The 94,758-nt window shown below is 70.9% G+C and carries 64 protein-coding genes and 5 pseudogenes; 42 read left to right on the top strand and 27 right to left on the bottom strand.

Annotated features, from left to right (window positions below; all coding sequences use genetic code 11):
• Positions 1-11: 11 nt before the first annotated feature.
• From ABD793_RS40030 to ABD793_RS42920, 9 genes and pseudogenes are all read left to right on the top strand, one after another.
• Positions 12-6,929 (top strand): type I polyketide synthase, encoded by a 6,918-nt coding sequence (locus ABD793_RS40030; protein ID WP_344868876.1) that lies wholly within the window; start codon positions 12-14, stop codon positions 6,927-6,929.
• Between the two features lie 39 nt (positions 6,930-6,968).
• On the top strand, positions 6,969-17,951 hold the full coding sequence (locus ABD793_RS40035) for a type I polyketide synthase (protein ID WP_425548847.1): 10,983 nt from the start codon (positions 6,969-6,971) through the stop codon (positions 17,949-17,951).
• A gap of 2 nt (positions 17,952-17,953) precedes the next feature.
• Positions 17,954-18,817: a 3-hydroxyacyl-CoA dehydrogenase family protein gene (locus ABD793_RS40040; RefSeq protein WP_344868880.1), complete on the top strand. Its 864-nt coding sequence runs from the start codon at positions 17,954-17,956 to the stop codon at positions 18,815-18,817.
• Positions 18,814-19,086: an acyl carrier protein gene (locus ABD793_RS40045; RefSeq protein ID WP_344868881.1), complete on the top strand. Its 273-nt coding sequence runs from the start codon at positions 18,814-18,816 to the stop codon at positions 19,084-19,086. The genes ABD793_RS40040 and ABD793_RS40045 overlap by 4 nt, the downstream gene beginning before the upstream one ends.
• Positions 19,079-20,179: an acyl-CoA dehydrogenase family protein gene (locus ABD793_RS40050; protein ID WP_344868882.1), complete on the top strand. Its 1,101-nt coding sequence runs from the start codon at positions 19,079-19,081 to the stop codon at positions 20,177-20,179. Before ABD793_RS40045 ends, ABD793_RS40050 begins: the two co-directional genes overlap by 8 nt.
• Positions 20,180-20,195: 16 nt before the next feature.
• The gene (locus tag ABD793_RS40055; protein WP_344868883.1) at positions 20,196-21,278 is read left to right on the top strand and encodes an HAD-IIIC family phosphatase; all 1,083 of its coding nucleotides are present in this window, start codon (positions 20,196-20,198) and stop codon (positions 21,276-21,278) included.
• 95 nt (positions 21,279-21,373) lie between these two features.
• Positions 21,374-30,397 (top strand): type I polyketide synthase, encoded by a 9,024-nt coding sequence (locus tag ABD793_RS40060; RefSeq protein ID WP_425548848.1) that lies wholly within the window; start codon positions 21,374-21,376, stop codon positions 30,395-30,397.
• 9 nt (positions 30,398-30,406) lie between these two features.
• Positions 30,407-33,379, top strand: a pseudogene (locus ABD793_RS42915) (type I polyketide synthase); the annotation flags it as partial.
• Between the two features lie 84 nt (positions 33,380-33,463).
• A pseudogene (locus ABD793_RS42920) lies at positions 33,464-36,646 on the top strand (SDR family NAD(P)-dependent oxidoreductase); the annotation flags it as partial.
• 150 nt (positions 36,647-36,796) lie between these two features.
• Here the strand turns inward: ABD793_RS42920 and ABD793_RS40070 are convergent.
• Complete coding sequence (locus ABD793_RS40070; protein ID WP_344868886.1) at positions 36,797-37,744, bottom strand: class I SAM-dependent methyltransferase; 948 nt, start codon at positions 37,742-37,744, stop codon at positions 36,797-36,799.
• A gap of 47 nt (positions 37,745-37,791) precedes the next feature.
• Here ABD793_RS40070 and ABD793_RS40075 point away from each other — a divergent pair, with 47 nt between their 5' ends.
• The gene (locus ABD793_RS40075) at positions 37,792-37,941 is read left to right on the top strand and encodes a hypothetical protein (RefSeq protein ID WP_344868887.1); all 150 of its coding nucleotides are present in this window, start codon (positions 37,792-37,794) and stop codon (positions 37,939-37,941) included.
• Between the two features lie 38 nt (positions 37,942-37,979).
• Here the strand turns inward: ABD793_RS40075 and ABD793_RS40080 are convergent, their stop codons facing one another.
• On the bottom strand, positions 37,980-38,393 hold the full coding sequence (locus ABD793_RS40080) for a MarR family winged helix-turn-helix transcriptional regulator (protein WP_344868889.1): 414 nt from the start codon (positions 38,391-38,393) through the stop codon (positions 37,980-37,982).
• A gap of 34 nt (positions 38,394-38,427) precedes the next feature.
• Between ABD793_RS40080 and ABD793_RS40085 the strand changes: the two genes are divergently transcribed.
• Positions 38,428-39,384, top strand: coding sequence for an amidohydrolase family protein (locus ABD793_RS40085; RefSeq protein WP_344868952.1), 957 nt, complete (start codon positions 38,428-38,430; stop codon positions 39,382-39,384).
• A 394-nt stretch (positions 39,385-39,778) separates the two neighbouring features.
• On the top strand, positions 39,779-41,074 hold the full coding sequence (locus ABD793_RS40090; protein WP_344868890.1) for a hypothetical protein: 1,296 nt from the start codon (positions 39,779-39,781) through the stop codon (positions 41,072-41,074).
• A 417-nt stretch (positions 41,075-41,491) separates the two neighbouring features.
• Here the strand turns inward: ABD793_RS40090 and ABD793_RS40095 are convergent, their stop codons facing one another.
• Both ABD793_RS40095 and ABD793_RS40100 read right to left on the bottom strand, forming a co-directional pair.
• Entirely contained in the window at positions 41,492-42,187 is a 696-nt protein-coding gene (locus ABD793_RS40095; protein WP_344868891.1) for a FadR/GntR family transcriptional regulator, read from the bottom strand.
• 46 nt (positions 42,188-42,233) lie between these two features.
• On the bottom strand, positions 42,234-42,776 hold the full coding sequence (locus ABD793_RS40100) for a gamma carbonic anhydrase family protein (protein ID WP_344868892.1): 543 nt from the start codon (positions 42,774-42,776) through the stop codon (positions 42,234-42,236).
• A 104-nt stretch (positions 42,777-42,880) separates the two neighbouring features.
• On the opposite strand from ABD793_RS40100, the gene ABD793_RS40105 reads away from it, so the two are divergent.
• The 10 genes from ABD793_RS40105 (at position 42,881) to ABD793_RS40150 (ending at position 55,023) form a co-directional block, all read left to right on the top strand.
• Positions 42,881-43,651, top strand: a complete 771-nt coding sequence (locus ABD793_RS40105) for a (Fe-S)-binding protein (RefSeq protein WP_344868893.1) — start codon at positions 42,881-42,883, stop codon at positions 43,649-43,651.
• Positions 43,648-45,156, top strand: coding sequence for a lactate utilization protein B (locus ABD793_RS40110; protein WP_344868894.1), 1,509 nt, complete (start codon positions 43,648-43,650; stop codon positions 45,154-45,156). The genes ABD793_RS40105 and ABD793_RS40110 overlap by 4 nt, the downstream gene beginning before the upstream one ends.
• Entirely contained in the window at positions 45,150-45,800 is a 651-nt protein-coding gene (locus tag ABD793_RS40115) for a LutC/YkgG family protein (RefSeq protein ID WP_344868895.1), read from the top strand. The genes ABD793_RS40110 and ABD793_RS40115 overlap by 7 nt, the downstream gene beginning before the upstream one ends.
• A gap of 886 nt (positions 45,801-46,686) precedes the next feature.
• Complete coding sequence (locus tag ABD793_RS40120; RefSeq protein ID WP_486303694.1) at positions 46,687-47,124, top strand: serine hydrolase; 438 nt, start codon at positions 46,687-46,689, stop codon at positions 47,122-47,124.
• Positions 47,125-47,240: 116 nt separating this feature from the next.
• Complete coding sequence (locus ABD793_RS40125) at positions 47,241-48,632, top strand: serine hydrolase domain-containing protein (protein WP_344868897.1); 1,392 nt, start codon at positions 47,241-47,243, stop codon at positions 48,630-48,632.
• Positions 48,632-49,534 (top strand): serine hydrolase, encoded by a 903-nt coding sequence (locus ABD793_RS40130; protein WP_344868898.1) that lies wholly within the window; start codon positions 48,632-48,634, stop codon positions 49,532-49,534. The genes ABD793_RS40125 and ABD793_RS40130 overlap by 1 nt, the downstream gene beginning before the upstream one ends.
• 9 nt (positions 49,535-49,543) lie before the next feature.
• Positions 49,544-51,142 (top strand): ABC transporter substrate-binding protein, encoded by a 1,599-nt coding sequence (locus ABD793_RS40135; RefSeq protein WP_344868899.1) that lies wholly within the window; start codon positions 49,544-49,546, stop codon positions 51,140-51,142.
• Positions 51,142-52,122 (top strand): ABC transporter permease, encoded by a 981-nt coding sequence (locus ABD793_RS40140; RefSeq protein WP_344868900.1) that lies wholly within the window; start codon positions 51,142-51,144, stop codon positions 52,120-52,122. Before ABD793_RS40135 ends, ABD793_RS40140 begins: the two co-directional genes overlap by 1 nt.
• A 1-nt stretch (position 52,123) precedes the next feature.
• Positions 52,124-54,040: a dipeptide/oligopeptide/nickel ABC transporter permease/ATP-binding protein gene (locus ABD793_RS40145; RefSeq protein ID WP_344868901.1), complete on the top strand. Its 1,917-nt coding sequence runs from the start codon at positions 52,124-52,126 to the stop codon at positions 54,038-54,040.
• The gene (locus ABD793_RS40150) at positions 54,037-55,023 is read left to right on the top strand and encodes an ABC transporter ATP-binding protein (protein WP_344868902.1); all 987 of its coding nucleotides are present in this window, start codon (positions 54,037-54,039) and stop codon (positions 55,021-55,023) included. Before ABD793_RS40145 ends, ABD793_RS40150 begins: the two co-directional genes overlap by 4 nt.
• A 106-nt stretch (positions 55,024-55,129) precedes the next feature.
• Here the strand turns inward: ABD793_RS40150 and ABD793_RS40155 are convergent, their stop codons facing one another.
• On the bottom strand, positions 55,130-56,224 hold the full coding sequence (locus ABD793_RS40155) for a maleylacetate reductase (RefSeq protein ID WP_425548849.1): 1,095 nt from the start codon (positions 56,222-56,224) through the stop codon (positions 55,130-55,132).
• A complete protein-coding gene (locus ABD793_RS40160) occupies positions 56,221-57,360 on the bottom strand; it encodes a dioxygenase family protein (RefSeq protein ID WP_344868903.1) in 1,140 nt (379 codons plus the stop codon). The genes ABD793_RS40155 and ABD793_RS40160 overlap by 4 nt, the downstream gene beginning before the upstream one ends.
• A 237-nt stretch (positions 57,361-57,597) precedes the next feature.
• Between ABD793_RS40160 and ABD793_RS40165 the strand changes: the two genes are divergently transcribed.
• The 4 genes from ABD793_RS40165 to ABD793_RS40180 all read left to right on the top strand — a co-directional run bounded on the left by ABD793_RS40165 (position 57,598) and on the right by ABD793_RS40180 (position 61,162).
• Entirely contained in the window at positions 57,598-58,632 is a 1,035-nt protein-coding gene (locus ABD793_RS40165) for an AraC family transcriptional regulator (protein ID WP_344868904.1), read from the top strand.
• A gap of 147 nt (positions 58,633-58,779) precedes the next feature.
• Positions 58,780-59,991, top strand: a complete 1,212-nt coding sequence (locus ABD793_RS40170; RefSeq protein ID WP_344868906.1) for an acyl-CoA dehydrogenase family protein — start codon at positions 58,780-58,782, stop codon at positions 59,989-59,991.
• 8 nt (positions 59,992-59,999) lie between these two features.
• Positions 60,000-60,518 carry a flavin reductase family protein gene (locus ABD793_RS40175; protein WP_344868908.1) on the top strand — a complete coding sequence of 173 codons (519 nt, stop codon included), beginning with the start codon at positions 60,000-60,002 and terminating at the stop codon, positions 60,516-60,518.
• Positions 60,515-61,162, top strand: a complete 648-nt coding sequence (locus tag ABD793_RS40180) for a 3,4-dihydroxy-2-butanone-4-phosphate synthase (RefSeq protein ID WP_344868910.1) — start codon at positions 60,515-60,517, stop codon at positions 61,160-61,162. The genes ABD793_RS40175 and ABD793_RS40180 overlap by 4 nt, the downstream gene beginning before the upstream one ends.
• A gap of 6 nt (positions 61,163-61,168) precedes the next feature.
• Here ABD793_RS40180 and ABD793_RS40185 read toward each other — a convergent pair whose 3' ends face one another.
• Complete coding sequence (locus ABD793_RS40185; protein ID WP_344868912.1) at positions 61,169-62,179, bottom strand: AraC family transcriptional regulator; 1,011 nt, start codon at positions 62,177-62,179, stop codon at positions 61,169-61,171.
• Between the two features lie 267 nt (positions 62,180-62,446).
• Here ABD793_RS40185 and ABD793_RS40190 point away from each other — a divergent pair, with 267 nt between their 5' ends.
• The 4 genes from ABD793_RS40190 to ABD793_RS40205 are packed head-to-tail and all read left to right on the top strand — an operon-like array spanning position 62,447 to position 65,449.
• Positions 62,447-63,769: a cytochrome P450 gene (locus tag ABD793_RS40190; RefSeq protein WP_344868914.1), complete on the top strand. Its 1,323-nt coding sequence runs from the start codon at positions 62,447-62,449 to the stop codon at positions 63,767-63,769.
• A complete protein-coding gene (locus ABD793_RS40195; protein ID WP_344868915.1) occupies positions 63,766-64,764 on the top strand; it encodes an NAD(P)/FAD-dependent oxidoreductase in 999 nt (332 codons plus the stop codon). Before ABD793_RS40190 ends, ABD793_RS40195 begins: the two co-directional genes overlap by 4 nt.
• Before the next feature lie 29 nt (positions 64,765-64,793).
• On the top strand, positions 64,794-65,120 hold the full coding sequence (locus tag ABD793_RS40200) for a ferredoxin family protein (RefSeq protein WP_344868917.1): 327 nt from the start codon (positions 64,794-64,796) through the stop codon (positions 65,118-65,120).
• Between the two features lie 32 nt (positions 65,121-65,152).
• Complete coding sequence (locus tag ABD793_RS40205; RefSeq protein WP_344868918.1) at positions 65,153-65,449, top strand: EthD family reductase; 297 nt, start codon at positions 65,153-65,155, stop codon at positions 65,447-65,449.
• A gap of 213 nt (positions 65,450-65,662) precedes the next feature.
• Here ABD793_RS40205 and ABD793_RS40210 read toward each other — a convergent pair whose 3' ends face one another.
• From ABD793_RS40210 to ABD793_RS40215, 3 genes and pseudogenes are all read right to left on the bottom strand, one after another.
• The gene (locus ABD793_RS40210) at positions 65,663-66,031 is read right to left on the bottom strand and encodes a winged helix-turn-helix transcriptional regulator (RefSeq protein ID WP_344868919.1); all 369 of its coding nucleotides are present in this window, start codon (positions 66,029-66,031) and stop codon (positions 65,663-65,665) included.
• A gap of 161 nt (positions 66,032-66,192) precedes the next feature.
• Positions 66,193-66,402: pseudogene (locus ABD793_RS42925) on the bottom strand (cholesterol oxidase); the annotation flags it as partial.
• Positions 66,403-66,480: 78 nt separating this feature from the next.
• Positions 66,481-67,470 (bottom strand): helix-turn-helix transcriptional regulator, encoded by a 990-nt coding sequence (locus tag ABD793_RS40215; protein WP_425548850.1) that lies wholly within the window; start codon positions 67,468-67,470, stop codon positions 66,481-66,483.
• Positions 67,471-67,570: 100 nt separating this feature from the next.
• On the opposite strand from ABD793_RS40215, the gene ABD793_RS40220 reads away from it, so the two are divergent.
• Complete coding sequence (locus tag ABD793_RS40220; RefSeq protein WP_344868921.1) at positions 67,571-67,993, top strand: VOC family protein; 423 nt, start codon at positions 67,571-67,573, stop codon at positions 67,991-67,993.
• A gap of 211 nt (positions 67,994-68,204) precedes the next feature.
• On the top strand, positions 68,205-68,993 hold the full coding sequence (locus ABD793_RS40225; protein ID WP_344868922.1) for a class I SAM-dependent methyltransferase: 789 nt from the start codon (positions 68,205-68,207) through the stop codon (positions 68,991-68,993).
• Between the two features lie 141 nt (positions 68,994-69,134).
• On the opposite strand, the gene ABD793_RS40230 is transcribed toward ABD793_RS40225, so the two are convergent.
• On the bottom strand, positions 69,135-69,575 hold the full coding sequence (locus ABD793_RS40230) for a hypothetical protein (RefSeq protein ID WP_344868923.1): 441 nt from the start codon (positions 69,573-69,575) through the stop codon (positions 69,135-69,137).
• A 542-nt stretch (positions 69,576-70,117) separates the two neighbouring features.
• Between ABD793_RS40230 and ABD793_RS40235 the strand changes: the two genes are divergently transcribed.
• The gene (locus ABD793_RS40235) at positions 70,118-71,290 is read left to right on the top strand and encodes a glycoside hydrolase family 183 protein (protein WP_344868924.1); all 1,173 of its coding nucleotides are present in this window, start codon (positions 70,118-70,120) and stop codon (positions 71,288-71,290) included.
• Positions 71,291-71,394: 104 nt separating this feature from the next.
• Here ABD793_RS40235 and ABD793_RS40240 read toward each other — a convergent pair whose 3' ends face one another.
• Positions 71,395-72,819, bottom strand: a complete 1,425-nt coding sequence (locus ABD793_RS40240) for an MFS transporter (RefSeq protein WP_344868925.1) — start codon at positions 72,817-72,819, stop codon at positions 71,395-71,397.
• A gap of 59 nt (positions 72,820-72,878) precedes the next feature.
• Between ABD793_RS40240 and ABD793_RS40245 the strand changes: the two genes are divergently transcribed.
• Positions 72,879-73,391, top strand: a complete 513-nt coding sequence (locus ABD793_RS40245) for a winged helix-turn-helix transcriptional regulator (protein ID WP_344868927.1) — start codon at positions 72,879-72,881, stop codon at positions 73,389-73,391.
• 46 nt (positions 73,392-73,437) lie between these two features.
• Here the strand turns inward: ABD793_RS40245 and ABD793_RS40250 are convergent, their stop codons facing one another.
• The 3 genes from ABD793_RS40250 to ABD793_RS40260 form a co-directional block, all read right to left on the bottom strand.
• The gene (locus tag ABD793_RS40250; RefSeq protein ID WP_344868928.1) at positions 73,438-75,369 is read right to left on the bottom strand and encodes a helix-turn-helix domain-containing protein; all 1,932 of its coding nucleotides are present in this window, start codon (positions 75,367-75,369) and stop codon (positions 73,438-73,440) included.
• 62 nt (positions 75,370-75,431) lie between these two features.
• Positions 75,432-76,061, bottom strand: coding sequence for an FMN-binding negative transcriptional regulator (locus ABD793_RS40255; RefSeq protein ID WP_344868929.1), 630 nt, complete (start codon positions 76,059-76,061; stop codon positions 75,432-75,434).
• A 91-nt stretch (positions 76,062-76,152) separates the two neighbouring features.
• The gene (locus tag ABD793_RS40260) at positions 76,153-77,817 is read right to left on the bottom strand and encodes a PucR family transcriptional regulator (protein WP_344868930.1); all 1,665 of its coding nucleotides are present in this window, start codon (positions 77,815-77,817) and stop codon (positions 76,153-76,155) included.
• 117 nt (positions 77,818-77,934) lie between these two features.
• Between ABD793_RS40260 and ABD793_RS40265 the strand changes: the two genes are divergently transcribed.
• A complete protein-coding gene (locus ABD793_RS40265; RefSeq protein WP_344868931.1) occupies positions 77,935-78,750 on the top strand; it encodes a siderophore-interacting protein in 816 nt (271 codons plus the stop codon).
• Between the two features lie 6 nt (positions 78,751-78,756).
• Here the strand turns inward: ABD793_RS40265 and ABD793_RS40270 are convergent, their stop codons facing one another.
• The 6 genes from ABD793_RS40270 to ABD793_RS40295 all read right to left on the bottom strand — a co-directional run bounded on the left by ABD793_RS40270 (position 78,757) and on the right by ABD793_RS40295 (position 85,698).
• Positions 78,757-80,163: a M14 family zinc carboxypeptidase gene (locus ABD793_RS40270; RefSeq protein WP_344868932.1), complete on the bottom strand. Its 1,407-nt coding sequence runs from the start codon at positions 80,161-80,163 to the stop codon at positions 78,757-78,759.
• A gap of 95 nt (positions 80,164-80,258) precedes the next feature.
• Positions 80,259-81,275 carry an oligopeptide/dipeptide ABC transporter ATP-binding protein gene (locus ABD793_RS40275; RefSeq protein ID WP_344868933.1) on the bottom strand — a complete coding sequence of 339 codons (1,017 nt, stop codon included), beginning with the start codon at positions 81,273-81,275 and terminating at the stop codon, positions 80,259-80,261.
• Entirely contained in the window at positions 81,272-82,282 is a 1,011-nt protein-coding gene (locus tag ABD793_RS40280) for an ABC transporter ATP-binding protein (RefSeq protein ID WP_344868934.1), read from the bottom strand. The genes ABD793_RS40275 and ABD793_RS40280 overlap by 4 nt, the downstream gene beginning before the upstream one ends.
• Positions 82,279-83,160, bottom strand: coding sequence for an ABC transporter permease (locus ABD793_RS40285; protein WP_344868935.1), 882 nt, complete (start codon positions 83,158-83,160; stop codon positions 82,279-82,281). Before ABD793_RS40285 ends, ABD793_RS40280 begins: the two co-directional genes overlap by 4 nt.
• Positions 83,144-84,082, bottom strand: coding sequence for an ABC transporter permease (locus ABD793_RS40290; protein ID WP_344868936.1), 939 nt, complete (start codon positions 84,080-84,082; stop codon positions 83,144-83,146). Before ABD793_RS40290 ends, ABD793_RS40285 begins: the two co-directional genes overlap by 17 nt.
• Positions 84,082-85,698, bottom strand: coding sequence for a peptide ABC transporter substrate-binding protein (locus ABD793_RS40295; protein WP_344868938.1), 1,617 nt, complete (start codon positions 85,696-85,698; stop codon positions 84,082-84,084). Before ABD793_RS40295 ends, ABD793_RS40290 begins: the two co-directional genes overlap by 1 nt.
• Before the next feature lie 275 nt (positions 85,699-85,973).
• On the opposite strand from ABD793_RS40295, the gene ABD793_RS40300 reads away from it, so the two are divergent.
• Positions 85,974-87,452: an amidohydrolase gene (locus ABD793_RS40300; RefSeq protein ID WP_344868939.1), complete on the top strand. Its 1,479-nt coding sequence runs from the start codon at positions 85,974-85,976 to the stop codon at positions 87,450-87,452.
• Positions 87,453-87,547: 95 nt separating this feature from the next.
• On the opposite strand, the gene ABD793_RS42930 is transcribed toward ABD793_RS40300, so the two are convergent.
• The 3 genes and pseudogenes from ABD793_RS42930 to ABD793_RS40305 form a co-directional block, all read right to left on the bottom strand.
• Positions 87,548-88,033, bottom strand: coding sequence for a CoA transferase (locus ABD793_RS42930; RefSeq protein WP_425548851.1), 486 nt, complete (start codon positions 88,031-88,033; stop codon positions 87,548-87,550).
• A gap of 46 nt (positions 88,034-88,079) precedes the next feature.
• Positions 88,080-88,316, bottom strand: a pseudogene (locus ABD793_RS42935) (CoA transferase); the annotation flags it as partial.
• The gene (locus ABD793_RS40305) at positions 88,283-88,459 is read right to left on the bottom strand and encodes a hypothetical protein (RefSeq protein WP_344868941.1); all 177 of its coding nucleotides are present in this window, start codon (positions 88,457-88,459) and stop codon (positions 88,283-88,285) included. The gene ABD793_RS40305 and the pseudogene ABD793_RS42935, both read right to left, overlap by 34 nt.
• On the opposite strand from ABD793_RS40305, the gene ABD793_RS42940 reads away from it, so the two are divergent.
• The gene (locus ABD793_RS42940) at positions 88,430-88,993 is read left to right on the top strand and encodes an IclR family transcriptional regulator domain-containing protein (RefSeq protein ID WP_425548852.1); all 564 of its coding nucleotides are present in this window, start codon (positions 88,430-88,432) and stop codon (positions 88,991-88,993) included. The two genes, ABD793_RS40305 and ABD793_RS42940, sit on opposite strands and share 30 nt — an antisense overlap.
• Positions 88,994-89,082: 89 nt before the next feature.
• On the opposite strand, the gene ABD793_RS40310 is transcribed toward ABD793_RS42940, so the two are convergent.
• Both ABD793_RS40310 and ABD793_RS40315 read right to left on the bottom strand, forming a co-directional pair.
• Entirely contained in the window at positions 89,083-89,727 is a 645-nt protein-coding gene (locus tag ABD793_RS40310) for a TetR/AcrR family transcriptional regulator (RefSeq protein WP_344868942.1), read from the bottom strand.
• 10 nt (positions 89,728-89,737) lie between these two features.
• The gene (locus ABD793_RS40315) at positions 89,738-90,856 is read right to left on the bottom strand and encodes an FAD-dependent monooxygenase (protein WP_344868943.1); all 1,119 of its coding nucleotides are present in this window, start codon (positions 90,854-90,856) and stop codon (positions 89,738-89,740) included.
• Between the two features lie 412 nt (positions 90,857-91,268).
• Between ABD793_RS40315 and ABD793_RS40320 the strand changes: the two genes are divergently transcribed.
• The 5 genes from ABD793_RS40320 (at position 91,269) to ABD793_RS40340 (ending at position 94,595) form a co-directional block, all read left to right on the top strand.
• On the top strand, positions 91,269-91,673 hold the full coding sequence (locus ABD793_RS40320; RefSeq protein WP_344868944.1) for a hypothetical protein: 405 nt from the start codon (positions 91,269-91,271) through the stop codon (positions 91,671-91,673).
• A complete protein-coding gene (locus ABD793_RS40325; protein ID WP_344868946.1) occupies positions 91,670-92,461 on the top strand; it encodes an alpha/beta fold hydrolase in 792 nt (263 codons plus the stop codon). Before ABD793_RS40320 ends, ABD793_RS40325 begins: the two co-directional genes overlap by 4 nt.
• Positions 92,462-92,518: 57 nt before the next feature.
• Entirely contained in the window at positions 92,519-93,025 is a 507-nt protein-coding gene (locus ABD793_RS40330; protein ID WP_344868948.1) for a hypothetical protein, read from the top strand.
• A 70-nt stretch (positions 93,026-93,095) separates the two neighbouring features.
• Positions 93,096-93,311, top strand: coding sequence for a hypothetical protein (locus tag ABD793_RS40335; protein ID WP_344868949.1), 216 nt, complete (start codon positions 93,096-93,098; stop codon positions 93,309-93,311).
• Between the two features lie 24 nt (positions 93,312-93,335).
• Complete coding sequence (locus ABD793_RS40340) at positions 93,336-94,595, top strand: helix-turn-helix domain-containing protein (protein WP_344868951.1); 1,260 nt, start codon at positions 93,336-93,338, stop codon at positions 94,593-94,595.
• Between the two features lie 36 nt (positions 94,596-94,631).
• On the opposite strand, the pseudogene ABD793_RS40345 reads toward ABD793_RS40340, so the two are convergent.
• Positions 94,632-94,758, bottom strand: a pseudogene (locus ABD793_RS40345) (IS481 family transposase); the annotation flags it as partial.

The raw sequence follows: 94,758 nt of genomic DNA on the forward strand, positions 1-94,758 counted from the left end.
CGGTGGCTGCGGTGAATGGTCCGGTGTCGACGGTGGTCAGTGGTGATCCCGAGGCGCTTCAGGAGCTTGCGGACAGCGCGGATGGTGCGGGTGTGCGTACTCGGATGGTGTCGGTGGATTATGCGTCACATTCGGCGCAGGTCGACGAGTTGCGGGACGAGATTGTCCGGCAGTTGCAGGGCATTGAGTCGCACGAGGGTGTGGTGCCGCTGGTCTCGTCGATGAGTGGTGAGTGGAATCCGACCATGGATGCGGAGTATTGGTTCGCGAGTCTGCGGGAGACGGTGGAGTTTGAGCGGGCGGTTCGGATTTTGGGTGAGGGTCATGGTGTGTTTGTTGAGGCTTCTCCGCATGCGGTGTTGACTGGCGCTATCGCGGACACCCTCGACGAGCCGGTGGTCACCGGCACGCTGCGTCGCGACGATGGTGGCGCGTACCGGCTGCTCACTTCCTTCGCGGAGGCCTACACCCAGGGCGTGCCCGTCGACTGGACGACCGTCGTGCGCGGCACCGCGATCGACTTGCCGACCTACGCGTTCCAGCGCGAACGCTACTGGCCCGCACCGATCCGGCAGCCGGTGCAGAGCGACGAAAGCCTCCGTTACCGCGTCACCTGGGCTCCGGTGCCCGCGAGGACGGCCGTGCCGAGCGGCACCTGGCTGGTGATCGGCGAAGCCCCCGAGGTCACCGCCGCGCTCGGCGACGTCGACGTGGTCACCGCGACCCTCGAAACCGTTCCGGAAGGCGACTTCGACGGCGTCCTGTACGTCCCCGAAGACAACGGTCTGACCGGGACGCTCGCGCTGGTGCAACGCGATCTCGGCGCACCACTGTGGGTGCTGACCCGTGGCGCGGTGGCCGCGGTACCGGGCGAGCCGGTGCCGGCGCCGGAGCAGGCTCAGGTGTGGGGCTTCGGCCGGGTCGCCGCACTGGAGCACCCGCAACGCTGGGGCGGGCTGGTCGATCTTCCCTCCACTGAGGACAACCGGACGGCCGACCACCTGCGTGCGGTCCTGGCCGGCACCGAGGACCAGGTCGCGCTCCGCGAGTCCGGAGTGCTGGCCCGGCGGCTCGAGCGAGCTCCGGCCCCGCACCGCACGCAGGAGTGGCACCCGAGCGGCACCGCGCTGATCACCGGTGGCACGGGCGCGATCGGCGGGCACGTCGGCCGCTGGCTGGCCGGGCGGGGCGCGAGCGGGATCGTGCTGACCAGCCGGTCCGGACCGGCGGCGGGGCCGGCACTGGCCGCGGAGCTGGCGGAGTCGGGCACCGCGGTCGAGGTTTTCGCGTGCGACGTCGCCGAGCGCGATCAGGTGGCGCACCTCGTCAACCGGCTCGGCAGCCTGTCCACGGTCGTGCATGCCGCCGGTGTCGGCGACGGTGGCCCGATCGACGAGACCACGGCGGCCGACCTCGTCGCTGCCACCCGCGCGAAAGTCGACGGCGCGCGGTGGCTGGACGAGCTGACCGGCGAGCTGGACGCATTCGTCGTGTTCTCCTCCGGCGCCGCGACCTGGGGCAGCGGACTGCTCGCCGGTTACGCGGCGGGCAACGCGTTCCTCGACGCGCTCGCCGAGTCGCGCCGGGCGCGGGGCCGGGCGGCGACATCGATCGCCTGGGGCCTGTGGGGTGGCGGCGGCATGGTCGGCGGACCCGCCGGCGAGCAACTGCAGCGCTACGGCATGCGTGTGCTCGACCCGGCGCGTGGCATCCGCGCGCTGGCCGGGATCCTCGACGGTGACGAGCCTGCGATCACGGTGGCCGACGTCGACTGGGAGAAGTTCGCGCCGACGTTCACCCTGCGCCGTCCGAGCCCGCTCATCGCGAGCCTGCCGGAAGTCCGCAGCCAGGCCGTTGAAGACCCCGGCACCGACTCGGAGCTGGGGCGACGGCTGACCGGGCTCCCGCGCACGGAGCAGGACCGGGTGCTGACCGAGCTGGTCCGCGCGGAAGCCGCGGCGGTGCTCGGCCACAGTTCGCCGACGGCGGTCGAGCCGGGCCGCGCGTTCAAGGAACTGGGTTTCGATTCGCTCACCGCGGTGGAGCTGCGCAACCGCCTGACCACGGCGACCGGCGTCAAACTGCCCTCGACCGTCGTCTTCGACTACCCGAACGCGACCGCGCTCGCGGGCAGCCTCCGCGCGGAGCTGCTGGGCGCGGACGCCGAGGCCGGCATCGCCGCGAACGTGGCGAACGACGAGCCGATCGCGATCGTCGGCCTCGGCTGCCGTTACCCGGGCGGGGTGACCGGCCCCGAGCAGCTGTGGGACCTGCTCGCCACGGGCACCGACGCGGTCGCCGGCTTCCCCGCCGACCGCGGCTGGGACTTCGTCGAGCAGAACTACGGATCCGAGCAGGTGGCGTCCGGATCGGCGTACGTCCGGCAGGGCGGGTTCGTCTACGACGCCGCCGATTTCGACGCCGCGTTCTTCGGCATCAGCCCGCGTGAGGCGCTGGCGATGGACCCGCAGCAACGGATGCTGCTGGAGGTTTCGTGGGAGGCGCTGGAGTCGTGTGGCCTCGACCCGCGATCGCTGAAGGGTTCGCGCACCGGGGTGTTCGTCGGCGCCACCTACGCCGGCTACGGCATGGGCCTGGCGAACGGTGACAGCGGCGTCGAGGGCTACTTGCTCACGGGTGGCCTCACCGCGGTCATCTCCGGCCGCATCTCCTACACGCTCGGTCTGGAAGGTCCGGCGGTCACCGTGGACACGGCGTGCTCCTCCTCGCTGGTCTCGCTGCACCTCGCCGCGCAGGCGCTGCGATCGGGGGAGTGCTCGATGGCGCTGGCCGGTGGCGTCGCGGTGCTGTCGACACCGGGTGCGTTCATGGAGTTCTCCCAGCAGGGCGGCATGGCGGCGGACGGCCGGTGCAAGGCGTTTGCCGCCGGGGCCGACGGCATCGGCTGGGGTGAAGGCGCGGGCATGATCGTGCTGGAACGGCTGTCCGATGCGCAGCGCAACGGCCACCGGGTGCTCGCGGTTGTCCGGGGCAGTGCGACGAACCAGGACGGCGCGTCCAACGGCCTCGCCGCTCCCAACGGCCCTTCGCAGAGCCGGGTCATCCGCGCCGCACTTGCCGATGCCGGTCTGTCCACTTCGGACGTCGACGCAGTGGAGGCACACGGCACCGGCACGTCGCTGGGCGACCCGATCGAGGCGCGTGCGGTGATGGCGACCTACGGCCAGGACCGTGACCGGCCGCTGTGGCTCGGTTCGGTGAAGTCCAACATCGGCCACGCGCAGACCGCGGCGGGCGTCGCGGGCGTGCTCAAGATGGTGCTCGCGCTGCAGCACGGCGAGCTGCCCCGCACGCTGCACGCGGACGAGCCGACCCCGCACGTCGACTGGACCGAGGGCGACGTGCGGCTGTTGACCGAGGCTGTGCCGTGGCCCGCCGGTGAACGTCCGCGCCGGGCCGGGATCTCGGCGTTCGGGATCAGCGGGACCAACGTGCACGTCATCGTCGAGGAGGCACCTGCCGCGGCACCCGCACCGGTGGAGGTGCGTCCGGCGCCGGTGGTGGCGGCCGGCAGCCCGGTGTGGGTGCTCTCGGGCGCGTCGAAGCCCGCGCTGGCCGCGCAGGCCGGCCGGCTGCGCGAATACGTTGTGGCGCACCAGGACCTGGCGGCGGAGGACATCGCATGGTCGCTGGCCACGACACGGACCCGGTTCGAGCACCGTGCCGTGGTGGGCGGGCCGGATCCGGTGGCCGGGCTCGCCGCGCTGGCGACGGACCAGCCTGCGCCCGGGATCGTGACCGGCACGGCCGCCCCCGGCGGGGCGGGCCGCACGGTGTTCGTGTTCCCCGGGCAGGGCAGTCAGTGGCCCGGCATGGGCCGGGAATTGGCTGCTGCGTCCCCGGTGTTCGCTGCGCGGCTGGCCGAGTGTCGTGCGGCCCTGGCGCCGTATCTGGATCTGGACGCTGCACTGTCCGGTGAGTTGGTGGGTGCGGATGTGGTGCAGCCGGCGCTGTGGGCGGTGATGGTCTCACTCGCCGAGGTCTGGCGGGCGGCCGGTGTGCGCCCGGATGCGGTGCTGGGTCACTCGCAAGGGGAGATCGCGGCGGCTGCGGTGGCAGGCGTCCTTTCGTTGGAGGATGCGGCGAAGGTAAGTGCCTTGCGCAGCAAGGCACTTACCGCACTGGCGGGTCGTGGTGGAATGCTGTCGGTCGCGGAACCGGCGGATGCCGTGCGTGCCAGGATCAAGCGATGGGGCGACCGGGTTTCGGTGGCTGCGGTGAATGGTCCGTTGTCCACGGTGGTCAGTGGTGATCCGGATGCGCTCCGGGAACTTGCCGAGAGCACTGATGTGCGTACTCGGATGGTGTCGGTGGATTATGCGTCACATTCGGCGCAGGTCGACGAGTTGCGGGACGAGATTGTCCGGCAGTTGCAGGGCATTGAGTCGCACGAGGGTGTGGTGCCGCTGGTCTCGTCGATGAGTGGTGAGTGGAATCCGACCATGGATGCGGAGTACTGGTACGCCAGTCTCCGCGAGACGGTCGAGTTCGAACGCGCGATCCGCACGCTGGGCGAAAACCACGGCGTCTTCGTGGAAACCTCCCCGCACGCTGTTCTCACTAGCGCGATCGAGGACACCGTCGACGATGCCGTCGTGGTCGGCACGCTGCGCCGCGACGACGGCGGCGCCGAGCGACTGGTGACCTCCTTCGCCGAGGCATACGTGCACGGCGTGCCGGTCGACTGGACGACCGTGCTCGACGGGCAGCAGGTGCCGCTGCCGACGTATGCGTTCCAGCGCCGTCGTTTCTGGCCCGAACCGGTCGCTCCGGCGGTTCCGGTCGATTCGGGTGAGTCGGGCTTCTGGGCCGCGGTCGAACGTGGTGACGTGCACGGTTTGGCCGGACAGCTGGCGCTGGAGGACGAGCAGCTGGCCGGGGTGCTGCCCGCGCTGGCGTCGTGGCGGCTCCGCGAGCGGGCCGACGAGTCGGTGGCCAACTGGCGCTACCGCATCACCTGGACACCTGTCGCCGAGCCCGCCGCGACCGTGCTGACCGGGACTTGGGTGCTCGTCGCACCGTCCGGCGATGCCGCCGCGGCCAGCGCGGAAGCACTGGCCGGGCGCGGAGCAACGGTCGCCGTGGTGACCACCGACGCGACCGATCGGGCCGGGCTCGCGGCGCAGCTGCCACGTGGTGAGATCAGCGGCGTCCTGTCCTTGATGGCACTCGACGGCCTTCCACTGGCCGCGCACCCGACGGTGCCTGCCGGGCTCGCCGCGACGCTCACCGTGGTGCAGGCCCTCGGCGACGCGGGGATCGATGCACCCCTGTGGGTCGTCACGCAGGGCGCGGTCACGACGACCCCCGACGAACCCATGACCGCCACCGCACAAGCGCCGGTCTGGGGTCTCGGGCGCGCCGTCGGACTGGAGCACGCGGAACGCTGGGGTGGCCTGATCGATCTGCCACCGGAGTGGGACGAGCGCACCGCCGCCCGGCTGTGCGCGGTCCTCACCGGTACCGAGGACCAGGTTGCGCTGCGGCGCACCGGGATCCTCGCGCGCCGGCTCGTCCGCTCGGCCACGCGCACCGCACCCGGTCGGCAGTGGCGTCCGGAAGGGACGGTGCTGCTCACCGGTGGCACCGGTTCGATCGGTGGCCGCGTCGGGTCGTGGCTCGCCGGTCGCGGGGCGCCACGCGTGGTGCTCAGCAGCCGGTCCGGTCCGTCGGCGCCGGGAGTCGCGGACCTGGCCGCGGAGATCGCCGACGGCGGTGCGCGCGTCGACGTCGTGTGCTGCGACCTCGAGCAGCGGCCCGCGGTAGCCGGACTGCTCGACCGCATCGCCGGGGAAGGGCCGTCGCTGTGCGGGGTCCTGCACTCCGCCAACGCCGCGTTCCTGTCCCGGCTGGAGGACACCAGCGTCGAAGGCCTCGCGGTGTCGATGGGTGCGAAGGCCACCGGCGCAGTGCATCTCGACGAGCTGACCGCGGATCTGGACCTCGACGCGTTCGTGTTGTTCTCCTCGATCTCCGCGACGTGGGGCAGCAACGACCACGGTGCGTACGCCGCGGGCAACGCGTTCCTGGACGCACTGGCCGAAAACCGGCGCACACGCGGGCTGCCGGGCACCTCGATCGCTTGGGGTGTCTGGGATACCCGGGACTGGGCTGCGGTGGACGCTGGTCTCGACCAGGCGCGTCCGGGTAGCGTCACGCCGGCGCGGCTGGTGCGGCAGGGCATGAACTTCCTCGACCCGGACCGGGCGCTCACGGCGCTGGGACAGGTGCTCGACGACGGGGACACCTTCCTGGCGCTGGCCGATGTGGACTGGGCGCGGTTCGCCCCGGTCTTCACGGCCAAACGGGACCGGCCGCTGCTCGAGCTGATCCCCGAGGCGGGGGAGCCCGAGCGGGGGTCCGAAGAGGACAGTGGCGGTGGAGGCGAGCTCGCGGACCGGCTCGCCGGGCTGGCGCCGGGGGACCGGCCGCGGGTGGTGACGGAGGTGGTGCGGAAGCAGGCCGCCGCGGTACTGGGACTGGACGCGGTCGCGGAAGTACCCGCCACGCGGGCGTTTCGCGATCTGGGGTTCGACTCGCTGACCGCGGTCGAGTTGCGCAACCGGCTCGGCGCCGCGACGGGGCTGAAGCTGCCGGCGACGGTGGTCTTCGACTACCCGAACGCGGCCGTGCTGGGCGAGTTCGTGCTCGGTGCGCTCGGTGGGGGCGAAACGGGTTACCCCGCGACGCTCGACGAGGTGGACCGGCTGGCGGCCACGCTCACCCCGCCGGACGACGCGGCACGCGCGGAGATCGCGGCGCGGCTGGAGGCGCTCGCGCAGCGGTTCCGGGCGCGCGCGGCCGACCGGGCGGCCGAGGACGCCGCCGCGGAACAGGCACTGGCCTCGGCCGGGGCCGAGGAGATATTCGCCCTCCTGGAGGACGAGCTCAACGACGACCTCGATTGACCAGATCCGCCCGACGCCTGCCGGCCCCGGTCGAAGGAAGTGACACGGATGCAGAACGAGGAGAAGCTCCTCGACTACCTCAAGCAGGTCACCGCCAAGCTGCGCACGACGCGCGCGCGGCTGCGTGAGGTCAGCGAGCGGGAGCCCATCGCCGTGGTCGGCATGGGCTGCCGCTACCCCGGCGGCGTGCGGGATCCCGAGGGGCTGTGGGCGCTGCTGGCATCCGGTGGCGACGCGATCTCGGCGTTCCCCGCCGATCGCGGATGGGACGTGGAGTCGTTGTACGACCCGGACCCCGAAGCGGCCGGCACCACCTACGTCGCGGAGGGCGGGTTCCTGCACGGGGTCGCGGACTTCGATGCCGGTTTCTTCGGGATCTCCCCGCGCGAAGCGCTCGCGATGGACCCGCAGCAGCGGCTTCTGCTGGAAATCGCCTGGGAGGCCGTCGAACGGGCCGGGATCGATCCGGAGTCGCTGCGTGGTTCCGCCACCGGGGTGTTCGCCGGCGCCGCGCCGTCGGGCTACCTGGGCGCGGGTGCCGGGATGGCCGGTTCCGAAGGTCACCTCATCACCGGCAACGTCACGAGTGTCATCTCCGGCCGCGTCTCCTACACCCTCGGTCTCGAAGGCCCGGCGGTCACCGTCGACACGGCGTGTTCGTCTTCACTGGTCGCGGTACACCTGGCCAGCCAGGCGCTGCGGGCACAGGAGTGCTCGCTCGCGCTCGCCGGCGGGGTCACCGTGATGGCGGACCCGGCGGAATTCGTCGGGTTTTCGCGGCAGCGTGTGCTCGCCGCGGACGGCCGCTGCAAGGCGTTCGCGGCCGGCGCGGACGGCATGGGCATCGCCGAAGGTGCCGGAATCGTTGTGCTGGAACGACTTTCCGACGCTCGGCGGAACGGTCACGAGGTACTCGCCGTGCTCACCGGAGGCGCGGTCAACTCCGACGGCGCATCGAACGGCCTCACCGCGCCGAACGGCCCTTCGCAGCAGCGCGTGATCCGTGCCGCGCTGGCGAGCGCGAAGCTCGGCACCGGCGACGTCGACCTCGTCGAGGCGCACGGTACCGGCACCGAACTGGGCGATCCCATCGAGGCGCAAGCGCTGCTGGCCACCTACGGACAGGGCCGTTCCGCGGAACGGCCACTGTGGCTCGGGTCCGTCAAGTCGAACATCGGGCACGCGCAGCAGGCCGCGGGTGTCGCGGGGGTGATCAAGACTGTCCTGGCGTTGCAGCACGGCGTGCTGCCGGCGACGCTGCACGCCGAGGAGCCGTCACCGCACGTCGAGTGGGATTCCGGGAACGTGCGGCTGGTGCAGGAAACCATGCCGTGGCCGAAGGGCGAGCACCCGCGGCGTGGCGCGGTGTCCGCCTTCGGCATCAGCGGCACCAACGCGCACCTCATCCTCGAAGAGCCGCCGGAGCCGCCGGAGCCGCCGGAGCCGCCGGAGCCGCCGGAGCCGCCGGAGCCGCCGGAGCCGCGGAAGTCGCGGGAGCCGGCGGGGCTGGCGGAGTTGCCGGAGCTGTCGGCGGTCGGGGAGGAAGACGCGCCGGTCGAGGTGCGAACGGCCGTCCTCGACCGGCCGGATCCCTTGCCGTGGCTCGTTTCCGGCCGGGGTTCCGCCGGGCTGGCCGCGCAGGCCGGGCGACTGCGGGAGCACGTACTCGCGCGTACGGAGCAGGATCCGGCCGACCTTGCGTGGTCGCTGGCGACCTCGCGCACGGCGTTTGACCGCCGCGCGGTGGTGCTCGGGCACGACCGCGGCGAGCTGACCGGCGGACTTGCCGACCTGGCCGCCGGACGGCCCGCGCCGGAAGTGGTGACCGGGACGGTCTCCGCGGGCGGTGTCGGCCGGACGGTGTTCGTGTTTCCCGGGCAGGGCAGTCAGTGGGTCGGGATGGGCCGGGAGCTGGCGCAGGTGTCGCCGGTGTTCGCGGCCCGGCTGGCCGAATGTCGTGCGGCCCTGGCGCCCTATCTGGACCTGGACGCTGCGCTGGCCGGTGTGCACGGGTTCGAAGCGGCGGACGTGGTGCAGCCGGCGCTGTGGGCGGTGATGGTCTCGCTGGCGGAGGTGTGGCGGGCGGCCGGTGTGCGCCCGGATGCGGTGGTGGGTCATTCGCAGGGGGAGATCGCGGCGGCTGCGGTGGCAGGCGTCCTTTCGTTGGAGGATGCGGCGAAGGTGGTTGCCTTGCGCAGCAAGGCACTTACCGCACTGGCGGGCCGTGGTGGAATGCTGTCGGTCGCGGAACCGGCGGATGCGGTGCGTGCCAGGATCAAACGATGGGGTGCCCGGGTTTCGGTGGCTGCGGTGAATGGTCCGTTGTCCACGGTGGTCAGTGGTGATCCGGATGCGCTCCGGGAACTTGCCGACGGTGCGGATGTGCGTACTCGGATGGTGTCGGTGGATTATGCGTCACATTCGGCGCAGGTTGACGAGTTGCGGGAGGAGATTGTCCGGCAGTTGCAGGGCATTGAGTCGCACGAGGGTGTGGTGCCGCTGGTGTCGTCGATGAGTGGTGAGTGGAATCCGACCATGGATGCGGAGTACTGGTACGCCAGTCTCCGCGAGACGGTCGAGTTCGAACGCGCCGTCCGGATCCTCGGCGAGGACCACGGCGTGTTCGTCGAAACCTCCCCGCATGCGGTGCTGACCGGAGCGATCTCCGACACCCTCGACGAGCCGGTGGTCACCGGGACCCTGCGCCGCGACGACGGTGGCGGGGACCGGTTGCTCACCTCGTTCGCCGAGGCCTGGACCCGAGGTGCGACCGTCGACTGGCGCACCATCCTTAGTGGACAGACGGTGCCGCTGCCGACGTACGCGTTCCGGCATCGCCGGTTCTGGCCGGTGTTCGAGCAGCCACCCGTGGCGACCGAGGACGCCGAGTTCTGGGCCGCGGTCGAGGGCGGTGCCGTCGCGGAGCTGGCGGAAGCACTCGACCTGGCCACTGACACGGTCGAAGAGCTGCAGCCCGCCCTCGCCGCGTGGCGCCGGCGCAAGCACTCGGCGGTCAACGGCTGGCGCTACCGCATCACCTGGGCACCGACGGTGGAACCGGCGGGCACCGGCCTGACCGGAACGTGGCTGGTCGTCACCCGCGACGACGCACCCGGCACGGTCGAGGCACTGCGTTCCCGCGGTGCCGGGGTCGAGCTGGTGAAGACCGACGCCACCAGCCGCGACGAGCTGCTGGCCGCGCTGCCCGCCGGGGACTACGCCGGGGTCGTGTCGCTGCTCGCACTCGACGAGCGGCCGCTGCCCGGACACCCCGTGGTGCCGAACGGCGTTGCCGCGACCCTGGCCCTGGTGCAGGCGCTCGGCGACGCCGGGATCGAGGCACCGCTGTGGGCCCTCACCTCGGGTGCGGTGGGGGAGCAGCCGTCGATCCCGCAGGCCCAGGTGTGGGGCTTGGCGCAGGTCATCGGCCTCGAGCTGCCGGAACGCTGGGGCGGTCTGATCGACCTGCCCGCCGCCTGGGACGACCAGACCGCCGCCCGGCTCGCCGGAGTGCTCGCCGGATGCGGTGAGGACCAGGTCGCGATCCGGCCGGCCGGGCTCCTCGCGCGACGGCTCGTGCGGGCCCGCGCGCCGAAGCCGGGTCGCTACGAACCCCGCGGCACGGTCCTGATCACCGGTGGCACCGGCCTGATCGGCAGCCGGATGGGTGCGTGGCTCGCCGAACGCGGCGCCGACCGGCTCGTGCTCACCAGCCGTTCCGGCGCAGCTGCCGACGGGGTGCCTGCGCTGGTCGCGGACCTCGCCGGCCGCGGGTGCGCGGTCGAGGTCACGGCATGCGACATCGGGGTGCGCGACCAGGTCGCCGGACTGCTGGACCGCATCGCGGCGACCGGACCGCGGCTGTCCGCCGTCGCCCACGCCGCGGGGGTCGCGCGCGCGTCGTTCGTCACGGACACCACCGTCGAGCAGCTGGCCGAGGTCTCCGCCGGAAAGGTCGACGGCGCTCACCACCTCGACGAGCTGACCGGTGACCTCGACGCCTTCGTGCTCTTCTCCTCCGGTGCTGCGACCTGGGGCAGCGGACTGCTCGCCGGATACGCGGCCGCGAACGCCGCGCTCGACGCCCTCGCCGAATCCCGTCGCGCCCGCGGTCTTGCCGCGACGTCCGTGGCGTGGGGCTTGTGGGGCGGCGGTGGCATGGGTGCCGGGGACGCCGGTGACCAGCTGCGCCGCTACGGCCTGCGCGTGATGGACCCTGATCGTGGCATCGAGGCGCTGGCCCAGGCCCTTGACGGCGGAGACGGTTTGCTCGCGGTCGCCGACATCGAGTGGGAGCAGTTCGCTCCGACCTTCACGATGCGCCGTCCGAGCCCGTTGCTGTCCACGCTGCCGGACGCCGTCCGCGCGCTGGCCGGTCACGCCGACGAAGCCGAGAACGGTGAGCTGGCCCAGCGTCTCGCGTCGCTGCCCGGTGAGGAGCGGCTGAGCACGCTCGTCGGGCTCGTCCGCACCGAGGCCGCCGCGGTGCTCGGCCATACCGACGCCGCCGAGATCGAGCCCGAGCGGGCGTTCCGCGACCTCGGGTTCGACTCGGTCACCGCCGTCGAGCTGCGCAACCGGCTCACCGAGGTGACCGGGATCCGGCTGCCCTCGACCGTGGTCTTCGACTACCCGTCCGCGACCGCGCTCGCCGGGTTCGTGCTCGACGGCCTGTTCGGCGCGGCAGCAACGCCCGCGCAGGTCACCGCCACGGCCGCGGAAGACGACCCGATCGTCGTCGTGGGCATGGGCTGCCGGTTTCCCGGCGGCGTCGGCTCGCCCGAACAGCTGTGGGACCTCCTCGCCGCCGGGACCGACGCGATCTCGCCGTTCCCGAAGGACCGTGGCTGGGACATCCGCGGCCTCTACGGCCAGGAGGGCGGGTTCGTCCAGGACGCTGCCGAATTCGACGCCGGGTTCTTCGGCATCTCGCCGAAAGAAGCGCTGGCGATGGACCCGCAGCAGCGGTTGCTGCTGGAGGTCTCGTGGGAGGCGCTGGAGCGCGCGGGCATCGACCCGTCGGCGCTGAAGGGCTCCCGCACCGGCGTGTTCGCAGGCGGCTGGTTGCAGGTCTACGGCAACGTGCTCGCGAAGAGCTCGATGCAGGGCTACACCCCGGCTTCCGACGGCGGAAGTGTCCTTTCCGGACGCGTCTCCTACACGCTCGGTCTCGAAGGCCCGGCCGTCACGATCGACACCGCGTGCTCGTCTTCGTTGGTAGCGCTGCACTTCGCCGTCCAGGCGTTGCGCGCCGGGGAGTGCACGCTCGCGCTCGCCGGCGGTGTCACGGTGATGCCGACGCCGGGTGCGTTCGGGTTCGGTTCCGCGCTGGCGCTCGCCGAGAACGGCCGGTGCAAGCCGTTCTCCGCCGATGCCGACGGCATGGGCATGGGCGAGGGCGCCGCGATGCTGGCCGTCGAACGCCTCTCCGACGCCCGCCGCAACGGGCATCCGGTGCACGCGATCGTTCGTGGTACCGCGGTCAACTCCGACGGCGCGTCCAACGGCCTCACCGCGCCGAACGGACCTTCGCAGCAACGCGTGATCCGCGCGGCGCTCGCGAGCGGCGGACTGTCCACTCAGGACATCGATGCGGTCGAGGCGCACGGCACCGGCACCGTCCTCGGCGACCCGATCGAGGCGGGCGCGCTGATCGCGACCTACGGTCAGGACCGGGATCGCCCGGTGTGGCTGGGTTCGGTCAAGTCCAACCTCGGGCACACGCAGGCCGCCGCCGGCGTCGCGGGGATCATGAAGATGGTGCTGGGCATGCGGCACCAGGTGCTGCCGCGCACGCTGCACGCCGAGGAACGCTCGCCACACATCGACTGGGACTCCGGGCGCGTGCAGCTGCTCGCCGAGCCGGTCGCCTGGCCGGCCGGACCGCGCCCGCGTCGTGCCGGGATCTCCGGGTTCGGCATCAGCGGCACCAACGCGCACGTCATCGTCGAGGAGCCGCCTTCGGTCGAGGCACCGCCGGTGCTCGGCCTGCCCACGGTGCTCACCGGCGAAGTCCACGCGTGGCCGGTGTCCGGCCGCACCGCCGACGGGCTCGCCGCACAGGCCGGCCGGCTGCGCGAGTTCGTACTGGCCGCTCCGGAGCTCGATCCGGCCGACACCGCGTGGTCGCTCGCCACGACCCGCACCACGTTCCCGCACCGCGCCGTGGTGGTCGGCGAAGACCGCGAGGAACTGGCCGCGCGGCTGGCGGCGGTGGCGACCGGGCAGCCGGATTCCGCTGCCGTCACCGGTTCGGTGCCGGTCGGCGGACCGGGCAAGGTCGTGTTCGTGTTCCCCGGACAGGGCAGCCAGTGGCCGGGTATGGGCCGGCAGCTGTTCGCCGAGTCGCCGGTGTTCGCGGAGCGGTTCACCGAATGCGCCTACGCACTGCGATCCGTTGTGGACTGGGATCCGATCGCCGTGCTCACCGGTGCCGACGGGGCACCCGAGCCGGAGACCGCCGAGATCCTGCAGCCCTTGCTGTGGGCGCTGATGGTCGCGCTCGCCGAGGTGTGGCGCGCAGCCGGGATCACCCCGGACGCCGTCGTCGGCCACAGCCAGGGTGAGATCGCCGCGGCGACCGTCGCCGGGATTCTGTCGCCCGAGGACGGCGCGCGAGTGGTTGCGTTGCGTTCCAAGGCGTTGAGTGAGCTGGACGTCGAGGGCGGGATGCTGTCGGCGGTCCTGCCTGCCGAAGAGGTCCGCGAACTGCTTGCGCCGTGGGGTGCGCGGCTGGCCGTCGCCGCGGTGAACGGTCCACAAGCGACGGTCGTGTCGGGTGAGCCTGAAGCGCTGACGGAGTTCGAACGTGAGCTGCGTGCCCGTCGGGTGCTGCGCTGGCGTATCCCGCAGACCGATTTCGTCGCGCACTCCAAGCTGTGCGAACCGGTCGAAGCCGTGCTCGCCGAGACGTTGCGCGACCTGCGGCCCACCACCGGCGCGGTGCCGTTCTTCTCCACGGTCGAGAACCGCTGGCTGACCGGACCGGAACTGGACGCCGCCTACTGGTACGCCAACGTCCGCAACACGGTCCGGTTCGCCGACGCCACCATCGCGCTGGCCGAGTCCGGGCACCGCAGCTTCATCGAGGTTTCCGCGCATCCGGTGCTCACCACCGCGGTCGAGGACGTGCTGGAAACGCGCGCCGAACCGGTGCTCACCGGAACCCTTCGGCGGGACGACGGCGGCGCCGCTCGCGTGTTGTGCTCGCTCGCCGAGGCGCATGTCCACGGCCTGCCGGTGGACTGGGCCGCAGTGCTCGGCGGCGGCCGCCAGGTCGAACTGCCGACCTACGCTTTCCGGCACCAGCACTACTGGCCGAAGCCGAACGGTGCCAACGTCGACGGCGCCGAGGAGCTGGGTCTGGACCCGGTCGGGCACCCGTTGCTGGGTGCCGCGGTGGAACGCGCCGACGGCGGCGAACTCGTCTGCACCGGCCGGGTTTCCCTGCGCACGCACCCGTGGCTGGCGGACCACGTGATCCGCGGCGCGACGGTGCTGCCCGGCGCGGCGTTCGCCGAACTGGCCTGCACCGCGGGCGCGCACGTCGGCTGCGGCCTGGTCGAAGACCTGACCCTGGAAGCGCCGCTCGTGGTGCCTGCCGACGGAGCAGTGCGGCTGCAGACGGTGGTCGCCGCTCCCGACGCGGAGGACCGTCGCCCATTCACCGTGTACTCCCGTGCCGGGGACGACCTGCCGTGGACGCGGCACGCGTCCGGCGTGCTCTCCTCGGCCGTGGAGCTGCCCGCGCCGGACGCCGACTTGGCAAGCTGGCCGCCCGCCGGCGCGGAACCGGTGGAGATCGACGGCTTCTACGCACTGACCGCTGAGGGCGGCTACGCGCTCGGCCCGGTTTTCCAAGGCCTGCAGGCAGTGTGGCAGCGTGGCACCGACGTGTTCGCCGAGGTCACGCTGCCGGAGGAGGCTTCGGCGGACGCCGCGGTGTTCGGTCTGCACCCGGCGTTGCTCGACGCCGCGCAGCAGGCCGGGGTGTTCGCGACCGGCGGCTGGGACTCCGGCGAGACGTGGCTGTCGTTCGGCTGGTCCGGTATGGCCCTGCACGCCGCGCACGCCCGGACGGTGCGGGTCCGGCTGCGCCGTGACGCAGACGGTGGGCTGTCGCTCACCGCAGCCGACGCGGCGGGTGCGCCGGTGTTCACTGTGGACGCCGTGGTGATGCGCAAGGCGACCGCTGCGGACACCCCCACCGGTGACCGCGCCGGGGAAGCGATGTTCGGCGTCGACTGGGTACCGGTCCGCGCCGCGCGCCGGGAACCGGCCGGCGGCTGGGCCGTGCTGGGTGAGCTGGCCGTGCCCGGGGTAGAGACGCGTTCCTGCGACACGCTCGACGATCTCGCCGGCACCGAACCCGAAATCGTGTTGGCCACGCTGCCGGACAACGACGGCACGCCGGAGCAAGTACGGCGGGTGACCGGCGAAGTGCTCGGTCTCGTGCAGCAGTGGCTGGCGGAACCCGGTTTCGAATCCGCCCGGCTGGTGCTGGTCACGCGCGGCGCGGTCGCGGTCACGCCAGGAGAGGACATCACCGACCTGGCCGGTGCGGCGGTGTGCGGCCTGGTGCGTTCCGCGCAGTCGGAGAACCCGGACCGCCTCGTGCTCGTCGATCTTGCGCCCGACGCTCCGGCGGAAGCACTCGTCACGGCGTTGAGTTCCACCGAAGCCGAGCTGGCGATCCGCGCCGACGGCGTCCGGACACGTCGCCTCGTCCGGCCCGCGGACGGGGGTGTCCTGCCTGCCGAGCCGTGGCGCCTGACCGGCGACGGCATCGAGCCGTGCCCGGTGGCTGCCCCTGCGGAGGGTGAGGTCCGGGTGGCGGTTCGCGCGGCGGTGTTCGGCGGTGACGACGGATTTGCCGGTGTGGTCGCGGAAACCGGTTCCGGCGTGACGCGGTTCGCGACCGGCGATCGCGTGCGCGGTACCGCACCGGACAGCTGTGCCCGTTTCGTCACGATCCCGGCCGAGAGTCTCACCGCGATGGGCGACGAGTCCTACGCGGCGGCGGCCGGTCCCTTCCCCGTGCTCGACGTGCGCCGTGCGAAGGCCGCGCCGGGCCCGGTTGTGCTCACCGTTCCGGCCGACCCCCGTCCGGCCGGAACGGTGCTCCTCACCGGCGGCACCGGCAAACTCGGCGGAGTCGTCGCACGGCACCTCGCCGACACCGGCCGGGCCGCCGAGGTCCTGCTGACCAGCCGTTCCGGGCCGAGCGCCGACGGAGTCGCCGAGCTGGCCGCGGATCTCGCGGACCGTGGTGCCGCGGTGGGCGTCACCTCGTGCGATGCCGCCGACGCGGCCGCGCTCGCCACGGTGCTCGGCCGCGTGCCGCAGCTGACCGGCGTCATCCACGCCGCCGGGGTCCTCGACGACGGCGTGATCGGTTCCCTGACCCCGGAACGGGTCGACGCCGTGATGCGGCCCAAGGCCGACGCCGCCTGGCACCTCGACCGTCTCACCCGCGGCCGCGACCTCGATCTGTTCGTCCTGTTCTCCTCGGCGGCCGCCACGCTCGGCGCACCCGGCCAGGGCAACTACGCCGCGGCCAACGGATTCCTCGACGCGCTCGCCGCCCGTCGCCGTGCAGCCGGACTGCCCGCCGTGTCGCTGACCTGGGGCCTCTGGGCGGACGCGACCGGTATGACCGAGGGCCTGAGCAGCACCGAACGGGCCAAGTTCAGCCGCACCGGCATCGGCTCGCTCGAAGCCGGACAGGGCCTGGCACTGCTGGATCTGGCTCTGCAGCGGGACGAAGCAGTGCTCGCGCCGCTCCCGCTCGACGTGCCGACGCTGCGGGCCGTCGCCCGTGCCGGTGGCCGGCTGCCCGCCGTGCTGAGCGGCCTCGCACCCGCGCCACGGGTGGCCAAGGACGTCTCGGCCGGTGCCGCCAGCGCCGCGTTGCGGGAGCAGTTCACCCGGGCCGCTGCGGCGGAACGCGACGGCATACTCGTCGAGCTGGTGCGTGCGCAGGCCGCCGCGGTGCTCGGCCACGGCGCACCGGAAGCCGTCGAGGTCGAGACGAGCTTCCTGGAGCAGGGCATGGATTCCCTGACCGGCGTGGAGTTCCGCAACCGGCTCGCGATGGTGACCGGGCTGCGTCTCACCGGCGCGCTCGCGTTCGACCACCCGACCCCGGCCGCGCTCGGTGCCTATCTCGCCACCCGGTTGTCCGAAGAGGACACACCGAAGCCGGCCGCCCCGGCCCCGCTGGAGTCGTTGACCACGCTGTACCTCCGCGCCGCCGAGGAAGGCCGTGCAGGCGAGGTGATGCAACTCGTGCAAGGTCTGGCTCAGTTCCGCGCGAAGTTCACCGAAGTGTCCGAAAAGGACCTTCCGCCGGTGGTGCCGGTGTCGCGCGGAAAGGCGCGGCCGCGCGTGGTCTGCCTGCCGTCGTTCGCCGGCACCGCAGACGCTCGTGAGTTCGCCCGCTTCGGTCGCGGCTTCCGGGGCGCCAGGGCGGTGTCCGCACTGCCTGCCCCCGGTTTCACGACCGGGCAACGACTCGCCGGCACCCCCGAAGCGCTGCTCGATGCGTATGCCGCGGCGATCCGGAAGTCGTTGCCGGATGAGGATTTCGTGCTTGCCGGCTACTCTTCGGGCGGTCTGGTCGCGCACGCGCTCGCGGCGAAGCTGGCGGAGACCGGCACCGGACCGTCCGCACTGGTGCTGATCGACACGTTCACCCCGGAAGACGCCGGGGTGCCCGAGGACGTCCTCGCGGCGCTCCCCGGCGCGGTACTGGCCGGGGCGGGCGACGCCGAGGCCACCGGCGGTGATGGCTGGCTGACCGCGCTGGCGCACTACTACGGGTTCGACTGGCGCGGCCTGCCGGAGCTGGCCGTGCCGACCCTGCTCGTCCGTGCGACGAGCGCACCGGACTCCCGCTGGGGCTTCGCCCGTGACGTCACGACGGTGACCGTGCCGGGAGACCACTTCACGATGATGGCCGACCACGCCGAAACCACCGCGCGAGCCGTCGAAGCGTGGCTCGCCGAGCGAGGAGAACGGTAACCATGACCGACCACACCGAACACCGGCTGGCCGTGATCGGCGCCGGTGTGATGGGCACGAACATCACGGCACTCGCCACCGGGCACGGCGTGCCGGTGGTGCTGGTGGACGTCGACGACGAGAAGCTCGCCGCCGCGCGGCTGACCGTGCGGCAGAAGCTCAAGCACGCGCAGCTGATGGGCGTGCTGCCGGACGGCCGCGGCCGCGGTGAGCTGGTCACCACGACCACGCTCGCCGACATCGCCGGTGCGACCACCGTGATCGAGGCCGTCACCGAAGTCACCGAGGTCAAGCACAAGGTGCTGACCGAGGTCGGCGGTCTCGTCGCACCCGGCACGCTGCTGATCTCCAACACCTCGTGCATCCCGGTGGACGAGATGGCGACCTGGGTTCCGCGCGGCGAGGAGCTCGTCGGCGTGCACTTCATGAACCCCGCGTACCTGATCAAAATGGTCGAGGTCATCCGTGGCAGCGGCACCGGCGACGCCACGATGGAGCGGGTCACCGAGCTGTTGTCGGCGCTGGGCCGCGAGGGTCTCGTCGTGCACGACGCGCCGGGCTTCGTGATCAACCGGCTGCTGCACCCGTTGATCAACCGCGCGGCGATGCTCGTGCAGGAAGGCGTGGCGTCCGCGGAGGTCGTCGACGGTCTGCTGGAAGGCTGCCTCGGGCACTCGACCGGCCCGTTGCGCACCGCCGACCTGATCGGGGTGGACAACCTCGTCGACTCGCTCGTGGTGCTGCACGAGCGGACCGGCGATCCCGAATGCGCCCCGTGCGACCTGATGCTCCAGCTGGTCCGCGACGGGCACCACGGCCGGAAAACCGGCCGCGGATTCTTCGACTACCGGAAGGCCGCCGAATGACCACCGTGAATCCCGCCGCCGACCCGAAGGCCGTCGAGGCGCAGCTGCTGGCCTTCCTCACCGAGCGGATCAAGGCACCGGTCGAGCCCGCCGACGACCTGTTCCGCGCGGGGCTCGTGTCGTCGATGTTCGCCATGCAGCTCGTGGTGCACCTCGAGGACACCTACGACATCGAAATCGTCGGCCCGGAGCTGACCCTGGACCACTTCCGCAGCGTCGAGGCGATGACCGCGCTCGTGCTGCGGCTGAGCGGGAAGAACGATGGCTGAGCTGGTCTTCCCGGACGAGCTGGTCGGCGACGGACCGGCCGGATGGGACGTCACCGGTGAGCTGCCGGCGGACCTGCTGCGCAAGCTGGGCTCGATGGGGCTGCTGTGCGCGGAAGTACCGGCGCGGTTCGGCGGGCCCGGCGCGTCCAGCCTGGAAAACGGTGAACTGACAGCGCACGTCGGGCGGCTGTGCAGTTCGCTGCGCAGCATCATGACCTCGCACGGGATCGCGGCCACGGCCGTGCGCCGGTTCGGCGATCGCGAGCAGCGCCGGCACTACCTCGGCGAGCTGACCGGCGGCAAGCTCGCCGCGGTCGGGTTCAGCGAACCCGGCGCGGGCAGCGACCTGTCGGCGATGACCACCCGCATCGAGGCCCACGGCGAGGAAATCGTGGTGACCGGCGAGAAGCGCTGGGTCACCGCGTCGCGCTACGCCGACTACCTGCTCGTGCTCGGCAGGCACGGCGAGGACGCGGCCGCGGTGATGATCCCGGCCGACGCGCCCGGCGTGACGATCGAGCCGGTGCCGCAGCCGATGGGCTGCCGCGCGGCCGGTCACTCGCGCCTGGTGTTCGACGGCGTGCGGTTGCCGGTGTCCACTGTGCTCGGTGGCGGACGACAGTCGTTGCCACTGCTGTTCACCACCGCACTGTCCTACGGCCGGATGTCCGTGGCGTGGGGCTGCGCCGGGATCGTGCGCGCGTGCCTCGACGCCGCGGCTGAACAGGCCGCCACGCGCGAGCAGTCCGGGAAACCGCTGGGCGAGCATCAGCTGGTCGCCGGACACCTCGCCGATCTGTACGTCGCCGAACAGACCGTCACGCAGGTCTGCCGGGGCGCGAGCGAGCAATGGGACGCCGGGTCGCCGGACCAGGCCGTCGCCGCGGTGCTCGCCAAACACGTCGCGGCCACCCAGGCCGCACAGGCGGCCGCGAAGGCGATGCAGGTGCTCGCCTCGTGGGGCGCCGACGACGGACACGTGGTCGCGCGCGCGTACCGCGACACGAAGCTGATGGAGATCATCGAGGGCAGCAACGAGATCTCCCGCCTGGTACTGGCGCGGCACGTGCTGGACCGGCGCAGTAACCCCTGAAGCGGAGGAGAATCCCGTGGCCGACGAGCCGATCCTGGTCAAATGCCTGGTCTGGGACCTGGACAACACACTGTGGCGCGGCACCCTGCTGGAGGACGGCGAGGTCGCGCTGCCCGAGGAGATCCGCGCGGTGATCGTCGAACTCGACTCGCGCGGCATCCTGCAGTCGGTGGCGAGCAAGAACGACCACGATCACGCCTGGGCGCGGCTGACCGAGCTCGGCGTCGCGGAGTATTTCGTGCTGCCGCGCATCGGCTGGGGGCCGAAGTCGGAATCGGTGCGGGCGATCGCCGACGAGCTGAATTTCGCGGCCAAGACGATCGCGTTCGTCGACGACCAGCCCGCGGAACGCGCCGAGGTCACCTACCATCTGCCCGAGGTCCGCTGTTACGACGCCTCCGAGGTGCCGGAACTGACCCGTCGCCCGGAGTTCAGCCCGGAAACCGTGACCGTGGACGCGAAGCGGCGCCGTTCGATGTACCAGGCGGGGTTCCGGCGCGACGCCGCACGCGAGTCGTTCGGCGGACCGGACGAGGACTTCCTGCGCTCGCTCGAGCTGGTCATGGAAATCAAGCGCGCGGACGAGATCGACCTCTCGCGCGTCGAGGAGCTGACACTGCGGACCAGCCAGATGAACGCGACCGGCGTGCACTACTCGGACGCCGACCTCCGTGCGCTGCTGGCTGATCCGGACCACGACGTGCTGACCGTGACGCTGGCGGACAAGTTCGGCACGCACGGCGCGGTCGGCGTGCTGCTGCTCGGCTACCACGAGCAGGTGTGGCATCTGAAGCTGCTCGCGACATCGTGCCGCGTGGTGTCGTTCGGCGCGGGCGCCGCACTGCTCAACTGGCTGGTCGACTCCGCTGCGCGCGCGGGCGTGCACTTGGCCGCGGATTTCCGCCGTACGGACCGAAACCGGATGATGGACATCGCCTACCGCTTCGCCGGGTTCACCGACGACGACTGCGCATGCCTTGCCGGGCCGGGGGGATCCGATCGCGGGGAGATCCAGTTCCGGCACCTCGTGGCCGACCGGCGCCCGGCCCCGTCGACGATGACGCTGGCCGCGCCGGAACTGGGCCGCGTCCGCGGGTGAAAAGCCTGTTCAGCTGCGGACTTCCGGCAGCTGAACAGGCGGCTTTACGGTGCCGGCGGGCACTGGGAAACTCCGTTCCCGGTGCGCAGACGAAGGTGAGCGAGATGGGCAGCACGCAACCACTGGCGATCGTCGGGATGAGCTGCCGCTACCCCGGTGGCATCGCCGCCCCGGAGGACCTGTGGCGCGTGCTCGCCGAGGGCCGGCACGTCGGCGGTCCCTTCCCGGCTGACCGTGGCTGGGACAGCACCACGCTGAATTCCACTGTGGACCGCGGGGGTTTCCTCGACCACGCGACGGAGTTCGACGCCGCGTTCTTCGGCATCTCCCCGCGTGAAGCCCTGGCGATGAACCCGCAGCAGCGGATCGCCCTGGAGACCGCGTGGGAAGTGCTGGAACACGCGGGAATCGACGCGGCCGCGGTGCGTGGCTCGGCCACCGGCGTGTTCGTCGGTGCCGAGTCGCGGGATTACGGACCACGGCTGCACGAGGCACCGGAGAACGTGGCAGGGCACCTGTTCACCGGCACCGCCGGGAGTGTCCTTTCCGGACGGATCGCGTATACGCTCGGTCTTCGCGGTCCGGCGCTGACCGTCGACACGTCGGCGTCGAGCTCGCTGGTCGCGTTGCATCTGGCCATGGCGTCGCTGCAGCGCGGTGAGTGCGAGCTGGCGATCGCCGGTGGGGTGTCGGTGCTGGCGTTGCCGGGGAACTTCGCCGCGTTCACCAGCCTGCGCGGGCTGGCTGCGGACGGCCGGTGCAAGCCGTTCTCCGCCGACGCCGACGGCACGGCGTGGGCCGAGGGTGCCGGGATGCTGGCGGTGGAAACCCTTTCGCGTGCCCGCGAGCTGGGGCATCCGGTTTTGGCTGTGCTGCGGGGTTCGGCGATGAACTCCGACGGCGCCAGCAGCGGGCTGACCGCACCGGACGGCGAAGCGCAGCAGGCGGTGATCCGTGCCGCGCTGCGGGACGCCGGTCTGTCTGCCTCGGACATCGATGTGGTCGAGGCGCACGGCACCGGCACCCCGCTCGGTGACCGGACCGAGGCGGGTTCGCTACTGGCGACCTACGGCGCGGACCGGGACCGTCCGGTATGGCTCGGCTCGGTGAAGTCGAACCTTGGGCACACGCTCGCTGCTGCCGGTGTGGCCGCAGTGCTGAAGGTGGTGCTGGCCCTGCGGCACGAGACGGTGCCACGGACGCTGCACGCCGCCGACCCCATCGTGTCCGGCGCGGTCCGGCTGGCCACGGAACCGGTCGGCTGGCCCGCCGGTCCCGAGCCGCGCCGTGCCGGGGTGTCGGGTTTTGGCATCGGTGGCACCAACGTGCACGTCGTGGTCGAAGAGGCTCCCGCGGTGGAGCGTGGTCCGGCGCTGCACGAACCGGTGCTGGTCGACGGACCGGTCGCGTGGCCGTTCTCCGGACGTGGCACCGCCGCACTCGCGGCTCAGGCGGCCCGGTTGCGTGCGGTGGCGGCGGACCCACGGGACGTCGCCTGGTCGCTGGCCACGACGAGGTCGGTGTTCGAGGACCGCGCGGTGGTTGTGGGTGCGCTCGAGAGCGGGCTGTCCGCCGCGGCCGCGGGGCTGCCTGCCGCGTCGTTGATCACGGGCACCGCGACAGCCGGTCCGGTGGCGTTCGTGTTCCCGGGCCAGGGGAGTCAGTGGCTCGGCATGGGCCGTGAGCTGGCACGGGTGTCTCCGGTGTTCGCCGCCCGGCTGGACGAGTGCGCGACGGCGCTGGCGCCCTACCTTGATCTGCGCGCGGCGCTCGACGGTGTGCCGGGTTCCGCGGCGGCCGACGTCGTGCAGCCCGCGCTGTGGGCGGTGATGGTCGCGCTCGCCGCGGTGTGGGAAGCCGCCGGGGTGCAGCCGGACGCCGTGGTCGGGCACTCCCAAGGCGAAATCGCTGCCGCTGTGGTCGCGGGTGTGCTGTCGTTGGACGACGCCGCACGTGTCGTGGCGTTGCGGAGTCGTGCATTGACCGCGCTGGCCGGACGCGGTGGGATGCTGGCCATCGAAGCGGACGCCGACGTCGTCCGTAGCTGGCTGCCGCCGGAGGTTTCGGTTGCCGCGGTGAACGGTCCATTGTCCACAGTGGTCTCCGGTGCGCCGGACGCCCTGCAGCAGCTGGCCGACGCGCACCCCGAGGTGCGCACCCGGATGATTCCCGTTGACTACGCGTCACACAGTCCGCAGGTGGGCCGGCTGCGCGAGGAGATCCTGGCTGCGCTCGCGGGAATCACTCCTCGTGTGGCACGGATCCCGATGATCTCGTCCCTGACCGGGCAACGGCTCGCCGGTCCGGAAGCCGGTGCGGACTACTGGTACACCGCACTGCGCGAACCGGTCGAGTTCGAGCGTGCGGTCCGCGTGCTCGCCGGCGAAGGCCACCGCACGTTCATCGAGACCTCCCCGCACCCGGTGCTCACTGCGGCGATCACCGCGACCGTCGGCGACGGCGTGGTCACCGGAACCCTCCGCCGCGACGACGGCGGCGCCGAGCGGCTGCTGCTGTCCCTGGCCACCGCCCACGTCGGCGGCGCCACCGTCGACTGGCGCGCCGTGTTCCCGGCGGCCGAGCAGGTGCACCTCCCGACCTACCCGTTCCAACGGCAGCGCTACTGGCTCGACGAGCCCGGCCACCCCGGGACCGTCGCGACCACTGGGACCACCTCGACCACTGGCACCACCGGGACCGCCGCGACGGCCGGGACCACTGGGACCACCGCGACGGCCGGGACCACTGGGATCGGCGCAGCCGCCGGGACCCCCTCGACCACCGGGACCCCCTCGACCACCGGGACCACCGAGACCACCGGGACCACTGGGATCGGCGCAGCCGCCGGGACCACCGGGACCACGGCACCGGTCGCCGGCACGGATCTGCTGGCTCTCGTGCGCGCGCACACTGCGGCTGTGCTCGGGTATGCCGATCCGGCCGCGGTGCCGGAGGGGCGCACGTTCAAGCAGCTGGGCATCGACTCGGTCACCGCCGTCGAGTTGCGGACCCGGCTGGCCGCGGCGACCGGGCGCAGGCTGCCCGCGGGTGTCGTCTTCGACCGCCCCACCCCGGCCGAGCTGGCCGGTTACCTCGGCGGCGCCGGGGAAGTCCGCACGCAGGTGCGGGCAGCTTCCGGCGAGCCGATCGCCATCGTCGCCGCGGCGTGCCGGCTGCCCGGCGATGTCACCAGCCTCGACGACCTGTGGGACGTGGTCGAGACCGGCCGGGACGTGGTCGGCGGCTACCCGGCCGACCGTGGCTGGGACCTAAGCGCCCTCGACCCCCGCGGCGGCGGTGGCTTCGTTTCCGGCGTCGCCGACTTCGACGCCGGCCTCTTCGGCATCTCGCCGCGCGAGGCGCTGGCGATGGACCCGCAGCAACGCGTGCTGCTGGAAGTCTCCTGGGAAGCGCTGGAGCGCGCCGGGATCGCACCGGACTCCGTGCGGGGTGCGGAGATCGGCGTGTTCGCCGGCGCGTTCACCTCCGGCTACGCCGGGTCCGACCGCAGCGGCCACCTGATGACCGGCCTTTCGTCGAGCGTCCTTTCCGGACGGATCGCGTACACCCTCGGCCTTGCCGGGCCCGCGATCACGGTCGACACCGCGTGCTCGTCGTCGCTGGTCGCGCTCCACCTCGCGGTGCAGGCGCTGCGTGCGGGGGAATGCGAACTGGCGCTCGCGGGCGGGGTGACGCTGCACGCGACCCCGGAGTGGCTGAGCTGGTTCACCGAACAGGGCGGCCTCGCGTCCGACGGCCGCTGCAAGGCATTCTCCGACACCGCCGACGGCATGGGTATGGCCGAAGGCGCCGGGATGCTCGCGCTGGAACGACTGTCCGACGCAGATCGCCACGGGCACCAGGTCCTCGCCGTCGTCCGCGGCACCGCCACCAACTCCGACGGCGCGTCCAACGGCCTGACCGCGCCCAACGGCCTGGCCCAGCAGCGCGTGATCCGCGCCGCGCTGTCGAGCGCCGGTCTCGGTCCGTCCGATGTGGACGTCGTCGAGGCGCACGGCACGGGCACCCGGCTGGGCGACCCGATCGAGGCCGAGGCGCTGATCGCCGCCTACGGTCCCGGCCGCACGGACCCCGTCCTGCTCGGCACGGTGAAGTCGAACCTCGGCCACACCCAGGCCGCCGCCGGGGTGACCGGCGTGCTCAAGGTGATCGCGGCGCTACGGCACGGTGTGGTGCCTCCGACCCTGCACGCCGGGACCCCCACGACGCACGTCGACTGGACCGACGCCGTCCGCCTGGTCACCGAACCGACCCCGTGGCCGGACCACGGCCGCCCGCGCCGGGCGGGAGTCTCGTCGTTCGGGATCAGCGGCACCAACGCCCACGTCATCCTGGAACAAGCGCCGGTCACCGAGGAACTCCCGGTGCCGCAACCGGTTCCCATCCCGGCCTGGCCGGTGTCCGCGCACCGCCCCGCCGCACTCGACGCCCAGGTCGCACTCCTCGACGACCTCGCGCTGGACCCGGTTGACGTCGGCTGGTCCCTGGCCACCACGAGATCCACTTTGGACTACCGTGCGGTACTCGTCGGTTCGTCGCGGATCGACGGCGTGGCCGGGACGGCAGGGAAGACCGCATTCCTGTTCAGCGGCCAGGGCGCACAGCGGATCCGGATGGGCTTCGAACTGTGCGAGGCGTATCCGGTATTCGCGGAAAGCTTCAACGCAGTGGTTGCCGAGTTCGACGGCCTCGCCGAAGCGCTGGAAACCGACGCAGTCCACGAGACTCGCTGGACGCAACCCGGGCTGTTCGCGGTCGAGGTTGCCCTGGTGGCACTGCTGAAGTCGTGGGGCGTCGAGCCGGACTACGTCGGCGGGCATTCGATCGGTGAGCTGGCTGCGGCGTATGTGGCCGGGGTGTGGTCGCTGTCCGACGCGTGCCGTCTCGTCGAGGCGCGTGGTCGGTTGATGCAGGCGTTGCCGGGTGGTGGTGCGATGGTGGCGGTGACGGCGGCTGAGGACGATGTTGTGGCGGCGTTGGTGGAGGGTGCGGGGATTGCTTCGGTGAATGGTCCGCGTTCTGTGGTGGTGTCTGGTGTGGAAGCTGCGGTGTTGGCGACTGTGGAGGCGTTGGGTGAGGTGCGGTCGAAGCGGCTGACGGTGTCGCATGCGTTCCACTCACCGTTGATGGAGCCGATGCTGGCCGAGTTCGGCGAGATCGCGGCGTCGTTGACCTACCACGAACCCAGGCTGCCGCTCAGCTCCGGACGTCCCGGAGACCCCCGTGATCCGGGCTATTGGGTGCAGCACGTCCGCGAGACCGTGCGGTTCGCCGACACCGTCGACACGTTGCGCGAGCACGGCGTGCGAACGTTCGTCGAGGTCGGTCCCGACGCCGCGCTGACCCCGATGGCCGACCAGCGCGACGGCGAAGCATGGCTGCCACTCCTGCGTCGCGACCGCGAGGAGCCGGTCACGATCGTCACTGCGCTCGCCGGACTCCACGTGCGTGGCGGACACGTCGACTGGCAGGCCGTGCACCCCGGTGGCCGTCGCGTGGACCTGCCGACCACGGCGTTCCAACGCACGCGCTACTGGCTCGCCGACGCGACCGGCCCGCTCCTCGGCGAAGCACTGGACGTCGCCGGCAGCGGCGAACTGGTCTTCACCGGCCACCTTTCCCTGCAGTCCCACCCATGGCTGGCCGACCACGTCGTGGCCGGTACACCCATCGTTCCCGGCACCGCGCTGGTCGAGATGGCCCTGCACGCCGGCGCCGAGGCCGGCTGCGCGCACCTGGCCGAGCTGCTGGTGGAGCAGCCGCTGGTCGTGCCGGACCACGGATCGGTGCAGGTCCAGCTCACCCTCAGCGCTCCCGGCGACGGCCGCCGCACGCTGGCCCTGCACTCCCGCGGGGCAGGCGAGTGGATCCGGCACGCCACCGGCGAACTGACCCCGGCCGAGGGCCCCGCCGGACCGGACCTGCCCGCCTGGCCTCCGCGCGACGCGACCCCGGTCGACCTCGACGGCTTCTACCCCGCGCTCGCCGCGAACGGTCTCGAATACGGCCCGGCGTTCCAGTGCGTCCGCGCCGCGTGGCAGCGGGGGGCAGAGATCTTCGCCGAAGTCGCCCTGCCACCTGGTGCATCCGGCGATTTCTCGGTGCACCCGGCGCTGTTCGACGCGGCTCTGCACACCCTTGTCGCGCTCGAGCCGCAGGGCGGCACCCGGGTGCCGTTCGCGTGGTCGGACGTCACCGTGCACGCCGAGGGCGCCTCAGTCGCCCGCGTCCGCATCGCACCCGCCGATGGCGACGCGGTCTCGGTGACGCTGGCCGACGAAACCGGCGCACCGATCATCACCGCCGGTTCCCTGGTGCTGCGCCCGTTCGAAGCCGCGGAGAACGCCGTGGTGCGGGAAGCGCTGTTCCGGCTCGACTGGGTGCCTGCCGGGCAGGAGATCGCGGCTGCGGACGGCTGGGCGGTACTCGGCCCCGAGCTGGCGCTGCCCGGCGAAGTCACGCGATACGCCGACGTCACCGCACTCGCCGAAGCCGTGCGTACGGGCACGCCGGTGCCGCCGGTGGCGGTGGTGCGCTGCCCGGCGCCGGAAACCCCGGTGGCGGGTGCGGTCGACGTGCTCGCGCTCGTGCAGTCCTGGCTCGCCGAGGAGATCTTGGCCCCGGCCCGGCTGCTGGTGGTGACCGAACGTGCGGTGGACGCCGGGCCGGGCGCTCCGGTGCGTCCCGACGCGGCACCTGCCTGGGGGCTGCTGCGTGTGGCGGCCGCGGAAAACCCCGGCCGGTTCCTGCTGTCCGATGTGGACAACCTCGACCAGGGTGGCCTGCTGGTCGCCGGAGCGGCGTCGGCCGAACCCGAGTTCGCCGTCCGCAACGGGGAACTGCGCGTGCCGCGGCTGGTGCGGGCGAACCCCGGTCTGTCCACTCCGGACGGACATTGGGAGCTGACCGCCGAACGGATCGGCACCCTCGACTCCCTCGCGCTCACCCCGTCCGAGCGAGCCACGCGTCCCCTCGCGCCCGGTGAAGTCCGGGTCGGCGTGCGGGCCGCGGGCGTGAACTTCCGCGACGTGCTCACGGTCCTCGGCATGTACCCGGGCCCGGCCGGTCCGCTCGGCCTCGAAGCAGCCGGGATCGTGCTGGAGACGGCGGACGACCGCTTCCGGCCGGGCGATGCCGTGATGGGCATCTTCTCCGGCGCGTACTCCCCGGCCGCGGTCACCGACGCCCGGCTCCTGATGCCCGTGCCGGACGGCTGGTCGTGGGCCGAGGCGGCGTCCGCACCCATCGCCTTCGCCACTGCACACCACGGCCTGTTCGGCCTCGCCGGCCTTTCGGAAGGGGAATCGGTGCTGGTCCACGCCGCCGCGGGCGGGGTCGGTCAGGCGGCGATCCAGCTCGCGCGCCACCGTGGTGCGCACGTCTACGGCACCGCCAGTCCCGGCAAGTGGTCTGTCCTCACCGGACTCGCCGGCGTCGCGTCGTCTCGCACACTCGACTTCGAGGACCGGTTCCGCACGGCGACCGACGGCCGCGGCGTGGACGTGGTCCTCAACGCACTCGCCGGGGAGTTCGTCGACGCGTCGCTGCGGCTGCTCGCGCCGGGCGGCCGGTTCGTGGAGATGGGCAAAACCGACGTCCGCGACCTGCCCGGCATCGCCTACCACGCGTTCGACCTGCTGGAGACCGGCGTTGCGGGGATGGGGCCGATCCTGGCCGAGCTGAGCCCGCTGTTCGCCGACGGCACTCTGACGCCGCTGCCGGTGACCTGCTGGGACGTGCGGCAGGCGGCGGAGGCGTTCCGGCATCTGAGCCAGGGCCGCAACGTCGGCAAAGTGGTGCTCACCGTGCCCGCACCGAAACGGCCGAGGAGCACGGTGCTGGTCACCGGCGCGTCCGGCGCGTTGGGCCGGCTCGTCGCCGGGCACCTCGCCGGACCGGACCACGACTTCGTGCTCACTTCCCGCCGCGGAGCCGGTTCGCCGGACTTGGCCACGACCGTCGCGCAGCTGGCCGGTTCGGGTGCGGGCGTGCGGGTCGCGGCTTGCGACGTCGCCGATGATGCTGCCCTCCGTGCGGTGCTCGCCGCGATCCCCGAGACGGCGCCGCTCAAGGCGGTTGTCCACGCCGCGGGCGTGCTCGACGATGCCGCAGTGGGTGCGCTGACCCCGGAGCGGATTGCCGGCGTGCTTCGGCCCAAGGCCGACGGCGCACGGGTGCTCCACGAGCTGACCGAGCAGGCAGACCTCGACGCGTTCGTGCTGTTCTCCAGCGTCGCCGGGATCTGGGGCAATCCGGGCCAGGCCAACTACGCCGCTGCCAACACCTACCTCGACGCCCTCGCCGCGCACCGCCGTGGCCGCGGGCTGCCGGCAACGGCGCTGGCGTGGGGGCCGTGGCGCAGCGCCAACGGCATGGCCGGCGGGCTCACCGAGACCGACTGGCAACGTATGGCGCGCCAAGGACTCCGCCCGCTCAGCGACGCCGACGGTCTGGCGCTGCTCGACGCCGCACTGGCCGGTGGTGAGCCGGTGCTGGTGCCCGCACGGGTCGAGGTCGCCGATCAGGACGATCCGCGACCGCTACTGTCCACTTTGGTCCGCCGGAAAGCACGCAAGACCGTGGCGGCGGCACCGGCGGAAGCCGGTCTTGCCGATCGGCTCGCCGCGCTGTCGCCCGAGGAACGTCACGACGCGGTGCTGAAGATCGTGCGCGCGCAGGCCGCGCTGGTGCTCGGCCTGGCCGACGCAGACCGCGTCGACGCGGCGAAACCGTTCCGGGAGCAGGGTTTCGACTCACTCACCGCGGTCGAGTTGCGCAACCGCCTGCACGCTGCGACCGCGGTCACGCTGTCGCCGACCGTCGTGTTCGACCATCCCGCGCCCGAGGCGCTCGCGCGGCACCTCGACCGCGAGCTGGCCGGCGCCGCGCCGGATCCGATGCTCGTCGCGTTCACCGATCTGGAGCGCGTCGAGAGCGGCGCGGACGCGCTCGACGACGTCGCGCGTGACCGGCTCGCCGGTCGCCTGCGCGAGCTGCTGGCCCGGATCGCCCCGGCCACCGCCGTGGCCGCCGAACAGCTCGACACCGGCAGCGACGACGACATGTTCGCCTTCATCGACAGCCAGCTGGGGAGCTGACGAGTCCGAATCCCGGGAAGGTACCCGATGTCCAACGAAGAGAAGCTCCGCGACTACCTCAAACGGGTCAGCGCCGAACTGGCGACGACGCGTGAGCGGCTGCGCGCCGCCGAGGACCGCTCGCGCGAGCCGATCGCCGTCGTGGGCACCGCGTGCCGGCTACCCGGCGGCGCCGACAGCGCGGAGGGACTGTGGGAACTCGTCTGCGCCGGCACCGACGCAGTCGGGCCGTACCCGCTCAACCGCGGTTGGGATATCGACGGACTGTTCGGACCGGACAGTGGAGCCGGCGGATTCCTCGCCGACGCCACGGGATTCGACCCGGAGTTCTTCGGCATCAGCCCGCGTGAAGCCCTGGCGATGGACCCGCAGCAGCGGCTCGCCCTGGAGGTGTCCTGGGAGGCGCTGGAGCACGCGGGCATCGACCCGGCGGCGGTGCGCGGCACCGCAGCGGGAGTGTTCGCCGGGGCGTTCGCCTCCGGGTACGCGGGCGGTCCGGCCGGTTCCCTGCAGGACGAAATCCGCAGCGGCCACCTGCTCACCGGGCTCACCACGAGTGTCCTTTCCGGACGGATCGCCTACACCCTCGGACTGGAAGGTCCCGCGGTCACCGTCGACACGGCCTGCTCCTCCTCCCTGGTCGCGGTGCACCTGGCCATGCAGTCGCTGCGGTCGGGGGAGTGCGCACTCGCGCTGGCGGGCGGCGTCACCGTGCACGCGACGCCGGAGTGGCTGGTCTGGTTCACGCGCCAGGGCGGGCTCGCCTCCGACGGCCGCTGCAAGGCCTACGGCGAGTCCGCCGACGGCATGGGGATGGCCGAGGGCGCCGGCATGCTCGTGCTGGAGAAGCTGTCCGACGCGCAACGCAACCGGCACCGGGTACTCGCCGTACTCCGCGGCAGCGCGGTCAACTCCGACGGCGCGTCCAACGGGCTGACCGCCCCCAACGGCCCGGCGCAGCAACGGGTCATCCGCGCCGCGCTGGTCGACGCCGGGCTCGGCCCCGGTGAGGTCGACGTCGTGGAGGGGCACGGCACCGGCACCCGCCTCGGCGATCCGATCGAGGCACAGGCGCTGGTGCAGACCTACGGCGCCGGGCACGACGCCGGACGGCCGTTGCTGCTCGGCACCGTGAAGTCCAACATCGGGCACACCCAAGCCGCCGCCGGGGTGGCCGGCATCCTCAAGATGGTCTCCGCGTTGCGCGCCGGGGTGGTACCGCCGACCCTGCACGCCACCGAACCGTCGTCGAGGGTGGACTGGTCGGCGGGCACCGTCGCGCTGGTCACCGAACCCACGCCGTGGCCCGAATGCGGGCGCCCGCGCCGTGGCGGGGTGTCGTCGTTCGGGATCAGCGGGACCAACGCGCACCTCATCCTGGAACAGGCGCCCGAACCGCTCGGTGAGCAGCCGGGCCGCGAGCTGCCGGTGATCCCGTGGCTGTTCTCCGCGCGCACCCCCGAAGTACTGCCCGCGCGGATCGAGCAGAACCGTGCGCTGCTGTCCGAAGTGGACCCGGTGGACGCGGCGTGGTCGCTGGCCTCGAGCCGGGCATCGCTGCCGCACCGCGCCGCGGTGGTGGGGCACTCGCGTGCCGAGCTGCGGTCGTCGGCGGACCACCTCGTCGGCGAGTCCGGTTCGGTCGGCAAGACGGCGTTCGTGTTCAGCGGCCAGGGCGCGCAGCGGCTGCGGATGGGCCACGAGCTGTGCGAGGCGTACCCGGTGTTCGCGGAGACCTTCAAGGCCGTCTGCGCGGAGCTGGACGACCAGTTGGGCGCGGCGCTGGAATCCGAGCGCATCCACGAAACCGAATGGGCGCAAGCCGGGCTGTTCGCGGTCGAGGTTTCCCTGGTGGCTTTGCTGAAACGCTGGGGAGTCGCACCGGAGTTCGTCGCGGGGCATTCGATCGGTGAGCTGGCTGCGGCGTATGTGGCCGGGGTGTGGTCGTTGCCGGATGCGTGCAAGCTGGTTACTGCGCGTGGTCGGTTGATGCAGGCGTTGCCGGGTGGTGGTGCGATGGTGGCGGTGACGGCGGCTGAGGACGATGTTGTGGCGGCGTTGGTGGAGGGTGCGGGGATTGCTTCGGTGAATGGTCCGCGTTCTGTGGTGGTGTCTGGTGTGGAAGCTGCGGTGTTGGCGACTGTGGAGGCGTTGGGTGAGGTGCGGTCGAGGCGGCTGACGGTGTCGCATGCGTTCCACTCACCGTTGATGGAGCCGATGCTGGCCGAGTTCCGCGAGGTGGCGGAAGCACTGACCTACCACCGGCCCACCGCGGCGCTGGTATCCGGGGTGACCGGTGAGCCGGTGACCGACCAGGTGTGCGATCCGGAGTATTGGGTCCGGCATGTGCGGGAACCGGTCCGGTTCGCGGACACCCTGGCGTCGCTGCGCGAGGCGGGCGTGCGCACGTTCGTCGAGATCGGCCCGGACGCCGCGCTCACGCCGATGGCCGATCCGGCGGCAGGCGAGGCGTGGCTGCCGGTGCTGCGCAGGGAGCGCCATGAACCCACCACGCTGGTCACCGCGGTCGCGGGCCTGCACGTGCGCGGCGGTCACGTCGACTGGCCTGCGTTCTTCTCCGGTACCGGCGCGAACCTGGTTGATCTCCCCTCCTACCCGTTCCGGCGCACCCGGTTGTGGCTCGACGGCGCGGTCACCGACGCGGGCGGTCTCGGCCTGTCCACAGTGGAGCACCCGTTGCTCGGTGCCGCGCTCGACGTGGCCGGTGACGACGGGGTGGTGCTCACCGGACGCGTGTCGCGCCGGTCCCACCCGTGGCTGGCCGAGCACGTCGTCGCCGGGAACACCCTGGTGCCGGGCACCGCGCTGGTCGAGCTGGCGGTGCGCGCCGGGGACGAGACCGGTTGCCCGCGCGTCGCGGAGCTGCTGATCGAACAGCCGCTGGTACTGCCCGAACGGGACGCCGTCCGCCTCCAGGTCACCGTCGCCGCTCCCGACGGAAACGGCGGCCGCGCAATCGAAATCCACTCGCGCGCCACGGGCGAGTGGACCCGGCACGCGACCGGCACCCTCGCCCCGCTGAAGGCCGGCGAGCCGGCCGACCTCAGCACGTGGCCACCCACCGGCTCGATTCCGGTCGACCTCGAAGACTTCTACCCGACCCTCGCGGGCAACGGCCTCACCTACGGCCCGGCGTTCCAGGGTGTACAGGCGGCATGGCGAGAGGGTGACGACCTGTACGCCGAGGTCAGCCTGCCGGACGGTCTCACCGCGCACGGTTTCGGCGTACACCCGGCGTTGTTCGACGCGTCCCTGCACATCCTCGGCCTGAGCGGTGGTACGAGAGTGCCCTTCGCGTGGTCGGACGTCGTCGTGCACGCGGAAGGCGCCACGGCGGCCCGGGTCCAGCTGAGCCCGGTCGGCGAAGGCGTACGCGTGACGCTCGCCGACGCCACCGGTGCGCCGCTGGCCACGGTCGGTTCGCTGAGCCTGCGCACGTTCACCCCGGGCGCGTCTGCGGTCGCCCGTGAGGCGTTGTTCCGTGTGGACTGGCACCCCGCCGGCGCCTCCGGCGACACGGCCGGGTGGGCAGTCCTCGGCGACCTGGATCTGCCTGGTACGAAGCGGTTTGCCGAACTCGCCGACCTGATCGACGCCGTGCGCTCCGGCGCAGACCTGCCGCCGATCGTCGCGGTGCGCTGTCCGGCCGACGGCGCGTCGGGAGCACTCGACCTCGTGCAGCGGTGGGTCGCCGCCGAGGATCTGGCTTCGGCACAGCTGTTGGTGATCACCGAACGCGCGGTCGACGCCGGTCCCGGCGCACCGGTCCGCCCCGAGGCCGCGCCCGCGTGGGGGCTGCTGCGCGTGGCCGCGGCCGAACATCCCGGACGGCTCCTGCTGTCCGATGTGGACGACTCGATACCCGGACCGCTGCTCGCTGCCGGAGTGGCACTCGGGGAACCGGAATTCGCCGTGCGCAACGGAGAACTACGCGTGCCACGTCTGGTGCGCGCTGCCGCGGAGCTGACCATTCCATCCGGTGCAGCGGACCGTGGAGACTGGAGTCTCGGGTACGCGGGCCAGGGCACGCTGGAGAACCTGACGCTCGGCAAGGTGGACAACACGCGTCCGCTCGGTCCGGGTGAAGTGCGCGTCGGCGTGCGCGCGGCCGGCGTGAACTTCCGCGACGTGCTCACGGTCCTCGGCGTGTACCCGGGACCGGCGGGGCCACTCGGGCTCGAAGCGGCGGGCGTGGTGCTGGAGGTGGCCGAGGACGTCGACCGTTTCCAGGTCGGTGACCCGGTGATGGGCATCTTCACCAGCGCCTTTTCCCCGGTTGCGATCACCGACGCCCGGCTGCTGCTACCGGTACCTGCGGACTGGTCGTGGGCCGAGGCCGCGGCCGCGCCGGTGGCGTACGCGACCGCGCAGCACGCGCTCGTCGGTCTGGCCGGACTCGGCGCGGGGGAGTCGGTACTCGTCCACGCCGCGGCCGGCGGCGTGGGGCAGGCGGCTGTGCAGATCGCGCACCACCGTGGCGCCGAGGTCTTCGGCACGGCGAGCCCCGCGAAGTGGCCCGTGGTGCGCGCGCTCGGCTGCGACCGTCTCGCATCCTCGCGCACGCTCGACTTCGAGGCTGAGTTCACCGGCGGGATCGACGTGGTTCTCAACGCCCTCACCGGCGAGTTCATCGACGCTTCGCTGCGGTTGATGGCGCCGGGCGGCCGGTTCGTGGAGATGGGCAAGACCGATCCGCGCGATCCGGCCGAGGTGCGGCGCGACCACGACGTGCGCTACGAGGCGTTCGACCTGTTGTCCGAGGGCGTGGGCACGATGGGGCCGGTGCTCGCCGCACTGGCGCCGCTGCTCGCCGACGGGGTACTGCGCCCGCTGCCGGTGACCTGCTGGGACGTGCGGCAGGCCGCGGAGGCGTTCCGGTACCTCAGCCAGGGCCGCAACGTCGGCAAGGTCGTGCTGACCTTCCCCGCGCCCGCCGATCCGCAGGGAACGGTGCTGGTCACCGGTGCTTCGGGCGCACTCGGCCGGCTGGTGGCGAAACACGTCGTCTCGGCTCGGCGCGCGCGGCACGTCGTGCTCGCATCGCGCCGTGGCATGGCGGCCGAGGGCATGCCCGGCACCGTGGCTGCGCTCGCCGCCCTGGGTGCGCAGGTGCGGGTGGTCGCGTGCGATGCCGCCGATCGCGGGGGCATGGCAGCCCTGCTCGGCACCATTCCCGACACGACCCCGCTCAAGGTCGTGGTGCACGCGGCCGGCGTGCTCGATGACGCGCTGGTCGGCGCGCTGACCCCGGCCCGCGTCGACTCGGTGATGCGGCCCAAGGCCGGTGGCGCGCTCGTATTGCACGAACTGACCCGGCACCACGACCTGGACGCGTTCGTGCTGTTCTCCTCGGTCACCGGCATCTGGGGAACCCCCGGCCAGGGCAACTACGCCGCCGCCAATGCGTTCCTGGACGCCCTCGCCGCGCACCGGCACCGGCTCGGACTGCCGGCGACGTCACTGGCCTGGGGGCCGTGGCGCAGCGAAAGCGGCATGGCGGGCAAGCTCACCGACGCCGACTGGCAACGCCTGGCCCGCCGCGGACTGCATCCGCTGAGCGATTCCGACGGCCTCGCGCTGCTCGACGCCGCCGTTGCCGCGGGCGACCCGGTGCTCGTGCCCGCTCGCGTCGACGTGTCCGGTCGTGACGGTGCGGAGACCCCGCCGCTGTTGTCGGCTTTGGTGCACCGCAAGCACATCCGCACCACGGCCGCCGTCGCGGTGCCCGCCGCATCGGGCCTCACCGCACGTTTGGCCGGCCTCGCCGCCGGCGACCGTCACGAGGCCGTGCTGCAGGTCGTGCGCACGCAGGCGGCGCTGGTGCTCGGGCTGGCCGGCCCCGCGGCGGTCGGCGCGCAACGCTCATTCCGCGATCTCGGCTTCGATTCACTGACCGCGGTCGAGCTGCGCAACCGGCTGAGCGCCGCCACGGACCTGCAGCTGTCCCCGACGCTCGTCTTCGACTACCCGGCGCCGGCCGCCCTCGCCACTCACCTGCTGGCCGAACTCGACGGCGGCCCCGGAGCCGGCCCGCTCACCGCCGCCCTCGAAGACCTGGGTCCGCTGCTCGCGGCGCTCACCGATCCGGCGGAGAAGGCGAAAGTGTCGTCCCGCCTGGAAACCCTGCTGCACGACCTGCGCGCAGCACCCCCCGAAGACGACGCCGCCCTCGAAGACGCCACCGACGACGAGCTGTTCGACCTGATCGACGACGAACTGGGCATCTGAGCCGACTGCACGGTGGCCTCGCGGCCGCCGATGGCCCGGTTCCGGACGGGCGCTCCGGACCAGGACAAGGTCAGCTGACCGAAACCAGCGGACGCCGGCCGGGTCCTTTCGCGGAAGGGATCCGCCCGCGGGCCGGCGTCGATCGCCGGCTCACCGTCTCGTGCCGTCGAGGTAGCGCACGTCGCCCGTGCCAAGGTCGTCGTCTTCGAGCGGCGGAAGGTTGTTGGCGGCAAACAGATCCCGGACGGTGGTCTTGTTCAGCGACCAGCCGCGGGCCGCCAGATAGGGAGCTGCTTCGTTGCGCGGACCGAAATACCGCTGGCTCGCGTGGTTGAACTCGAACCCCTGCGTGCGCCAGCGTTCGGAGACGCGGTTGAGGCCCTTTTTCGTCCGGTCTTCATCGCCCGGTCGCGGACTGGGCCTGCTTTCCGTGGCTACCCGGCTTCCCGGCACGCTGAGGTCGGTAATGGTGTCCAGCAAGCGATCCTGGGCCTCGGGCGGGAGGTAGCCCAACAGGCCTTCGGCGCTCCACGCGGTCGGCAGGGCCGGATCGAATCCGGCGGCGCGCAGTGCGGCGGGCCAATCGTCGCGCAGATCGGCCGCGGCCGTTTTCCGCTCTGCGGTGGGCACGGCACCCAGCTCGGCCAGTGTGCGGGTCTTGAATTCGACGACCGGCGGCTGGTCGACCTCGTACACCACAGTACCGGCCGGCCAGTGCAGCCGGTATGCGCGCGAATCCAGTCCCGACGCCAGGATCACGACCTGCCCGATGCCCGCGTTCGTCGCGTCGAGGAAGAACTCGTCGTAGAACTTGGTTCGCACCTTCGCGCCGTCGATTGCTGCGCGCTCGACCAAGTCGGCAGGCGGCAGCTCACCGGTCGCCAGCCGGGTGAGGAGGTCGATGCCGACCGCCTCGACGAGCGGTTCGGCGAACGGGTCGGCGATGAGCGGATGGTCCGTGCGGCCGGCGATCGCCCTGGCCATCGCGGCCATCGTCGCGGTCGCACCGACCCTGGAGGCCAGATCCCAGGAATCCCCGTCATGGCTGTCCGACGTCATGTTCTGCGCTTGCCCTTCCGGGGGCTCGGCTCGTCCCACCGGCAATTGTAACGAACACTCCCGTCCGGCTGGCCGAGGTGAGAGCGGTGACCGACCGATTGCGCGCGCAAGCCCGCGACCATGACTTCGCCACGGCGTTCAAGTCCGCGTTCCTGCGTGCGGTGGACTTCGCCGCAATGGTGGTCCACGCGTTCGAAGCCGCACCTGCGTCCTCTCGGCTACCGCCACTGTCGTAACCGGTGTCCGCACGGTCGATTCTGCATCGCCCGCTGGTTCAGAGGAGCCGGCGGAGTGCGGAACGCAGCTCGGTTCGCTCGTTCTGCGTGAGTGCGGCCAGACGTGCCCGCAACGCAGGACGGACCTTCGCCGCGATTGCGTCGGTCGTGGCGCGGCCTTGTTCGGTTAGGGCGAGGACGAAGCGTCGCGAATCGGCCGGGGACGGGAGGCGTTCGAGCAGCCCGGCCTTCACCAGTTGCGTGACGGTGCGGCTGATCGCGGCCGGATGGACGTCGAGTTCCCGGGCCAGGTCGCCGGGTGAGGTGGTTTCGGCGGCGATGGCGCGAAGCAGCACGAACTCGGGCATCTCCAGCCCGGCGGCGTCGGCCGTGCTGCGCCGCGCGTCGCTGATCACCAACCGGGACAGCCGGTAGAGCAGGTCCAGCAGATCGAGGGCTTCGTCGTCTCCCATGCGCAGGATGTTAACAGGTGATAATAATATACGTATGTTAACAAAGGCCGGGGTGTTCCCTCGATTCGATGTCCATGCGCACTTCGCGCCGCCCGCGGACGCCGGCCTGGAGCGGCTGGCCGCGGATCGTCCCGGTGCGGGAGGCGGGTGGACACCGGAGGTGGCGATCGACGTCATGGACGAGCGGGGCATCGATCTGCAGCTGCTTTCCCTTCCGCTGGAGATGGACGCGGACCTGGTGCGCAGGTCCAACGAAGGGGCCGCGCGCATCGTCGAGACGCACCCGGCGCGGTTCGGCATGCTCGCGTCCGTGCCGCTCGGCACGCCCGAACGCGCGCTCGACGAGGTGCGCTACGCCGGTGACCAGCTCGGGGCGGATGGATTCGTGCTGCTGAGCAACTACGGCGGCGGCTATCTCGGAGACCCGCGTTTCGATCCCGTGTTCGCCGAACTCGACCGCAGGGCAGCGGCGGTGCTGGTGCACCCGGTCGAACCGATTGCGTCCGACCGGAGCGGCTTGGGCCGGCCGGGTCCGCTGCTGGAGTACCCGGTGGACACGGCACGGACCACTGTGGACGCCATGTATGCGGGCGTGTTCCTGCGTTACCCGCGGATCAAGGTGATTCTCGCGCACGCGGGCGGGGCCCTGCCCGGGTTGGTGCATCGCATCCTCGCGCTCGGGAGCAAGACTTGGATCCCGAATCCGAACGGGATCACCCGCGAGCAGATGCGCGAGCAACTGGCCTCGCTGTACTACGAAACCGCCATCGCGGGCGACAGGTCCGTCCTGGCGCCGGTGCTCGATCTCGCGGGGGCCGGCCACCTGCTCTTCGGGACGGACTTCCCGCCGGCGGGGCTGGACGTCGTCGACGCGTCCGCCGATGCCCTCGCGGCAAGCTTGTCCGCGGTCGGCCGGAGCCCCGCCGACTTGGCAGCAGCCTTTCGCGCATTGTTCCCCGCAGCAGCGTCCCGGGCCGACGCGCGCCGCTGACCGTCCTCGGCGATCAGCCTCGTCGCCGGTCCGGCGACGCCAGGGCCGCCGTCCGCGAACTGGGCAGGGCGATCGTCGCCGAGTCCGTTGCCGAGAAGTCCACCGCAGCGGCGGCGAAGAGGCCGACGGCGGTTGCAGCCGAGCGAGGCGTACCGCCGGGATCGGCGAGTTCCCGGACCGCGCTGTGGCCGGCGTGCACCGGACCGCCATCTGTGGCAGTGGGGCGGGAGCTGTAACAGAACCCCCGCCGCCGTCGACATGGTAGCGCAGGGTAACCCCCACCACGGGGCTTGCGCTGGGATAAGAACGAAACACCCCGCGTGGCGGAGCGGTTGGTGTCGGACAGTAATCGACTGTTCCTGACGAGTTCATCCCGGACCAGGGAGCACACACCATGCGCACAATCGCGATTCCCGTTGCGGCGGCTGCTGTCCTCATCGGCGGTGCCGGCATCGCCGACGCCGCCGAATCCGCCCCCGGCACCTCGGCCACCCCGGCCACCCCGGCGATCTGCCCGGCCCAGACCGATGCCCAGACCGCGGTGGACCGGGCCGGCGCCGCGCTCGCCGACGCCCAGTCCCGGCTCGGCCCGGCCGAGGACACCGTGCGCTCGCTGAACGCCGACAAGAACGCCCAGCAGACGACCGCCGACAACCTCGCTGCACAGGTTCGGGCTGCGAGCGTGGACAAGATCGCCCACCAGCAAGCATTGCCGGGTCTTCAGGCTGCTCTCGACCAGGCGACTGCCGAACGCGGAACCGCCGCCTCGACACTGCGAGCGGCACAAAACGCCGCAGCGGGCGCAGCCGACGACATCGCCCTTCGCCAGGGCTACATCGCTGCGTTCAAGACCAAGTACGCCGCGGCGAACCAGCGCGCCGAGGCCGCGAAGGACGAGATCGAGAAGCAGCAGAAGCTCTACCGCAAGGCCAAGGACGCGGGCGACACCGCCGCGATGGACGCCGCGCACGCTGCTGCCGACGCCGCTCGGGCGAAGCTCGCCACCGCACAAGCCGACATGCAGCACTACGGCCCGGCGTCGCGGGCCACGCAACAGGGCCACATCGACAAGGACCAAGCACTGCTCGACGCGGTGACTGCTGCGCAGAAGACGTTCGACCAGGCGACCACCACCCGAGGCGCAGCTGCCGCCGCGCTTCGGGACGCACAGCGCGCGATCGACGCGGACACCGCGCTCGGCCAGAAGCTCTACCCGCAGTACCAGGCCGCGCTCGCCAAAGTCGCGTCCATCCAGGCCGCCGGCCAGGCGGCGTACCAGCAGGTGCTCGCGTTACGCGGCACCGTCACCGATCTGACCACCGCACTCGCCGACGCACAGAAGGCGCTCGACGAGGTGGTGTGCCCGGCCACCCCGCAGGACGGCACCGAGCCGTCCAGCACCGGAGGTCCGCAGACCGGTCCGGCCGGCTACCCGGTCACCCCGCAGGCCGCCACCACCGTTCCGGTGGCCGCATCCGCGGTGCGCCGGGCCGTCGCGACTACCGGCAAGGGCGGCGGAAACGCGTCGCCCACCGGCGCCAAGACCGGCCACCCGGTGACCTACACCCAGCTCGCCCAGACCGGTGCTCTGCCAGGAGACGAGTTCTCCTGGCTGCTGGGCGGCGCCGCTGTGCTGCTCGCCGCGGGTGGTGCCGCCGTGGCCTACGGACGGCACGCCAAACGCGACTGATCCGCACCGCTTCCCCGATCACCCCGTCCGGCAACCTGCCGGACGGGGTGATCGCCGCACCTGCCTCCCGAAGCGCTGCCAGGAAGCGGCGGCCCTGCTCGAACACGACGTCGCTCAGCCGCTCGGCATTCTTCGGTGATTCGCGGAAATGGTCTGCTTCGGCGGTAAAGGGGTCCGGCAGGAATCGGAGGTGGGATCGATCGGGTGCGGTCCGGCCGGCTGTGGTGAGTTCGTCGCGGATGGTGCGCTTGACGATTTTCCCGTAGCCGGATTCGGGTAGTTCGGATCGACCGGCGCACGGCGGCGACCTCGATCGCTTCGCGCGCGTCGAGCACGTCTTCGGCCTCGCTCACCGGCACGGGTACCGCCACGGCTCCGCGTTGGAGAATCAGATCGAGGATTGCGTGGGCGGCAGCTCTAGAAATGGCGGTGAAAATTCCGGACGTGCAGTTCGATGAGGTCCGCGGCGGCGGCCGCTTCGCCGTTGGCGAGTGCGGTGTAGATCTGCCGGTGCTCGGCGCGCAGCCGGTCCCGAAGGGCTTCCCAGTCGCCTTGTTCGCGCACCGCGCCCAGTAAGCCGCGCACCGACTCCCGGATCGCCACCGTCAGCTCGTTGACCAGGCGGTTGCCCGCCGCACCCGCGATGGCGACGTGGAAGGCCACGTCGGGGTCGCTGAACTCCTCGGGCCCGAGGTCGGCGTCCATCGCGTCCAGCTCGATCTCCATCCGCAGCAGGTCCGCCGCCTTGCGCCGGCGTGCGGCCAGGCCTGCCGAGAACCGTTCCAGCATCACCCGTGCTTCGGCCACGTCGTCGACGGGGAAGGAATCGACGGCCAGATGCAGCGCGAGCACCCGGCCAAGAGCCCGTGCCGGAGCGGGAACCACGACCGTGCCCGAGCCGTCGCCGGTACCGACCTGGGACCGGATGACGCCCTGGGCCTGCAGCACCCGCATCGCCTCGCGGACGGCCTGTCTGCTGGCACCGAGCTGAGCGGCCAGCTCTCGTTCCGGGGGCAGCCGGTCGCCGGGGCGCAGGTCCCCGGACATGAGCTGCTTTTCGACATGGTTCAGCACCATCTCGTAGGTCGGCTGCCGGCCCGGGGTCACGGACATTCCTCCTCGCGTGCGCGTCGTCGAACCAGGCACAGCCATCCCGGTTTCAGTGTGCCGGCCCGGAATTCGCGGCCGGGAGGTGCCGATACCGCTTGGTGAGCTCGCGGTACACCTCGGCGTTGTGGTGCAGGCCCTCGATTTCCTCGCCGGTCAGTGTCCGGCGGACCTTGGCAGGCAGCCCCGCCACCAAGGACCTGGGCGGTACCTGCGTGCCTTCGAGCACGAGCGCGCCTGCCGCCACCAGTGACCCGGCTCCGATCGTCGCACCATTGAGGACGGTCGCGTGCATCCCGATCAGGCAGCCGTCTTCGACCGTGCAGCCGTGCAGCACGGCGCCGTGCCCGATCGAGACACTTCGCCCGATGACGGCGGGGAAACCCGGGTCGGCGTGCACCGTCGCATTGTCCTGGACGTTGCTCCCGGCGCCGATCGAGATCGACTCGAGATCCCCGCGGAGCACCGCTCCGTAGAACAAACCGGTGCCGGCTTCGACGGTGGCCGCGCCGATGACGACGGCGGTGTCCGCAAGCCATGCGTCGGGGGAGACCGACGGAACTCGATCACCGAAGGTCAGCACGTGATGCGGCATGGGCGGTCCTTCCTCTGCGGCGGGTTGTACTTGGTCGAACCATACAGCTATCTTGGTCTGACCACACCCGCCCTCCGTCCACGGCTTCTTGAATCGGAGGACTTATGTCCAGCGTCGGCCTGATGGTCACGTGCATGAACGACGCGCTGTTTCCCGGCACCGGCCGCGCGGTGGTCACCCTGCTGCGCCGTCTTGGCGTCGAGGTCGACTTTCCCGCTGCGCAAACCTGTTGCGGGCAGCCGATGGTCAACACCGGCTACCTGGACGACGCGGTCCCGTTGGTACGCAACCATCTCGAAGCGTTCGCGGAGTGCGAAGCGGTGGTCGTGCCGTCCGGATCGTGCGCCGGGTCGGTGCGCCATCAGCACCGGATGGTGGCGCAGCGGTCCGGAGACCGCGGACTGGTGCGGGCGGTCGAGCAGGCGCCGCCGGTCTACGAACTCAGCGAATACCTCGTCGACGTACTCGGGGTGGTCGATGTCGGTGCGTACTTCCCGCACCGGGTCACGTATCACCCCACCTGTCACTCGCTGCGCATGCTGGGGGTCGGTGCTCGGCCGGCCCGGTTGCTGCAGGCAGTGCGCGGGCTGACCCTGCTGGAGCTGCCGGCGGCGACCGAATGTTGTGGTTTCGGCGGTACTTTCGCGGTGAAGAACGCGGACACCTCGGTGGCGATGGGCAGCGACAAGGCCAGGCACGTCCGGGAGAGCGGGGCGGAGGTGCTGGTCGCCGGCGACAACTCGTGCCTGATGCACATCGGCGGAATGCTTTCGCGGGAGCGTTCGGGGATCCGGGTGATGCACCTCGCCGAGATCCTCGCCTCGGTTGAGCCCACCGGGCCCGCGAGTATCGCGAAGGAGGTGGCCGTGCGATGAGCGGCACCTTCCTCGGGATGCCGAAGTTTCCGGTCGCGGCGAAGAAGGCGTTGTCGGACAGTCAGCTGCGCCGGAATCTCGCGCACGCAACCGGGACCATCCGTGCCAAGCGCGCGAACGTCGTCGGCGAGGTCGCCGAATGGGAGCAGCTGCGCCTGGCCGGTGCGGCCATCAAGAACCGGGTGCTGCGGCACTTGCCCGATTACCTCGAACAGCTCGAGAAATCGTTGACCGCGGCGGGCGCCACCGTGCATTGGGCGAACGACGCCGCGGAAGCCAACCGGATCGTCGTCGACATCGCCAAGCTCCACGAAGCCGACGAAGTCGTCAAGGTCAAGTCGATGGCCACCCAGGAGATCGACCTCAACGGTGCACTCGAAGCCGCCGGTATCCGGGCCTGGGAGACCGATCTGGCCGAACTGATCGTCCAGCTCGGCGACGATCTGCCCAGCCACATCCTCGTCCCGGCGATCCACCGCAACCGCGCCGAGGTGCGCGAAATTTTCCTGCGCGAGATGGGCAAAGCCGGGAAGCCCGCGCCGGCGGACCTCACCGACGAACCGAAACGACTGGCCGAAGCGGCACGGAGCCACCTGCGGGAGAAGTTCCTGCGCGCCAGGGTTGCCGTGTCCGGGGCGAACTTCGCCGTCGCGGAGACCGGCACGCTCACTGTCGTCGAGTCCGAGGGCAACGGCCGGATGTGCCTGACTTTGCCGGAGGTGCTCGTTTCGGTCGTCGGTATCGAGAAGGTGCTGCCGACCTACCAGGACCTCGACGTCATGCTCCAGCTGCTGCCGCGCTCTTCCACCGGGGAGCGGATGAACCCGTACACCTCGATGTGGACCGGTGTCACGCCCGGTGACGGCCCGCAGGAGGTGCACGTCGTTCTTCTCGACAACGGCCGCACGAACGTCCTGGCGGATCCGACCGGCCGCCAGGCACTGCGCTGCATCCGCTGTTCCGCGTGCCTGAACGTCTGCCCGGTCTACGAGCGGACCGGCGGGCACGCCTACGGATCGGTGTATCCGGGACCGATCGGCGCGATCCTCACCCCGCAGCTGCGCGGATCCGATCCGCAGACCGATTCCTTGCCTTATGCCTCGAGCCTGTGCGGGGCCTGTTTCGAGGTTTGCCCGGTCCGGATCGACATTCCCGAGGTACTGGTTCACCTCCGCGGCAAAGTGGTCGACGCGCACAAAAAGGAATCGTCCATTCCTTCGGTGCAGGACATGGCCATGAAGGCGGCATCGTGGACGCTCTCGTCCGCCCGCCGGACCGGCGCCGCGGAGAAGGCCGCCGCGCTGGGCAGCCGGGTAGTGGGCAAGCGCGCACGTACCGCGCCGGGCGGGCGCAAAGTGCTGGGCTCACTACCGGGACCGGCCGCAGGGTGGTCACAGTCCCGCGACATCCCGTTGCCTGCGGCGGAATCCTTCCGGGACTGGTGGAAACGCACCGACGGCGGCCGGATTGCCGACGACGACACCACCGGCGGTGCACCATGGTGAGCGCGCGTGCACAGATCCTCGGGCGGGCCCGCCGCGCACTCTCCGACGTCCCGAAGACGGACCCAGCGGTCGATGTGCCGATCGACCGCCCGCAGCCGCGCCGGGACCTGTCCGGCGAACAGCTCGTGGACCTGTTCGCCGAGCAGGTCGCCGACTACCGCGCCGTTGTCGAGAAGGTGCCGGAGCCGGAGGTCGCGGGCGCGATCGCCGGTGCACTCGGCGGCGCAGCCGGCACCGGGCTCGCGCGCATCCTGGTCCCGCCGGGGTTTCCCGCCGAGTACGTTCCCGACGGTGTCGAAATCGTGGCCGACGGACCGGACGTTCCCGTCGGCGTACTCGACCACTGCGACGGAGTCCTGACCACCGCAACGATCGGCATCGCCGAAACCGGCACCATCGTGCTCGACCACGGTCCGGGACAGGGCCGACGGGCGGCGACGTTGGTACCCGATCTGCACGTCTGCGTGATCCACGCCGGCCAGGTGGTCGCCGGGCTCCCCGAAGCGGTCTCCGCACTCGATCCCCGGCGGCCGCAAACCTGGATCAGCGGCCCGAGCGCGACCAGCGACATCGAACTGGACCGGGTCGAAGGCGTGCACGGCCCGAGGACCCTGCACGTCGTGATCGTCACCGCGGGTGGGTGACGATCTTCGGCAGTGATGCCGGCTGCGGTACCGCGCTGCGCGAGCTGCCCGGCGGTACCCCGATCCCCGCTCTGCCCGACGAGGTCAGCACCGCGAAGACCCGGATCGGTTCGTAGCCGGACACGAATTCCGCGGGTGGATTTGGTCGGATCGAATCAGCCGGTCCGGCCGCGGCGGATCTACCTTCGGGGGGTGCTGACCTCGGTGCCCGGCAAGCCGCACACCAGCTCGGGGCGCGTCCTGGAAGCGCTCGGGGACGCGCTTCTCGAACCGAGCGCGGTCGGCCGGGACAGCCGAAGGCCGCTCGGCGTCGTCATCCACGATCCGCACGACGACTCCGAATTCCCGGTCCGTGCGGCCGTGTGCTCGGGGTCGGGGACGCGGGAGCCGGCCGAGATGGTGCGGCAGCGGTACTCCGCCGCGGCGCTCCCCGGCCGCCAGGACTGTCTCGAACGCCTGGTGCGGATCGCGTCCACGTTCCTGGCGCGCACCGGGCGGCGGCAGCGATCGGAGTCGGTCTGCTTGCGTGGCTGCCGGCCTGCGCGGGCGGCCCGCCGCCATTCGGCAACTGTGTCTGCTGGCCTCCGCATCTCTGCGGCACCTCCGAAGTGCACAGGAGCAGCAATGACCACAGCGTCCGAACCGATCGCCACGGTCGCCCGCCGCTCGAAGGAGGTGGGGGTCCAGGTCCGGCTGCACGTGGCCGAGGTCGCCGGTACGCACCGGCCCGGCATCGGCGACAACGCTGCCACCGACCTGATCCTCGTCGAGGTGGGCAAGGATGCGGTGAACGGATCGTTGCGGCGCCTCGGTTTCGAGCACACCGCCGTACCGCAGGACGGCCGGGAGATCCTCGATTCGATCGGCGAGGGCCTCGGAATGCCCTATGCGGACGACGAACGGCTCTTGGCCGGGCTGCCCGCCGAACGGGTGTCCGCGCGCGTACTCGCCCCCGGAGCTCACCTGCCGGACGACCGCCGCCGAGATGACCAGGCTGCTCGGCCTGATCTGGCGCAACGAAGCAGCGCCGTCCGCAGCGTGCGCCGATGTCCGGCGCTGGATGGGGCTTCAGCTGTGGCCGCACCGGCTGCGCGCCGGGTTTCCGGACGACGGGATCCAGGTTGCCGGCAAGACCGGGACGTTACCGGCAGTAGGCAACGAAGTCGGCGTGGTGGAGTACCCGGACGGCGGCCGTTACGCGGTCGCGGTGTTCACCCGGGCCGAGGACACCCGCTCGCGGGTGCCCGAGCGGGACGCGTTCATCGGCTTCGCGGCCGCCGAGGCGATCCGATGGCTGCGGGTCACTGCGGCAGCGGCCGGATGATTCGTCGGCCCGGATGAATTTCCCCGGGGCTTTCCTCGCTCCGGACGAACCGGTGGCCGCCGCAGGCCCGGCATCCCGGAAACACCGGACCACCATTTCCCGGACACGAGGTGCGCATGTCGAAACTTTCCGAAATCGATGCCTGGCTCGGGGATCGCCTGCCGGCGCTGCTGGCCGGGCACCAGGTGCCCGGCGCGGCGATCGCGGTCCTCGCCGGGGGCGAGGTCATCGACCACGCCGCGGGTGTGCTGAACAAGCACACCGGTGTGGAGTCCACAGTGGATTCGGTGTTCCAGATCGGCTCGATCACCAAGGTGTGGACGGCCACGCTGGCGATGCAGCTCGTCGACGAGGGCCTGCTCGACCTCGACCGCCCGGTCCGCAGCTACCTGCCGGAGTTCGCGCTCGCCGACGAGGACGCCGCGGCGCGGATCACCGTCCGGCAGCTGGCCTGCCACACCGCCGGCTTCGAGGGCGACATCTTCACCGACACCGGCGTCGGTGACGACTGCGTGGCCAAGCTCGTCGCGACGCTGTCCGAGGTACCGCAGCTCTTCCCGCCTGGGGAGATGTTCTCCTACAACAACGCCGGCTACTGCGTGCTCGGCCGGATCGTGGAGGTGCTGCACGGCGCATCCTGGGACCAGTGCGTGCGCGAGCACCTCTTCGCCCCGCTGGGACTGACCCACGCGGCCGCCGGACCGTACGACGCGATCCGCTACCGCGCCGCGATCGGGCACCTCAAGGCGAATCCGGCGGACGAACCGCAGCCCGCCCCGGTCTGGGCACTGGCCCGGTCGAACGCCCCGGCCGGTTCGACGCTCGCGATGCGCCCGCGGGATCTGCTGACCTTCGTCCGCATGCAGCTGAACGAGGGCAAGGCCGACGACGGGACCCGGGTGCTCGCGCCGGAGTCGGTCCACGCGATGCGGGAGCAGCAGGTGCCGGTGCCGGACCTCGGCACGATGGGCCGGGCCTGGGGCCTCGGGTGGATGCTCTTCGACCGGCCGGACGGCCGGCTCATCGGGCACGACGGCGGCACCCTCGGGCAGTCGTCGTACCTGCGGGTGGTGCCGGACCGCGACGTCGCGGTGGCACTGGTGACCAACGGCGGCAATCCGGTCCGGCTGTACCTGGAGATCTTCCGGAAGGTGCTGGGCGAACTGGCCGGCGTCGAGCTCCCGGCGTTGCCGGCGCCGAACCCGGCCGCGACCCCGGCCGACGGGTCGCGCTACGTCGGCCGGTACTCGTCGCGGGTGGCGGACACCGTGGTCAGCCAGGACGAGGAGGGCAAGCTCTGGATCGAGCGCACGCCGAAAGGGATCTTCGCCGAGGCCGGCGTCGGGAAACCGGACAAGGCGCAGCTGCTGGGCTGGCAGGGTGATTCGCTGGTCGCCCGGCACGCGCAGCTGCCGGGCGAATACCTGGTGCACGCGTTCGCCGGCGACGACGGCACCGGGCGGGCGCAGTACCTGCACACCGGTCGCGCCGATCGGCGGGTGGACTGATGAGCGCGCTCAGCGACGAGATCGAAGCGGTCTTCGCCGCCGCGGGTACACAAGGGTTCCTGCACGCGCGCGAGATCGGAGTGCCGCACGGGCCGGAGGTTTCGGCGGATGCGGACGAGCCGGTGGTCCTCGCGTCGGTGTTCAAGATCCCGGTCGCGCTCGCCTACGCCAGGGAGGTCGCCGCCGGGAGGCTGGACGACACCGAGCGGACCCGGGCCACCGCGCGGTACCGGGTCGGCGGGATCGGCACCGCGGGGTGCGCCGACGACGTCGAGATGAGCTGGCGCGACCTCGCGCACCTCATCCTCACGATGAGTGACAACGCGGCCACCGACGTGCTGTTCCACCGGATCGGGCAGGAAGCGGTCGAGCGAGTGCTGACCGACCTCGGACTGTGCAGCACCCGGCTGATCGGGTGCTGCGCGGACCTGTTCGCCTCGGTGGCCACCGAGCTGGGCGGGGGACCGGACGACGATCTCGAACAGCTGCCGGCCGCTGCCACCCCGGAGCAGCTGTGGAAGCTTTCGCAGCTCGATCCGGAGCGCACCACGTCCTCGACCGCACGCGAGATCGCCACGCTGCTCGAGGCCATCCGGACCGACCGGGCAGGCGACCCGGCCGCGTGCGAACGGGTTCGCACGATCATGGCGCAGCAGATCCGGCCGCGCCGGCTCTCGTCCGGGTTCCCGCCCGGCGTACAGATCGCCGCGAAGACCGGGACGCTGCCGGCGATCCGGAACGAGGCCGGAATGGTGACCTATGTGGACGGTCACCGGTACGCGGTCGCGGTGTTCACCCGCGGCGGATCCCTCGCCGACCGGCAGCCCGCGGTCGATTCGTCGCTCGGTGCGGCGGCGCGGCTCGCCGTCGAGCACCTTCGCGCGCAGACCGTGAACCCGTAGGAGAATGGCATGAAAACTGCCCGGCTCACCGCCGCGATGGCGGGCGTGGTGGCGCTGACCGTGAGCGCATGCGGGGTGGCTGCGCAGTCCGGCCCCGACCGGACCGCCGACCAGCGGCTGACCGACGGCAAGACCTTCACCTACGCGGTTCCGTCGGATCCCGGATCGCTCGACCCGGCCAAAACGGTCCTGACCGTGGCCAACGGGGTCGATCTGTTCCTCTACGACAGCCTGATCGACCTCGATCCCCATGGCGCGCCGGTCGCCGGTCTCGCCGAGAAGTGGGAGGCGACGACGACCACCGCGTCCTTCACCCTGCGGAAAGCGATCACCTGCGCGGACGGCGCCCCGCTGACCGCGCAGGACGTTGCCGCGAACATCGACTTCGCCGGTGATCCGGCGAGCAGGTCCGCACTGACCGGTGGCACGGTGAAGGCAGGCACGAAGGCGGTGGCCGACGACGCGGCCGGGACCGTCACGGTCACCAGCGGAGCACCGGACGCGTTCCTGCTGCGCAATCTGGGCAGTGTGCCGATCGTGTGCGCCAAGGGACTCGGCGACCGGGCGACGCTGGCCAAGGGGCAGCACGGCACCGGCATGTTCACCATGACCGAGAACGTTCCGAACGACCACTACACCCTCACCCGGCGCAAGGACTACACTTGGGGTCCGGGCCAGTGGCAGCGTACGCAGCCGGGGCTGCCGGACAGCGTCGTCATCCGGGTGGTGCCGGACATGACGACGACGGCGAACCTGCTGCTGTCCGGGGAAATCAACGCCGGTGCGGTCACGACCAACGACCAGCAGCGGCTGCGCGCACAGAAGCTGTTCCACAGCGACATCACCAGTCCGATCGGTGAGTTGTTCTTCAACCAGGCACCCGGCCGGTCCGGGGCGGACCGGAACGTACGCCGGGCGCTGGTGCAGGCGCTTCGCCTCGCCCCGGTCGGCAAGGTGCTCTCCGGCGGCAACGGCTTTGCGGCGAAGGGCGTGGTCGCACTGGAACCGCGGCCGTGCACCGATGACTCGCTCAGCGGGAAGATACCCGGCTTCGACCCCGCCGCCGCCAAAGCCGCGCTCGACGCGGCCGGCTGGCGGCCCGGTGCGGACGGGATCCGGGTCAAGGACGGCAACCGGCTCGCGCTCACCGCGGTCTACGGCACGCAGCTCGGGCCGACCATGGCCCCGGCTGCCGAGCTGATGCAGCAGGAGTGGAAGGACATCGGCGTCGACGTCGCGCTCAAGGGCGTGGACAGTCCCGGGATCAGCCAGGTGCTGTTCAGCACCGGGGAGTGGGACATCTCCATGGCGCCGCTGAGCATCGCACTGCCCAGCCAGCTGGTGCCGTTCGTCTCCGGGGCAGCGCCCCCGCAGGGCACGAACTTCGCGCAGATCCGGAACGACGGGTACGACGCCCTCGTCGCCGCGGCGGCGTCGAAGGCAGGCGAAACAGGTTGCCCGGACTGGGCGGCAGCCGAATCGGCGCTGTTCGGCCGGCTGGACGTGGTGCCCTTCGCGAACCGGATCGTGCCGGTCTTCGGCGACAGCGCGAGGTTCGCGACCACCAGCGGCATGCTCGAGCCTTCGTCGATTCGGATGTACTCCTGATGACCGGCGCGACTGCACTGGCGGGCCTGCGGCCGGGTCCGTGGCTGACGTTCGGGATCCGCCGCCTCGCACGGTTCGCCGTGTCGCTGTGGGTGCTGGTCACCGTGGCGTTCCTGATGATCCAGCTCATCCCGGGTGATCCGGTGCGCGCGGCGCTGGGCCTGACCGCTCCGGCCGAGCTGGTCCAGGCCCAGCGCGCGGCACTCGGCCTGGACCACCCGATCTGGCAGCAGTACCTCGACTACCTCGGCGGGCTGCTGCACGGCGACTTCGGCACCTCGATGCTGACCGGGTTGCCGGTGTCGGACGTGCTCGGCGACCGGTTGCCCGCGACGCTGCTGCTGGCGCTGCCGGCCTACCTGGTGGTGATCGCGGTGGCGATCCCGCTCGGTCTGCTGTTCGCCGTGCTGACCCGTGGTGGCCGTCGCCGGCACACCGAGCTGACGTTCACCTCGACCACCATCCTGCTCGCCGCGATCCCGGAATTCCTGGTCGCGGTCGCGCTGGTGGCGTTCTTCTCGGTACAGCTCGGCTGGTTCCCGGTGGCCGGGCGCGACGGGGTGGGTTCACTGCTGCTGCCCGTCGCGGCGCTCGCCCTCGGCCCGGCCTCGGTGCTGTCCCGCATCGTGCGGGTGGAGACGCTTTCGGTGCTGGGCAACGACTTCGTCCGCACGGCGCGGGCGAAGCGGCTGCCCGCCCGGCTGGTCTATCTGCGGCATGCCTTGCCGAACGCGCTGACCGCGACACTGACCCTGGGCGGGCTGCTGCTCAGCGGGATGCTCGCGGGCACCGTGCTGGTGGAGAACGTCTTCGCCTGGCCGGGCCTCGGTGCCACGATCGCACGGTCGATCCTGCAGAAGGATTACCCGATGGTGCAAGGCATCGTGCTCGTCTACGGCATCGGGGTGCTGCTGATGAACCTGGTGGTCGACGTGCTGCTGGCAGTCCTCGATCCGCGTTCGACGATCCGGGAGAGCTGAGATGGCGAAACGACCTGCGGGCTCCTGGGCGGCGGCCCTGCGCACTCCGGTGGGCGGGTTCTCGGCGGCGTTGCTGGTCCTGGTGATCGCGCTCGCGGTGCTCGGCCCGATCCTGTGGCACGACCGGGCTTTCTCTTTCGACCTCGACGCGCTCGGCGAGGGTCCCTCGGCCAGGCACTGGGCGGGCACCGACGAGCTCGGCCGGGACATCTTCTACCGCGTGCTGGTGGCCACCCGGCTGTCGGTCGTGCTGGCGCTGCTGGCCACGCTGCTCGGCGTGGTGAGCGGACTGGTCCTCGGCACGCTGCCGTCGGTCCTGCCGCGGCCGGTCGGCAGGCTGGTGACCGCAGCGGTGAACGTCGCGGTGGCCTTCCCCAGCCTGTTGCTGGTGCTGTTCTTCTCGGTCATCTTCGGCGTGGGTACCCAGGGCGCGGTGCTGGCGGTCGGATTGGCGGTGGCCCCCTCGTTCGCGCGGCTGGCCCAGACCATGGCCGCTTCGATCGCCGGCCGGGATTTCGTGGCCGCCGCCCGGGTCTGCGGGGTGGGCCGGATCCGGTTGCTGTTGCGGCACATCCTGCCCAATATCGGGGAACCGCTGGTGGTCAACGCAACCATCGCCGCCGGCAGCGCACTGCTGAGCTTTTCGGGACTGTCCTTCCTCGGGATCGGCGTGCAGGCCCCCGACTACGATTGGGGGCGGCTGCTCAACGACGGGCTGAACGGGATCTACGTCAACCCGGCGGCGGCGCTCGCGCCGGGGCTCGCGGTGGTCCTCGCGGGCCTCGCCTTCAACCTCACCGGCGAGGCGGTGGCCGGCGTGGTCGGCGTGCGGACCCGCGCGACGCACCCCGCAGCGGCGCCGGCCCCCGTCGCCAGGGCGGCGGCGGCCGAGGACCACGACGACGCCGTGCTGGTGGTCGACAACCTCCAGGTCGCCTTCCCCGGCCGGGGTGGCTGGACGGTGCCGGTGCGTGGCGTGAGTTTCACCGTCCGGCCGGGTGAGGCGATCGGCGTCGTCGGCGAGTCCGGTTCGGGCAAGAGCCTGACCGGCCTTGCCGTGTCCCGGCTGATCGAGGCACCCGGCGTGGTCACCGCCGACCGGCTGGAGTTCGCCGGGAAATCCCTGCTGGGCACGCCGGAACGCGAACTGCGCGGACTGCTCGGCACGTCGCTGGCGATGGTGTTCCAGGACCCGATGACCTCGTTCAACCCGACGCGGCGGATCGGCAGGCAGCTCGCCGAGGTGTCCGAGCAGCACCAGGGGCTTTCGCGGAGCAAGGCGCTCGCGCGCGCGGTCGACCGGTTGCGTGCGGTGCGGATCCCGGCGGCGCGAAGGCGGGCGCGGCAGTACCCGCACGAGTTCTCCGGTGGGATGCGGCAGCGCGCGATGATCGGGATGGGTCTGATGGGCGACCCGCGGCTGATCATCGCCGACGAGCCGACGACGGCGCTGGACGTCACCGTGCAACGGCAGCTGCTGCGCCTGCTGGCCCGGACCCGGGCCGAACGGGACACCGCGATCGTGCTGATCAGCCACGACATCGCGGTCGTTTCCCAGACGTGCGAACGGATCCTGGTCATGTACGCCGGGCGGATCGTGGAGGATCTGCCGTCCGCGGGTCCGGCTGCGACGCCACAGCACCCCTACACGCGGGCGCTGCTGGCCACGACCCTCGACCTCGGCACCGACCGCGAGGCGCCGCTCCCGGTGATCCCCGGCCGTCCGCCGGAACCGGATCGCCTGCCGGCAGGCTGCGCGTTCGCCGAACGGTGCCCGTCGGCGACCGAGCGGTGCCGCACCGAGGAGCCGGTGCTGGCACAGGTGGCGCCCGCGCATCGGGTTGCGTGCTGGCATCCGGACGACGTGCCGCTTCCCGGGCCCGCCGGGGCGATCGTGACCGCCGGAGGTGCGGAATGAGCGAGCTGGTCTTCGACGCGGTGCGCGTGCGCTACGGCGGCAGGCGTGGCCTGACCGCGGTCGACGGGGTCGATCTGCGCGTCCCCTCCGGGAAGGTCGTCGGACTCGTCGGCGAATCGGGATCGGGGAAGTCGACGCTCGCCCGTGCGGCCGTCGGGCTCTCGCCGGTCAGCGCGGGCCGGGTGCTGCTCGGCGGTGTGGACGTGCGCCGGTTGCCCCGGCGGCGGCCGCTGCAGATGGTGTTCCAGGATCCGTATTCCTCTTTGGACCCGCGGATGAGCATCGGCGAATCGATCACCGAGGCGATTCCGCGCGGCCGGCGGCGCGGCGCGGCGGCCGAGATCGCGCGGCTGCTGGAACTGGTGAACCTCGATCCGGACCGGGCCGGACAGCGGCCGGGGCAGCTGTCCGGCGGGCAGCGGCAGCGGGTGGCACTGGCCCGTGCGCTCGCCGGGCGGCCGGAGGTGCTGATCGCCGACGAGATCACCTCCGCCCTCGACGTTTCGGTGCAGGGCGCGGTGCTCAACCTCGTGCGGTCCGTGCAGCGGCAGCTCGGGCTGTCGATGCTGTTCATCTCGCACAATCTCGCCGTGGTGCGGTATCTCAGTGATTTCGTCGCGGTGATGTACCTGGGCCGCATCGTCGAGTTCGGTCCCGCGGCACAGGTGCTCGCCGATCCGCAGCACCCCTACACCCGCGATCTGCTCGCTGCCGCCCCTTCGGCGCACAGGTCCCTGTTCGACGTCCGCGCGGACGAACCGGCGGTGCTCGCCGACGCCGAACCCGCCGACCCGCACCACCCGCCCGGCGGATGCCGCTACCACACCCGGTGCCCGATCGGCCCGCTCGTGCGCACCGAGCGCGATCTGTGCCTCCGGGCCGACCCGGCCGAAGCGGCGCCGTCACGGCGACATGCGGCGGCCTGCCATTTCAGCGAAGACGAGACCCCCGGACTCGTGATCCCCGGAGGAACCGGTGCATGACCCGACGGTTCGGCATCGAAGACCGGTACGGCATCGCCGTGCCCAGCCAGCCGAACCGCTACCGGGCATCGCGGGCTGCTGCGGGCGGGGACCCGGCCAGGCTTCATCAGCCGACGCCAACGTCACGGCCCGATGCGGACGGTTGCCGTGGGGTGGCTCCGGTGTGTGCGGCGCGGAGAAGGGCTTCCAGGTCGTTGTGGGTGGGGGTTCTCGGGTTGGCGTAAGGCTGCCCGAGAACCTCGTTGACGATCTCGGGCAAATCCGTGTCGCGAAGCCCGAGTTCGGCCAGTGAACGGGGCGCGCCGACGACGGTGCCGAGGTCGGCCAGTGCGTGTGCCGGGTCGGTGGTTCCCAATGCGCGGCACAGCGCCGCGTGGGCGGTGGGTGCGGCGGGCAGGTTGAAGGCCGCGACATGGGGGAGCACGACCGCGTGCGTGGCGGCGTGCGGCAGGTCGAACGTGCCGCCCAGGACGTGGCACAGCTTGTGGTGCAACGACATCGTGGTCGCGCCGAGGCAGGCGCCGCACAGCCAGGAGCCGCGCAGCGCCTGTGCTCGGGCGTCGCGGTCGGTCGGGTCCACCGCGGTGCTGGGCAGGGCCGCGGCCAGACAGCGGATGCCCTCTTCGGCGAACAGCTCGATGATCGGCGAGGTGTCGGGGGCGTAGAGCGCCTCGACCGCGTGCGCGATCGCGTTGATTCCACTGGTTCCGGACAACGCCGCCGGCAGCCCCAAGGTCAGATCCGGGTCGTAGAGCACCGTGCGTGGCAGCACCGCCCGGTCGCGGCCGGTGCGCTTGCGGCCGGCCTCGGTGATGCCCCAGATCGAGGTCATCTCGGAGCCGGAATACGTGGTGGGCACGGCGATGACCGGGAGGCCCGATTCGAGGGCGATGGCCTTGCCCAAGCCGATGGTGGAGCCGCCGCCGATCGCGACGCAGCCGTCCGCGCCGATCCGGCCGGCGTGGTCGTGGGCCGCGGCCGCGGTGTCGGCGGGGACGTGCATCCGGGCGCCGGCGAACACACCGGCCGCCAGCGGGCCGAGCAGGGCGGCGGCGTGCTCGGCGAGCTCACGCTGTTCCGGTGTGCACAGCACGAGGACCCGGTGCAGGTCGAGCCTGGCGGCCTCGGCGGGGAGGTCGGTGAGCCGTCCCGGGCCGAAGACGACTCGCATCGGGGGCGCGTCGTGGACGAAAGCGTTCACGAGTGCTTCTCCAGGATGATGTCGAACTGCGCGTGCACGAACGGCGCCGTGACGTGGTAGCCCGCCGCCTCGGCCTCGTCGGGCGACTCCGCGAAATCGACCACCAGGCTCGGCTTCACCGCGAACACCGCATCGGACTCGAGATAGGGGCTGTCGGCGACGAAGGCGTGGGTGGTGAGTTCCCGGTAACCGGCCGCGCCGACGATGAAGTGGACGTGGGCGGGGCGGTACGGGTGCCGCTTGCTCGATTCCAGCAGCCGCCCGACCGGACCGTCGGTCGGGATCGGGTAGTGACTCGGCACGACCGTGCGGAACCAGTAGCGGCCGTCCCCGTCGGCGGTGAACCGGCCGCGGCCGTTGCCCGGTGGCTGGACGCCGGGCTGCTGGACGTCGTAGAAGCCGTCCTCGGTGCACTGCCACACGTCGATGTCGGCCCCGGGCACCGGCTCACCGTCTGCGCCGAGCACCCGGCCGGAAATCACGCACGGGCGCGCCTTGCCCAGCAGATCGATGGAGTCGCCGAGCGCACGGCGAGGCGATTCCGTCAGGTGGAACGGCCCGAGCACCGTGCTCGCGGTGCCGGTCTGCTGCGCGTTCATCGTCTCGACCAGCATCGACACGCCGAGCACGTCGGAGAGCAGGATGAACTCCTGCCGGGTGTCGGTGCACTTCTGGCCGGCCTCGGTCAGGAACTCGACGGCCTGGTTCCATTCCGCGATCGAGGGCCGGGCCTCCCGCACGAATGCGTGCAGATGCCTGGTCAGACCGCCCAGGATGGCGCGCAGCCGCGGGTCCGGGGTGTCGCGGAAGCTGTCCACGACCGCCGAGGTGGCCGGATCCGCGGCGATGTCCGAGGTTTCGAAGTGCCGCACCTGCGGTTCGCCGTCGAAGAAGTGGGCGACCTGCTCGGCGAACCGGCGGCCCGCCTCGCTGCCGGGAAAGGTCACCACGTGGTCCCGCAGAGTTCGCCAGGTGACCTGCAGCAGATAGGCCGAATCGTCCTCGGCGTCGGGGAACAACCCGGCCGACAGGCAGCCCTGCGCGCCGGTGAGGATCGGCTGGGCCGCCCGGAACGCACGTTCGAAATCGGCTTCCCGGCCGGGGACGATCCGCAGGTGGGCGTTCTCGACGATCACGGTGAGCTCCTCGTTCGGCGGTGATTTCGACAGAACGTAGGCGCCGCGCCGGACGGGGTCGAGCCGCCTTGTGCGGGGCACCGGCCGGATCGCGAACACCGGCGGGTTCGCGATCCGGCCTGCCGGGTGCGTGAACCGGCTTGCCTGCGGGCAGCACGCTCCTACCGTGGGTTTGACACCACGCGACTCGCCGCCGAGCATGACGAGTGGTGTCCGAAGAGCGCAAAGGGGCGCGACATGCACACGATGGACACGGGTGGCGCACGGGTTCCCGGACCGGAACCCGGCGACCGGCCCGCTGCCCGGCTGGGTTTTCGTGAGCTGTGCCGGGTGGCCCCCTTCGACGTTTTCCGTGACCAGCTCAACGAGGTCTTCTACCCCGCGCGGGTGGCGCCGACCGGACAGGCGGAGCAGGGGCTGCGGCCGTCCCGGCTCAGTGCCTCGCGGCTCGAGCACCTCACCCTCGGCCTGGTGCGCTTCGGTGTCGATGCGAGCGTCGATCCGGGCGCGCTCGGCTCGTATCACGTGAACATCCCGTTCTCCGGCCGGGTCGTGACCCAGTGCGGTCCGCAGCAGATGCTGGCCGTTCCCGGGCGGGCCGCGGTGTTCACCCCGCGCGAGCACACCGTCCTGCCGGGCTGGAGCGCGGACGCCGCACAGCTGTGCATCAAGATCTCCCGCCGCACCCTCGAGCAGGAACTCGAAGCGCTGCTGGGCCATCCGGTGGGTTCCTGGATCCGGTTCGCCATCGACCTCGATCTCACGCAGGGGCCGGGCAAGAGCTGGCTTGCCGCGGTGCGCCTGCTGCTGTCCGAACTGGAGGATCCCGACAGCCTGGTGCACCGCTCGGATCGGCATCGGGAGTACCTCGAGCGGATGGTCGTCGGCGGGCTCGTGCTGGCACAGCACCACGACTACGAGGACGAGCTGCGGGATCCGCGCGTGCCGGCCCGGCCACGCACGATCAAGCGCGTCGTGGACGCGATCGAGGCGGCTCCGGAGAAGCCGTGGCCGCTGTCGGACATGGCGCGGCTGGCCGAGGTGAGCGGACGGCGGCTGCAGCAGGGTTTCCGGGAGCACCTGGGGATGACCCCGAGCGTGTACGTCCGCGCGGTCCGCCTCGACCGGGCCCACGGCGACCTCGTCGCCGGGGCGTCCTCGGTAGCCGAGGTCGCCAACCGCTGGGGGTTCGTCAACCTGGGCCGGTTCGCCAGTGCCTACCGCGAGCGCTTCGGCGAGGCGCCGTCGGAGACCTTGCGCCGCATCCGGTAGCAACGTCCACTTCGGACACATCCGGTTTCGCAATCAGGACACCGTGCGTCGCGATCGGGGCAGACAGACCCGGAAATCCGCCTAGCGTTGCTGCTATCCCGCCGCCGGTTGCGGGGACCGTCAACGAAGATGAGCGGAGACCGTGTCATGACCACCACCCTCGACTCGCCGTCGCTGAACGAAGCGATCGCCCCCGACACCGAGATCGTCGCCCGCGCCACCGCGCTGCTCCCGTTGATCGAGAAACACGCTGAAGCCACTTCCGCGCAGCGCCGGGTCGTGCCGGAGGTGGTCGATGCCCTCGAAGCAGCCGGCCTGCTGAAGATCATGGTGCCGCAGCACCTCGGCGGCCTCGGTGCGAACCTCCGGACGATGATGGAGTCGGTGGCCGAGATCGGGCACGGTGACGGCTCCACCGCATGGGCCGCCGCACTGCTCAACGTGTGCACCTGGTTCGCGACGACTTTCTCCGATCGCGCGCAGGAGGACATGTTCGGCGAGGACCCGAACGCGCACGCCAGCGGGATCTTCTCCCCGCCGCTGAAATCCGAACGCGTCGACGGCGGCTACCTGGTCAGCGGCCGGTGGGGGTACGCGTCGGGCTCGTTCGCCGCGACGTGGGCGACGCTGGGGATCGCGCTGGACGTCCCGGAGGGGCAGGATCCGCGTGCGCTGGCGCTGATCCCGGCCACTGCGTGGCGGATCGAGCCGACCTGGTTCGTCGCGGGCATGAAGGGTTCCGGCAGCGACACGATCGTCGTGGAGGACCACTTCGTGCCCGACCACCGGATCCAGAGCTTCGCCGACATGGTGGAGGGCCGGTTCGCGACCTCGCACAAACCGGACGAGCAGAGCGCCAACATGGCCTTCATCCCGGTGGCTTCGCTGGTACTGGTCGCCGCCCAGCTCGGCCTCGCCCGGCACGCGCTGGACGTGACGTTGGCGAAGCTGCCGCCGAAGAACGTCGCCTACACCTACTACACCAACGCCCGCAATTCGCCGACGCATCAGGTCGCCGTCGCCGAAGCGGTGAGCCGGTTCGACCAGGCCGAGCTGCTGATGCAGCGCGCCACGGCCGACATCGACGGGGCCGCCGCCGCGCGGGTCCAGCTGGACCGGCGCACCCGTGCGCGGGTCCGGATGGACACCGGCATGATCGGCGAACTGGTGAAGGAGGGCATCGACCGGCTGATGACCGCCAACGGTGCATCCTCTTTCGCCGACGCCAATGTGCTCAGCCGAATCTGGCGCGACTCCGAGATCGCCGGACGGCACGCGCTGGTGATGCCGGAACTGGGCAAGGAGGCGTACGGGAGGCTGCTGCTCGGCGCGGACGAACCGCTGACCCTCGACGTCTGATGCGGCCGATGATCCCCGACGAACCGGCCGACGTGGACGTGACCTTGCTGCGGCGGGCCTTCGGCGCCTTCCCCAGCGGCGTGATCGCGCTGAGTGCCCTTCGCGACGGTGCACCGGCCGGGATGGCGGTCAGCTCGTTCACTTCCGTTTCCCTGCAACCACCGTTGATTTCCGTGTGCGTGCAGAACTCCTCGGAGACCTGGCCCGAACTGCGCGGCAGCCGCAGGCTCGGGATCAGCGTACTGGCGCAGGAGCAGCACCAGGCCTGCCGCACACTGTCGACAAAGGACGGTGACCGGTTCGCCGGGCTGACCTGGTCGGCCGGCGAGGGCGGTGCGGTTTTCGTCACCGGGGCGGCCGCGTCGTACGACTGTTCCGTCCACGACGAACTGCCCGCAGGCGATCACACGATCGTGCTGCTGCGCGTTCACCGTCTGGCGATCGAGCCGGACACGGCGCCGCTGGTGTTCCACGGCAGCCGCTTCCGCCGCCTCGACGACCGCGCCGAACCGGTGATCCCGGCATGACTGCGGAGATCGGGCAGACGACGCTGGACCCGGCCGAGGGCCGGGTCCGGCGCGTCCTCGACCGGCTGGCCGCGGGCCTGCCGGTCATCCTCGTCGACGACGTCCGCGGCGCCGGTGAAGGCGCGCTGGTGCTGCCCGCGGAGGCGGCCGTGCCGCGGCTGATCGCCTTCCTCGTCAAGCACACCACGGGATTCCTGCGGGTGCCGATGGAGGAAGCCGCATGCGATCGGCTCGGCCTCCCGCCGATGCGCCCGCGCTCCGGCCACGGACACTGCGTGACCGTGGACGCGGCCGGTGCCGGCACCGGCATCTCGGCGACCGACCGGGCCAGGACGATCGCGCTGCTGGCCCGGTCCGACGCGGAACCGGACGATTTCACCCGGCCGGGACACGTCGTGCCGGTCCGGGCGAACGTGGGCGGCGTGCTGGTCAAGCAGGATCGGGCCGAAGCCGTGGTCGACCTGATGCGGCTGGCCGGCCTGCGGCCCGCGGGCGTCTTCGCGGAGATCGTCGGCTCGTCGCGGACGGGCGCGCTCGCGCGCGGCCCGGCGCTGTACGCGTTCGCCTGCGGGCAGGGCCTGGCCCAGGTCTCGATCTCCGAGATCGCCGAGCGCCGGCTGCGTGCGGTGTGGGCCGGGCAATGAGCCGGATCAGGTGAGCCGGCGAAGGGTGTCCGAAGGGCATTCCCCGTAGACCTCCCGGTAGTACGCGGCAAACCGGCCGGGATTGCTGAAGCCCCACCGGTACGCGACGTCCGCGGTGCTGTGCCCGCCCGCCAGCAGCTCCGCCCTGGCGTGGTCGAGTTTGACTCTGCGCTGATGGGCCATGGGGGTGGTCTGCAGCGTCTCCCGGAACGCCACCTGGAGCCGTCGCGCGCTGACCCCGGCGTGCCGGGCGAGGCCGGCGAGTGAATGGGTCGCCCGCGGATCGCTTTCGATGAGCTCGAGCACGCGCTTCACGGTGCGCGGACGCGCCGGCGGTTGCTCGGCGATGAGTTCGGCGCGGAACCGGTGCGGCTGGGTACAGAGCAAACCGGTGATGAGCGCCAGTTCGAGGTGGTGCCGGTAGCCGGGAGACGATTCCAGCAGACTGCCCGGCCGGTCGAGTTCGTCGAGCACCACCCGGAGCACACCCAGCCAGCTCTGTGCCTGCGCGGTCCCGAGGTCGAAACCCAGTTCGAAGTCGACGTCGCCGGCCACCGGCCGCCCGAGCAGCGCCTCGAGTTCGGCCTCGACCGCGGATTTGCGGATCTTGACGCAGATCTGCGCGGCGTCCTTGCTCCAGCGGGGGAGCACCGTGTGGTCGCGGGGGGTGAACACGGCACCTCGCCGGACCGTCGCGATCGACTGGCGGCCGCCGCATTCCGAGGCCACCGAACCCGACACCGGCACGTTGACGTGGTACGCGCCCAGTGCGCCGGGGTCGATCAGCATGTCCGACCCGAACCAGAGCAGCCCGACGGTGAGGTCCCGGCCACCGGCCGCGGCGAGCAGCGAAGCCGGTCGCTCGCCGTGCCGGTCGGCCGGGTCGACGCGGGCCGGATAGAAGACGGTGCCGAGGTTTTCCCTGATCACCTCCAGCGACCTGGTGCGGCAGACCTGCCGTTTCGAGAGCAGCGTCGCCGGACCTGCCGCTCCGCCGGGGTAAGCCGACACCGTCATTCCGGGTGCTCCTTTGCACGAATACGTGGTGCTCCCAGTGTCGGAGCGCGCCCGCCGGTGTCAACCGGTCGCCGCCCGAATCGGCGGCCGTGGCCGGATCGGGTTTCGTGAAACGGCCGGAGCGGTGCCTCAGCTGTCCAGCCGGAACCGGGCGTCGGGAACTGTCCAGCGGTGGCGCGACACGTATAGGCCACCGGGCGAAGCGGACCTACTTTTCATCGCACCACCACGGTCTCGTCGGTGGAGATCAAGCAAGGAGAGGCGGGAATGGCAATGTCGCCGTCCACCGAACAGCAGACGAGCCAGGACGCAGCGGGCCGCTGCCCGGTCACCGGGGCGGCCGCCCGGTTCGATCCCTTCGCGGCCGACTACCTCGAGGATCCGTACGCGTTCTGGGGACCGGTGCGCAAGGAAGAGCCGGTCTTCTACAGCCCCTCGCTCGACTATTGGGTCGTTTCCCGTTACGACGACGTCCGGCAGGTTTTCCGCGACCCGGCGTTCTCGGCTTCGGTGTCCATCACGCCGCTCAAGGAATTGTGCCCGGCGGCGGTGGACGAGCTCGCCAAGGCCGAAATGGTGATGGGGCCGAGCCTGGTCAACGAAGATCCTCCGCTCCACACCAGCCGTCGGCAGCTGATCCGGGAGGCGATGGTCAGCCCCCAGCGGATCGAGGAGGTGACCCCCCGCATCCGCGCGCTGGCCGCTGCCTACGTCGATCGCTTCGTGCGTCGCGGCCATGCGGACCTGGTGGCCGACTTCGCGTGGGAAATCCCGGCTCTGGTGGCGTTCGCACTGATGGGAGTGCCGGACGAGGACGTGGAGCGGGCGAAGACGTTCTCCGGACGGCTCGCGCTGTTCACCTGGGGATACCCCTCCGACGAGGAGCAGCAGACGCTCGCGGCCGGGATGGGACAGTACTGGACCTACGCCAAGCAGCACGTCAAGCGGCGGCTGGAGCAGCAGACCGGCGACTACATCAGCGAGCTGATCAAGGCGTGGCGCCGGCCCGGCAACGACGAGCTGTTCGACGAGAACTACCTCGTGACGACCATGATGAACTTCCTGTTCGCCGGGCACGAGACGACGACCAACGCCACCGCGAACGGCCTGCGTGCCCTGCTTGAGCAGCGTGACCAGTGGGAGGCGCTGTGCGCGGACGCCTCGCTGATCCCGGGTGCGGTCGAGGAGGTCCTCAGGTACAGCTCTTCGGTCGTCGCCTGGCGGCGGGTCGCCACCCGCGACACGAGCATCGGCGGTGTGCCGATTCCGGCCGAGTCGAAGGTGCTGGTGGTCACCGGATCGGCGAACCACGACGAGGAGGTGTTCCCGGACCCGGACAGCCTCGACGTCACCCGTGCGAACGCGAACAAGCACCTGGCCTTCGGCATCGGCAGGCACCTGTGCCTCGGCGCGCCGCTGGCCCGGGTGGAAATGCGGATCTTCCTGGAGGAGCTGACCCGCAGGCTGCCGCACATGCGCCTGGTGGCCGGGCAGACGTTCGACTACTCGGCCAACACCTCGTTCCGCGGACCCGACCACCTCCACGTGGAGTGGGATCCACGCCAGAACCCCGTGGCAGCCGACCGATGACCGACGCCCGGGTGGACATCGTGGTCGTCGGCGCCGGACCGACCGGGCTGTACGCCGCGTACTGCGCCGGCTTCCGCGGTCTGTCCGTTCTCGTCGTCGACAGCCTCGCCGAGCTCGGCGGCCAGGTCTCGGCGTTGTACGCGGAGAAGCTCATCTACGACGTCGCCGGCCTGCCCGCGATCCGCGGGCGCGAGCTGATCGACGGCCTGGCAAAGCAGGCCGACGCGTTCTCCCCCAGGTACCTGCTCGGTGAACAGGCGCGGAGTATCGCCAGGGCACCGTCGGCCGACGGCGGGCCGCCCCGCTGGCTGCTCACCACGGACCGGGCGAGCCGGATCGACTGCGGAGCGATCGTGGTGACCGGCGGCATCGGCACGTTCACCCCTCGTCCGCTGGCAGCCGCGGCCGGCTACCGGGGCCGTGGCCTGGCCTATCACGTGCCGCACCTGGACGCGCACCGCGATCAGGACGTCGTGGTCGTCGGCGGCGGGGACAGCGCGGTCGACTGGGCCCTTGCACTGGAGCCGATCGCCAGATCGGTGACGCTCGTGCACCGGCGCGCCCGGTTTCGTGCGCACGCGGCGAGTGTGGACCAGCTGCGGCGGAGCCGGTGCGTCGTGCACACGGACGCGGAGGTCGACTCGATCGCCGGTGACCCGGACCTGCGCCATGTGGTCGTGGCGACTGCGTCCGGTGCCCGGCTGCAGCTGCCCGCCGACGCACTCGTCGCCGCGCTCGGGTTCACCGCGAACCTGGGCCCGCTCACCGACTGGGGACTGGAGGTGGTCGACCGGGCGATCGTCGTCGACTCCGCGATGCGCACGTGCCTGCCCGGAGTCCATGCCGCCGGAGACATCGCCGGCTACCTCGGAAAGGTCAAGCTGATCTCGGTCGGATTCGGCGAAGCCGCGCTCGCGGTCAACAACGCGGCCACCTACCTCGACCCCAGCCGGTCGCTGGCGCCCGGTCACAGCACCGGCAAACAAGCCGCGTGACCGGCGGACCGACCTGAAAAGAGAACCCCATGCCCTACGTCATCGGCAGCTCGTGCATCGATACCAAGGACCGAGCCTGCGTCGAGGAGTGCCCGGTCGACTGCATTTACGAAGGCGACCGCAAGCTCTACATCAATCCGGTCGAATGCATCGACTGCGGCGCATGCGAACCGGCCTGCCCGATGGAGGCGATCTACCCGCTCGGCCAGGCCGGCGGCGATGAATTCGGTCCGGACAACTCGGCGTTCTTCAGTGAAGTCCTGCCGGGGCGCCCCGCTCCGCTCGGCAACCCGGGCGGGGCGGGCCCGCTCGGTCCGGTCGGCGTGGACACCCTGCTCGTCCGCGGCGATCGTTGAGCAGTACGAACCCACCCACAGAAAGCGCGGCGATGTACATCCTGACCGTGGCCTACGGGCGGCCGAGCGATCCGGCCCGATTCGATCAGTACTACACCGACACCCACCGCCCGCTCGTGGCACGGATTCCGGGCGTGCAGAGGTTCGAGGTGCTGAAGTGCGGTTCGCTCGACGATCGGGCCGCGCCCTACTATGCGATGGCGCACCTCGGCTTTTCCTCTCTCGGGGAACTGCAGGCGGCACTGGAGTCCCCGCAGGGCCAGGCCGCGGCCGCCGACCTGGCGAACTTCGCCGACGGCGGCGCCACCCTGTTCACCCAGCACGAGTGACCCGGTTCTTCGGCTGTGGTCACGCACCTCGTTGTGCGGTCGCCCGTTCCCGAGCCGGCCGTAGTCGTGGAGGTGCGCGGCGATGTCCTTGCCGGGTGCCAAGGGCTCGGTGACGGGCGAATCGCCGGTCCGGAAAACCCGGCGCGCACGGACAACTTCGGACATCGGCCTGCACCCAGGTCGGAGTTTCCGTGCCGGTCCGCCCCGCCGTGCTCAGCCGTGCTGGGGGTTGGTGTCGAGTGGGTCGAGGACTGCGTCGCCGTTGGTTCTGGCCCATTCGGTGAGGGTGTGGATGGGCTCGATCAGGGTGGTGCCGAGAGGGGTGAGCTCGTATTCGACGCGGGGTGGTACCTCGGGGTAGGCGTGGCGGCGGACGAGTCCGCGTGCTTCGAGCCGGCGCAGTGTCTGGGTGAGCACTTTGCGGGAGATACCGCCGATCAGCTCGATCAGTTCGCCGTGGCGTACCGGGCCTTGGCTGAGGCCGTAGAGCACGACCGCGGTCCACTTGTCGGCGATCAGCTCGACGGTCAGGCGGGCCGGGCAATCGGCGAGGAAGGCGCCGCCGGGGCTGAAACCGCTCATGGTGTCAAAGGTACCCGCAGTTCCCGCGTGCCGGTTGCCACCACGCGGTCAGGACCCACGCGGTGGCAACGTTGCCGGTAACTGATCCCTGGTGCGATCCGGCGGCTGCATTGTGGGGGCCATGCCATGGCGGGCACCCGCGACGATCGTCCGGCTGCATGTCACCGCCGAAGACTCCACATTGGACGCACCGGTACCGAGCACCCGTGAATCCGAAGAGCAGCCTTGGGGCAAACAGTTCTCGCCGAGGGTTCGCCTCTGTTCGGCCAGCACGACAGCGCGCGTTCGGCCTGCGCGGTGATGGTCAGCGACGGGTTCACGCCGAGGTCGGCGGAGCCCGCGGAACCGCCCATGACGTGCAGCCCGGGGTGGGGCTGTTGCGAGCTCAGGGCTCAGTATCGGGGAAGGCCGCGAGCACGATTCCGCGTTGCACTGTCCGTTGTGGAGGTTCACGTCGGCTGTGTGGCGGCGGCCTCGGCGAAGCGGTGCGCGAGCAGATCGAACGCGTCCGCGAGTTCGCGAGGTGCCACGTCGATGATTGCCGCGTCGAATCGACCGAGCGATGCGGCCAGCGCCACCCACGACCACGAACCGACGATCAGCCGGCAGCGGTCCCGGTCAACCTGCTCGACGATGCCGTCTCGCACGAACGGGATCGCTTTCCGTGCAGGCAGGCCCAGCACGGCTTCTCCGGTGCAGGGCCAGGTGTTCCCGCGATCCGAGCCCTTGAAGCGTCCGGCGAGGAAGTCGCGGACATCCCCGCCCGGCACGGTGCGCGGCGTGAACCGGGGTCCGGTCGGGATCCCGACGGTCAGCCGATCGAGCCGGTACACGCGCCAGTCGCCGAGATCGAGGTCCCACGCGACGAGGTACCACCGCCCGTTGCCGAACACGACATGATGGGGTTCGGCGCGCCGCCGCGACGGTGCGGCGTCCGGGTCACGGCCGGGCGAGGCGTAGTCGAATCTCAGGACCTGGTGCGCTCGGACCGCGGCACTCACGGCGACGAGCACTCCGGTGTCCACCGTCGTCGCGGCGTCGGAGGGGAGACTCGTGAAGCTCACCCCCTCGGTCCGGTGACGCAGCCGCGAGGGCAGCACCTGCCGGACGGTCGCCAGCGCCCGCAGTGCCGCCTCACCGTCGGCAGCGCCCGAGGTCGCCGCGACCTGAAGGGCGATCGCGATGGCGACGGCCTGGTCGTCGTCGAACAGCAGCGGTGGCAGCTGCGACCCCGCGTCGAGCCGGTAACCGCCGTCCGGGCCCTTGATCGCGACGATCCGGTAGCCGAGGTCCCGCAGCTGATCGATGTCCCGGCGCACCGTCCGGTCACTCACGTCCAGCCGCTCGGAGAGCACCCGGCCGGGCCAGTCACGCCGGGTCTGCAGCAACGACAGCAGTTTCAGCATCCGCGACGACGGTGATCCGGCCATGCCGTTCATTATCCGGGAAGAAGCGGACGTGATCTGACCGGTACTTCGGTGAAGCTGTCCGTACCGCCGGAACCGTGCCGGCTCGTCACGAAAACCAGGAGTCATGGACATGACCGTCAATGTCACACCCCACCTGAACTTCCGCGGCAACGCCCGCGAGGCGCTGGAGTTCTACCGGTCGGTGTTCGGAGGTGCGCTGACCATCGCCAGCTACGCGGACCTGGGCAAAACCGACCCGGCCATCGCCGAGCACGTCATCTTCGGGCAGGTCGTCGCCGACAACGGGTTCCGGATCATGGCTTACGACGTCTATCCCGAGCTGCCCTGGGACCAGGGCCAGGACCCGTTCTTCGTGTCCGCCCGCGGCACCGACCCCGCCGAGCTCCAGGGCTACTGGGACAAGCTCGCCGAAGGAGCCGAGATCAAGCAGCCCATCGGACCCTCGCAGTGGTCGCCGCTCTACGGCCAGCTCACCGACCGTTTCGGGATCACCTGGGTGCTGGACATCGCCGTCGAGTACCCGTCGGCCTGACCGTCGCCGGCACCGCCGCGATCACACCGGTCGCGGCGGTGCCGGTGGCGCGTACAAGCCTGCACCATCGTCGACGGCACTGTGATCGGCGGACGGCACCGCGCACACCGGGCAGCCGAGTTCCGACAAACTTTCCACTGTCGCGTGAGATGGCACGGCCGGTCAGGCATGCTGGTCGGCGTGGTGCAGCGGAGGAGACCAGGGAGGATCCATGTCCGGTAGCGAGTACCTCTTCGACACCGGTTCGCCGCAGGGGCAGGAGCACGTCACCGGCCTGGAATCGATTCTCGACGCGAAGACCGTGGAGTTCCTCGGTGTGGCCGGCATCGAGCCGGGGCAACGTTGCCTGGAACTCGGCGCGGGCAGCGGTTCCATCGCGCGCCGGATGGCCGAACGGACCGGCGCGGCCGGCACCGTGGTCGCCGTCGACCTGGACACCGGCCATCTCGTCGAACGCCCCGGCCTCGACGTCCACCGGCACGACATCAACGACGGCCTCCCGGTGCCGGGCCCGTTCGACGTGATCCACGCCCGGCTGGTGCTGGTGCACCTGCCGCGCCGCGAACAGATCTTCGAGATGCTCGTCGACGCGCTCGCCCCGGGCGGGTGGCTGGTGCTCGGGGACTGCTACCGCCTCCCGCAACCGATCACCGCCCCCGGCGAAGCGGACGAGGAGGTGTTCCGGAAGGTCTGGCGCATCGCCTCGGAGATCGTCGGTCCGGCTGCCGGCCAGGACTTCGGATGGGCGCACCGGGCCTACCGCCGGATGGCAGCTGCGGGGCTCGACGAGCTGTACGCCGAGGATTTCTCCGAGACCGCCGCGGGTGACGGCCCGCACGGCCGAATCTCCGCCGCACTGGTGCGACAAGCCGAAGCGCCGCTGCTCGCGGCCGGCTGCACGCCGGACGAACTGGCCCGATTCCACGAACTCCTCCGCGATCCGGGCATGCGGTACTGGTTCTTCGGAATCGTCTACACACGCGGCCGGAAACCACGCTGACCCAGTTACCGCTTTCCTCGGTCTCGCGCGACTCGGTTCCCGGACGGTGCCGCCGGAGAGCCGCCCGGCAACCGGGCTGTCGTTGATCGCGGCGACGCAGCGTCAGTCGGTCGGCGGGTCCACCCCGGATCGCTGAATCGATCAGCTGGCGTCGGAACGGGCGTAGGCCCGGCATGCGGGGTCCTGGGCAGTACCGAGGACGATCCCGTCTCCATCAGTGAGGCAGACCGTGGCAAAACCCGCCCCGCCCGGGACGTCCGCCGGCACGTCGATCGGTGTGAGCGCCTTGATGACGTCGCCGCATTGCGAGCTGGTTCCACGCTCACCAAGTTGCTTCGAGACGTCGGCGTTGTAGGTGAATCCGATGGTCCTGCGGCAGCCGCTGCTGCTGAGCGAGCGCATGGTGCCGGTAAGGCGCACTGACCGGTCGAACCAGGTGATGGTTCCCCGCGCGTAGCTTGCCCCGAACGTCACGTCGAAGCTGTTGGTGGGATAGGCCGCAGCGTTGGACGGGGGTGCGGCGATCACGAGTCCGGCGAGCGTGGCCACGGCGCACAGCACGGCCTTCTTCTTCGTTGACATGTGAGTCCCTCCCCAGGGTTCGGCCCGGCAGATCGCGGGCGCAACGGGAATCGTGGCAGCTCGGAGGCGGACCAGACCGACATTCCGGCAGGATTCACCCGACCAGCCCAGACAGGGCACGGTGGCTCGTTGATCAGTTCGATGGGTGCGTGTGCGCAGTAACGCTGAGTGGTGCACTGGTCCGTTCGGGCACAGTTGTTGTCGATCATCTCGAGGTGTTCTGGTGCTTGGCCTACGGTCCAGGAGGGCACGTGGGTGGGGATGGGAGCGGCGTGGCGCAGCGATCGGGTCGGCCGGATTCTCTTGCGGAGCGGCCGGATCAGGCTCGGCGCAGGCACGCCGTGTCGGACACCACGGTGGCGCCGGTGGATATGCCGGCGGGCAAGGTGATCCCTGAAGTACCGGTGCTGGATGTGGGTGGTGCTGCGCGGCTATTGCCGTGCTGGGTGCGGTCTCCGTCTACCGCGTCAAGACGGTCCGATGGCGGATCGCGCTCGGCAACCGAAGGGTCTGCACAATCAACAACGAGAAAGTGAACGTTTATGAATAGGGTGCATCGTCGTCGATTCCTTGGTCTTGCCGCGGGTTCCGCTCTCGCCTACCCGCTGGCCGGGATCGCCTCGGCCGAAGGGCGCGGCGGCAAATCCCGCGCTGCCGATCCCGGTGGTTTCGTCTATCCGGCGCCGGGACAGTCCACCGGTACCGGTGTCTTGCCGGCGACCCCGGCGAGCGTGGAATACCTCGGGCGCCAGGATTACGGCACCGATGTCGCCCGTGATCTCGGCTTTTCCGGGGTGGTGAACGGTCAGTCGGTGTGGACCTTCGGCGACACGCTGGTCCCGGACGGCAACGGCGGCTACGCCCTCAGTGCCTCGGACAGCGTCGGACTCGGCGATATGTCGAATCCGCTCCGGGTGTACGACCGGGTCAATTCCTCCGGCTGGCCGGACGAGTGGATCCCGCTCACCGACGAGGAAAATGCCAACGGCGGGCTCAGCCGATACGGTATGGGCGGCACCAACGTCGTGGAATACGCGCCCAATCAAGGCCTGGTCTGGTACCTGAAAAACGACCGGGGCACAGACGGCAAGGGCATCCTCGGGGCGGGTGTCGCCACGGTGACCGCCGACGCGAACGCCGCGTACGCCACCCGGGTCAACGACACGATGTGGGGAGCCACCGAACCGTGGTGGGGGGAGAACGGAGTCACTTACAATGCGCTGGACGGGAAGGTCTACGTCTACGGGCACGGGCCCGACCCGTTCGGTGCCAACACTTATCTGGCCAGGGCGGACGCGACCAAGGCGACCGACGTATCCGCCTACGAATACTGGGACCAGTCCTCCCAGGCCTGGGGTCAGCAGCGGTTCAGCCTCGGCGGTGAGCTCGGCACCGTGAAGCTCTCCGACGCACAGGCGATATTTACCGATAACCAACTCGGCCAGTCCAACGCATTCTGGAGCAATTACTACAACACCTGGATGTGGGTCGCCGGGGCCAACCTCAGCTACAGCGACATCAGGGTGCTGACCGCACCCAAGCTCGAAGGCCCGTGGACCGACCCGGTCACCGTCGCCTCCAGCTGCCCGGACGGCAATTGCGGCCTGCGTTACGCCATGACGCCGCATCCGGAATACGATCCCTCCGGAGCCACGATTCTGGTCACCTGGACCGATTCCAACGTCATCTATACGGTGCGCATCCACTGGAAGTGAGCGACGGCGCGGGCAAGCCGGGCGGCGAACCGGCTGCCGTTCTCGGGAGTGAAAAACGGGAAATGCGGTGGTGTCCGTGAATAGTCGTGTGCGGTCGGGGCGGGTCACGGTGGGGACGACGGAGAGCGGATCGGCGGAGCCGCCGGGGAGGTGCGTGCTCGCCGGGACAGAATGGTGACGAGGATGGCGCTGGCCAGGGAAGCCGCTGCGCCGAGCCAGACGACCCGGTCCCAGCCGGCGACGAGGTCGCCGCCGGTGGCGATGATGCTGGCGGCGCTGACTCCGATGGAGGAGCCGAGATAGCGGGCGGTGTTGTTCGCGCCGGTGCCCATCGCGGCGTCGTCGGCCGGGACAGTGGCCACGGCCTGGCGGGCGAGGCCCGTGTTGAGCAGTCCGGAGGCAAGTCCGGCCACGATCAAGCCGGGCATCAGGCGGCCGATACCGGAGGTGGCGCTGATCCCGGTCACCAGGGCCAGACCGACCGTCACGCCACCGAGTCCGGTGACGAGTTGCACGGTTGCGGACACCTTCGCGGTGTGCCGGGCCAGCAGGAGCGCGGCGACGGCGCTGGTGCCCGACCACGCGGCGAGCAGTGCACCGGCCTGGAGGGTGGACATGCCCAGGCCGTCGACCAGGAAGGTGCAGGCGAACGACATCGTGGCGACCACGCCGATGCCGGTGCCGAAGCCCGCCACGGTCGCGGCCTGGAACGGGCGGTGGGTGAACAACCGGGGGTCCACTAGGCGGGCGGTACCGATCCGCTGACTCGCGATCAGTGCCCCGAACAGCAGTGCCGCCACCGCGAACAGGACTGTCGCCGTGACCGGACCGCCGGCCCGGACCTCGACGATGGCGGTGACCGCCACCGCGAGAAAGACCGTGAGCAAGGTGAATCCGGCAAGATCGAACCGCCGGGACGGCGCGGACCGGCCAAGCCCGGTCCCGCCCGGCAATCGGCGAGTGCCGGCCCATACGGCCAGCCCGCCGAGGGCGAGCAGCCCGTAGAACCCGCGCCACGCACCGATGAGGTCCAGCAGCCCGGTCAGCAACGGCCCCAACGCGATCCCCGCGCCCATCGCGGCGCTCCACGCGGTCGCCGTGGTCGCGCGGTGCCGGGCATGCGCACTGACTGCGCCGGCCAACCCCAAACCGGTGGCGATCATCCCGGTGGCCCCGGCCCCGGCCACGACCCGGGCGAGCACGAACACCGGTGTGGTGCCGGCCAGCGCACTGACCACACTCGCGGCGGTGAACACCACGGCGCCGAGACGGAAAACGCGCCGATGCCCGATCCGGTCGGCGACCACCCCGGCGGCGAGCAGTGTCACGGCCAGCCCCACGCTCATCGACGCGAGTATCCAAGTCGAGCCGGCTCGCGACGAGCCGAATGCCTGCGACAGGGTCACTACGTTTCCCAACGGCCCGGAGTAGGCCAGCATCGCCAGAAACGTGCTGCCCGCGACCACCGCGAGAACGGCACGATACGCGGGACGCCGGCGGGGCACGGCAGTACTGACTGGTCTGGTCACGAGACCAGTATGACCACCTGTGAGTCTTGTGACAAGACCAGTGGGTGTACAGTCCGGATATGGGGCTTGGCACCGGATACGAGCGGCAGGGGTGTTTCCTCGCGCGGGCACTGGAAGTGGTCGGCGAACGCTGGACCTTGCTCATCCTGCGCGACTGCTTCTACGGGGTACGCCATTTCGGCGACTTCCTGGCCCACCTGGACATCTCCCGCGGCGTTTTGACCGAACGTCTGGACACCCTCGTCGCCGCCGGAGTCCTGGAGCGCCGGCCACAGGGGCGCGGCGTCGAGTACCTGCTCACCGACGCCGGCCGGGCGTTGTGGCCCACCATCCACAGCCTGAGCAAATGGGGCGAGAAATACCTGCCCGGACACCATCCGCCACGCGTTTTCAGCCACGCACAGTGCGGTAGCGACCTCGACGAGGACGGTCGCTGCCCGACCTGCGGCCTCGTTCCGGACGTCGCCGATCTGGTCGTGCGCCTCGCCAAGGGCCGCAACGCCACACCACGCGACGACCCGGTGGCACAAGTCCTCCGCCGGCCGCACCGCATGCTGACCCCACTGCCCTGACCCGCACCGACGTACCGCCCGGCCACCTCAACGCCCGACAAGACTGCTACGCCAACCACTTCCGCACGTTGCTGTCGCCGCACTCACCTTCTGCGGCGCCTGCTCCGGGTGGTCTGCGGCCCGTACCGGGCTGGGGCTGCCTCGCGATACCGGGCCCGTGCAGGCGTTCCACCAGTTCGTCGAGACGCACGGCGAACGAGATGCGGAAAAACCGTTCGTCCTCGCGCCAGTCCGGTCCGAGCACCTGGCTCAGCCGGGCCAGGCGCTGCAGGATGGTATTCGGGTGGAAGGTCAACTCGCGTGCGGTCCGGGTCGGACTGGCGTTGTTGTGCACGAACGCCCTCAGCGTGGTCATCAGGTCGGTGCCGTTTTCCCGGTCATGGCCGGATACGAGCCCGATCGTCGCATCGAGAAACGCGCGCAGGTGGTGGTCTTCCGGCTCGAACACCGCCACATACGGTTGGTAGTCCTCGCCGGCGGCGAGGACATCGTCGATCCCGAGTGCGGTGAGCAGCCGGGCGGTGCGCCGGGCGGCGTCGAACGCGGTGGCGAGAGTGGCCGCGGTCGTCGCTGAGCGTACCGCCAGTACCGTCGTGGCGAGGGCGGACGCGACACCGGAGTAGAGCGAGCGGACGTCCCCCGCCGGCCCGCCGGCGAGGAGCACAACCACGAAATCTTCGTGCCTGCCGACCAGTCCTGCTCCGTCCAGAGTGGACCGGAGCACGCGGACGGCATGCTCCCGATGGTCGGCCGGGACCACGAACAGGACCAGCTTGGCCACCTCGCCGTGCGGAAAACCGAACCGTCGCGCGCGACGCTCCACATCGGAGCGCCGTTCCGGCGCTGCGCCGAGCAGGTCGCGGACGAGCTCACCTTCACGGCGGTGTTCAGCGTCGATCGCGTTTTGGTGTTTGAGTGCAAGAAGGGTGCACAGCTGCCCGGCGTGCTCGACCGAGCGGTGCTCGGCCGCGTCGAGCCCGGAATCGCCGCCGACCAGCAGCACGCCGAAGTGCCGTGAGCCCACCGACAGCTCGGTGACGGTGTCCGGGCTCGCGGACGGTGGCGGGCCGGCCGTGGCGACGGTCTCGTGGTATGCGTCCAGCACGGCCACCGGGCGGTCGAGTGCACCGGCCAGCGTCTCCACGACCCTGGTGAACCCGTCACCGTCCAGTGCCGCCTGCGTCAACTGGTCACGTAGGGCGTCGGCCTGCTGCTGTTCGGCGAGCCGGCGGGCGAATGTGTCGAGGTCGTGCAGCTTCCTGGCGATCCGCAGCAGCACGGAGGCGTGGTCGGCCAGCGTGGTGAGCAGCGCGATCTGTTCGGGCAGGAAGACGTGTTCGTCGCGGGTGCCGACGAACAGCACCCCGAGCAGCTCACCGCCACTCAGCATGGGCACGCCGAGCAGGGAGACAACGCCTTCGGCCGCGAAGGCTCCGTCGAGGGACCGTTCGTACCGGTTCGTCTGCGTCCCGCCGCGGTCACCGTGGCGGGACAGCCATTGGTCGTACCGGCCGACCCAGTGCGCGGTCCGGGTTTCGGCCACGATGCCGGCCAGGCCGTGCCCGGTCGGCACGGCCAGATCCCGGAATCGGCTGCCGGCCACTCCGGCGGCCGTGCGGACCCGGAGCCGTCCGTCGCCAGGGTCGGCCTCCGAGAGGTAGCTGACGTCCGCGTCCAGCATGTCGTGTACCTGCTGAACCAGCCGTTCGAGCAGCACCGTGGTGTCGGATGTTCCGGTGAGTTCGCGAGTGGCGGCGGCCAGCACGGTGAGCTCGTGCTTGCGACGACGCAGCCGGGCCTGATCCCGGTTCGTCCGGTGTACCTGATCGATGATCCTCGTCTCGGCCGCCGGGGTCAGTGCCAAGGCGGCCAGGGAATCCGCCAGCTCACGGGGGGTCGTCTCGTACTCGGCGGACGCGGCCCGGAGCACGGACAGGATCGCTTCGGCACGGCCGGAGTCCTCGTGGGTGCCGATCATCGGTTGCTCTCCGGCGCCGCCGAAACCGGGCGTGCCTCCGGTGCCCGCAAGCCGGTGGACGCTCACTTCGGGATCCCGCCACGACGCATCGCGGCGGCGAGTTCCGGTGACGCGAATTCCTCCGCCGGATCCTCGAGCGCGGCGAGCACTGCGGCGAAGTCCGCGCTCGGCTGGCCCTGGCTCAGTTTCGCCTTCGCCACCACCCGGCCCGGTGCGAGCCGGAACCCGACCACGAACGGGGCCAGCCGGTCTACGTAACCGCGGACTGCGTCCAGGTCGAACGGCTGCGATCGCCGGGACTCGAAGTGGTCCTGGGTCAGCCGGAGCGCGTCCAGCGTGTCCGCGGCGTCCAGCAGCTCCGGGGTGCCGTGCAGGTGGGCGACCACGAAGTTCCAGGTCGATACCCGGGGAGAGCTGGGGTACCAGGCTGCGCTGATGTATCCGTGCGGTCCTTGCACGATGAGCACGGTTTCGGCCTCCCCGAGGCGGTGCTCGTCGGCGTCGGCGCGCGGGAGGTGGCCCAGCACGGTGGGGCGGTCCGGCGCAGCGCGTGGGTCCGGCACCACCGGGAGGTGGGAGACGACGAGGCCGCAGGCGGTGGTGCTGACCAGCGTCGCCCAGGGGTGGGCGGCCACCAGCCGGGTGAGGTCGGCCGTGGTGCCGGGCCAGTCGTGTTCAGGGCGTCGGAGCATGTGCACAACGTGCCCGCGCGGACAGGTCCGGGACCATGTGGTGCGGCCTCAACCTCGGGCACCTGATTGTCGGCCGGCACAGGCCTGCCGGTCATCGGTGCAGTGCGGCACGCACCTGCAGCCAGGTCACCAGGGTCTCGTCCCCGTCGGCAAGGTCGATGCCGAACATCTCGTCGAGCCGCCGCATCCGGTAGCGCGCGGTGTTCTCGTGCACGTGGAGGGCTTCCGCGGTCGCCGCCACGTCACCGGCGCAGCCGAGGTGGACCAGTAACGTGTGCGCGTATTCGGTGCCGTGCTCCGCGTCGTGTTCCAGCAGCGCGCTCACCTGCGGCAGCACCAGCAGGTCGTCGTCGACGGGGCGGCCCGCGCCGAAAGCGGCCAGCACCACTGCGCTCCGGACGTCGTCGAGAGTCGCGACCCGTTCGGAACGTGCGCGCAGCACATCGGCGATCTGTTCGGCGAGATGGTGCGAACGAGCGGCGTCGGCGAGGGGAAGCATCGGCCCGATGCCGACCACCAGTTCGACACCGCCGGCGCGGCGGGCGGCGGCGACCAGATCGGTGCCGAGCTTGTGCAGGCGCGCGATCTGGTGCCGGACCTGCTCCCCGCCGTTGCCGGTGCTCGGCAACGCGAGGGTGATCGAGCCGCGTTCGAGCACGCTGGCGGCGGCCGGATGCCAGTAATCCGCGTAGAGACCGGCCAGATCGGCCGCGCGGGCGGTGACGGCTTCGGCGTTTGCCGGTGGGGTGCCGGGTGCGGGCCGGACCGTGGCCATGGCGACCGGGGTCGTCTCGGGCACGCCGAGCGCGGTGGCGGCGGCGCCGGCCATCGTGTGTCCCGCGACGAGCCCCCGCACCGCTTCGCTGCGCCGTATCCGGTCGTGGTCGTGCCGGCCCACGCCTGCGCGCAGCAGGTGCAGTGCGGTCGCGTGTGCGGCGTCGACCAGCACGTGGTCGGCGTCCTCGACGAGCCGGGGCCGGTCGCAGAGCACGAAGATCACTCCGAGCACCCGGTGGCCGGCGCGGATCGCGACAGCCATCCGATCGGCGTAGGCGGGGTGCGAGCTCTCGAACTTCACCGGGCCCGGACCCCGGATGATCGCCCGGTATTCCTCGTCGTTCGTCGGCCGTTGCGGGGTCTGCCGTTCCAGGATCGCCAACCGCCGGATCTCGTCGATGCCCTGGCCGGGAAGGTTGGAATAGGCCAGTATCCGGCCCGAGGTCTTCTCGATGGTGACCGGGCCACCGAGCGACGCCGCGATCGAGTTGGCCAGGGTGAACAGATCGCCGGACACCGCGTCGCCGTGGTCGGGGCCGATCCGGACCGGTGCCGTGCACACCGCCGTCACCATGGCATCCAGTTGTCGCCAGGCGGTGTCGTCCGAGGTGATGAGCAGAGTGACGCCCAGCTCCTCCGCCGCGCGTACCGCCTCCGCGAGGTCGGCGCCCCAGCTCTTGACGACCACCGCCCGGCCACCCGCGTCGGCGACCCGCGCGAGCGCATCGCCGATGCGCGCGACGGACTCGCGGCCGCCGGTGAGCAGCACCAGCTCGTCGGTGAGCCCGGAAATCGGCTCGTCAGGGCCCACTACCATCGGCTCGCCGATGGGCAGATCGAGCGTCCTCGTCTCGCTCGCGGCGGGACGCAGGAACAGTGCGCCCACGGTTTCCAGGATCTCGCGCAAGGTGACCGTCGGTGGCTCGGATTCGGGCACGAGCACCTTCGTGCTCTGTGCCACCACCTCGCCGATCCCCATCGGGGGCAGGGTAGTCACGTGACCAGGTATCGGCTAGTGGCCTGGCACAACTGCCCGCGCCGGAGTGCGTGCCCGGCGCCAGAGACGGGCCGGTGCCGCGCTGCCAGCGTGGGCAAGGTGAACACGAAGGCCCCGGTGCCCAGCTCCGCCGCCGACCGCGAGATCCTGCCCGCGACCGTGTGCCGCGTCCGCCGGATCACCCCGCATCTGCATTCGGTGACCGTTCGGGGGCCGGACCTTGCGCGGTTCGAACCGCTCGGCTTCGATCAGGCACTGCGGCTGTTCCTGCCCAAGCCCGGACAGGACGGGCTGCGGCTGCCGGTGGTGGGCCGCGACGGCTGGCTCGCGGCGTTCCGGGCCATGCCGCAGGACCAGCGTCCGCGAGCACGGATCTACACGGTTCGCGCCTTCTCCGCCGCCGCGGGTGAACTCGAAATCGAGTTCGTCGTGCACGGGGAACAGGCCCCCGCTTCGCGCTGGGCACTTCGTGCGCGGCCGGGAGACCGGCTCGGGCTGCTCGCGGAAGGAGTACGTTTCCGGCCGCCGACCTACGCGGGCACACACCTGCTCGTCGGTGAGGAAAGCGCGTTGCCTGCGATCCTCGGCGTCCTCGAATCGGCGCCGCCCGGCTGGCGGGCGGACGTGCTGCTCGAGATCCCGTCCACAGCAGACATCCGGGGCCTGCCTTCGCGCTCCGGCGTCGACGTTCGCTGGCTCCCCCGCGACGACGAGCGCCGGCGGCCGGGGGACCTGGCCCTCGACGCGCTCCGGGCGCTGCCGCAACCGAACCCGCTGCCCACTTATGTTTACCTGGTCGGTGAACGTCGGCTGGTGACCGATGGACGCCGGCACGTGATCCGGTCGTGGGGCCTCGATCCCGCGATGGTGGAGTTCGTCGGCTACTGGCGTTACGGCGAGCCGAGCGCGGGGTGACCGGGTTCAGAGCGTGCCGGCGAGGTGCGCGGCGGCACCGATCACCGCGGCGTACTGGACGGTGACGAGCTTGCCGATCGGAATGGGCTCGAGCTGGATGGCGGCGGCATCCTCGTCGAGCCAGGTTTCGTACCGCGCGGCGATTGCCGCCGCGTGGACCCGGACCGGCTCGCGCACGTTCCCCATGGCGATCTCTCCCTGCAGGACCCGGTTCACCATCCCGGCGAAGCGCAGGCGATGGGCGTGCAGGCTGTTCCCGAGCGAGCGCACCTCCGCGACGGTCGCCTCGCGGTCGGACTCCGGCCGGCCCGCCCTGGCCAGGATGCTCCGCCCGCTCGGCTCCTGCACGCGGGCGAACGCACTGCCCGCCGTCCACAGCGGCGACGACGGTGCCAGCAGGTGCCCCTCGACGTCGTCCACCGCCCGGGTCAGTACTTCGCCGAGTTCGACAACCCCCTCACCGAGCCGGGTGAGGCTTGCGGCGTAAGAGATTCCGGATGGCGTGTGGTCGTCCGCCGCCGGGTCGGACCAGTAGGGAAGTTCGGACAGCACGGTGAACGTGCCATAGCGCGCGGAGTACATCGTCGTGCTGCCACCGTGCGGTGGCCAGGGTATACCGGCGGCGGTCAGCCGCTCGTGGAAGCTCTCGGCGTCCGGGCTCAGGAAGATCGCCTGGTCGAGGGGCACGGCGATCGGCGACTCCGGCTCGCCGCCGTGCAGCGGGATGCCGATCGACTGCGGCACCGCCTTGAGCACTCCGTGCAACCTCGGCTCGGCCCGGCTCAGGTAGTAGAAGGCGCCGCCGAGCTCACCGTTGTGCAGTGCGGCGAGCAGGGCCGGCCGGTGCTGGTCGATCAACCGCATGAGCGCCTCGGTCTCCGGGATCGGCCGGTCGTGGTACACCTCGCCGACCGCGACCGGAAACGTCCACTCGACCTGCTCGTCGCCCTCCGGGCGGTAGAAGTGCCGGGCGTAGTGCGCCCTGGTGAACGGACCGGCCAGCCATCCCTCGTTGAGCCGCAGCCCGTCCGGATCGGCGCAGACCACGATGTGCCAGGTGTGCGCGAGCCGGGCACGAAGCGCCGGGTCGGCGCACAGGCGCCGGGCCAGGTGGAGTGCGGTGAGCCCGCCGATCGGCTCGTTCGGATGGGGCAGCCCGACCACCAGTGCGCTCGGCCGCTGCACGTCCTCGGAGATGGTCAGGCACCACAGGGGTTCGCCCTGGCGCGAGGTCCCGACGCGGTGCAGCGCGGCGCAGTCCGGGTATTCCCGCGCGATCGCGTGCACCCCCGCCACCAGAGCGTCGACGCCGGCGAAGGCGTCGTATGCGGGCACGGTGGCCAACTCGGTGGACAGCCACACCGGGATCTGCTCGGAGTGGACGGTGTCGGTGCCGGCTGCGGTGTTGGTCATGCGTCGATCGTGGCCGCCGCACCCGTGCCGGCACCATTGTCGATCCGACGAGGAACCGCTGCGGTGGTTGTGGGTACCGACAATGCCCGCCGGTACTACCGGGCCCGGCTGCCCTCCGGCGGCTCCAATGGCAGGTGACAGGCCACCGCGTCGCCGCCGGCCGCGGCGACCAGCGGGGGACGCTCCCGGGTGCAGACGGCCGCGGCCGAAGCACAGCGGGTCCGGAACGAGCAGCCGGACGGGGGAAAGACCGGATCCGGTGGCTCCCCGCTGATCGTGGCCGGCCTGCCCTTTGCGGCACGGTCCGGCTGCGGTTTGGCGGCGTAGAGCGCCCGCGTGTAGTGGTGCCGCGGCCGGTCTTCGATCTCGCCGGACGGCCCCTGCTCGACGACCCTGCCCAGGTACATCACCGCCACGCGGTGCGCGACATGGGTGACCACGCCGAGGTCGTGCGAGACGAACACGTAGCCGAGCGCGAGTTCGCGCTGCAGCCGGGCGAGCAGGTTGACCACCTGCGCCTGGACGGAGACGTCGAGCGCCGAGACCGGCTCGTCGAGCACCAGCACACGCGGCTGGAGGGCGAGCGCCCTGGCGATCCCCACCCGCTGCCGTTGCCCGCCGGAGAACTGGTGCGGCAGGCGGTCGGCGTGGCCGGGGTCGAGGCCGACCAGCTCCAGCAGTTCCAGGACCCGCTGCCGCCGTTCGCTGCGGTTGCCGCGCCGGTGCACGACGAGCGGCTCGGCCACACTCGCGCCGATCGGCAGGCGGGGGTCCAGCGAGGAGTACGGATCCTGGTGCACCAGCTGCACGTCGCGCAGTGCCCGGCGCCGCTCGCGGCGGGAGAGCGCGTCGAGTTCGCGACCCAGCACCTCGACCCGGCCGCGGGTCGGGCGGAGCCGGCCGGTGAGCATGGCCGCGAGGGTGGACTTGCCGCATCCGGACTCTCCCACGATCCCGAGCGTCTCTCCGGCCGCCACGGCAAGGTCGACCTCGTAGACCGCGGTCATCCCGCCGCTCCGGCCGGGGCGCCACCAGTCGCCACCCGCCGCGAGCGGATAGTCCTTGCCCAGCCCGGTGGCCCGCAGCACGGCCTCGCCGTTCGGCACGGTCATGACACGAGCGCCGGTTCGGCCGGACGGTCCCCGGTGTGGTGGCACCACACGTGCCGGCCCGCTTGCAAGGGCACCGCGGGCGGGGCCACGCGGCAGATGTCGGTGGCCTTCGGACAGCGCGGCCGGAACGCGCACCCGGTGCCCAGCTGCGTCAGTTCGGGTGGTTGCCCGCCGATGGCGGGCAGGTCCTGCCCGCGGTGCTCCGGCCGCGGGATCGAAGCCAGCAGCGCCTTGGTGTAGGGATGGCCGGGTGCGCCGAGCACGGTGTCCGCCGGACCGTACTCGGCCGACCGGCCGGCGTACATCACCAGCACCTCGTCGGCGACGGTGGCGACGACACCCATGTCGTGGGTGATGAACATCAGGGACATGCCACGCTCCTGTTGCAGATCGAGCAGCAGCCGGAGGATCTGCGCCTGCACCGTCACATCGAGCGCGGTGGTCGGTTCGTCGGCGATCAGCACTTCCGGGTCGAGCGCCAGCGTCGCGGCGATCATGACCCGCTGCCGCATACCGCCGGAGAACTGGTGGGGGAACCGGCTTGCCGCCCGCGCGGGCCGGGGAATGCCGACCTGGCCGAGCAAATCGACGGCGCGGGCACGTGCGGCGCGGCGAGACAGCCCGCGATGCACCCGGCACCCCTCGGCGATCTGGTACCCCACCGGCAGTACCGGATTGAGTGCGGCCTGTGCGTCCTGGAAGACCATGCCGACCACCGGTCCCCGGATCGCCCGCCGCCGAGCGGGCCGCATGGCGAGCAGATCCGCCCCGTGCACCGCCACCCGCCCGCGCGGAACCCGGGCACCGTTCGCGGGCAGCACGCCCATGATCGCGCGCGCGGTGGCGCTCTTGCCGGACCCGGATTCGCCCAGTACGGCAAGGGTCCGGTTGGCGTACAGGTCGAAATCGAGACCGGAAACGGCCGGGGCCCATCCCTGCGGCGTCCGGAATTCCACGCACAGATCGCGCACCGACAGCACCGGATCGCCGGTCGGACTGGCATTCATCGCACACTCCTGCCGTGTGTCGGGTGCAGCCGCCGACGTATCGCCTCGCCGAGCTGCACGAAGGACAGCACCGTGATCGAGAGGAACAGCGCGGGGGCCAGCAGCAGGTGGGGATGCTGGCGGAAGGTCAGCTGGGCCGCGTTGAGCTGCACGCCCCAGGAGATGGCGGGCTGCCGCAGGCCGACCCCGAGGAAGGTGAGCGCGGACTCGGCGGTGATGACGCTGCCGACGGCCAGGCTCGCCAGCACCAGAACCGGCGCGATGGAATTCGGCACCACATGCCGCACCATGACGCGCAGGCCCGCGGCGCCGTACCCACTGGCGGCGCGGACGAAGTCCCGGTCGGCGACCGCGAGCGCGGACCCGCGCATGATGCGGGTCATCGGCGGCCAGCTGAACAGCGCGAGGACGGCCGAGACGGTGCACACGCTGCGCTGTCCCAGCATGGTGAGCACGATGACCATGCCCACCAGTGCCGGGAACCCGAAGACGATGTCCATGACGCGGCTGATCAGGGTGTCGACCCAGCCGCGGTAGTAGGCGGCCAGCGTCCCGAGCAGCACTGCGATCACGAAGATCGCCGCGGTGACCAGAAGGCCGATCAACACCGAGGAACGGGTGCCGTGCACGACGTTCGCCCACAGGTCGCAGCCCTGCTCGTCGAAGCCGAACGGGTGGCCGTTGCGGGCCCCGCCCCGGCTGTTGCCCAGATTGCACCGGTGCGGGTCGCCGTTGCCGAACGCACCGGCGAGCGGTTCCGGTGCGATCGCCACCGCGAGGATCACCAGTACCGGGAGCGCGTGCAGCACCAGCCGCCACGGCACCCCGCGGCGGGTGTCGCGGGCGCGGGCGGGCACCTGCTCAACCGCGGCGCTCAAGGCTCACCCTCGGGTCGAGCACGCCGTAGGTCAGGTCGACGAGCAGGTTGATCGCCAGGAACACGAGGACCAGCAGGCTTCCGATGCCCACGATGACCGGGCCGTTCTGTTGATCGATGGCGTTGAACATCGTGTATCCCAATCCGGGGATGCTGAAGATCCCCTCGATGAGTACGACACCGCCGAGCATCCCGCCGAGGCTCAGGCCGAGAACCGAGACCACCGGGATCAGCGAGGCGCGCAGCACGTGGCGCACGGCGATCCGGGTCGGCGAGAGCCCCCTGGCGATCGCGGTGTCCACGAACTCGGCGTACCGGTTCTCCAGGATGCCGGCCCGGGTCAGCCGGGCCAGTTCCGGTACGCCGAAGGCGGCCAGGCACGCAGCGGGCAGCAGGTACGACGACGGCCACCCCTCGCGTACCCCGGACGTCGGGAACCAGCCGAGTTCCAGTCCGAGTGCGATCTTGAGAACGTAGGCCAGCACGAAGAACGGCACACCGAGCGCCAGGGTGGTGATCCCGAGGACCAGCCGGTCCCCGATGCCACCCGGCCGGCGCGCGGCGAGCATGCCGAGGCCGATGCCCGCGACGGCCATGATCGTCCACGCGGTCAGCGCGAGGACCACCGTGATCGGCCAGGCGCGGGCGATCTGGTCCGCGACGTCGATTCCGCGCAGGTCCTCGCCGAAGTCGCCGTGGAACAGTCCGCTCAGGTAATGCCAGTACTGCGCGGGGAGGGAGGCGTCGAGGTGGTACCGCTGCGTCAGCTCGGCCCGGACTGCCGGCGACAGGTTCTGCTTCTCGCCGGCCAGCGCCGCGAGCGGGTCACCCGGCAACGCGTAGACCGCAGCGAAGATCAGGAAAGTCGTCCCGAACAAGACCGGGACCATGCCGAGCAGGCGCCGGACCAAGTAGCCCAGCATCAGGGTTTCCTCAGCGAAGCCAGGTTGGGCGCGCCCAGCAATTCGGGCACGACCCCGGTGATCCCGCTTTCGTGCAAGATGCCTGCCTTCGGGTAGTACAGCGGCGTCAGCGGGATCTTGCCGAGGCCGACGCTGGCGGCTTGTGCGGCCAGCGTCCCGGCCCGCGCGTCCGTGCCTGCCGCGCCCGCCGCGGCGAGATCGTGCTGGAACTCCGGATCGGCGAATGTCGTCATGTTGAGCTCGCCGTCCTTCGACAGCAGCGCCTTGACCTGGGCGTAGACGTGCGGGTAGGCGGCACCGGAGTAGAGCATGAACGGTCCCTTCGCCGAATGGGAGTCGAGGCCCTCGTAGAGCTGGCTGATCGGAACCGTCTCGATCCGGGCGTCGATACCGAGGTTGTCGTGCAGCTGGTTGGCGATCGCCTGAAGCACCCGCTCGGTTTCCGGGCCGGCATAGGTCTGCAGGACCAGTTCGCCTTGCCATCCGCCCGCGGCCCGCAGTGCGGCCCGTGCCGCCCCGGGGTCGTATCCGCAGGGACAGCGCACTTTCTCCGCACCGGCCAGCATCGCGGGCCCGAGCCCGTCCGCCACCGAGCCGTCGCCTTCGAGCAGTCCGTCCACAATGGACTTTCGGTCGATGGCCAAGGAGATCGCGCGGCGGATCCCGGCGTTGGCGAACCGCTTGTCGTAGAGGGGGAAACCGAGATACACCAACGACGGCAGCGCGGCGTCGACGAGATCGCCGGGCTCCTCGTCGGCTGCGACGCTGAACTCGTCGCCGTCGAGGAACGCGACGTCGATCTGGTCTGCCTGGAAGTCGGTGAACAGGGTTCCTGCGCTCTGGTAGACGCGCAGGTCGACGTTGGCCAGTCCGGCCGGCCGGCCGGCGTACCCGGGGTACCGCTCGAGCGCGATGTCCTGCTCGCCGAGTTCCCAGCCGCCGTTCGCCGCGCGGAAGGGACCGTTGCCGACCGGCCGGGTGGCGAATTTCTTCGGGTCGGCGGCCGCCGCCGGGGTGATCGGTGCGAATGCGGTCGAGGAGAGCTGGTAGGGCAGCAGGCGGTTCGGTGCGGAGAGGGTGACGTCGAGGGCGTAGTCGTCCACCACGTGCACGCCGGACAATGCCGTCACCGGCTGCCTGCCCTTCTTTTCCCCGTCTGGCGGGTTCATTTCGGCGTACCCCGCGAAAACCGACATCTCGGCGTTGTTCGTCATCACGTTGGCCGGATCGGCGGTGGTGTTCCACGAGTCCGCGAAGGACCGTGCGGTGACCGGACTGCCGTCGTGAAAGGTCCAGCCGCGCTTGATCCGGATCCGCCAATGCTGCTGGTCCTCGGTGGTGATGCTCTGCGCGACCTCGTCGGTCAGCTTGCGGGCGCGCGGGTCGTAGCGGGTGAGCGGCGTGAAGAGTGCGTAGTCGAGGTCGCTTCCCTGGCTCATCCCGGGAAGCACGTCGGTCACCTCGGACTCGTAGATGGCGACCACGACGGCGCCCGGGACGACGGCCCGGCTGGAGAACCCGCAGCCCGCCAGTCCGCTCGCTGCGACGGCGAGACCGGCGAACACGGCGGTGCGCTGTCGCCACGACCGGCGAAACGTGCCATCCTGGCTGGTCATCAGGCCTCCTTGCCGGGACCACCGAGTGCCCCGATCCTGCGCCGCCACGACCGGCGGAGACACTGGAGAAGCCACCAATATCGGCCGGATCCGGTTGTCGGCACGAACAGGCGCCGTGCGCAACCGGCCGTGCGGTCGATCTGCCGAGCGGAGATCGGGCACACCATCTCACCGGATGGGTGTGCCGATGACCCATGGACCGCACGGCGTGCGCTTGTCTAGGTTGACCGGCGGGGTCCGTCCACACGGGACGAATCTCGGACAGGGGGTGCAGAATGGGCTCGGGCACCGAGTTGCGCAACGCACGGTTTCTCGGCGGAGATGATCGCTTCGATCTGCGTGTCGAGGGGGGCCGGATCACCGCCATCACACCGGCTGGTGCCGTCTCGCGCACCGGCGGAGAAACGGTCGATCTCGACGGGCGCATCCTGACCCCCGGGTTGTGGGACGAGCACGTGCACTTCACGCAGTGGACGACCCAGCGCAGCCGCTTCGATCTGACCGGCACCGCCGGCGTGGCGGACGTATTCGAGCGGGTGCGCGCGGTGCTCCGCCGTGGCGAACACTCCGCCGGTTCGATCGTGACCGGTTACGGTTTCCGGGACGGCAGCTGGCCGGCACCTCCGACGCTGCGGGCACTCGACGAGGTCACCGGCCCGGTTCCGGTCGTGCTGATCAGTGCGGACCTGCACTGCGCGTGGCTCAACTCCGCGGCCGCGGCCCGCCTCGGTGCGCAGCCGGATCCCTCGGGGATCGTGCGTGAGGGAGAGTGGTTCGCGCTCGGCCCCGAACTGGCTGCGGCCTCCCCGCCGACCACCGCCATGTTCCGGGACTCGGCGGAAGCGGCCGCGCGACGCGGTGTCGTCGGCGTCGTGGAGTTCGAGAACACCGACAATCTCGGGCAGTGGCCGGAACGCGTCGCTGCCGGCGTCGACAGTCTCCGGGTGGAGGCCTCGGTCTGGCCGCATCGTCTGGACGGCGCGATCGCCGGCGGGCTGCGCACCGGTGCGGTGATCGAACCCCGGGGCCTGGTCACCATGGGCAGGCTCAAGGTCGTCGTGGACGGATCGCTCAACACCCGCACCGCGCTGTGCTGGGATCCCTACCCGGGCCGGGAAGGGCACGGTGCACACGCCTGCGGGATGTCGAGTGTCCCGCCCGGCGAACTACGCGTACTGCTCGAGCAGGCCCATCGGCACGGGATCGCCGCCGCGGTGCACGCCATCGGCGACCGGGCGAACTCCGAGGTCATCGACATTTTCGAGGAACTCGGAATTGCCGGCACGATCGAACACGCGCAACTCGTGCGCGCCGACGACTTCTCCCGGTTCAAGCGGCTCGGCCTGGTTGCCAGCGTGCAACCCGAGCACGCCATGGACGACCGCGACATCGCCGACCGACATTGGTCCGGCCGCACTGATCGTGCCTTTGCCTACGGTTCACTGCACGCGGCGGGCGCAACACTGCGATTCGGCTCGGACGCGCCGGTGGCGCCGCTGGATCCGTGGTTCGCCATCGCCGCGGCGACGACCCGTACCCGCGACGACCGCGCCCCCTGGCATCCGGAGCAGCGCGTGCCGCTCGACCTGGCCCTGGCCGCGAGTATGCGCGGACGGACTCGACCGGTGGCCGGAGACCTCGCCGACCTCACCATCCTCGACGACGATCCCGGCACCGCAACCTCCGAACGACTACGGAACATGCCGGTAGCGGGCACCTTGCTCGGCGGCCGATGGACCTGGCGCGGGCTCTGAGCCCGCCGGTGCAGGCGGTTCCGGCGACGCGTAACCGGAATTCGGCGCGCTTTCCGCATTCGGCGTGCTTTCCGCACGCTCCGCGGGGAGATCGATCACCGCCCCGTCCAGACCCAGTTCCGTGAGCACCGCGCGGGTGTCCTGCCCGGTTCTGGGCGCGTGCCGCCGGAAACGGGTACCGGTTGCCGAGAAGCGAGCGGGCGGGCTGACGTAGCGGTAGGAGCCTTCCGTCGGATGTTGGCGTCCACGAGCAGGTGGCGTTCGCGCACGTACGGGTCGGTGGTGGCCGCGTCGAGCCGGAACAGCCGTTCGGCTGCGATGCCGTGGCGGCCGCAGTAGCCGATCCAGTGCTGAGTCGATTTCGTCGCCAGTACCGCGGACAACGAGGCCATGAGCTCGTCCGGGCCGGCGGTTTCGGCAGCCGGAGCCGCGAACCGCGGTCCGGGCGATACCGCAGCCGTGTCCACGTCGGCGAAGAAGTTTTCCCAGTCCCGTCGGGTATACGGCAGTACACTGATCCAGCCGTCGGCAGTCCGATGTGGACCACGACCCGCCGCCAGTACGCGTGGCCAGCAGTGCATAGGCGACGCTCAACCCGCAGACCTTGTCCGCGAGCACCGTCGGTAGGTATCTCGGATTGCCTTCGGCGAGCCGGAACATGTCGGCCGTCCCGGAGACGGCCTGCACGGTGTCGTCGTAACCCGGTCGCTCCGCGCAGCTGCTCCCGGTGCCGTACGCCTGGGCAGTGCAGACGATCAATCGTGGGTTGAGCGTCTGCAGTGTTTCGACGTCCAGCCCGAGGCGCGCACGCGAGCCCAACCGGAGATTCGTCACGAGGCATCCGCCCGCGCCAGCAGTGCGCACAGCGCAGAGTGCCCGTCCGCGTCGCCGATATCGAGTACCACACCGCGCTTGTGCAGGAACAAACCGGTGAAACTGCGCTGCTTGCCGTGTTCGACCCATAGCGGCTCGAACGGATGTGGGTCGCAGCCGCGCGCAGCCGGCACAGCGTTCGATTCGTGCCCACGCTCTACGCCTGGCTTCCCTCGTATGCCGGTGCGAGCGCGTCGGCGATTCTGGCCCACCGGCCGGATCCGGAGCGGCGCAGGCGTTACGAACGTACGCTCGAACCGTTCACGAAGACGACGATCATCGTTCCGGCAGAGCTGGTCCTCGCCAAGATTCGCACTGCCGGATACTCGATCAGCGAAGACGAGGTAAACCTGGGAGCGACTGCGGTGGCCCGCCTGCAAAACCGCCGACCGCGATCACAACCTGCACACGCCAACGACAATCTCGCCACCATCAGCAACACACAGATTCCGCTATACGAGCAAGGGGAAATGAGTAAGGGCGTTGGTGTTCTCGCCCGCAAGCCAGTACGCCGAGGGAACCGGCAGCGGAGCCGGGGACGCGTACGGTGCTGCCGCCCACGCGAGTTTTCCCGCGGACGTCGGGACGAGCTCGACGGCAGTGTCCAGGGACGTTGGCGCGCCGGTTCCAGTGGTGCCAGGCGGCACTGTCGGCGACGGGCATGGTGAGGTAGGGGACGCGGAAGGCACGACCACCGGTTGTGTGACCCTCGTGGCCGAGGGGAAAGACCCGCGGTTACCAGGGTTCTCGCGGACGATCAGTGGCGGGCTTCGTCGGCGTCACGCTCACCGGTAACCGGGGCGTCGGCGGCGGCTCGTACGCCGGCGAGCACGATCGCGCTGACCCGGTGCGCGTCGGCGCGGGTGAACGTGCGGGAACCGCGGCTGACGAACAGCTGGACGGGCCCGGTGAGCATCGTGCCGAGCAAGGAGAGGTCGACCGCGGGCAGTTCGCCGCGCTCGACTGCGGCCTGCAGCCGGTCTCGCAGACTTGCCAGCCGCCGGTCGAACACCTCGTCGACGATGGCCCGCAGCTCGGGGTCCTCCCGCGCCGAGGCCACCACGGTCAGCAGCGCCCGGCCTTCCGGGCTCGTGGTGGCGGTGGCGAGGGCTTCGAGGAAGTCGACGAGATCTGCGTCGATGTCGCCCGAGTCGTGCAGGGGTGCGGCGTCGGCGCCGAAGGTGGCGAGCGCGTCGGCGACCAGCGCGGTGCGGTTGGGCCAGTTGCGGTAGACGCTGGTCTTGTTGACCCCGGCGCCCTCGGCGACCTGGTCGTAGCGCAGCCCGCCGATCCCGTCGCGGGCGATCAGCTCGGCCGCGGCCTCGAGAATCCGGCGCCGCACCCGGGCGGTGCGCCCGCCCGGACGCCGGGCCGGTTCTCGCTTGGATCTGTCCTCGGCCACGGACGGCAGCCTACAACGGCTGCGCCGCGCGCAGCCGGGCGTTGCGTGCCTCGATGGCCTCCCAGGTGGCGGGGACCACGAGGTCGGCCCCGCCGTGCGCGAACTCCTGCGCGGCCGTCGCGTGGGGGCGCAGGCGCTGCTCGTAGGCGCCGAAGGCGGCATCCAGGTCCTCGCCGTGGCGACCGAGCTCCTCGGTGAGCGCCCACGCGCCGAGCAGGGCCAGCGAGGTGCCGCGCCCGGCCATCGAAGTCGCGCAGTGCGCGGCGTCCCCGATCAGCACGACCCGTCCCCGGTGCCAGGCCGGCATGTGGATCTGGGCGATCGCGTCGAAGTAGAGCTCGGGATCGCGCTGGGCGGACTCGATCAGCTCGGGGATCTTCCAGTCCTCGATCCCGGCGAAGGCCTCGGCCAGGATGCGCTTCTGCGCGGCCAGGTCGTGGTAGTCGTAGTCGATCGGGTCGGACCGGAACTCGAAGATTCCCAGCGCCTTGTCGCGGTAGCGGGCCACGCCGGCGAAACGCCCCGGCAGGTTGAGGACCTCCGATACGCGGGCTTCGCCGGGAGTCGCCTGACCGGGTGCATCCCCGATCGCGACGTACACCCCGAGGGGCTCGCTGAACTCCTTCTCCGGGCCGAACACCAGCCGGCGCACCGCCGAGTGCACCCCGTCGGCGCCGACCACGATGTCGTAGGCGGCTTCGCGGCCGGAGGCGAAGGTGATCGTGACCTGGTCCCCGTCGTCGGCCAGCGTTGCGATGGACTCCTCGAAGCGCAGGTCGACCTGCTCGGGCAGAGCCTGCCGCAGGATGGTCATCAGGTCCTCGCGGGGGAGCTCGAGGTCCTCGGGGGTGTCGTTGATCTCCTGTGTCACCAAGGGGGCGATGGCCGCACCGGACCGGTCGACGAACATCGTCTGCTCGGTCATCGTGATCCGGTGTTCGTGCACCGCGTCCAGGATGCCCATGCTGCGCGCGGTCTCGAGCGCGTCGCCGCGCACGTCGATGGGCGAGCCGTTGACGCGCAGGTGGTTCGCCCGCTCCACGATCTCCACCGTGTGCCCGGCCCGTGCGAGGTTGATACCCGCACACAGCCCAGCCGCTCCTGCGCCACTGACCAGGATCTTCACCATGTCTCCCCTCGGGTCCCTGTACCAACGCCGCAACTATAGCAAAAAAGTGTTGCTTTAATGTCGGAAGGGGACTCTCGGGCAGGACGTGACCCGATCGTGTTGCGGTTGACCGCGGGGTCGGTACCCTCGCCGATCTCGTCGGCCACGTCGGTGGTCTCGGTATCGAGCCCAACGGAAACGGCGCCGGGACGCCGGACCGCATCCTCGTCTCGCCGGCATTGACGGCGGCACCACCTGTCCGGTGCGGGCGTCGGCACGCTGCTCGCGATGGGCGGCCGTTTGCGCGCGGCCGAACAGCTGATCGTCGAGTCGGGCAACGAGATCGGTTGTCGCCGCTGATTTCTCGGTGGACACCACGGTGGATCAAGGCTAGCTTGAAGCAACGATACGTCTCTTTAAGGAGGTGAGTCTTGTGGAGTCCACCTATCCGAGCGCTCCGGGCGACACCCTGGTGTTCGAGAACGACCGGGTGCGCGTGTGGTCGATGACGCTGGAACCGGGCGGCATGTTCGACTTCCATCAGCACCACTACGACCACGTGGTGCTGTGGCCGGACAGCGGGCAGGCCGAGGCGCAGAATCTCGGCGACCCCGGCTGGGGGATCTCGCTGGCCGCCGAACCGGGCTTCGTGCTGTTCCAGACGGTCGGCACCGCGGAGCCCCTTACCCCGCACCGCATCCGCAACGTGGGTGACACGGCGGTCACGCACTACATCATCGAGTTGATCAGCGAGCGATCGCCGAGTGAGCAGCGCCTGCCCGGGGAGACCAACGGCCGCGGGACATTCGTCGACGGAAACTCCGGAGGGCAGCAGTGAGCACCGAGCTGGGCACGGTCAAGGCCGGCGAGATCGAGATCGCGTATGCGGAATCCGGTGCCGGCGAGCCGGTGATTCTGCTGCACGGCGGCGAAAGCAGCCACATCCAGTACGACACGTTCCGGCCCCTGCTCGGTGCCGGGATCCGCGCGATCGCCTACGACCAGCGCGATTCCGGAGCGTCGGTCAACCCGCCCGACCCGTACGGCATCCCCGACCTTGCCGAGGACTGCGCCGCGCTGATCAGGGGACTCGGGTACGAACGGGCGCACATCTTCGGAGCCTCGTTCGGCGGCTTCATCGCCCTGCAGGTCGCGGTATCGGTGCCCGAGGTCGTGCAATCGCTGACGGTCGGCACCACCTTCTCCGACGGCTCGGCCCTGCAGGCACCCGTGGCCGCCGAGATCGTCGAACTGTCGCCGTCGCAACGGGATACGCAGATGCTCGCCTTCGCCCTGTCCGAACGCGGGCAAGCGGACGAGAAGATGGTGGCCGAACTCAAGTCGATATTGGTCCACCGCTCACCGGAGGCGGACGCGCGGCGACTGGCCGCGGTCCCTGGCTTCGACCTCACCGCAGGCCTGCCCGAGATCACGGCGCCCACCCTGCTCATCTACGGCGAGGACGATCCTGTAGCCCGTCCCGAAATCGGCCAGAAGATCGCCGACGCGATCCCCGGGTCGAGGCTGGAGGTGATTGCCGGGGCGCGGCACGGAATCACCATGGAGTTCGCGCAGGAAACTGCTCGGCTGCTCCGCGATTTCGTGCTCGCCCACCCGTCGCGGTAGGAAACCCGGCTCGGGCGTGACCCCGGGATGTTCAGCTGTGGTTGGCAAAGGAGAGAAATGACCGAGGTGGCACCGAATCGCGGCGGTTGGACACCGCCTGACTGGCGGGCGATGTCCGGCGATGAGCTTCGCGAGCATCTTGAACAGATGGAGGCGCTGGCCGCGTCGTATAAAGATGCGTACGAGCGCAATCGCGGCGGCGCGGTCGAGGACAGGGCCGCGACGATGGAGAATCAGCTGATTCCGAGCGATGCGGCACGGGTGTGGCGCAGCTACACCGTCCCCGGCCAGGATCAGGAGGTGCCATGGTCGGCGCACACAGCGGGTTTGTGGCCGCTTATGCAAGCCTATACCGACGTCCACCATGAGGACGTGACCTACCAGCCGTTCCCGGGCGGTTTCGTGTTCCAGTGCATTTATTCCTTCACGGCTTCGGATGGGACCGAGGTCAGGATTCCGGCGGCACTGGTCTGGTACGTCGACAGCGATGGACGAGTTGTGCACATCAACGAGCACTTCGAATCGCATAATGCCGACAAGTGGGTTTCCGTACTGGAATCCTGATGTGGCGGGTCATCAGTTGGTGCACGACCGGTCATGCCGCGAGCACTGCGTGACCGGGGACGGAATCACGATGGAGTTGGGTGTCTATCGACATGACCGCGCCACCAACCGGCTCGACGTGCTGCGCGAACCCGCGGTGCGGTTCGGCGGCGTGACCGTGCCGGACCGGTGGGCCAGGTCGGAGGACGGGACCTCGTCCGAGAAGGCACCGACTATCCCGTCGTGGATCGCGCAGGAGACCGAATGGCTGGCATTTGTCCTGAACGAACTCGGTGTCCGCCGGTGAGGGGCACCGCCGGGGAGGTCCGCGATGGCCGGCGAAGACCTGCAATCACTCGTTGACGAGCTCGCCGAGCAACTGCACCGCTCGGTGGCGATCGATGATCCGGCGGTCAAGCTGCTCGCGGTCAGCCGCCACTTCGGCGACGAGGATCCGCTGAGGGTGACCGCGGTGCTGAACCGTTCGCTTCCGGACGAGCTGACCCGCCCGCTGCTCGAACTCGGCATCTCGACGTGGACCGAGCCGGGTCGGGTCGAACTCGACGTCCCCGGTTCGAAGGCCCGGCTGTGCGCCCCGGTCCGCTCCGCCGGCCGTCTCCTCGGATTCCTGTGGCTGATCGACGACGGACCGGTCCACCTCACCGAACACGACGTCGAGATGGCCGCCCGGACCGCAGCCCGTGCCGGCGTCGTGCTCCACCGCGACCTGCTCGTGCGCGAACGCTCCCGGGCCCGCCGCAGGTCGATCCTGCGCGAGTTGGTGTCCGTGGACGAGGCGATTAGGGCGGCGGCCGCGGAGGAACTGCGCGCCGAACAGCTGTTCGGCGAACAGCCGATGCACTACCAGGTCATCGCTGCGCACCACTGCCCGGTCACGACCGCCGAGGCAGCGCCGGACATGGCTGCGGAGATGGCGGACATGGCAGTGGAGGTGGCCGTCGAGGACGGGTTGCGTGCCCTGCCGGAGGGTGCCGGGTTGGTCTTCGCGCACCGATCGCGGGCCTGGCTGTTGCTCGCCCGGCCGCAAGAACCGACAACGCGGCTTCTCCACGCCGTCGGGCAACGCATGACGGCGCGATTCCGCGCCCTCAGCGGCCCGCGCACCCGGTTGGCGGTGGGCATCGGCGCACCGGTGACGGATCTCGGGCTGGTGGTCGGCTCTTACCGCCAGGCGCTGCTCGCCGTGCGCGCGGCGCGGCTCATCCCGGCCGTCGGTGCGGTGGCTCGATGGGGATTCCTCGGCCCGTACGACATCCTGCTGCGCATGCCGAGCGACGAGTTGGCACGGGCGGCCGACGTACCGGCGTTGGCGAGGCTCCGGGCCGCGGACAACGATCAGCAGGTACTGATGGGGACGCTGGAAGCCTTTCTCGACAACGCCGGCGACGTCAAGCGCACGGCGGACCTGATCTGCGTGCACCGCGGCACGCTCTACCACCGGCTTCGGCGCATCGAGCAGCGGACCGGCTGCAGCCTCGACGCCGGCGACGATCGGCTGATGCTCCATCTGGGGCTCAAACTCCGCAGACTAGCGGCCGCCGACCGCTGCCAGGACGAGCCATCGGCCTAGGTGTACTGCCCGGGGAGGTTGGGGACGTGGCTGGCGGGTGAGTGTCCGCTGAACGGTGATTGCGCTGGCAGCAAAGAAGATCTGGGAGCGCTGCCAGAACGCGACCGCGGTTTCCTTCTTCTCGTCGGGCAGGATTTCGCTGTAGGCGGGTCGGGAATGATCG

It is taken from the genome of Amycolatopsis ultiminotia, assembly GCF_039536925.1.
Lineage (GTDB): Bacteria > Actinomycetota > Actinomycetes > Mycobacteriales > Pseudonocardiaceae > Amycolatopsis > Amycolatopsis ultiminotia.

What these genes read in the sequence shown, in the direction of transcription:
- ABD793_RS40040 (WP_344868880.1), top strand. Translation starts at nt 17,954, where the DNA reads ATGACCGACCACACCGAACACCGGCTGGCCGTGATCGGCGCCGGTGTG.
- ABD793_RS40045 (WP_344868881.1), top strand. Translation starts at nt 18,814, where the DNA reads ATGACCACCGTGAATCCCGCCGCCGACCCGAAGGCCGTCGAGGCGCAG.
- ABD793_RS40050 (WP_344868882.1), top strand. Translation starts at nt 19,079, where the DNA reads ATGGCTGAGCTGGTCTTCCCGGACGAGCTGGTCGGCGACGGACCGGCC.
- ABD793_RS40080 (WP_344868889.1), bottom strand. Translation starts at nt 38,393, where the DNA reads ATGGGAGACGACGAAGCCCTCGATCTGCTGGACCTGCTCTACCGGCTG.
- ABD793_RS40085 (WP_344868952.1), top strand. Translation starts at nt 38,428, where the DNA reads ATGTTAACAAAGGCCGGGGTGTTCCCTCGATTCGATGTCCATGCGCAC.
- ABD793_RS40090 (WP_344868890.1), top strand. Translation starts at nt 39,779, where the DNA reads ATGCGCACAATCGCGATTCCCGTTGCGGCGGCTGCTGTCCTCATCGGC.
- ABD793_RS40095 (WP_344868891.1), bottom strand. Translation starts at nt 42,187, where the DNA reads ATGTCCGTGACCCCGGGCCGGCAGCCGACCTACGAGATGGTGCTGAAC.
- ABD793_RS40100 (WP_344868892.1), bottom strand. Translation starts at nt 42,776, where the DNA reads ATGCCGCATCACGTGCTGACCTTCGGTGATCGAGTTCCGTCGGTCTCC.
- ABD793_RS40105 (WP_344868893.1), top strand. Translation starts at nt 42,881, where the DNA reads ATGTCCAGCGTCGGCCTGATGGTCACGTGCATGAACGACGCGCTGTTT.
- ABD793_RS40110 (WP_344868894.1), top strand. Translation starts at nt 43,648, where the DNA reads ATGAGCGGCACCTTCCTCGGGATGCCGAAGTTTCCGGTCGCGGCGAAG.
- ABD793_RS40115 (WP_344868895.1), top strand. Translation starts at nt 45,150, where the DNA reads ATGGTGAGCGCGCGTGCACAGATCCTCGGGCGGGCCCGCCGCGCACTC.
- ABD793_RS40120 (WP_486303694.1), top strand. Translation starts at nt 46,687, where the DNA reads ATGCGGACGACGAACGGCTCTTGGCCGGGCTGCCCGCCGAACGGGTGT.
- ABD793_RS40125 (WP_344868897.1), top strand. Translation starts at nt 47,241, where the DNA reads ATGTCGAAACTTTCCGAAATCGATGCCTGGCTCGGGGATCGCCTGCCG.
- ABD793_RS40130 (WP_344868898.1), top strand. Translation starts at nt 48,632, where the DNA reads ATGAGCGCGCTCAGCGACGAGATCGAAGCGGTCTTCGCCGCCGCGGGT.
- ABD793_RS40135 (WP_344868899.1), top strand. Translation starts at nt 49,544, where the DNA reads ATGAAAACTGCCCGGCTCACCGCCGCGATGGCGGGCGTGGTGGCGCTG.
- ABD793_RS40140 (WP_344868900.1), top strand. Translation starts at nt 51,142, where the DNA reads ATGACCGGCGCGACTGCACTGGCGGGCCTGCGGCCGGGTCCGTGGCTG.
- ABD793_RS40145 (WP_344868901.1), top strand. Translation starts at nt 52,124, where the DNA reads ATGGCGAAACGACCTGCGGGCTCCTGGGCGGCGGCCCTGCGCACTCCG.
- ABD793_RS40150 (WP_344868902.1), top strand. Translation starts at nt 54,037, where the DNA reads ATGAGCGAGCTGGTCTTCGACGCGGTGCGCGTGCGCTACGGCGGCAGG.
- ABD793_RS40165 (WP_344868904.1), top strand. Translation starts at nt 57,598, where the DNA reads ATGCACACGATGGACACGGGTGGCGCACGGGTTCCCGGACCGGAACCC.
- ABD793_RS40170 (WP_344868906.1), top strand. Translation starts at nt 58,780, where the DNA reads ATGACCACCACCCTCGACTCGCCGTCGCTGAACGAAGCGATCGCCCCC.
- ABD793_RS40175 (WP_344868908.1), top strand. Translation starts at nt 60,000, where the DNA reads ATGATCCCCGACGAACCGGCCGACGTGGACGTGACCTTGCTGCGGCGG.
- ABD793_RS40180 (WP_344868910.1), top strand. Translation starts at nt 60,515, where the DNA reads ATGACTGCGGAGATCGGGCAGACGACGCTGGACCCGGCCGAGGGCCGG.
- ABD793_RS40185 (WP_344868912.1), bottom strand. Translation starts at nt 62,179, where the DNA reads ATGACGGTGTCGGCTTACCCCGGCGGAGCGGCAGGTCCGGCGACGCTG.
- ABD793_RS40190 (WP_344868914.1), top strand. Translation starts at nt 62,447, where the DNA reads ATGGCAATGTCGCCGTCCACCGAACAGCAGACGAGCCAGGACGCAGCG.
- ABD793_RS40195 (WP_344868915.1), top strand. Translation starts at nt 63,766, where the DNA reads ATGACCGACGCCCGGGTGGACATCGTGGTCGTCGGCGCCGGACCGACC.
- ABD793_RS40200 (WP_344868917.1), top strand. Translation starts at nt 64,794, where the DNA reads ATGCCCTACGTCATCGGCAGCTCGTGCATCGATACCAAGGACCGAGCC.
- ABD793_RS40205 (WP_344868918.1), top strand. Translation starts at nt 65,153, where the DNA reads ATGTACATCCTGACCGTGGCCTACGGGCGGCCGAGCGATCCGGCCCGA.
- ABD793_RS40210 (WP_344868919.1), bottom strand. Translation starts at nt 66,031, where the DNA reads ATGAGCGGTTTCAGCCCCGGCGGCGCCTTCCTCGCCGATTGCCCGGCC.
- ABD793_RS40215 (WP_425548850.1), bottom strand. Translation starts at nt 67,470, where the DNA reads ATGAACGGCATGGCCGGATCACCGTCGTCGCGGATGCTGAAACTGCTG.
- ABD793_RS40220 (WP_344868921.1), top strand. Translation starts at nt 67,571, where the DNA reads ATGACCGTCAATGTCACACCCCACCTGAACTTCCGCGGCAACGCCCGC.
- ABD793_RS40225 (WP_344868922.1), top strand. Translation starts at nt 68,205, where the DNA reads ATGTCCGGTAGCGAGTACCTCTTCGACACCGGTTCGCCGCAGGGGCAG.
- ABD793_RS40230 (WP_344868923.1), bottom strand. Translation starts at nt 69,575, where the DNA reads ATGTCAACGAAGAAGAAGGCCGTGCTGTGCGCCGTGGCCACGCTCGCC.
- ABD793_RS40235 (WP_344868924.1), top strand. Translation starts at nt 70,118, where the DNA reads ATGAATAGGGTGCATCGTCGTCGATTCCTTGGTCTTGCCGCGGGTTCC.
- ABD793_RS40245 (WP_344868927.1), top strand. Translation starts at nt 72,879, where the DNA reads ATGGGGCTTGGCACCGGATACGAGCGGCAGGGGTGTTTCCTCGCGCGG.
- ABD793_RS40250 (WP_344868928.1), bottom strand. Translation starts at nt 75,369, where the DNA reads ATGATCGGCACCCACGAGGACTCCGGCCGTGCCGAAGCGATCCTGTCC.
- ABD793_RS40255 (WP_344868929.1), bottom strand. Translation starts at nt 76,061, where the DNA reads ATGCTCCGACGCCCTGAACACGACTGGCCCGGCACCACGGCCGACCTC.
- ABD793_RS40260 (WP_344868930.1), bottom strand. Translation starts at nt 77,817, where the DNA reads ATGGGGATCGGCGAGGTGGTGGCACAGAGCACGAAGGTGCTCGTGCCC.
- ABD793_RS40270 (WP_344868932.1), bottom strand. Translation starts at nt 80,163, where the DNA reads ATGACCAACACCGCAGCCGGCACCGACACCGTCCACTCCGAGCAGATC.
- ABD793_RS40275 (WP_344868933.1), bottom strand. Translation starts at nt 81,275, where the DNA reads ATGACCGTGCCGAACGGCGAGGCCGTGCTGCGGGCCACCGGGCTGGGC.
- ABD793_RS40280 (WP_344868934.1), bottom strand. Translation starts at nt 82,282, where the DNA reads ATGAATGCCAGTCCGACCGGCGATCCGGTGCTGTCGGTGCGCGATCTG.
- ABD793_RS40290 (WP_344868936.1), bottom strand. Translation starts at nt 84,082, where the DNA reads ATGCTGGGCTACTTGGTCCGGCGCCTGCTCGGCATGGTCCCGGTCTTG.
- ABD793_RS40295 (WP_344868938.1), bottom strand. Translation starts at nt 85,698, where the DNA reads ATGACCAGCCAGGATGGCACGTTTCGCCGGTCGTGGCGACAGCGCACC.
- ABD793_RS40300 (WP_344868939.1), top strand. Translation starts at nt 85,974, where the DNA reads ATGGGCTCGGGCACCGAGTTGCGCAACGCACGGTTTCTCGGCGGAGAT.
- ABD793_RS42930 (WP_425548851.1), bottom strand. Translation starts at nt 88,033, where the DNA reads ATGCACTGCTGGCCACGCGTACTGGCGGCGGGTCGTGGTCCACATCGG.
- ABD793_RS42940 (WP_425548852.1), top strand. Translation starts at nt 88,430, where the DNA reads ATGTGGGTCGCAGCCGCGCGCAGCCGGCACAGCGTTCGATTCGTGCCC.
- ABD793_RS40315 (WP_344868943.1), bottom strand. Translation starts at nt 90,856, where the DNA reads ATGGTGAAGATCCTGGTCAGTGGCGCAGGAGCGGCTGGGCTGTGTGCG.
- ABD793_RS40330 (WP_344868948.1), top strand. Translation starts at nt 92,519, where the DNA reads ATGACCGAGGTGGCACCGAATCGCGGCGGTTGGACACCGCCTGACTGG.
- ABD793_RS40335 (WP_344868949.1), top strand. Translation starts at nt 93,096, where the DNA reads ATGGAGTTGGGTGTCTATCGACATGACCGCGCCACCAACCGGCTCGAC.
- ABD793_RS40340 (WP_344868951.1), top strand. Translation starts at nt 93,336, where the DNA reads ATGGCCGGCGAAGACCTGCAATCACTCGTTGACGAGCTCGCCGAGCAA.